The organism is Streptosporangium sp. NPDC049644 (genome assembly GCF_040675205.1).
In the GTDB taxonomy this organism is placed as follows: Bacteria; Actinomycetota; Actinomycetes; order Streptosporangiales; family Streptosporangiaceae; genus Streptosporangium; species Streptosporangium fukuiense.
On record NZ_JBFAOJ010000003.1, the window covers coordinates 115,343 to 207,482 of the forward strand.

At 70.3% G+C, this 92,140-nt stretch carries 79 protein-coding genes; 44 read left to right on the plus strand and 35 right to left on the minus strand.

The features are described from left to right. Positions 1–66 precede the first annotated feature (66 nt). From AB0J58_RS02595 to AB0J58_RS02605, 3 genes are all read left to right on the plus strand, one after another. Positions 67–900, plus strand: a complete 834-nt coding sequence (locus AB0J58_RS02595) for an SDR family NAD(P)-dependent oxidoreductase (protein ID WP_364209208.1) — start codon at positions 67–69, stop codon at positions 898–900. A gap of 57 nt (positions 901–957) precedes the next feature. Then, complete coding sequence (gene guaA / locus AB0J58_RS02600; protein ID WP_343968175.1) at positions 958–2,508, plus strand: glutamine-hydrolyzing GMP synthase; 1,551 nt, start codon at positions 958–960, stop codon at positions 2,506–2,508. Between the two features lie 69 nt (positions 2,509–2,577). Further along, complete coding sequence (locus AB0J58_RS02605) at positions 2,578–3,918, plus strand: acyltransferase (protein ID WP_364209211.1); 1,341 nt, start codon at positions 2,578–2,580, stop codon at positions 3,916–3,918. Here AB0J58_RS02605 and AB0J58_RS02610 read toward each other — a convergent pair. Beyond that, the gene (locus tag AB0J58_RS02610; RefSeq protein WP_364209214.1) at positions 3,822–4,640 is read right to left on the minus strand and encodes a polysaccharide deacetylase family protein; all 819 of its coding nucleotides are present in this window, start codon (positions 4,638–4,640) and stop codon (positions 3,822–3,824) included. The two genes, AB0J58_RS02605 and AB0J58_RS02610, sit on opposite strands and share 97 nt — an antisense overlap. Before the next feature lie 181 nt (positions 4,641–4,821). Here AB0J58_RS02610 and AB0J58_RS02615 point away from each other — a divergent pair, with 181 nt between their 5' ends. Continuing rightward, positions 4,822–6,480 (plus strand): hypothetical protein, encoded by a 1,659-nt coding sequence (locus AB0J58_RS02615; protein WP_364209217.1) that lies wholly within the window; start codon positions 4,822–4,824, stop codon positions 6,478–6,480. Here AB0J58_RS02615 and AB0J58_RS02620 read toward each other — a convergent pair. From AB0J58_RS02620 to AB0J58_RS02630, 3 genes are all read right to left on the minus strand, one after another. Then, the gene (locus tag AB0J58_RS02620) at positions 6,420–7,547 is read right to left on the minus strand and encodes a glycosyltransferase (protein ID WP_364209220.1); all 1,128 of its coding nucleotides are present in this window, start codon (positions 7,545–7,547) and stop codon (positions 6,420–6,422) included. The two genes, AB0J58_RS02615 and AB0J58_RS02620, sit on opposite strands and share 61 nt — an antisense overlap. Next, positions 7,544–10,396, minus strand: coding sequence for a bifunctional glycosyltransferase family 2 protein/CDP-glycerol:glycerophosphate glycerophosphotransferase (locus AB0J58_RS02625; protein ID WP_364209223.1), 2,853 nt, complete (start codon positions 10,394–10,396; stop codon positions 7,544–7,546). The genes AB0J58_RS02620 and AB0J58_RS02625 overlap by 4 nt, the downstream gene beginning before the upstream one ends. 138 nt (positions 10,397–10,534) lie before the next feature. Continuing rightward, positions 10,535–12,013: an NAD(P)/FAD-dependent oxidoreductase gene (locus AB0J58_RS02630; protein WP_364209225.1), complete on the minus strand. Its 1,479-nt coding sequence runs from the start codon at positions 12,011–12,013 to the stop codon at positions 10,535–10,537. A 426-nt stretch (positions 12,014–12,439) separates the two neighbouring features. Here AB0J58_RS02630 and AB0J58_RS02635 point away from each other — a divergent pair, with 426 nt between their 5' ends. Next, the gene (locus AB0J58_RS02635; protein WP_364209228.1) at positions 12,440–15,850 is read left to right on the plus strand and encodes a bifunctional glycosyltransferase family 2 protein/CDP-glycerol:glycerophosphate glycerophosphotransferase; all 3,411 of its coding nucleotides are present in this window, start codon (positions 12,440–12,442) and stop codon (positions 15,848–15,850) included. Positions 15,851–16,089: 239 nt separating this feature from the next. Here AB0J58_RS02635 and AB0J58_RS02640 read toward each other — a convergent pair whose 3' ends face one another. Beyond that, on the minus strand, positions 16,090–16,872 hold the full coding sequence (locus tag AB0J58_RS02640; protein ID WP_364209231.1) for a hypothetical protein: 783 nt from the start codon (positions 16,870–16,872) through the stop codon (positions 16,090–16,092). Between the two features lie 354 nt (positions 16,873–17,226). Between AB0J58_RS02640 and AB0J58_RS02645 the strand changes: the two genes are divergently transcribed. Genes AB0J58_RS02645 through AB0J58_RS02655 form a run of 3 tightly spaced genes read left to right on the plus strand, consistent with a single transcriptional unit; the run spans position 17,227 to position 20,249 of the window. Next, positions 17,227–18,168 (plus strand): CDP-alcohol phosphatidyltransferase family protein, encoded by a 942-nt coding sequence (locus AB0J58_RS02645; protein ID WP_364209234.1) that lies wholly within the window; start codon positions 17,227–17,229, stop codon positions 18,166–18,168. A 25-nt stretch (positions 18,169–18,193) separates the two neighbouring features. Beyond that, positions 18,194–19,204: a sulfotransferase gene (locus AB0J58_RS02650; RefSeq protein ID WP_364209237.1), complete on the plus strand. Its 1,011-nt coding sequence runs from the start codon at positions 18,194–18,196 to the stop codon at positions 19,202–19,204. A 1-nt stretch (position 19,205) separates the two neighbouring features. Continuing rightward, complete coding sequence (locus AB0J58_RS02655; protein WP_364209240.1) at positions 19,206–20,249, plus strand: sulfotransferase; 1,044 nt, start codon at positions 19,206–19,208, stop codon at positions 20,247–20,249. Here the strand turns inward: AB0J58_RS02655 and AB0J58_RS02660 are convergent. The 6 genes from AB0J58_RS02660 to AB0J58_RS02685 all read right to left on the minus strand — a co-directional run bounded on the left by AB0J58_RS02660 (position 20,239) and on the right by AB0J58_RS02685 (position 26,934). After that, the gene (locus AB0J58_RS02660) at positions 20,239–21,396 is read right to left on the minus strand and encodes a glycosyltransferase (protein ID WP_364209243.1); all 1,158 of its coding nucleotides are present in this window, start codon (positions 21,394–21,396) and stop codon (positions 20,239–20,241) included. The two genes, AB0J58_RS02655 and AB0J58_RS02660, sit on opposite strands and share 11 nt — an antisense overlap. Next, entirely contained in the window at positions 21,393–24,200 is a 2,808-nt protein-coding gene (locus AB0J58_RS02665; protein ID WP_364209246.1) for a CDP-glycerol glycerophosphotransferase family protein, read from the minus strand. The genes AB0J58_RS02660 and AB0J58_RS02665 overlap by 4 nt, the downstream gene beginning before the upstream one ends. Positions 24,201–24,439: 239 nt before the next feature. Further along, entirely contained in the window at positions 24,440–24,901 is a 462-nt protein-coding gene (aroQ, locus tag AB0J58_RS02670; protein ID WP_364209249.1) for a type II 3-dehydroquinate dehydratase, read from the minus strand. Positions 24,902–25,086: 185 nt separating this feature from the next. After that, positions 25,087–25,839: a hypothetical protein gene (locus tag AB0J58_RS02675; RefSeq protein ID WP_364209252.1), complete on the minus strand. Its 753-nt coding sequence runs from the start codon at positions 25,837–25,839 to the stop codon at positions 25,087–25,089. After that, a complete protein-coding gene (locus AB0J58_RS02680; RefSeq protein WP_364209255.1) occupies positions 25,836–26,201 on the minus strand; it encodes a PadR family transcriptional regulator in 366 nt (121 codons plus the stop codon). Before AB0J58_RS02680 ends, AB0J58_RS02675 begins: the two co-directional genes overlap by 4 nt. 13 nt (positions 26,202–26,214) lie before the next feature. Next, the gene (locus AB0J58_RS02685) at positions 26,215–26,934 is read right to left on the minus strand and encodes a CPBP family intramembrane glutamic endopeptidase (protein WP_364209258.1); all 720 of its coding nucleotides are present in this window, start codon (positions 26,932–26,934) and stop codon (positions 26,215–26,217) included. A 344-nt stretch (positions 26,935–27,278) separates the two neighbouring features. Between AB0J58_RS02685 and AB0J58_RS02690 the strand changes: the two genes are divergently transcribed. After that, on the plus strand, positions 27,279–29,729 hold the full coding sequence (locus AB0J58_RS02690) for an FdhF/YdeP family oxidoreductase (protein WP_364209261.1): 2,451 nt from the start codon (positions 27,279–27,281) through the stop codon (positions 29,727–29,729). Positions 29,730–29,834: 105 nt separating this feature from the next. Here AB0J58_RS02690 and AB0J58_RS02695 read toward each other — a convergent pair whose 3' ends face one another. Beyond that, complete coding sequence (locus AB0J58_RS02695) at positions 29,835–30,032, minus strand: DUF397 domain-containing protein (protein ID WP_364209400.1); 198 nt, start codon at positions 30,030–30,032, stop codon at positions 29,835–29,837. 26 nt (positions 30,033–30,058) lie between these two features. Continuing rightward, the gene (locus AB0J58_RS02700) at positions 30,059–30,910 is read right to left on the minus strand and encodes a helix-turn-helix transcriptional regulator (RefSeq protein ID WP_364209264.1); all 852 of its coding nucleotides are present in this window, start codon (positions 30,908–30,910) and stop codon (positions 30,059–30,061) included. Positions 30,911–31,149: 239 nt separating this feature from the next. Here AB0J58_RS02700 and AB0J58_RS02705 point away from each other — a divergent pair, with 239 nt between their 5' ends. Both AB0J58_RS02705 and AB0J58_RS02710 read left to right on the plus strand, forming a co-directional pair. Then, complete coding sequence (locus tag AB0J58_RS02705; protein ID WP_364209267.1) at positions 31,150–31,410, plus strand: hypothetical protein; 261 nt, start codon at positions 31,150–31,152, stop codon at positions 31,408–31,410. Continuing rightward, a complete protein-coding gene (locus tag AB0J58_RS02710; RefSeq protein WP_364209270.1) occupies positions 31,407–31,817 on the plus strand; it encodes an ATP-binding protein in 411 nt (136 codons plus the stop codon). The genes AB0J58_RS02705 and AB0J58_RS02710 overlap by 4 nt, the downstream gene beginning before the upstream one ends. A 44-nt stretch (positions 31,818–31,861) precedes the next feature. On the opposite strand, the gene AB0J58_RS02715 is transcribed toward AB0J58_RS02710, so the two are convergent. The 10 genes from AB0J58_RS02715 to AB0J58_RS02760 form a co-directional block, all read right to left on the minus strand. Continuing rightward, positions 31,862–32,719: an SRPBCC family protein gene (locus AB0J58_RS02715; RefSeq protein ID WP_364209273.1), complete on the minus strand. Its 858-nt coding sequence runs from the start codon at positions 32,717–32,719 to the stop codon at positions 31,862–31,864. A 413-nt stretch (positions 32,720–33,132) separates the two neighbouring features. After that, positions 33,133–34,002: a xanthine dehydrogenase family protein subunit M gene (locus tag AB0J58_RS02720; protein ID WP_364209276.1), complete on the minus strand. Its 870-nt coding sequence runs from the start codon at positions 34,000–34,002 to the stop codon at positions 33,133–33,135. Further along, a complete protein-coding gene (locus tag AB0J58_RS02725; protein ID WP_364209279.1) occupies positions 33,999–36,404 on the minus strand; it encodes a xanthine dehydrogenase family protein molybdopterin-binding subunit in 2,406 nt (801 codons plus the stop codon). Before AB0J58_RS02725 ends, AB0J58_RS02720 begins: the two co-directional genes overlap by 4 nt. Beyond that, a complete protein-coding gene (locus AB0J58_RS02730) occupies positions 36,401–36,910 on the minus strand; it encodes a (2Fe-2S)-binding protein (RefSeq protein WP_364209282.1) in 510 nt (169 codons plus the stop codon). Before AB0J58_RS02730 ends, AB0J58_RS02725 begins: the two co-directional genes overlap by 4 nt. A 93-nt stretch (positions 36,911–37,003) precedes the next feature. Next, entirely contained in the window at positions 37,004–37,426 is a 423-nt protein-coding gene (locus tag AB0J58_RS02735; protein ID WP_364209285.1) for a nuclear transport factor 2 family protein, read from the minus strand. A gap of 164 nt (positions 37,427–37,590) precedes the next feature. Then, on the minus strand, positions 37,591–38,493 hold the full coding sequence (locus tag AB0J58_RS02740) for a pyridoxamine 5'-phosphate oxidase family protein (RefSeq protein WP_364209288.1): 903 nt from the start codon (positions 38,491–38,493) through the stop codon (positions 37,591–37,593). A gap of 6 nt (positions 38,494–38,499) precedes the next feature. Further along, a complete protein-coding gene (locus AB0J58_RS02745; protein ID WP_343968104.1) occupies positions 38,500–38,943 on the minus strand; it encodes a VOC family protein in 444 nt (147 codons plus the stop codon). A 251-nt stretch (positions 38,944–39,194) separates the two neighbouring features. After that, positions 39,195–39,770, minus strand: coding sequence for an ABATE domain-containing protein (locus AB0J58_RS02750; protein ID WP_364209291.1), 576 nt, complete (start codon positions 39,768–39,770; stop codon positions 39,195–39,197). Between the two features lie 51 nt (positions 39,771–39,821). Continuing rightward, a complete protein-coding gene (locus AB0J58_RS02755; protein ID WP_364209294.1) occupies positions 39,822–40,040 on the minus strand; it encodes a hypothetical protein in 219 nt (72 codons plus the stop codon). Further along, positions 40,030–41,673: a PspC domain-containing protein gene (locus tag AB0J58_RS02760; RefSeq protein ID WP_364209297.1), complete on the minus strand. Its 1,644-nt coding sequence runs from the start codon at positions 41,671–41,673 to the stop codon at positions 40,030–40,032. Before AB0J58_RS02760 ends, AB0J58_RS02755 begins: the two co-directional genes overlap by 11 nt. Before the next feature lie 142 nt (positions 41,674–41,815). Between AB0J58_RS02760 and AB0J58_RS02765 the strand changes: the two genes are divergently transcribed. The 5 genes from AB0J58_RS02765 (at position 41,816) to AB0J58_RS02785 (ending at position 46,597) form a co-directional block, all read left to right on the plus strand. Then, entirely contained in the window at positions 41,816–43,030 is a 1,215-nt protein-coding gene (locus AB0J58_RS02765; RefSeq protein ID WP_364209300.1) for a PspC domain-containing protein, read from the plus strand. 130 nt (positions 43,031–43,160) lie between these two features. Further along, positions 43,161–43,799 (plus strand): response regulator transcription factor, encoded by a 639-nt coding sequence (locus AB0J58_RS02770; RefSeq protein ID WP_364209303.1) that lies wholly within the window; start codon positions 43,161–43,163, stop codon positions 43,797–43,799. Between the two features lie 47 nt (positions 43,800–43,846). Then, positions 43,847–45,316, plus strand: coding sequence for a glutamate--cysteine ligase (locus AB0J58_RS02775; RefSeq protein ID WP_343968091.1), 1,470 nt, complete (start codon positions 43,847–43,849; stop codon positions 45,314–45,316). Positions 45,317–45,442: 126 nt separating this feature from the next. Next, positions 45,443–45,721 (plus strand): WhiB family transcriptional regulator, encoded by a 279-nt coding sequence (locus AB0J58_RS02780; protein ID WP_364209306.1) that lies wholly within the window; start codon positions 45,443–45,445, stop codon positions 45,719–45,721. Between the two features lie 96 nt (positions 45,722–45,817). Beyond that, a complete protein-coding gene (locus tag AB0J58_RS02785; protein WP_364209309.1) occupies positions 45,818–46,597 on the plus strand; it encodes a CPBP family intramembrane glutamic endopeptidase in 780 nt (259 codons plus the stop codon). Between the two features lie 41 nt (positions 46,598–46,638). On the opposite strand, the gene AB0J58_RS02790 is transcribed toward AB0J58_RS02785, so the two are convergent. Next, positions 46,639–47,400, minus strand: coding sequence for an ABC transporter permease (locus tag AB0J58_RS02790; protein WP_364209312.1), 762 nt, complete (start codon positions 47,398–47,400; stop codon positions 46,639–46,641). A gap of 31 nt (positions 47,401–47,431) precedes the next feature. Then, positions 47,432–48,151: a PIG-L deacetylase family protein gene (locus AB0J58_RS02795; protein ID WP_364209315.1), complete on the minus strand. Its 720-nt coding sequence runs from the start codon at positions 48,149–48,151 to the stop codon at positions 47,432–47,434. 125 nt (positions 48,152–48,276) lie between these two features. On the opposite strand from AB0J58_RS02795, the gene pcrA reads away from it, so the two are divergent. After that, positions 48,277–50,532 (plus strand): DNA helicase PcrA, encoded by a 2,256-nt coding sequence (gene pcrA / locus AB0J58_RS02800; RefSeq protein WP_364209403.1) that lies wholly within the window; start codon positions 48,277–48,279, stop codon positions 50,530–50,532. A 78-nt stretch (positions 50,533–50,610) separates the two neighbouring features. Here the strand turns inward: pcrA and AB0J58_RS02805 are convergent, their stop codons facing one another. From AB0J58_RS02805 to AB0J58_RS02815, 3 genes are all read right to left on the minus strand, one after another. After that, complete coding sequence (locus AB0J58_RS02805; protein WP_364209318.1) at positions 50,611–51,519, minus strand: hypothetical protein; 909 nt, start codon at positions 51,517–51,519, stop codon at positions 50,611–50,613. Between the two features lie 176 nt (positions 51,520–51,695). Further along, positions 51,696–52,568, minus strand: a complete 873-nt coding sequence (locus AB0J58_RS02810) for a hypothetical protein (RefSeq protein ID WP_364209321.1) — start codon at positions 52,566–52,568, stop codon at positions 51,696–51,698. Between the two features lie 391 nt (positions 52,569–52,959). Beyond that, positions 52,960–53,847, minus strand: coding sequence for a hypothetical protein (locus tag AB0J58_RS02815; protein ID WP_364209324.1), 888 nt, complete (start codon positions 53,845–53,847; stop codon positions 52,960–52,962). 221 nt (positions 53,848–54,068) lie between these two features. Here AB0J58_RS02815 and AB0J58_RS02820 point away from each other — a divergent pair, with 221 nt between their 5' ends. From AB0J58_RS02820 to AB0J58_RS02835, 4 genes are all read left to right on the plus strand, one after another. Further along, a complete protein-coding gene (locus tag AB0J58_RS02820) occupies positions 54,069–54,476 on the plus strand; it encodes a cobalamin B12-binding domain-containing protein (protein ID WP_343968069.1) in 408 nt (135 codons plus the stop codon). A gap of 263 nt (positions 54,477–54,739) precedes the next feature. Continuing rightward, a complete protein-coding gene (gene sucC, locus AB0J58_RS02825) occupies positions 54,740–55,921 on the plus strand; it encodes an ADP-forming succinate--CoA ligase subunit beta (protein ID WP_364209327.1) in 1,182 nt (393 codons plus the stop codon). After that, the gene (gene sucD / locus AB0J58_RS02830) at positions 55,921–56,796 is read left to right on the plus strand and encodes a succinate--CoA ligase subunit alpha (protein WP_364209330.1); all 876 of its coding nucleotides are present in this window, start codon (positions 55,921–55,923) and stop codon (positions 56,794–56,796) included. Before sucC ends, sucD begins: the two co-directional genes overlap by 1 nt. Before the next feature lie 335 nt (positions 56,797–57,131). Continuing rightward, a complete protein-coding gene (locus AB0J58_RS02835) occupies positions 57,132–58,793 on the plus strand; it encodes a DUF6350 family protein (RefSeq protein ID WP_364209333.1) in 1,662 nt (553 codons plus the stop codon). A gap of 61 nt (positions 58,794–58,854) precedes the next feature. Here the strand turns inward: AB0J58_RS02835 and AB0J58_RS02840 are convergent, their stop codons facing one another. After that, a complete protein-coding gene (locus tag AB0J58_RS02840; protein ID WP_364209336.1) occupies positions 58,855–59,265 on the minus strand; it encodes a hypothetical protein in 411 nt (136 codons plus the stop codon). 79 nt (positions 59,266–59,344) lie between these two features. Here AB0J58_RS02840 and purN point away from each other — a divergent pair, with 79 nt between their 5' ends. From purN to AB0J58_RS02860, 4 genes are all read left to right on the plus strand, one after another. Further along, the gene (purN, locus tag AB0J58_RS02845) at positions 59,345–59,965 is read left to right on the plus strand and encodes a phosphoribosylglycinamide formyltransferase (RefSeq protein WP_343968059.1); all 621 of its coding nucleotides are present in this window, start codon (positions 59,345–59,347) and stop codon (positions 59,963–59,965) included. Between the two features lie 45 nt (positions 59,966–60,010). After that, the gene (gene purH, locus AB0J58_RS02850; protein WP_364209339.1) at positions 60,011–61,555 is read left to right on the plus strand and encodes a bifunctional phosphoribosylaminoimidazolecarboxamide formyltransferase/IMP cyclohydrolase; all 1,545 of its coding nucleotides are present in this window, start codon (positions 60,011–60,013) and stop codon (positions 61,553–61,555) included. Between the two features lie 152 nt (positions 61,556–61,707). Continuing rightward, positions 61,708–61,890 carry a hypothetical protein gene (locus AB0J58_RS02855; RefSeq protein ID WP_030912572.1) on the plus strand — a complete coding sequence of 61 codons (183 nt, stop codon included), beginning with the start codon at positions 61,708–61,710 and terminating at the stop codon, positions 61,888–61,890. Positions 61,891–61,903: 13 nt separating this feature from the next. Continuing rightward, entirely contained in the window at positions 61,904–62,764 is an 861-nt protein-coding gene (locus AB0J58_RS02860) for a bifunctional methylenetetrahydrofolate dehydrogenase/methenyltetrahydrofolate cyclohydrolase (protein WP_364209342.1), read from the plus strand. Between the two features lie 196 nt (positions 62,765–62,960). Here the strand turns inward: AB0J58_RS02860 and AB0J58_RS02865 are convergent, their stop codons facing one another. Then, the gene (locus AB0J58_RS02865; RefSeq protein WP_343968052.1) at positions 62,961–63,614 is read right to left on the minus strand and encodes an FHA domain-containing protein; all 654 of its coding nucleotides are present in this window, start codon (positions 63,612–63,614) and stop codon (positions 62,961–62,963) included. Positions 63,615–63,795: 181 nt separating this feature from the next. Between AB0J58_RS02865 and AB0J58_RS02870 the strand changes: the two genes are divergently transcribed. The 3 genes from AB0J58_RS02870 (at position 63,796) to AB0J58_RS02880 (ending at position 66,570) form a co-directional block, all read left to right on the plus strand. Further along, complete coding sequence (locus AB0J58_RS02870) at positions 63,796–64,917, plus strand: citrate/2-methylcitrate synthase (RefSeq protein ID WP_364209345.1); 1,122 nt, start codon at positions 63,796–63,798, stop codon at positions 64,915–64,917. 34 nt (positions 64,918–64,951) lie between these two features. Next, entirely contained in the window at positions 64,952–65,242 is a 291-nt protein-coding gene (locus AB0J58_RS02875; RefSeq protein WP_326635795.1) for a DUF3017 domain-containing protein, read from the plus strand. Between the two features lie 113 nt (positions 65,243–65,355). Continuing rightward, on the plus strand, positions 65,356–66,570 hold the full coding sequence (locus AB0J58_RS02880) for an NADP-dependent isocitrate dehydrogenase (protein WP_343968045.1): 1,215 nt from the start codon (positions 65,356–65,358) through the stop codon (positions 66,568–66,570). Positions 66,571–66,808: 238 nt separating this feature from the next. Here the strand turns inward: AB0J58_RS02880 and AB0J58_RS02885 are convergent, their stop codons facing one another. Then, positions 66,809–68,368: a hypothetical protein gene (locus tag AB0J58_RS02885; protein WP_364209349.1), complete on the minus strand. Its 1,560-nt coding sequence runs from the start codon at positions 68,366–68,368 to the stop codon at positions 66,809–66,811. A 244-nt stretch (positions 68,369–68,612) separates the two neighbouring features. Between AB0J58_RS02885 and AB0J58_RS02890 the strand changes: the two genes are divergently transcribed. The 3 genes from AB0J58_RS02890 (at position 68,613) to AB0J58_RS02900 (ending at position 73,044) form a co-directional block, all read left to right on the plus strand. Continuing rightward, a complete protein-coding gene (locus AB0J58_RS02890; protein WP_364209352.1) occupies positions 68,613–70,901 on the plus strand; it encodes a transporter substrate-binding domain-containing protein in 2,289 nt (762 codons plus the stop codon). Positions 70,902–71,073: 172 nt separating this feature from the next. Then, complete coding sequence (locus AB0J58_RS02895; RefSeq protein WP_343968038.1) at positions 71,074–72,051, plus strand: malate dehydrogenase; 978 nt, start codon at positions 71,074–71,076, stop codon at positions 72,049–72,051. A 153-nt stretch (positions 72,052–72,204) separates the two neighbouring features. Further along, entirely contained in the window at positions 72,205–73,044 is an 840-nt protein-coding gene (locus tag AB0J58_RS02900; RefSeq protein ID WP_364209355.1) for a hypothetical protein, read from the plus strand. A gap of 29 nt (positions 73,045–73,073) precedes the next feature. Here AB0J58_RS02900 and galE read toward each other — a convergent pair whose 3' ends face one another. Further along, positions 73,074–74,033, minus strand: a complete 960-nt coding sequence (gene galE / locus AB0J58_RS02905; RefSeq protein WP_343968033.1) for a UDP-glucose 4-epimerase GalE — start codon at positions 74,031–74,033, stop codon at positions 73,074–73,076. 121 nt (positions 74,034–74,154) lie between these two features. Between galE and AB0J58_RS02910 the strand changes: the two genes are divergently transcribed. The 5 genes from AB0J58_RS02910 (at position 74,155) to AB0J58_RS02930 (ending at position 79,118) form a co-directional block, all read left to right on the plus strand. After that, positions 74,155–75,468 carry a hemolysin family protein gene (locus AB0J58_RS02910; protein ID WP_343968030.1) on the plus strand — a complete coding sequence of 438 codons (1,314 nt, stop codon included), beginning with the start codon at positions 74,155–74,157 and terminating at the stop codon, positions 75,466–75,468. 14 nt (positions 75,469–75,482) lie between these two features. Continuing rightward, the gene (trpS, locus tag AB0J58_RS02915) at positions 75,483–76,487 is read left to right on the plus strand and encodes a tryptophan--tRNA ligase (RefSeq protein ID WP_364209358.1); all 1,005 of its coding nucleotides are present in this window, start codon (positions 75,483–75,485) and stop codon (positions 76,485–76,487) included. 86 nt (positions 76,488–76,573) lie between these two features. Next, the gene (locus tag AB0J58_RS02920) at positions 76,574–77,494 is read left to right on the plus strand and encodes a YihY/virulence factor BrkB family protein (RefSeq protein WP_364209361.1); all 921 of its coding nucleotides are present in this window, start codon (positions 76,574–76,576) and stop codon (positions 77,492–77,494) included. Between the two features lie 75 nt (positions 77,495–77,569). Further along, positions 77,570–77,923, plus strand: coding sequence for a PadR family transcriptional regulator (locus AB0J58_RS02925; protein ID WP_364209364.1), 354 nt, complete (start codon positions 77,570–77,572; stop codon positions 77,921–77,923). 64 nt (positions 77,924–77,987) lie between these two features. After that, positions 77,988–79,118, plus strand: coding sequence for a hypothetical protein (locus tag AB0J58_RS02930; protein WP_364209367.1), 1,131 nt, complete (start codon positions 77,988–77,990; stop codon positions 79,116–79,118). A gap of 27 nt (positions 79,119–79,145) precedes the next feature. Here the strand turns inward: AB0J58_RS02930 and AB0J58_RS02935 are convergent, their stop codons facing one another. Then, positions 79,146–80,363 (minus strand): D-alanyl-D-alanine carboxypeptidase, encoded by a 1,218-nt coding sequence (locus AB0J58_RS02935; RefSeq protein ID WP_364209370.1) that lies wholly within the window; start codon positions 80,361–80,363, stop codon positions 79,146–79,148. 87 nt (positions 80,364–80,450) lie between these two features. Between AB0J58_RS02935 and AB0J58_RS02940 the strand changes: the two genes are divergently transcribed. Continuing rightward, the gene (locus AB0J58_RS02940; protein ID WP_030912524.1) at positions 80,451–80,669 is read left to right on the plus strand and encodes an SCO4848 family membrane protein; all 219 of its coding nucleotides are present in this window, start codon (positions 80,451–80,453) and stop codon (positions 80,667–80,669) included. On the opposite strand, the gene AB0J58_RS02945 is transcribed toward AB0J58_RS02940, so the two are convergent. Then, the gene (locus AB0J58_RS02945; RefSeq protein ID WP_364209373.1) at positions 80,628–82,022 is read right to left on the minus strand and encodes a peptide ligase PGM1-related protein; all 1,395 of its coding nucleotides are present in this window, start codon (positions 82,020–82,022) and stop codon (positions 80,628–80,630) included. The two genes, AB0J58_RS02940 and AB0J58_RS02945, sit on opposite strands and share 42 nt — an antisense overlap. Positions 82,023–82,555: 533 nt before the next feature. On the opposite strand from AB0J58_RS02945, the gene AB0J58_RS02950 reads away from it, so the two are divergent. The 7 genes from AB0J58_RS02950 to AB0J58_RS02980 all read left to right on the plus strand — a co-directional run bounded on the left by AB0J58_RS02950 (position 82,556) and on the right by AB0J58_RS02980 (position 90,968). Beyond that, positions 82,556–83,797, plus strand: coding sequence for a M20 family metallopeptidase (locus tag AB0J58_RS02950; RefSeq protein ID WP_364209376.1), 1,242 nt, complete (start codon positions 82,556–82,558; stop codon positions 83,795–83,797). 291 nt (positions 83,798–84,088) lie between these two features. Continuing rightward, positions 84,089–85,168 carry a BMP family ABC transporter substrate-binding protein gene (locus AB0J58_RS02955; protein ID WP_364209379.1) on the plus strand — a complete coding sequence of 360 codons (1,080 nt, stop codon included), beginning with the start codon at positions 84,089–84,091 and terminating at the stop codon, positions 85,166–85,168. Between the two features lie 100 nt (positions 85,169–85,268). Further along, positions 85,269–86,792 (plus strand): ABC transporter ATP-binding protein, encoded by a 1,524-nt coding sequence (locus AB0J58_RS02960; RefSeq protein ID WP_364209406.1) that lies wholly within the window; start codon positions 85,269–85,271, stop codon positions 86,790–86,792. Positions 86,793–86,829: 37 nt separating this feature from the next. Further along, a complete protein-coding gene (locus tag AB0J58_RS02965; RefSeq protein ID WP_364209382.1) occupies positions 86,830–87,978 on the plus strand; it encodes an ABC transporter permease in 1,149 nt (382 codons plus the stop codon). Beyond that, positions 87,975–89,255: an ABC transporter permease gene (locus AB0J58_RS02970; protein ID WP_364209385.1), complete on the plus strand. Its 1,281-nt coding sequence runs from the start codon at positions 87,975–87,977 to the stop codon at positions 89,253–89,255. Before AB0J58_RS02965 ends, AB0J58_RS02970 begins: the two co-directional genes overlap by 4 nt. A 7-nt stretch (positions 89,256–89,262) precedes the next feature. Further along, positions 89,263–89,685, plus strand: a complete 423-nt coding sequence (locus tag AB0J58_RS02975) for a cytidine deaminase (RefSeq protein ID WP_364209388.1) — start codon at positions 89,263–89,265, stop codon at positions 89,683–89,685. A 2-nt stretch (positions 89,686–89,687) separates the two neighbouring features. Further along, positions 89,688–90,968 (plus strand): thymidine phosphorylase, encoded by a 1,281-nt coding sequence (locus tag AB0J58_RS02980; RefSeq protein WP_364209391.1) that lies wholly within the window; start codon positions 89,688–89,690, stop codon positions 90,966–90,968. A 421-nt stretch (positions 90,969–91,389) separates the two neighbouring features. Here AB0J58_RS02980 and AB0J58_RS02985 read toward each other — a convergent pair. Continuing rightward, the coding region (locus AB0J58_RS02985) for an RNA-guided endonuclease TnpB family protein (protein ID WP_364209394.1) at positions 91,390–92,140 on the minus strand (751 nt) is incomplete at its 5' end.

Genomic DNA, 92,140 nt, shown 5'->3' on the forward strand with positions numbered 1-92,140 from the left:
GCGCGATGCGTGAACCGTCAGTTAGAGGTAACACGATGCGGGAACCGTCAGGCTGGAGGAAACGCCATGCGTGAACTGTCAGACAAGATCGCGGTCGTCACGGGGGCGGGCAGCGGGATCGGCCGGGCGCTCGCACTGGGCCTGGCGGCGGAGGGGATGGCCCTCATGCTCGCCGACGTCGACCCGGGCCCTCTCGCGGAGACCGCCTCGCTGGTGGAGGGGGTCAAGGTGCTCACCGAGATCACCGACGTCTCCGATCCGGCGGCCGTGCAGCACCTCGCCGACCGGACCTTCGGCGAGCTGGGCGCGGTCCACGTACTGTGCAACAACGCGGGGGTCTTCCAGGGCGGCCAGATGTGGACCAGGGAGCCCGAGGACTTCGCCTGGCTGCTCGGGGTGAACCTCTGGGGCGTGCTCCACGGGATCCGGGCCTTCGTCCCCCGTATGATCGCCCAGGACACCGAGGGCCACATCCTCAACACCGTCTCGGTCTCGGGGCTGTTCGCCGCGCCGTTCTCCGGCGCCTACTCGGTCTCGAAGTACGCCGCGTTCGCCGCCTCGCAGTCCCTCGCCCAGGACCTCGCGATGGCCGGCTCCAAGCTCCGGGTGACCGCGCTCTGCCCGGGCGGGGTACGGACCGGCATCAACCGCTCGGAACGGGTCAGGCCGGAGAATCTCACGGTCGCCGGGCCCACCGAGGACGAGGTGGCCTCCGCTGAGATCATCGACGGTCTGGTGGAACGGGGCATCGACCCCGAACAGGTGGCGCTCGCCGCGGTGGCGGCCATCCGCCAGGAGCGTTTCCTGGTCTTCACCCATCCCGGCTACGCGGCCGGCCTGCGCGAGCAGACCGAGGCCCTGCTCGCGGGAGCGCTGCCCCCGTTTCCCGTCTACGAGTAGCACGCCGACGGGCGCCGATAGACTGGGACCACCGCTCTGTTCCTTTTGGGGGTCTTGGTGTCTGAGTTCGACACGGTCCTGGTCGTCGATTTCGGCGCGCAGTACGCGCAGCTGATCGCGCGAAGGGTACGTGAATGCCACGTCTACTCCGAGATCGTCCCGTCGACGATGCCGGTGGAGGAGATGATGGCCAAGAAGCCCAAGGCCATCATCCTGTCCGGTGGCCCCTCGTCGGTGTACGCCGAGGGCGCTCCGGCCGCCCCCGAGGGCCTGTTCGGCACCGGCGTGCCGACCTTCGGCATCTGCTACGGCTTCCAGGTCATGGCCCAGGAACTGGGCGGGGAGGTGGCCAGGACCGGCACCGCCGAGTACGGCGGCACCCACCTGGAGGTGGGCGAGCACGGCGTGCTCTTCGCGGGGCTGCCCGCGAAGCAGTCGGTCTGGATGTCCCACGGGGACAGCGTCTCGGCCGCCCCCGAGGGCTTCACGGTCACCGCCGCGACCGCCGAGACGCCCGTCGCCGCCTTTGAGAACCCCGAGCTGGGCCTGTACGGCGTCCAGTTCCACCCCGAGGTCCTGCACTCCGAGCACGGCCAGGCGGTGCTGAAGCACTTCCTGGCCGCCGCGGGCTGCCGCCCCTCCTGGACGATGCTCAACATCGTCGAGGACGCGGTCGAGGCGATCCGCGCCCAGATCGGCCCCGAGGGCCGCGCCATCTGCGGGCTTTCCGGCGGCGTCGACTCCGCGGTGGCCGCCGCCATGGTCCAGCGGGCCATCGGTGACCGTCTGACCTGCGTCTTCGTCGACCACGGGCTGCTGCGCAAGGGCGAGGCCGAGCAGGTCGAGCGCGACTTCGTGGCCGTCACCGGGGTCAAGCTCCGGGTGGCCGACGCCCAGGAGCGCTTCCTGAAGGCACTGGAAGGGGTCACCGACCCCGAGGAGAAGCGCAAGATCATCGGCCGCGAGTTCATCAGGGTCTTCGAGGACGAGCAGCGCGCCATCATCGCCGACGGCCCCGTCGACTTCCTCGTCCAGGGCACACTCTACCCCGACGTGGTCGAGTCGGGCGGCGGCACCGGCACCGCCAACATCAAGTCCCACCACAATGTCGGAGGTCTCCCCGACGATCTCCAGTTCTCGCTGGTGGAGCCGCTCCGCGCACTGTTCAAGGACGAGGTCCGCCGGGCCGGCGAGGAGCTGGGCCTGCCCGCCTCCATGGTCTGGCGCCAGCCGTTCCCCGGTCCGGGGCTGGGCATCCGCATCGTCGGCGCGGTCAGCCGGGAGCGCCTGGAGATCCTCCGCGAGGCGGACGCCATCGCCCGCGAGGAGCTCTCCCGCGCCGGGCTGGACCGGGAGATCTGGCAGTGCCCGGTCGTGCTGCTCGCCGACGTCCGCTCGGTGGGCGTCCAGGGCGACGGCCGCACCTACGGCCACCCGATCGTGCTGCGCCCGGTCTCCAGCGAGGACGCCATGACCGCCGACTGGTCCCGCGTCCCCTACGACGTGCTCGCCCGCATCTCCACCCGCATCACCAACGAGGTCCGCGAGGTCAACAGGGTGGTGCTGGACGTGACCAGCAAGCCCCCGGGCACCATCGAGTGGGAGTAGGCGCCCGGCGGGGGACGGCCGCCGCCGATGGCGGGGTTTCCCGGGGTGCCGAGGGGTAGGTTGGTGCGGGTGTCCTCCCCACTGATCGGCGCGAACTCCGCCAGGACCCCCGTTCCCCGTCTGGCGTGGCTCGACGCGCTGCGTGGGATCGGCGCGGTCGCCGTGTTGCTGGAGCACATGCTGCCCTGGTTCATGCCCGCCCTGCGGCCGTACTGGTTCAACCTCGGGATGTACGGCGTCCTGGTGTTCTTCCTGGTCAGCGGGTACATCATCCCGGTTTCGCTGGAGCGGCGGGGTGATGTGCGGGCCTTCTGGATCAGCCGCGTGTTCCGGCTCTACCCGATCTACCTGCTGGTCGCGGTGGGCGTCCTGGTCATGGCGATCTGGATGCCCGTCCGCGAGCAGGTGCCCAGGGACCTGGCCTCGGTGTCCGCGCACGCCACGATGCTGCTGGACGTGGTGCACCTGGGCGGCCTGGCCGACACCATGTGGACGCTCTCGTACGAGATGGTCTTCTACCTGATCGTCACCGCGCTATTCGTCGGCGGGGTGCACCGTGCGAGCGGTGCCTTCGCCATCGGCTTCGGGGCGGTCGCGGTCGTGGCGGGGCTGGTGCTGACGGCGCCGCCGATGAAGGGCTACTGGCCCGCGTACGTGTCCGGCGTGCTGTTCTTCGTGGGCCTGGCCTGCCTGATCGGCGGGCGGTTCACGAAGATCGCCGCGTATGTCCTCGGGGCGATGGCCGTGGTGCTGCTGATCTTCTCCGGTTTCGTGCCGTGGCTGGGGGCGGCGATTCTCGCGGTGATGTTCGCCGGAACCGCGATCCGCCGCTGGGAGCACGGAGAGGGGGCCCTCTGGCCGGTGGCGGTCGCGACGGTGCTCGTGGCGCTGGCCCCGGTCTGGTCGGAGCAGGCCGGCTGGTGGTGGGTGCAGCCGGGGCCGTGGTTCGTCACCATGGCGTTGGCCGGGGTGTCGTTCGCGGGCGCGATGGCCCTGCGCGGGCGCCGGCTGCCCAGGTTCCTCGTCTGGCTGGGGCTGGTCAGCTACTCGGTCTACCTGCTGCATCACCCGCTGCTGCGGATCGCGCACACCGTTGTCGGGGACGTGCGGGAGGCCGGGCCGGTGCTGCAGCTCTCCCTGTCCGCGGCGTTCGTGCTGGTGGTGCTCGGCCTGAGCCTGCTCACCTACCGCTACGTGGAGCTTCCCATGCAGGAACTGGGCAGGCGGCTGGCTCGGCGGCGGTCCGCGGACGAGATCGCCGAGAGGACGCCCTCAACTGGGATGGCCAGGAGGGCGTCCTCGGGTGGGGCGGCTCAGCTGCCGTCCTCGGGCGACTCGGCGAAGTCGTCCGGGTCGCCGGTGGGCGACTCGGAGGTCAGGTCCTCGTCCTTCTCGGAGCCGACGGGGTAGACCTCTCCGGCCTTCGTGGCCTTGGCGCCGCGCAGTGAGGAGACCGCCACCACGTGGTAGCCCTGCTTCTGCAGCGCGGTCAGCAGCTTCGGCATCACCTTGACCGTCTGCTCGACCCAGTCGTGCATGAGGATGACCCCGTCACGCTTGGCGTTCTTGAGCACCTCGTCATAGATGGCCTTCTCGTTCCTGGTCGCCCAGTCGCGGGAGCCGCCGTTCCACAGCACGATCGGCATGCCCATCTCGGCGGCGATCGCCGCGACCCGCTGGTCGAACTCGCCGTAGGGCGGCCGGATCGTCGTCGGGTACTTCCCGGTGGACTTCTTGACGATGTCCTGGGTCTTGGTCAGCTCCTCGCGGATCTTGTCCTCGGACAGCTCCCGCAGGTGCGGGTGGCTGTAGCTGTGGTTGCCGATGTCGTGGCCCTCGGCGACCATCCGCTTGGCGAACGCGGGGCGGGACTTCACGTACTGACCCTCAAGGAAGAACGTCGCCTTGGAGTTGTACTTCTTGAAGGTGTCGAGCAGCTTGTCGGCGTACTTGCCGGGACCGTCGTCGAAGGTCAGCGCGATGCACTTGACCTTCGCGCAGTCCACCGGCACGGGCTTGGATGCGGGCTTGGCCTTGCTCGCAGCCTTGGCCGTCGGTTTGGGCTGTTCCGCACTCCACGCGGCGGTCGGGGTAGCGATCATGGCCAGCGCACAGGATGTGGCCAGCAACATTCGGACAGGAGACTTCATGAGGGGATCTCCGGGTCAAATCGACGTCGGTCGAATGGGCATCCTATCGAGGTGCCTGATGGCTCCTGGGGCTGAAGCGTCACAATGTCCTGTGAAAGCCCATATGCTCCGGTGATCGCGGCACCCCGCGCACCCTCCAGCAAACTTGCTGTTTCCCCAGGTCATGACTGTGTATAGCGGCGTGGGCGCGTCCCGCCGCCGCCCGATGATGGGCAACGGCCCCCTGCCGGAAAACGCTGGGGAGAGCATGACGATCGCCACGGTGGAGCCGCCCTCGGCCGAGAGGAGGCGGGGCGGTGTCCGCGACACCCGCGACCGGCGGTTCACCCTCGCCTGTTACGCGACCGGCCAGCTCGTGCTGCTCGGCTGGTGGCTCGCCCTCCATCCCGGGCTGATGAGCCCGGACTCCGTCACCTACGTCGCGCACGTCACGACGGGTCCCTGGGTGGCCGGCCAGTCGGTCGCCTACGACGCCCTGCTGGGCCTCTCGCTGAGGGTGACCGGCGACCTGTCCCCGGTCACCCTCGCGCAGACGGCGGCGATGGCCGCCGCGCTGGCCCACCTCGCGGGCGCGCTCAGGTCGCTGGGCGTGCGCGGGCGCGGGCTGCTCGCGGCGCTGGGATGCGCGGTGCTGTCACCGCCGCTCGGCGCCTTCACGGTGACGATGTGGAAGGACGTGCCGTTCACGGTGTGCGCGGTGCTGGCCGCGGGCACCGCCGTGCGGCTCGCGGCCGGGCCGGCCGCTGTGCGGCTCGCGACCGGGTCCGTCGCCGTGCGGCGCACGGCCGGGGCGCGGGACACGCTCAGGAACAGGGTGCTCAAGGGCGGGTGGACCTGGGATCCGCGGCTGGCCGCCCTCGGTGCCGAACTCGCCGGGCTGGGGTTGTTCAGGAACAACGGCTTCCTCGTCGCGCTGATCGCCGCGATCCTGCTGCTCCCGCTGCTGCCCGCGGCCCGCCGCCCGCTGGCGGCGGTGGCCGCGGCGGCGGTGGCGACGCCGCTGCTGTTGCTGGGCGCCGGCTACCCGGCGATGGGCATCGCGCCGCCGTCCCGCTCGTTCGCCTACCAGACGGTGTTCGGCGATCTCGCCGTGGCGTACGGGGAGCGCCCCCGGCTCTTCGACCGCGAGCAGCGGACGCTCCTCGCCACCATCGCCCCGCTGCGCGCCTGGCGGCGGGGGGCGACCTGCCAGACCATGGCGCGCGTCTTCTTCGACCCCGCCTTCAGCCACTCGCGGGCCGAGCAGCGGATCTCCGAGGTGCTGGAACTCTGGCGCGGGCTGCTGGTCCGCGCGCCCGGTGTGCTGCTGAGCGCCCGGGTCTGCCGCGCCGCGCTCGCCTGGCAGGTCGGTTCGACCTCGGGCGAGCCCGGCGGCGAGCTCTATCGCTTCTCGTTGCGCGATCCCCGGCTCCCCGACGGCTGGGAGGGCACCCCGGCGGCCTCGGCGATGCGGCAGCGGCCGTTCTCCGCCGGTCTGCGGGCCGCCGGGCTGTCCGCGCTGGACGCGAGCACGGTCAGGCAGCTTGAGTGGCTGCTCTGGCGGGCGCCCTTCTGGTGCTACCTCGGCTACGCGGCGGCCGCGCTCGCGTGGCGGCGGACCGGGAGCGGGGCGGCGCTCGCGGGGGCGGCCGTGGTCGCGGGACAGCAGCTCGGCGTGATCCTCACCAACACCGCGCCGGACTTCCGGTTCATGGTGGCGCCGATCTTCGTCGGTGTCCTGTTCGTTCCGCTCCTGCTGCGGGAGATGCGGACACCGCCACGTCAGCGGTCGATCTCGTCGAACAGCGCCTCCCAGCGGTCCAGGACGCGGGGCAGCCGGTAGGCCCTCATCCGTTCCCTGCCCCTGGCCCCCATCCGCCCGCGCAACTCGGCGTCGGACATGAGGCGCTCCAGGGCGGCGGCGAAGCTCCCCGCGTTCCCGGGTTCGGCCAGCACGCCGTTGTCGCCGTCCGCGACCAGCGTCCTGACCCCCGCCGAGGCGTCGCAGGCCACGGCGGGCAGCCCGCAGGCCGCGCCCTCGGCGAGGACCAGCCCCCATCCCTCGAAGTCGCTGCTCAGGGTGACGATGGAGGCGTCGAGGTACTCGGCCTCGACGTTCTCGACCTGCCCGCGGAAGACGATCCGGTCGCCGAGGCCGGTCTCGGCGGCCTGCGCCTCCAGCGCCGCCCTGAGCGGCCCGTCGCCGATGATGTGCAGCTCCCACGGTTCGGCGACGGCGGGGGCCGCGGCGGCGAAGGCGTCGATCAGCAGGTCGATCCGCTTCACCCTGACCAGCCGTCCCGCCGAGACGATCCGCGGGTTGCGCAGCGCGGCGGCCTTCTCGGGAAAGACACCGACCGGGTTCAGCATGGTCCCGCAGTTGGCGAGCCGGTGGTTGGTGAAGGACGCGGCGTAGTCGTCGCAGAGGAAGAGCGCCTTGTCGAGGTGCGCGTAGTACTTCTTGATCAACCGAAGGTTCGGGGAGTCCACGGCCTCGGCGTACGACTGGTGGTACTGGCCGACCTTGGCGATGTGCGGCATGGGCAGGTCGGCGATCCAGTGGGCGGCCCAGGGCGAGGCGATGACCAGGTAGCCGCCGTCGATCCGGTCGGTCAGCCGGAGCAGCCGCTGCCTGGCGGTGGCGACCTCCTCCGGGGTCCGCCGCGCCTTCGCCCTGCGCCACGGGAGCGAGCGGGGGGCGGCCTCGGGGACGGGCGTGTCGTACAGCGTGGCGTGCCGGTAGAGGGGGTCGGCGAAGTAGGTGTGCGGCTGCCTGGAGGGGTTGATGCTGACCAACCTCACCCGGTGCCCGCGGGTGGCGAGGCCCTGGGCCAGGGTGTGGATGACCCGCTGGGACCCGCCCATCGAGTCGCCGTCGGTGCTGAGGAAGATGACGTTTCGCGCTCTCATCGCACGACCTCCGGGAAGAAGGCGTCCACGACCTTGCCGCTCGCCTGCCCGTCGTCGAGGCCGCACCAGCGGTCGCGGAACTCCGCGTAGCGCCGCCGGTACCGTTCGGTGATCTCACCGAGCTCCTCCAGCGCGGCGGCGAGTTCGCCCGGGTCGCGCAGCAGCGGCCCGGGGGCGACCTCGGCCAGGTCGAAGCAGACCCCCCGCTGGGCGGCGGCGTAGCGTTCGTGGTCGTCGACGTAGTAGAGGATCGGCCGGCCGAGGCAGGCATAGTCGAACATGATCGAGGAGTAGTCCGTCACCAGCACGTCGGAGGCCAGCATCAGGTCGTTGACCTCGGGATACGCCGAGGCGTCCCGGGCCAGCCAGCCGAGCGGGTCGGGCACCGTGAAGCGGTCGTAGGGGTGGGCGCGGACCAGGATCACCCAGTCCGGGCGGAGCGTGGCGGCGAGGGCCGGCAGGTCGATCCGGAGTGACTCGCCGCTGAAACGCCCGTTGTCGCGGTAGGTGGGCGCGTAGAGGACCACCCGCTTTCCGGCCGGGACCTCGAAGAACTCCCTGACCCGCCGCGCCCGCTCGCGCTGCGCCGGTTCGGCGTGCCGCACCAGCACGTCGGTACGCGGGTAGCCGGCGTGCAACAGCTCGCCCTTGAAGCCGCTGGCCTCGGCGAAGTCCCGGCGGAAGTCGCGGCCCGGGGTGAGCAGCATGTCCCAGCGCGCCACCGCCTCGGCGTACTTCCTGGCCAGGGCGGGCTGCGTCCGGTGGCGGGGCTCGTCCAGCCCCATCTTCTTGAACACCTGGCCGTGCCAGGTCTGCAGGTAGCGGGTGCCCTTGCGCTTGCGGTAGCAGTAGGGGAGGTTGTGGCTGTCCACCCAGTAGCCGGCGCGCGCCAGGGTCCAGGCGTAGCGGAAGGTGTCGCGCCGGACGAGGTCGACGTCCTCGGGAAAGCGCTCGGGGACGCCCGCGTGGGACCAGACCGCGCGCAGGCCGCCCGCGCGCCGCTGCAGCTCCTCGTAGACGTAGCGCGGGTTGCCGGTGTAGCCGCTCCCCTCGGCGGACTCGAAGAGCACCAGACGGCGGTTGACCGGCACCGTCGCGCTGACCAGCCGGTAGAAGCGACCCAGGTTGCGGGGGGTGGCCAGGTCGGACAGCAGGTGTTGCCAGAGCTCCGCCATGCTCGGCAGGCGTCGCGCGGGCACGTGGCCGAGCCTGCGCGCCACGAGCCGGAACGGGATGTCGGCGGATGCCTCCAGGACCAGGCGGCCGGTGCCCACCGTGCCCACGGAGGTGAACGACAGGCTGGGGGGCGCCAGCAGGGGCCTGGTGTTGCGGCGCTCACCCTCGTGGAGCGAGATCGTGACCGCCTGCGGCCTGACGGCGTTGTCCGGCCAGTCCAGCTCGGGCAGGGAGATCGACACCGTCGCCTCCAGGATGCCCGTCCCCTCGGGGATCTGGGTGCCCTCCGCCTCCTCCGGGTCCCACTGTCCCTCCAGCCCCCGACGCTCCCGCGCTCCCCGGGGCGGCTCGGTCGCGGCGGGTGCCGGCTCGAAGGGGATCGCGGCGATCGTCTTCTTCCTGCCGCCGATGTGCAGCCAGGCGGTCAGCGAGCGGCCGTCGAGCACCCGGCCGGGGTCGTAGGTCCGCAGGCGCAACCGGACCTCGTCCCTCGACGCCTTCAGGTCGACGAGCTCGTGCCGGAGCAGCGCGCCGGCCAGCGGTTGCTCCGCCAGGTGCAGCTCGGTGACGTCCAGCTCGCTCCTGCCCTGCTCGCTCAGCGGGGGCGTCGCCCCCCAGAACACCCGCCCGCCTTCCGCGGTGACCGCCCGGGGCGGCACCGAGTGCCTGGCCCCCAGCTCGACGGCGGCGAGCGCCGCCTCGGCACCGCGCCGCTCGCGGACGAGCTGGAGGCAGACCCGCTCGGCCCTGCTCAGCCGCTTGATCGCCGCGGGTTCGAGCGTGTCCACGTACGGGATGACGAGGTCGGCGAACTCGGCGATCCACGCCGGGTCGCGCTGGGGCAGGTCGCCCAGGTAGAGGCGGAGGTCGTGGGAGAGGAAGCGGAAGTCCTTGTCCTCTTTGAGATCGAGGGAGTGGGTGGCGGCCAGCACGCGGTCGCTCAGCAGGGCGGCCGTGACGCGCTGGCGCACGTTCTCCAGCTCGTGCCGCCGCGACGAGATCGACCTGGTCGCGGGCGTGGCGGCGAGCAGCCAGCGGTAGACGGGCCACGGGACGACGGCGAACAGCTTGCTGCGGCAGAACAGCTCCGTCGACCAGACGATGTCCTCGTGGTGGATGTCCTCGTGGAACCGGATGCCGGTGCCGTCCAGGAAGGTCCGCCGGTACAGCTTGTTGGTGGCCAGGCAGTTGAAGAGGAGTTCGGGTTCGGCGCGGATGTCGTCCACGATCCGGCGCTCCGCGAACAGCCGGGGGTACCAGAGGGTGACGGCGCCACTCGCCTCGTCGACGCGTTCCACGGTGCCCATGACGAAGTCGGCGCCGGTCGCCTCCGCCTCCAGCAGCAGGCTCTTGCAGGCGTGCCTGGGCAGTTCGTCGTCACTGTCGAGGAACATCAGGAAGGGTGCGCGGGCGACGTCCATGCCCGCGTTCCGGGGGGCGCCGCAACCGCCGCTGTTGGCGGGCAGCCGCACGTAGCGGACCCGGCCGTCCTCCTCGGCGAGCGCCTTGGCCACCGCGGGGGTGTCGTCGCCCGAGCAGTCGTCCACGACGATCACTTCGAGGTTCTTGAGCGTCTGGCCGAGTACGGAGCGTACCGCCCGGGGTAACCGGGGCGCGTCGTTGTAGGTGATGACGATCACGCTGACGTCCGGGACCGTGTAACGCTGTGTCATGATGCGCAACTCCAGGGCGGCTGGGAGGAGAGCCTTGACCCGCAGCGGCCGGCAGCGGCCGGGTAAGGCGTCATGGGATTGCCGGTTTCGGTGTTCCGCCGGTGTCTGTCGGCGTCCGTCGATGACGGGGGTGTCAGGTCAGTGGGTCGCAGGGCCGAGGAGGACGGGGGCGTCGCGGCCGGTGCCCCTCGTGGTCCGGTGGCCCGCGCGCTCCTCGTGGTACTCCGCGTCGACGTTGACCTCCCAGACGTCGTGCCTGGCGCCGTCGACGAGGTTCTCCACGGTCAGCATCGCGGTGAGCATGGAGTGGTCCTGGTTGTTGTACCGGTGCATGCCGTTGCGGCCGACCGGGTGGATTCGCGGCCACTCCACGTCGAGGTACTTCCTGAGCACCTCCACGTTGTGGACGTAGCCGGCGTCGTAGACCGGGTAGGCCTTCGGCATCCGCACCACGTAGCCCCGCTGGACCTCACCGGGGGTGACCAGGCCCAGGTGTTCCAGCTCCCGGGTGCCGAACGCGACGAGGTCGTCATCGGGCATCCGCCACAGGTCGTCGCCCTCGTTGACGAAGTACTCCAGGCCGAGGCAGGTCCGTCCGGCCCGCACCAGGTACGGCGACCAGGAACCGTAGTTCTGCACCCGGCCGAGCCGTACCTCGGGGGAGTGGATGTAGATCCAGTTGTCGGGGAAGGAGAACCGTTCGGGGACGACCAGCGCGACGGTGAGGAAGTCGCGGTACCTCAGCCCCGCGGCCGCCTCGGCGACGATGTCCGGCACGTCGGGCCCGAGTGCGTGGATCAGGGCGCTGAGCGGCATCGAGGAGATGAGATTGTCGCAGTACACCTCGCGGACGGTGCCCTCGCCCCCGCCCGTGCGGACGGTGAGGGCCAGCCGGCCCCGGTGGCGGCGGACGCGTTCGACCCGGGTGCCGAGGCGCACCGTGGAACCCCGCTCGCGGACCCGGTCGGCGCAGGCCTCCCACATCATGCCCGGCCCCAGCTTGGGGTAGCGGAACTCCTCGATGAGGCTGGTGACCTCCTTGCTGTTCCTGCCGGGCAGCAGCGCGCCGGCGATCGCCCTGCCCAGGGAGAGGTTCCTGATCCGCTGCGCGGCCCAGTCGGCCTGGATGCTCTCCGCGGGAACGCCCCACACCTTCTCGGTGTAGGTCTTGAAGAAGATCCCGTAGAGACGGCTGCCGAATCTGGCCGTGACCCAGCCCTCGAAGGTGGACTGGTCCGCAGGCGGCCTGATCCGGGCCCAGGCGTAGGAGCCGACACATCGCGCGGATTCGAGGACACCGAGATTGCGCAGGGCGTTGGAGGCCCTGAGCGGGTAGTCGTAGAAACGGCCCCCGTAGTGGATGCGGCTCATCCTCGGGCGGAGCAGGAAGTCCTCCTCACCGAGGATCTCGTTCCAGAAGTCCGTCACCCGCGACACCTTCGTGAAGAAGCGGTGTCCGCCGATGTCGAAGCGCCAGCCGTCGCGTTCCTCGGTCCTGCTGATCCCGCCGACCACCCGGTCGGCTTCGAAGACCTCGCACGGGTGTCCTCGCCGGGCCAGCTCGTAGGCCGCGGTGAGCCCGGCGGGCCCCGCTCCCACGACGACTGTTGAGTCCATGCGCTTCCCCCCGCGAATGCCGTTTCCTGCGATCTCGCCCGTCTCGGTCACCCGATGGTGTCGGACGGTCCGGGGGGACCGAAGGGTCATTACGACTTACTAGGACGTGTGCATTCCCAGCCTTGACCAGGGCATGGTGAAGGCGTTGCCGCACCGCGGGCCGGAGGCGGGGGCGGGCCGGGTGCGAGGAATGGTCAAGTCTCGGTCTGCTCAGTCCATCGCGGTCATATTTTGGGCACGCCCCATCGGCCGCGAAGCCATGCTGCTGACGTGACGTCCACCTCGCGCGCATGGCCGCCGGGCCCCGCCACGCGCCCGGGACGTCTTCCACGATGAGTGGATCTTCACCTGCGTGGCGTGTCCGGTGTTCGCGCGGACGGACCGGACTGTGAGCTTTCGACTACCGGAGGACCGATCGTGGCCCCAGTGAGCATCATCGTGCCCATCTACGACGTGGAACCGTACCTTGAGGCGTGCCTGGAGTCGTTGGTCGCGCAGACCTGGGGTGACATCGAGGTCGTCATGGTGGACGACGGCTCTCCCGACTCCAGCGCGGAGATCGCCGAGGCGTTCGCCGCGCGCGACGCGCGGTTCCGGCTGATCCGGCAGGAGAACGCGGGCCTGGGCACCGCGCGCAACACCGGCGTGAGACACGCCACCGGCGAGTTCCTCGCCTTCGTCGACAGCGACGACATGCTCCCGCTGACGGCGATCGAGACGATGGTGTGCAGCCTTCAGGAGAGCGGTTCGGATCTCGCCACCGGCAACGTGCTGCGTTTCAGCGGGCAGGGGGTGCGCCAGTCGGCGATGCACAAGACGATCTTCGCCAACTCCGCCCGGCGAACCCACGTGACCCGTGACGAGATCCTGCTCAAGGACCGGCTGGTCACGAACAAGCTCTGGCGCCGCTCCTTCTGGGACGAGCACGGGCTGAGCTTTCCCCAGGGGGTGCTCTGGGAGGACATCGCGGTCTCCCTGCCCGCGCACTTCCTGGCCCGGGCGGTGGACGTGCTCTCCACCCCGGTCTACCTGTGGCGGGAGCGGGAGGGGGAGAGCGTCTCGATCACCCAGAACCGGGGGCACGTCAAGGGCATCGAGGACCGGTTCGCCGCGGTCAACTCCGTGCGCCGCTTCCTGATCGACACCGGCAGGGCCGAGCACCTGCCCGCGTGGGACCGGATGGTCCTCGACAGCGACCTGCCGAACTTCCTGCAGGTGCTCGACCAGGCGGGCGAGGAGTCCCAGCGGCGCTTCCTCGACCTGGCCTGTGCCTACCTCGACCAGGCGGGGCCGAAGGTCCTCTCGCGCATCCCCGCGCAGCGCCGGGCGAAGTGGGCTCTGGTACGGGAACGCCGGATGGACGACCTGGTCCAGCTGCTGGAGTGGGACCGGACGGTCAAGCCGACGGTCCGGGTCGGCGGCGGGAGCATCCGCGGGTACCACCTCAACAGCCCGGTATCCGTCGAGCGGTCCGCCACCCGGATGCGCGAGGAGCTCGACCTGCGGCAGCGGGTGGACAGCCTGGACTGGAAGGACGACAGGCTGGTCGTCGAGGGCCGGGTCTCGCCGCGCTACCTGCGTCCCCGCCGGCGGATCCAGCAGCACGTCTTCGCCTGGCTGGTTCCAGAGGGGACCGGGCGCAGGATCCGGCTCCCGGTCACGGTCAAACGGGGTCTGTCGCTGGTGGACACGGGCCCGCGCAGGCGCAAGGACTGGTGCGGGTTCCGGCTGGCCGTCGACCCGGCCGGGCTTCCCGCCGGCTCGTCCTGGCGTGTCGACCTGTGCGTGCTCTCCCGGGGCCTGCTGCGGAGAGGCAGGCTGGCCCAGCCGAGCCCGGCCGCGCGGCGGCTGGAGCTCACCGAGGACCCCTCGGGGAGCGTGGCGTGGACGGAGTGGACGCCGGCCGAGGAGTTCAGGCTCAGGGTGGAGCGGCCCGGCGGCCGGGTCACCGGTCACCGGGTGGCCGAGGGCAGGCTGCGGGTCACCGGCCGGTGCGGCGAGGACCTCGGCGCCGCGCCGGTGCTGCGGCTGACCCGGCCGCAGGGCGGCCGTGACCGGCGCTACCCGATGGCCATCGCGGACGGCGCCTTCGAAGCGGTGATCGACCTCGACGAGGTGCTGTCCGATCGCTGGCCCGGTCTGGACCCGGCGAGCCTGGAGATGAGCGCGCTCAATCCCGGGGCCGAATGGCACTTCGAGATCGTCTCGGAACAGGGTGACGCCCGGCCGCTGGTCGTCGAGCGTGACGTGGAGCGCGGCCTGCACCGGCTCCGCGGCCGGGACGTGGTGCTCGACAGGTCGCGGACGGGCGGGCTGGTGCTGCGCGAGCAGCGGCCGACGTTCTACGTGGAGCGGGTGGAGTGGACCGAGCGGGGACACCTGGCGCTGAGCGGGGCCGCGATGCGCCCCATCGACGGCCAGGCGTGGCTGGTCCTCACCTCGCGCAACCGGTTCAACGAGCGGCTCTTCCCGATCGTCGGCGGCAGCGCCACGGTGACGCCCGAGGGAACCGCCACGCTCGGCGGACGGCTGCCGCTGCCGGCGGGCACGCACGGTTTCTCGATCCGTACCGACGCGGGCGACATGCGGGTGGAGTTCCGGCTGTCCGCGCCGCTGGAGCACGTCTCCGCCACCCGTACGTTCACCTTTGACACCGACCTGACCTCCGAGGCCGTCTTCACGGTGAGTGACGACCTGCGCGCCTCGGGCCGGCCGAAGCAGCAGCGGCTGCTGCGCGAGGACTTCTATCCGGCCAAGTGCCAGGAGGCGCTGCGGCCCGCCGTCCTCTTCGACAGCTACGACGGCAGGCAGTTCTCCGACAGCCCGAAGGCGATCTACGAGGAGCTGGTGCGCCGGGGCGCCGACCTGGAGTTCATGTGGGTGGTCAGGGACGGGCAGGTGGAGTTGCCCGAGGGGGTGGCGCCGATCCGGCGGTACGGGCGGGAGTTCTACGACGCGCTGGCCCGCTGCCGGTACGTCGTCACCAACAGCCACCTGCCCTCCTGGTTCGAGCGCAGGCCGGACCAGACGGTGCTGCAGACCTGGCGCGGCACCCCGCTGAAGCGCGTCGGCTTCGACATCGAGAAGGTGCTGTTCGCCAGGCCCGACCATCACGAGCGGCTGGCCAGGACCGTCGCCAGGTGGAGCCATCTGATCTCGCCGAGCCCCTGGTGCACCTCGGTCCTGGACAGCGCCCTGCGCTTCGAGGGGGAGATCCTGGAGATCGGCTCTCCCCGCGCCGACCTGCTCCGCCGCGACGGAGCCGCGGCGATCCGGGAGCGGCTCGGCCTGCCCGAGGGCAGGAAGGTGATCCTGTACGCCCCGACGTGGCGCGACGACAAGTTCTACAGCAGGGGGCGCTACCGGCTGGACCTGCGCCTGGACCTGCAGCGGATGTCGGAGGAGCTCGGTGACGACCATGTGCTCATGATCCGCAAGCACCCGAGCGTCACCGACCGGGTGCCCCGGGTCGGCAGGGACTTCGTCCTCGATGTCTCGATATATCCGGATATCCAGGAGCTTTACCTGGTCGCGGACATGCTGATCACGGACTACTCGTCGGCGATGTTCGACTTCGCGGTGACCGGGAAGCCGATGCTGTTCTACACCTACGACCTGGAGCACTACCGCGACGAGGTGCGCGGCTTCAACTTCGACTTCGAGGCCGAGGCCCCGGGCCCGCTGCTGCGCACGACCGAGGAGGTGGTGGAAGCCGTGCGGGACGTCGACGAGGTGCGTACCAAGTACCTGAGGCTGTACGACGCCTTCACCGCCAGGTTCTGCCCGCTGGAGGACGGCGGCGCGGCGGCGCGGGCGGTGGACCGGGTGTTCGGCTGACAGTCGCAGCCGCTTGTCGCGCACCTGCGGGCGGCGGAACGGCCGGGCGGGCGGTCGCGTCGTGGCGGACCACGGCCGGCGCCCGCCGTGACCGGGACCCGCTTCCCGGGTCTCCTGACTGCCGACCGCCCGCGCGGTGTCGGCGCCCTTGCCCCTTGGCCGGGGGCCGGGGATGACGCCGGTGGGGTTCTACCCGGCGAGTGCCGCGACGCCCGCGCCGGTCAGGAGCGGATCACCGCCTAGCTCTGGCACGTGACGGGGTAGGTCGCCGAGAGCTTGCTCACCTGGTGGTTCAGCACCTCCAACCCGATGGTCCCGCCCTGCTTCGGTTCCCGCCACCAGTAGGGGGCCTGCACTTCGAGGACCCCGTTCGGCGGCACGACGAGCGTGTTGGAGGCCGTCTGCACCCCGTCGATGCTCCAGCGATAGGTGATCACCACGCCGGGCCGTGCCTCGAAGGCGCCGTACGCGGTCAGGTACGGCGCCTCGGCGCAGTCGCCGTAGTAGGCCGTCGGCGAGATCTCGCCGATGCGTACGGGGTTCGTCGTGGGCAGCATGCACTTCCAGCTGTAGGCCTCCTCCTTGGACGGCTGGTTGTGGTTCAGCACCTCGATGCGCACCCGGCCGCTGCCGGGGCCCATCGAGGTGTTGTACCAGAAGTCGCCGAGGTAGTTTCTGACCCCGGCTCTGACCCGCTGCGTCCTGGTCGGGCTCGGCTGGCCGTCGACGACGATCCGGTACTCGACGTCCGTGTCGACGTCCGACGTGATCATCGCCTCGGCCGTCAGCGGGAAGGAGCCGTCGCAGGTGCCGCGGAAGAGCTTCGTCAGCATGTAGCGGATGGTCAGGTTGGCCGGTGCGAGGTCGCCGGCGCTCTGCGCCGGCGTCTCGCTCTCGGCCGGCGCTCCCGATGCTGACAGCGCGGGCGGCCCGGCGGGGGGCGTGTCCGCCTGGGCGGGAGCGGCGCTCAGCAGACCGCCGAGCAGTAGCGCGCTCAACAGCGTCGCCGTTTTTCCGATCATGAGGTTCCTCCGTTTGCCGATAGCGGAAACTCATGATCTTCAGAGCGACTTGCGCCTTGGTTGGGCATTTCTTGGAATCGTCGGCCTCGGCCGCCCTTTCAGGTCCGGCCGGAGCCGGTTTCGACAGCGCACCCGTGCCCGGCCCGGTCCCGTGTGGTCGGTACGGCTGCCGACGCGGGGACGGTGCCGGGAGGCGGTGGGCACGGCGAAGGGCCGGGGAATCCCTCCCCGGCCCTTCGTGCCCCCAAAGCCGCCGATCACTGTGGCGCGGGCCGGTCAAGAAGTGGCATGGAGATCTTCTAGTAGTTACAGAGTGTAGATGGCAGGAGACGTGGCGTGGCCATGCTGGGATGCATGAGGGCCTATTCGTTGGACGACGTCCACGCGACCCGGAAACGAAAAGACTCCTGGTGGACCGTTTTCCTGGTTGATCCGGTGGCGTGCAGGCTCACCCTGCTCGTCGCCAACCATACGTCCATCACCCCCAACGGGCTCACTCGCTTCTCCCTGATTCTCGGGATGTGCTCGGCGATCTGCTTCGCGGCCGGACGGCTGGTGCCCGGGGCACTGCTGTTCTACCTGAGCTTCATGGTCGACTGCATGGACGGGAAGATCGCCCGGCTCAAGGGGACGGGCACCGCGTTCGGACTCTGGCTCGACTACGTGGGCGACCGGATCAGGGTGGTCTGCTGCGCCGCGGGGCTGGCGTCCGGGCAGTACGCGGTGACGGGGGAGGTCGCCTACATCCTGCTCGGCGCGGGGGTGGCGGTGCTCGACCTGTTCCGTTACGTGAACGCGCCGCAGATGAAGCGCGTGCGCGAGGTGGTCAAGGAGAACCGGCTCGGCCGCCTGGCGGCCGTCGAGTCCGTGGCGGCTCCGGGACACGCCAGGCCCGTGGAGGCCGTGCTGGCCGCCGGACACGCCGGGCACGTCAGGCCCGTCGAGGTCGTCATGCCCCGCGAGGCCATCACCCCCCGCGAGCCGATGCGGATCGTCCCCTTCGAGGAACGGAGGCCGAGGCCGCGGGGCGGCAAACGGTCGAGGCTGCCCCGCAGGTTCGGCCGCCTGCTGGCCCGTCGCCGGGTGCGGAGCCATCTGATCAGCGGCATCGAGTTCCACGCCGCGGTGTTCGTGGTCGCCCCGCTGGTGGGGAGGGTCGCCCTGGTGCCCCTCGCGGTCGCCTCCGGGGCGCTGCTTCTGCTGAACGAGGTCTTCCTGATCTATCGAATGTGGCTCTTCTCCCGGGTGGTGCCCGCCGCGCCGCTGGTGGAGAAGGTGCCGCGCGTATCTGTTTGACCAAGCTTTACGGGGGTTCGTTGTCATGCAGTCCGACCGCCCGATCTTCGTGATCGGTTGTCCACGTTCAGGCACCACCATGTTGCAGCTGATGCTGCACTCGCATCCACGTATCGCGGTGCCTCCGGAGACACGGTTCGTGGTGCCCGGCTACTACCGCAGGTTCTCCTTCGGGGACCTGCGCGAGGAACGGAACCGGCGCAGGGTCGGCCGGTGGATCGTGAGCGACAAGGACACCAAGTTCAAGGAGCTCAAGCTCGACGGGGACAAGCTGATCGACGACATCGTCGCGGGGCCGCCGACGCTGGGCTCGGCGATGGGCATCACCTTCCGCTCGTACGCCGAGCAGTACGGCAAGAGCCGCTGGGGTGACAAGCGGCCCAGCTACTACCACCACGTGGACCTGTTGATGCGGCTCTTCCCGGACGCCCAGTTCGTGCACCTGATCAGGGACGGCCGCGACTGCGTGGCGTCGCTGAAGGAGATGCCCTGGTACACCAAGGACGTCTTCCACGCGGTGGTCAACTGGAGCGAGGCGATCGACTACGGCCGCCACCACGCCAGGAAGCTCCCCGCCGACAGCTACTACGAGCTGCGCTACGAGGACCTGACCGCCTACCCGGAGACCGAGCTGAGCAAGCTCTGTGAGTTCCTCGGCGAGGACTACGACCCGGCGATGTCCGAGCCGTACCACGTCGCCAGGGTGGCGATCCCGCAGCACAAGGTCTGGCACAGCAACACGCACGGCGATGTCACCACCGCCAGGGCGGGTTCGTGGAAGGCCAGGCTGGAGCCCTGGGAGATCTCGGTCTGCGAGACGGTCCTGGCCGAGCGGCTGACCGCCAACGGCTACGAGCTGAGCGGCGCGCCCAAGGCGGGCAAGCCCCACATCCAGGCGTGCGAGAAGGCCGCCGCCAAACGACGCTGGGCGCGCAGGCGCAAGGAGTTCCGCGACCGCGTCAACCGGTTCCGCGAGCCGAGCCCGGTGGCCGCGAGGCTCACCAGCCGGCAGCTCGGCGAGCTGGCGAAGGTCTGACGTGAAGCCCGACCGCCCGATCTTCATCCTGGGCTGTCCCCGCTCGGGGACGACGATGCTGCAGCTGATGCTGCACGCCCACCCGCGCGTCGCCATCCCGCCGGAGACCCGGTTCATGGTCTCCGCCTACCAGCGACGGCTCCAGTTCGGCGACCTCAACGACGCGGAGCGCCGGCGCGAGCTGGCCGAGTGGGTGGTCGACCGGCACCAGACACGTTTCCACGAGCTGGACCTGGGCCGCGACGAGGTGCTCGGGCAGATCGTCGACGGGCCGCCGACGCTCGGCTCCGCGCTGGGCATCGTGCTGCGCGCCTACGCGACCAGGCACGGCAAGCCGCGCTGGGGTGACAAGCGGCCCTCGTACTTCCAGTACACCGACGTGCTGCTCCGGCTCTTTCCCGACGCCCAGTTCGTGCACCTGGTCAGGGACGGCCGCGACTGCGTGGCGTCGCTGAAGGAGATGCCCTGGTACAACGGGAGCGTCTACAGCGCGGTCTCCGCCTGGGCCGAGGCGATCGACTTCGCCAGGCACGGCGCGCCGAGGCTTCCCGAAGGCAGCTACCACGAGCTGCGCTACGAGGACCTGACCGCAGAGCCTGAGGCTCACCTGCGCAGGCTGTGCGAGTTCCTCGGCGAGGACTTCCACCCGGCCATGTGCGACCCGGCCGCGGTGGCCGGCATCGCCGTACCCGCCAGGAAGACCTGGCACGCGCGCACCTACGGCGAGGTGACCACCACGCGGACCGGCTCCTGGCGCGAGCGGCTCGACCCCGGCGAGGTCTCGCTCTGCGAGAGCGTGCTCGGCGACCGCCTGGAGACCTACGGGTACGAGCTCAGCGGGGCACCGAGGGTCGAGACCTCCCGGCTGGTCTGCTACGAGCGGACCGCGGCCAAGCGGAAGCTGGCCCGGGTCAAGCGGATCACCTTCGACCGGTTGATGCGGCTCCGCGAGCCGAACCCGCTGGGGGCGCGGCTCACCTCCGCCCAGATCGTGCTGGCGGGAGTGCCGATGCCGCGCAACGAGCCGGTGGCGGTCACCGGGTGACCTGCTCGAACAGGGCCTCCCACCGATCCAGCACGCGATCGGGCCGGAACGCCTCGACGTGAGCGCGGGCGGCGGCCCCCAGCCGCCGCCGCTCCTCGGCCGAGGCCATCAGCTCGGCCAGCGCGGCGGCGAGCGCGGTCACGTCGGCCGGGGGCACCAGCACCCCGGTCTCCCCGTCCAGTACGAGTGACCTGAGCCCGCCCGACACGTCGAACGCCACCGAGGGCACCCCGTAGGACGCCGCCTCACCGACCACCAGCGGCAGCCCCTCGTGCTCGCTGGCCAGCGCCAGCACCGACCCGCCCAGATACTCCTCGCCCATCAGGGGCGCGGGCACCGTGCCACGGAAGACCACCCGGTCGCTCACCTCGCATTCCGCGGCGTGCGAGGTGAGCCGCTGCCGCTCGGTCCCCTCGCCGATCAGGTGCAGCTCCCAGCCCTCGCCCGCCTCGCGGCGGGCCTTCGCTAGGTCCGCCCGCAACTCGGGCTCGCCGAGGACGGAACGGCCACAGGCCTGGGCGAAGGCCGAGATCAGCCGGTCGAACCGCTTCACGCCCTCCAGCCTGCCGATCCCGAGCACCCGGCGGGCGGTCAGCCCGGCGGTCCCCGACGGCCAGGCGGGCAGCGGGTTCGGGATGGACCAGGTGTTGGGCAGCAGCGCGTGCTCGGCGAAGAGCCACGCGTCCCGCTCGCTGAGGAAGACCGCCTTCTCCAGGGTGCCGTAGTGGTCGCGGACCGAGTCGAGGTGCCAGGAGCCCCGCGCGTGTTCGTACGACCCGTGGTACTGCCCGATCGGCAGCAGCCGCTCGGGCAGCAGGGCCCTGATCCGGGCGACCACACTGGGCGAGGAGAGCACGACGAACCCCGGCCCCACCTCGCGCAGCAGCCTGTCGAGCTCCCGGCGCTCGCGGCGCCGGCCCAGCGGTGACAGCGTGCTCACCGGTGTGCGGTGGATCACGTGGCTGGTGTAACGCGGCCGCTCCACGTAGCGGAACGGGCTCCTGGCGCGGTGCAGTCCGATCACGTGCACCTCGTGGCCCCGCTCGGCCAGGCCCTGAGCCACGGTGTGGGTGACCCGCTGGACGCCGCCCAGGGTGTCGGCGTCCACGCAGGCGAACACGACCGCCTCCGTGCGCCCGCCGCTCACCCCGACCACCTGGGCGGCTGGATCGGCCGCCGCAACCCCGGCAGATGTCCCAGCCCGGCCGGAGCGCGCCACTCCCGGGGAGCCTGCGTGGGGATCCGGACCGAGGGAGGGTCGAAGAAGGCGTCCACCACCTTCGCCGAGGCGTGACCCTTCTCCTCCGCGCACCACAGCCTGCGGAACGCGATGTACCTGGCGGCGAAGGAGACGGTCACGCCGTCGAGGTCGCGCAGCGCCTCGATCAGCTCCTCGGTGGTGGTCAGACAGGGGCCGGGGGCGATCGCGGGCAGGTCGTGGTAGACCCCGCGTTCCACCCTGCGGTACTCGTCCCAGTCGTCGATCAGGAACAGCATCGGCCGCCCGGTGATCGCGTAGTCGCACATCAGCGACGAGTAGTCGGTCAGCAGCGCGTCCGAGAGCAGTATCAGGTCGTTGACCTCGGGGTACGACCCGGCCTCGCGGACGAAGTGGCGCAGCTGCTCGGGCACCTCGAACCGCTCGACCGGGTGGGTGCGCAGGACCACCGTCCAGTCGCCGGCCAGGGCCTCGGCCATCGCGGACAGGTCGGCCCTGACCGACTCGCCGGACCCCTTGGCCCGGTCGCGGTAGGTGGGTGCGTACAGCAGCACCCTGGACCAGTGCGGGATCTCCAGCCGCTCCCTCGCCCGCCTGGCCGCCTCCCGGTCACCGTGCACCAGCACGTCGCAGCGGGGCGAGCCGTGGCGCAGCAGTCGTCCCCGGTAGCCGTTGGAGGGCACGAACACCCGCTCGAACTCGGCGCTGGGCGAGACCAGCGCGTCCCAGCGCTCCACCGCGGCCCGCCAGGTCGCCCTCGGCCCGTCGAAGTCGGCGCGCAGGTCGGGCGAGTCGAAGCCGACCGACTTGATGCCCTGGCCGTGCCAGGTCTGCAGGTAGCGGGTGCGCGGCGGCTTGGGATAGGCCAGCGGCATGCCGTGGCTGTCGACCCAGTAGCCCGCCCTGGCCATGGTCCAGATGTGCCGCCAGCTCATCCGCCGTACCAGCCTGGCGTCGGGAGGAAAGCCGTGCGCGGTCCCGGTCGCCGACCAGACCATCCGCAACGGCGTGCCCCGCCGCCTGAGCTCCTCGTAGATGTAGCGCGGGTTCCCGGTGTACCCGGCGCCGACGTCGGACTCGAACAGGGCCAGATCCCGGCGGGGCGGCAGTACGGAGATCAGCCCCTTGTAGACGCGGAGCTTCACCTCGGGGCCGTCCAACCTGCGCAGCAGCCTGCGGCCGGCCCGCCCCACCCGGGCCAGTCGCCTGAGCGCTCCCCGGCGGCGCCAGCGCAACCGCAGGAACGCGGCGACCCCCTCCGCGCCGACGGTGACCTCGTGCCACGGGACGACGACGACGAACGGCGGGCTGGACGAATCGACCAGCAGCTGGTCGGAGGTGACCCTCCCGTCGGGGTTGACGATCTCGACCACCGGCTCGTGGCGTCCGTCGAAGCCCAGGCGGCCGGGGCTGAGCGCGGCGAGGTCGACCGTCGCCTCGCTCAGCAGACCGCCGTCGTCCTGCTCGCGCGGCGCCAGCCGTACCCGGTGCTTCCCGATGCGCAGGAACGCGGTCCAGCCGGGGGTGGCGGCGAGCACCCCGAAAGGGTCGTACGTCCTGATCACCACCCTGATCACGGTGCCCTGGCCGGTGACGACCGCCTCGTGGCGCAACCTGGAGGCGCTGTAGGGCAGCTCGGCCATCCGGAGCGAGGTGATCTCCCGCATCTCGTCGGGGACCGTTCCCCAGTAGGTGCGCCCCTCTTCGCGCAGGGCGACGCGCGGCGGTGCCTTCGGTCCGTTCAGCGAAGCGGCGGCCTGCAGGAGCTCGTCAGGCCGGCCAGCGAGGATGAAACTACAGCAGACCCGGGTGAGCGGGTCGATCGTCTCGAACACCGCCGGGTCGAGTTCGGACAGGTAGGGGCGGACCACCGAGATGAACCCCTCGACCCACGCGAGGTCCCGCATGGGCAGCGGGTTGAGGTAGACCCGCAGGTCCTGGCGGAGGAACCGGCGCTGCCGCTCGTGTACCAGGTCACCGAGGCCGTTGTCGCGCAGGATGTCGTCGCTCAGCCGGGCCGCCCTGATCCTGGAGCGGACGTTGGACATGTCGGTCAGGCTCAGCGAGATCGACAGCCGCGCGTCGCTCTCCGCCGAGGCCCGGTGCCAGAGGTAGACCACCCACGGGACCACGGCGAACCGCCGCGCCGCGCAGTACAGGGCGGTGCTGAAGACGTGGTCCTCGTAGTGCATGTCCTCGGGGAACGGCAACCGCCGCAGCAACTCGGCCCGGTAGAGCTTGTTGGTGCTGAAGGAGTCGAGGAACATCTCCGGCTCCTCGGCGATCCCCTCGACGGTCCGGCGTCTGGCGAACAGGGCCGGGTAGTAGCGCGCGGTCTTCCCGCTCTTCTCGTACAGCCGGGCGATCTGCCCGGTGACGAAGTCGGCGCCGGTCCGCTCGATCTCCAGCAGCATGCTCTTGCAGGCGTGCCGGGTCAGCTCGTCGTCGCTGTCCAGGAACATCACGTACGGCGCCCGCGCGGCCGCCACGCCCCGGTTCCGCGGGGTCCCGCACCCCCCGCTGTTGACCGCCCCGCGCAGGTAGCGGACCCGTGCGTCCTTGCGCTGCAGCTCCCGGGCGACCTGCTCCGTCTCGTCGGTGCTCGCGTCGTCGGCGATGATCACCTCGACGTTGCGCAGCGACTGCCGGAGCACCGACCGCACGGCCCTGGGCAGCCGCGCGGCATCGTTGTAGGTAATCACCACAACACTGCACTCCGGGACGCTAATCACACTTCGTGCTATCCCCGGGAAAAAGTGAGTCGTTGTCCCACTTGTCCACTGATAGCACTCTTTTTGATGCCCTATGGGACAGGCAGTCCTGCACTTCTACCGGCTCGCCACTGCCTGACGCCGACCAGGATCAAGACGCAGGGAGGGCGGGTTGGGGGCCGCTCGTTGGTACAGGTCTGTGCGGGGTGAAAGGTCAAAACGCTTTGTGCAGGTGGCGTACCCGAGGAGCCTGTGGTCCCCTACGTCAGCGACATCCTGTGCAGGGCGTCGATGGCGAGGCGGTAGCCGTCTGTGCCGAGGCCGACGATGGTGCCGCGCGCGACGGGGGAGATGTACGAGTGGTGGCGGAAGGACTCGCGGCGGTGCACGTTGGAGATGTGCACCTCGACGACCGGTAGCTCGGTGCCCTCGATGGCGTCGTGCAGGGCGATCGAGGTGTGGGTGTAGGCCCCGGGGTTGAAGACCGCGCCGATGACCTCACCGGCCTTGACGCGCGCCCCGGCCTCGTGGATCCAGTCGATCAGCCGGCCCTCGTGGTTGGACTGATGGAAGACCAGGTCCAGGCCGAGCCGGGTGGCCTCCTCGCGGCACAGTTCCTCGACGTCCGGCAGCGTCATGGTGCCGTAGACCTCGGGTCTGCGGGTGCCGAGCAGGTTCAGGTTCGGGCCGTTGAGCACGTATACGCCGGTCACGAGGATCATTCTCACCCATCCGCGGGACCGGCGGTGCCAGGAGGGTGAGCGGCGATCTCAAGGCCGCGGCCCGCCTCCGGCCGCACCCTGCGGGACCTGCGGCGTGCGGGTCGGCGACCCATGGAACCGGGAGCGGGTAATGACCGCACTCCTCGGCGCCGCGGGTGCCGTACCTGATCGGCGTTGGCCGGTGCTCAGTGATTCCTGTTGCGCCGTCGGGCGGCCAGCCACAGTACGGCCATCACGGCCAGCACACCCACCGTCATTCCGGTGAGCAGACCCAGGACGGTGTCGAGGCCGCCGTCGAGCTCCGTCTCGGCGACCCGGAACACCGATACCAGGGCCACCGCCGTCAGCGCCAGCAGGCCGGCGATCAGAGCGTAGAACCTCGGACTGAGGAAGATGTTGCGCCCCGGCGTTCGCGGTGGCGTGGTCAGCTCCGCGGCGGGCCCCAGGCTGGCGGCCTTGGGCCGTTTGAAGTACTCGAAGCACACCCACCTGCCGCACGGCTCCCAGCCGTCGGGGGCGAGCAGGTCGAGCACGCTCCGGCGCCGGCCGGGCGAGACCAGCTCTCTCCGGTACTCCCACTGCTGGGGGTGCTCGGGGTCTCGGGTGCTGACGAACAGACCCTTCGTGTCGATCCCGTCGACCTCCCACCCCTGGGCGCCGTACTCGTTGAGCATCCTGACGTCGTGGAACAGGTCGGCGGTCCAGCACCAGGTACGGGCGTCCGCGGCGGGCGGGGCCGAGGTGACGGCCAGTTCGCGGGCCAGCTCGGCCGCCGGGCCGAACTCCTCCTCGGGGTCGCCGCTGCTGCTCTCGGCGAGGTAGCCGGCGAGGTCGTCCAGCATGGCCCCGACCCGGTCGGCGGGCATGCCCGCCTCGGCCAGGATCACGGCGAGCTCGTCGAAGTAGTCACCGGTGGTCTCGTCGACGTGGCTGTTCATCGAAGCCCCCCTTCGGGTGTGCTCGTCTCGGTGCGGCCCTTGGCCAGTACGGCGCGTACCGACTCGTCGAAGTTCAGCCAGAGTCCGCTCTGCTCGGCGAGTGTCCGCCTGCCCTGGTCGGTTAGCCGGTAGTAGCGGCGGCCGGGTCCGCGTTCGGTCACCCGGAACTCGGCGGTGACCAGCCCCGCCTCCTCCAGCCGGTTGAGCACCGGATAGAGGGTGCCGCCCTTGATCTGGCCGAGTCCGGACTCGGCGAGGTCCTTGGCGATCTCGTAGCCGTAGTTCTCGCCGGCCGTCAGGCTGGCGAGGACCAGCAGGTCGAGCACACCCTTGAGCCAGCTCGCGCGTCGGTCGCTCGTCATGTAGCGATCCTATCTAGCCTGGGTTCCCGACTAGCTCACGTCGCGGCTGCGGGGTGAACAGCAGGCCGCGAAGGTCGATCAGCGCGTGCAGCAGGATCGGCATGAGCAGGCTGCCGGTCCTCAGGTAGAGCACGGTCAGGCCGAAGCCGGCCAGGGTGACCATGAACATGCCGCGTCGGCCCTGGTAGAGATGGCCGGCGACGAACACCGCCAACGCGCAGCAGGCCGCGACCTCCTTGCTCAGGCCGAGCGCACCCGTGCCGACCGCGATGAGCAGACCTCGGTAGACGATCTCCTCGGTGACGCCGGCGGTCACCGACAGACCCGCGGCGTACCAGCGCTCGACCGCGGTGCGCGGCAGCAGGTGGGTGACGGCCTGCTGGCCGGGGAGGGACTTGCCCTTGGCGGCCAGCCTTCTGAAGACGAGCACGCCGGCCGCGGCGGCGACCAGGAAGCCGACGATCGTGCCGAGGGCCTCGTCCGGTGATTCCCTGATCACCAGACCGATGTCCGTGGAATCGAGGTTCGGCTCCACGGCGACGATGAGCAGCGCCACGGCGGCCAACGCCCACAACTCGGCGCTCCAGAACGTGACCATCCGGCGGTAGGCCGTGGGGTCCTGGTCGCGGGTGCGGGCCAGCTTGTCGTAGGTGTGCCTGCCGAGCAGTGGGCCGGCGACGGTCAGGTAGCCGACGAGGACGACTGCCAGGACGAGCGCCAAGGGGGATGACACGGGAAGCCTCCGTAGGTGTTCTGCTACCTAGACCGTAGAGCAAGCTAGTTAGGAATGCAATCTAGCTTGCGGTGAAGATGTTCGAAGACGTGGCGCGGAATCGGTACGAGCCTGAAGACCTCCGACGGTCGGCTGCAGTGCGTCCCCGAGGCCATCCGGGCCAGGATTCGGCATCGCCTCGATCGCCAAGCTCCTGGGGTCGGCTGTCCGTACCGGGACCGCGCTGAGGGGTCCTCGGTGGGGGGTCCTCGGTGGGGGGCCTCGATGGCCCAAGCTTGGGCAAGGGTGGGAGGTTGTTTGGGGCTGTGGTGGGGACGGGGGCGGTAGACCGGGAATATCGCGGCATGTGCACGCATGTCGGGCTCGACTGCGCCACCCCGGGGGGAACGCTCATGGCCGACGACATTTTTGCCTCAGGAGAGAACTTCGGACAGGGAATGCCGGGGGTTCCGGCGCGGGGGCGCGGACCCAACACCGGAGAGCCCTTCTCCAGGCGTGACTACCGGCACCCGGCGGCGGGCTGGGGTGCGGCGCTCAGCGTCGGGAAGATGCTGGCCAAGACACGGGAGCCGGTCGAGGGGACCCGGGCGATCTTCCGGATGAACCACGAGGGCTACGGTTTCGACTGCCCGGGATGCGCGTGGCCGGACGACAGGAAGGGCCTGCGTCTGGACATCTGTGAGAACGGCATCAAGCACGTCACCTGGGAGATGACCCCTAAGCGCGTCGGGCGCCGGTTCTTCGACGAGCACACCGTCACCGAGCTGTCCGGCTGGAGCGACTTCGCGCTGGAGGACCAGGGCAGGCTGACCGAGCCGATGGTCTACGACCCGGAATCCGACAGGTACCGGCCGATCTCCTGGCCGGACGCGTTCGAGCTGGTCGGCTCGACGCTCAGGAGACTGAGCAGCCCGGACCAGGCGTCGTTCTACACCTCCGGGCGGCTGAGCAACGAGGCCACGTTCCTCTACCAGCTCTGGGCCCGCGAGTTCGGCACCAACAACCTGCCGGACTGCTCGAACATGTGCCACGAGGCCAGCGGCCGGGCGCTGACCAACGCGCTGGGCACCGGAAAGGGAACCGTCGACCTGGACGACTGGGGCAAGACCGACGCGCTGTTCCTCCTCGGCTCCAACGCGGCCTCCAACGCGCCGCGCATGCTGACCTGGCTGGTCGACGCGTACCAGCGCGGTGCCCAGATCGTGCACATCAACCCGCTCGTCGAGGCCGCGGCCGGGGAGACGATCGTGCCGCACGAGCTCCTCGCGATGGGGACCTTCCACGCCACCAGCACCGGAACGCTCAACGTGCAACCGAGGATCGGCGGTGACCTGGCGCTGCTGCGCGGGGTCGCGAAGGCCGTGTTCGAGGCGTCGGAGACCGACCCGAAGGCGATCGACCAGGGGTTCGTCGACAACTACACGCGCGGTTTCGAGGACTACCGGCGGGTGTGCGCCGAGGCCGGCTGGGCGGAGCTGGAACTCCAGTCAGGCGTGGGTGAGGCGCGGATCCGCGAGCTCGCCGACGTCTACCTGCGTTCCAACCGGACCATCATCAGCTGGTGCCTGGGTGTCACCCAGCAGGAACACGGCGTCGACACCGTGCGGGAGATTGTCAATCTGCTGCTGCTCCGCGGCAACCTCGGCCGCGAGGGCGCCGGTCCGTGCCCCATCCGCGGGCACAGCAACGTCCAGGGCAACCGCACCTGCGGGGTCAACTCCCACCCGACCGAGCGGTTCCTCTCCCGGCTGGCCGAGGTGTGCGACATCGACCCGCCGAGGGAATGGGGCCTGGAGACCGTCGGCACCATCGAGGCGATGCACCGGGGCGACGTCAAGGTGTTCGTGAGCATGGGCGGCAACTTCGCGCTGGCCACGCCCGACACCCCGGGCACCTTCCGGGCGCTGCGCAACTGCGAGCTGACCGTGCAGGTCAGCACCAAGCTCAACCGCAGCCACCTGGTGCACGGCGAGAAGGCGCTGATCCTGCCCTGTCTCGGCCGTACCGAGAAGGACTGGCAGCGCCGCAGGCTGCAGGGGGTCACGGTCGAGGACTCGATGAGCATGGTGCACATGTCGATCGGCATGCGGAACCCGGCCTCCCGGCAACTGCTCTCCGAACCGGCGATCATCGCCGGCATGGCGCGGGCGACCCTGCCGGACAGCGCCACGCCCTGGCAGGAGTACGTCGACGACTACGACCGCATCCGCGACACCATGGCCCAGGTCCTCGACGGATTCGAGGACTTCAACCGCCGGGTCCGGATGCCGCTGGGCTTCCGGATCCACCAGCCCGCCCGTGATCTGGTCTTCCTCACCGAGTCCGGGCGCGCCGAGTTCTCCACGGCTCCGATCCCGAACGTCATCCCGGAGGCGGGCCGCCTGACGCTGGGCACGGTGCGCTCCCACGACCAGTGGAACACCACCGTCTACTCCGACGACGACCGCTACCGGGGCGTCAGGAACCTGCGCACCCTGGTCCTGATGAACCGCGACGACATGCGCGAGCGGGGCCTGGCCGACACCGACCTCGTCGACATCACCAGCATCGCCAGGGACGGCAGCAGGCGCAGCGTCTACGGCTACCGGGCCTTCGCGTACGACGTCCCGCGCGGCAGCGCGATCGGCTACATGCCCGAGCTGAACGTGCTCTGCGCGCTCACCGACTTCAGCCCGCAGAGCGGGCAGCCGCTGGCCAAACACCTCGTCGTCGAGATCACCCCGGCGGCCGGCCACATGGTGAACGAGACCCGGCACGAGGCCGAACGCCCGATCGGCCACGGTGTGGGCGGGTAGGGAAAAGGTTCTGACGTGCGAGCTCTGACAGGGAAGTGCCGGGCCTGTGGACATCCGATCGAGAGACTACGGGCCTGGCTGAGCATCCTCATCGGCAGATGACTTTTAGAGCTTTCCGGTTTTCACGGCCCCAAGGAAGACCGCGAATATGGCGCTCTCGAACACAAGAGCCGGGCCGTTGGGGTTCTTGCTGTCACGTACGCCGACCTGTCCATTGCTCAAGCGGGCGACCTCCACACAGTCACCACTGGCGTTGCTCCGGCTGGACTTGCGCCATTCGGCCACGGACAGTTCGAGCTTCATGTTCAGGTGGATGCCGTTGATTACGCTCACGCTTCCTTGGCTAGTTTTGTCAGCAGGTCACGGGACGTGCGGGTGTCCAACGTCTTTGCTTGTAGATCGTCGTACACCAGGTTATACCGGCGAATCGCAGCGGGTTGTTCCAGATACAGGCCGGACAGTTGGGTTTCCAGGTACACGACATCAGGGTCCGGTGCATCGAATCCGAGAATTACGAAGCTCCCATCCATGGCCGCATGTATCCCGGTGCCGAACGGGAGAATGTGAAGGTTCACGTTGTCTCGCTCAGATGCCTTGGCAAGCTGGGACAGCTGACCCGCCTTGACGTTGCTCGGAAGTCGATGAAGGCTCGCCTCATCCATGATGAAGCACAACTCAAGGGCATCGTTGCCGAGTGTCTGCCGCTGACGTGCCAGCCTGAACTGGATCTTTCGTTCGACCTCTTCGGACGTGCGGTTGACGAGTTCGGCGTGAACCAACGCGCGGTGGTAGTCCGGCGTCTGGAGCAGGCCGGGGATCAGCGACACGTCGTAGGAGCAACGCCGTCGTGCCTCGGTTTCGAGGCCGACGAACGCCTGGAAGGACTCGGGAACCACATCACTGAATGCCTGCCACCAACCCTGCTGACGAGCCTGCCGGGCGAGATTGAGCAGGTCTGTGGCCTTGTCCTCCGGCACCTGGTAGAGGGTGAGCAGGGCGCGTAGATCGTTGATTTTGATGCCCTGGCGGGCGGTCTCGATACGGCTGACGGATGACTGGGAGACCTCCAGTGCCTTGGCCACCTGGTCGGTGGTCAGGTTGGACTCCTTGCGAAGTCGGCGTAGCTCCGCCGCGAGCCGTCTGCGTCTGACGGTCGGGCTCTCTTCTCTCTCACTCGCCACGGGAACCTCGGCCCTCCACGACAACGCGACGCTCCGCAGCCTTCCGTAAGCCGTCCGTACAGGCAAGCTGCATATTCATATCGCTGTATGCGGATCACACTTGCAAAACGGGTTCGCGGGACGCATCATGGGCGCGGCACGTAAACACGCTTCGGAGTCTCCTGCGCACACTCCGTGGTGTATTGCCGGATCTATCCCCTGATCCGGCGTACCGCTGACGAAGGGCAGGATCGATGACGGTGTCGTCTTCGCATGAGCAGTACCTTCACCTGGTGCGGTTGGCGTGGGGGCTCCGCCAACTGGAGCTGGGGGTCAGGATCGAACTTCCGGCCTCCCAGGAGCCGTACGTGGCGGTGCGGCGCGAGTCGGGGCCGCTTCGGGTGCTCGCCCTGCTCCGGGGTAAGAAGTGGATCTTCGCCTGGGGGCGGGGCCGTCATCAGTGGATCGCGGTCTTCGACGAGGACGCGGTGCGGCGCATCCACGAGATGGTGGCGCGGTGACGGCCGGGCTGCTGGGGACGATCACGTTGCCGGGGGCGGAGTGCTCGGTGCCCGTGGCGCGTCACTGCGTCGGCGCGGTGCTGGCGGCGGCGGGGTGCGCCTCGGTGGACGATGCGCTGCTGGTGGTCACCGAACTGGTCGGCAACGCGATCAGGCACACCGCCTCGGGCGGTTGCGGCGGCACCCTGACCCTGCACGTCCTCGACGCCGGACAGCGGCTGATCCACATCGAGGTGGTCGACTCCGGCGCGGAGACGTTCCCCGAGCCGCGGGAACCGGACCCGGAGAGCTTCGGCGGGCGCGGCCTCTGGCTGGTCGATCAGTGCTCGGCCAGGTGGGGAGTACGCGAAGTCGACGGCGGCCGCCGCGCGGTCTGGGCACTGCTGCCCTCCACAGGTGACCGGTAGCACTTCCCCGAGCGTCCGATGATCGACGCCGCCGAGAGGTGCGTCTACTGACGGTTCCGGCGCAGGGCGCGGCTGATCAGCCAGGTGATCAGGGTGGCGGCCGCCAGGGCGGCGACCAGTGGGGCGATGCGTTTGAGCAGCGGCAGGCCCGCCACCTCCAGGAGGTTCATGGCCTCCTCGTCGGGGCTGAGCGAGGTGCGTGAGGTGCCCGCCGGGTGGCTCTGACGGGACCCGGACCTCTCGTCCACGACGAGGCCGGGCGGTGTCGGCACCGCGCTGAGATGCCGTCCGGACCCGCTCGTCTCCTCCGGTCCGGCGGGGGTCGCGGGGCCGGGGCCCGAGGCCGCCGAGACCACCGGAACCTCGTCGTCCGGGACAGGCTGGGAGGGAGCACTCCAGCCGCCCACACCCGGCGTCTCGGAAGGCGTCTCGGCGGCGGTCTCCACGCCCGGGCTCTCGCCCAGCAGCAGGGAGAGGTTGGCCGCGAACCTGTCGATCAGCTTCTCGCCGACCTCGGACATCACGCCCCGGCCGAACTGGGCCGGGCGGCCGGTCACGTTGAAGGAGGTGTCGACGGTGACCCTGGTGTGCCGCCCCTCGGGGTGCAGGCGCGCGACGACCGTGGCACCGGCGGTGCCCGAGCCCCTGGCCTCCTTGCCGGCGGCCTTGACGGTCATGGAGTGGGTGTCCGCGTCCACCTTCTCGAAGGAGGCCCGGCCCTGGTAGGTCACCGTGATCGGCCCGACCTTGACCTTCATCCTGCCGGTGAAGGAGTCGTCCTCGACCTTGTCCACGGTGGCACCGGGCAGGCAGGGCCCGACCCGCTGGACGTCGAGCAGCACCGGCCACGCCTGCTCGACAGGCACGGGGACCGTGAACTCGTGCTCGAACCGCATCGCCATCGATCCGCTCCTTGCCGGTCGGTCGCTGTTGCGACATTACGACTACACGGGGGCGTATTACCAGTATGCCGCCACGGGGCCGGTTGACCGCCACATGTCGGTACGTGTCGGTCGGCGTTCGTTCCCCTCTGCCCCTCCGGGCGGGGATGATGCCTCCGCCCTCACGAGAGGCGCTTCTCGCGCTCCGGGCGGCACGAAAGCCGTTTTCAGCGTGGAGACCCCGGGCTTCGGCTCCGGGGAGGAAACGCGGCACGGGGCCGCGCGGGCGGACGGTTGCCGGTGAAGCAGGAAACCCGCCCCGTGAGGGTTGGAATCCTCCGGCCTTCAGCCCGGGGAGGAGACGCTCGCGAGCCCGTCGGGGCGGCGGCCACAGGGTGAGAACGCCCCGGGTTCTCACCCTGTGGCCGCGGGGTTCAGCCGCTCGCGGCCCTGACCGCCCTGCGGGTCAGCACCCGGGCCAGATGGCGGCGGTAGTCGGGTCTGGCGTGCAGGTCCGCCGGAGGCGAGGTACCGTCGTCGGCCTCGGCGCACGCCTCCCCGACGAGGTCGGTGCCGCCGGAGGCGGCGGGCGCGAGGTCCACCCCGCGCAGCGCCGCCTCCACCGCGCTCGCCCGCACCGGGGTGGGGCCCATGTTGGTCAGCGCGATCCTGGCCTCCTCGACGGTCCCGTTGCTCCGCCGTACGGCCGCCGCGACGCCGACGATCGCCCACGCCTGCGCCGTCCGGTGGAACTTCTCGTAGTGGAAACCCCACCTGGGGCCGAGCACCGGCACCCGGGCGCCGATCAGCACCTCATCGGGTTCGAGCGCGGGCTCCAGGTAGTCGACGAAGAAGTCCGCGGCGGGGATCTCCCGCTCGCCGTCGGCGGACCGGACGACGAAGACGCAGTCGAGCGCCAGGGCCACGGCCGGCAGGTCCCCCGCCGGGTCGGCGTGGGCCATGGAGCCGCCGAACGTGCCACGGTGTCGTACCGCGGGGTCGGCCACCGTGGCCGTGGCCAGCGCGAGCAGCGGGACGCGCTCCTTGATCACACTGGAGCGCAGTACCTCGTCGTGGGTGGTGAGCGCGCCGACGAACACGTGGTCACCACGGTCGGAGACGCCGCGCAGCTCGGGCAGGCGCCCGAGGTCCACCAGCGCCGACGGGTAGGCCAGCCGCAGCCGCAGCAGCGGCAGCAGCGACTGGCCGCCGGCCAGCACCTTGACGTCGTCGCCGGAGGCGAGCACCTGGCACGCCTCCTCCACCGAGGAGGGCCTGACGTAGTCGAAGGACGCGGGAATCATCGGTCTCCTCCCTCGGTGACGGCCCGCCAGATCCGTTCCGGGGTGCAGGGCATCCGCACGTCGTTCACCCCGTACGGGCGCAGCGCGTCGACGATCGCGTTGACCACGGCGGGGGTGGAGGCGATCGTCCCGGCCTCGCCGACGCCCTTGACGCCCAGCGGGTTGGTCGTCGCCGGGGTCTCGGTACGGTCGGTGACGAAGTCGGGCAGGTCGGCCGCCGAAGGGATGAGGTAGTCGGCCATCGTGGTGGTGAGCAGGTTGCCCTCGGTGTCGTAGACCGCCTCCTCGAACAGCGCCTGGGCGATGCCCTGGGCGATGCCGCCGTGTACCTGACCCTCGACGATCAGCGGGTTCACCACCGAGCCCACGTCGTCGACCGCCACGTAGGTCCGGATCTTCGAGGCGCCGGTCTCGGTGTCCACCTCGATCGCGCACAGGTGGGTGCCGTGCGGGAAGGAGAAGTTGTCCGGGTCGAAGGTCGCGTCGGCGTCCAGCGCGGGTTCGAAGCCGTCGGGCAGGTCGTGCGCGGCGAAGGTGGCCAGCGCCAGTTCCTGGATGGTCCTGCCCGCCTCGGTGCCCCGGACCTTGAACGTGCCGTCGGCGAACTCGATGTCGTCGGCGGAGGCCTCAAGCAGGTGCGCGGCGAGCTCCTTGGCGCGGTCCTTCACCTTCTCGCAGGCGGCCAGCACGGCGACGCCGCCCACCACCAGGGAGCGGGAGCCGTAGGTGTCCATGCCCTTGTGCGAGACGGACGTGTCGCCGTGCAGCACCGAGACGTCCTCGAACGGCACGCCCAGCGCGTCGGCGACGATCTGGCTCCAGGCCGTCTCGTGTCCCTGGCCGTGCGGTGAGGATCCGGTGACGACCTCGACCTTGCCGGTGGGCAGCATCCTGACCGAGGCATGTTCCCAGCCGCCCGCGCCGTAGCTGAGGCTGCCGAGCACCCGCGAGGGCGCCAGCCCGCACATCTCGGTGAACGTCGAGACGCCGATGCCGAGCTGGACCGGGTCGCGCCGGTCGCGCCGGTCCGCCTGCTCGGCCCTGAGCTTGTCATAGCCGAGCAGGGCCAGGGCCCGCTCGGTCGCCGCCTCGTAGTTGCCCGAGTCGTAGGTCAGCCCGCAGATCGTGGTGTACGGGAACTCCTCGTGGGTGATCCAGTTGCGGCGCCGCAGTTCGATCGGGTCCATGCCCAGCTCGTGGGCTAGCTCGTCCATGGCCCGCTCGATCGCGAACGTCGCCTCCGGACGGCCCGCGCCCCGGTAGGCGTCGGTCGGCATCTTGGTGGTGAAGACGCCGGTGCAGTTGAAGTGGTAGGCGTCCATCTTGTAGATGCCGTTGTACATGAACGCGCCGAGCAGCGGCACGCCCGGCGTGACCAGCATCAGGTAGGCGCCCATGTCGGCGAGCAGGTCCACCTTGACGCCCCGTACCCGCCCGTCCCGGTCGGCGGCGACGGAGATCCGCTGCAGCTGGTCGCGGCCGTGGTGCACCGTCAGGTTGCCCTCGGAGCGGGACTCGGTCCACTTCACCGGCCTGCCCAGCCTGCGGGTCAGCAGCAGCGCGAGCACCTCTTCGGCGGTGACCTGGAGCTTGGAGCCGAAGCCGCCGCCCACGTCGGGGGCGACCACCCGCAGCTTGTGCTCGGGGATGCCGGTCGTCAGCGCGAGCATGACGCGCAGGACGTGTGGGATCTGGGTGGCGGAGTAGAGCGTGAAGGCGTCGCCGTCGGTGGTGGCCACGACCGCGCGGGGCTCCATGGCGCTCGGGATGAGCCGCTGCTGCACGTAGGTGCGTTCGATCACCACGGGGGCGTCGCGGAACGCCTCCTCGATGTCGCCCCCGGCGAACTTCCAGGTGAACGCCTGGTTCCCGGCCTCGTGGACCTTGGGGCTCCCCTCGGCGAGCGCCTCGGTCATGTCGAGCACCGCGTCCAGCGGCTCGTAGTCGATCTCGATCGCCTCCAGCGCGTCGGCCGCCCGGTAGCGGTCGGTGGCGACCACGCAGGCCACCGCCTCGCCGACGTAGCGGACCTCGTCCACCGCCATGGGCGGGTGGTCGGGGATGACGACGTCCTCGCTGACCGGCCAGGCACAGGGCAGGCTGCCCTGCTCGTCGACGAAGTCGCGCCCGCTGTAGACGGCGACCACGCCCGGCCGGCCGCTCGCGGCCGAGGTGTCGACGCGGGTGATCCTGGCGTGGGCCATCGGGCTGCGCAGGAAGGCCACGTACATCATGCCGGGGAGCTGGATGTTGTCGGTCCAGGTGGTCCTGCCGGTGACCAGCCGGGCGTCCTCCTTGCGCCTGCGCGCCTTCCCGACCTCGTGGGCGGCGGACGGGGGGTTCAGCTGGTCGCTCTCGGCGATCCGCTCGCCGATCAGGCCGGCGTCGAGCTGCTCGGTCATGGCGCCGGCACCTCCCGCGCGGACGACTCCGACGCGCTCCGCCGGGACATCTCCGCCGCGCCGCGCCGCACCGCCCTGACGATGTTGCAGTACCCCGTGCACCGGCACAGGTTGCCTTCCAACCCCTCGCGGACCGCCTCCTCCGACGGGTCGGGATCGTCCCTGAGCAGGTCGATCGCCGCCATGATCATGCCGGGGGTGCAGTACCCGCACTGCAGGGCGTGCTCCTCGTGAAAGGCCCGTTGCATGGGATGCCACTCGCCCCCCTGCGCCAGGCCCTCGATCGTGACGACATCGCTCCCGTCGGCCTGTACGGCGAGCACGGAACAACTCTTCGCGCTCCGGCCGTCGAGCATCACGGTGCAGGCGCCGCAGTTGCCGGTGTCGCAGCCGATGGGCGTGCCGGTCCTGCCGAGCCGATCTCGTAGCAGATGGACGAGGAGGAGGCGCGGCTCCACCTCCTCCTCGTATGCGATTCCATCGACGTTGACGGTTATTCGGGGCATACGTCCTCCAAGAGCAACCACAGGGGTATAGGAGAAGTGAGAACCGATAATTGAGAACTTACGCCCCAGTTCTTCCCGGTCAACCCCCTGGCCTCACGCCAACGGCAGTTCCCTCGGCTCGCGGCCGCCGAGGATACGGCGGTCCGCTTCGTCGATTCTGAGATCGTTGATACTCGCCTCGCGGCGCCGCATCAGCCCGTCGTCGGCGAACTCCCACAGCTCGTTTCCGTAGCTGCGCCACCACTGGCCGTCCGCGTCGTGCCATTCGTACTGGAACCGTACGGCGATGCGGTCGCCGCCGAACGTCCACAGCTCCTTGCGGAGCCGGTAGTCCTGCTCCCTGGCCCACTTGCGGCTCAGGAACTCCCTGATCTCCGCGCGCCCGGTGAGGAACTCGTCCCGGTTGCGCCAGACCGAGTCGGGCGTGTAGGCGAGCGAGACCCGCTCGGGGTCGCGCGTGTTCCACGCGTCCTCGGCGGCCTGGACCTTGGCCCTGGCCGTCTCCTCGGTGAACATCACACTTCCTCCATGGATTTCGCGGCCTCCTCGACCGCGTCGATCAGCGGGTTCGACGAGGTACGTCAACCGATCATCGTCCAGGTCGGACGGCTCGGGCGTGACGGACACGCCGCCCGGTCCACGATGACCCCGACCGACCCCGGCCGACCTCGATGTCTTCGTCAAGGGTTTCCCCGTGCCCCGTCCGCGACGCGCGCCGGCGGGTTGTGGCGTGAGTAGTCCCCGAGTCGCCAGCGGAGCGGGCTGGCTCCCCGGACCCGGACGATCCGGTCCACTTCGAATCCGACCAGCCGCTGTGCCCCCGGGACGTCGCCCGGATCCCAGTCGACGCGGGCCCGCCCGGTCAGGTGCAGCGCGTCGCCGTTCTGCCAGTCGAGGAAGAGCAGGCCGCAGTGTTCGTCCAGTTCCAGGTTGCCGAGCGTCATGTACATCGAGTTGCCGACGTAGTCCGGCCAGACCAGCCGTCGCTCGTCCACCACCCGGACGAACCCCGGATTGCCGCCCCGGTGCGACAGGTCGGCGCCGAGGCCGGGGGCCGAGGTGGCGACGAAGAACGTGTCGGCGCCCTCGATCCACGCCCGGTCGCCGTCGCCGAACACCGTCGCCGAGGAGGAGCCGGTGGCCGGCCCGGTGACCTCCGCGACCACCTCCCGCGTCTGGATGTACTTGGGACAGTTGGCGTACGCCTGCTCGGTGTGCACGACCAGCCGCCCGCCGTCCCGCCGGACCGTGCCGTTGACCCGCATCCTGCGCCTGGTCAGGGGCTCGATCGCGAGCATCCCGATCTCGCCCTCGTCCAGTCCGGCCAGCGGATCGTGCTCGCCCGGCAGCGCGTCGATCACCACGGTCCGCTCGTCCGTGACCCTGGCGAACCCCTCGGGCCCGGTCAGCACCGTCGCCCACGGGAGCCCGTCCCGCCCCGCGGCTCCGATCAGCAGCATCCGCTGCCGCCTGAGGAACTCGGCCGCCACCGCCGGGATCTCCGGCCGGGTCCTGGCCGAGCCCAGTGCCACCGTGCGGACCCCGGTCCTGCGCTGTACCGCGATCTCTCCCCCGTGCTCCATGGTCGTTTAGAAGAAGCCGCAGGTGGGGGCGCCGGTGGTCGGTGCGGGGCGCTCGTCGGCGCCGCTGGGTGCGAAGATCTCCAGCCGGATGCCGTCCGGGTCCTCGAAGAACACGCCCCCCGAGGACGCCCCCTCGCCGTGCGGGACCACGCCGTCGTGGTGGAGCGTGGCCCCGAGTTCCCTGATCACGTTCTCGGCCCGGCGGACCGCCTCGATGTCCGGTACCTGGAAGGACAGGTGGTGCAGGCCCGGCAGCCCGGTGGCGAAGCTGCCCTCGCTCTGCTGCCAGAGGGTGAGCACCAGCTTCCCGTCGAGACCGAGGAAGGCGTAGCGCCGGTCCGGCTGGTCCGACTCGCCGAAGATCTCGAAGCCGAAGACCTTCAGGTAGAAGTCCTTGGACCTGTCGAGGTCGGAGACGTTGAGGCCGACGTGGTCGGTCTGGAAGGTCATCTGATCTCTCCTCCGCGTTTCCTAACGGCTTGATCCGTTAGATCCACTGCCTGCAATCTAACGCAAAATCGACATTTGTCACGTTAGAAAGCTATGGCGTAAATCACTCTTGAAGGGCGGGGGCCGGATGAGGAGAACGGCCGAGGGGAGAGCCCGCCGAACAGGCGCGGGCCAGGCGGGGGCGCGGCACCACCGGGGACGACGTCACCGGATACGGCGACATGAGAGGTGAGGCCGCCTGGCGCCGGGGGTCAGCCGTCCCGGTGCTGGCGGTAGTGGCGGGCGGCTCGGGCCCGGTTGCCGCAGCCGACCGAACACCACTCCTGCCGGGGGTGCTCCTTGAGGAAATAGAGCACGCAGCGGGGGGCGGGGCAGACCCGGATCTGCTCGCGCCAGGGGCCGGCCAGCAGCTCGATCGCCGACGTCGCGAGGGTGGCCCGGATCCGTTCGGACTCGGTGGCCGCGACGCCCGGGACCGTCCGCGCCCGGGGCGCCTGTCCTGCGGGCCACTCCAGCCGCGGGGCCGAAGGCACGGCCAGTGCCGCGGCGTTGACCAGGTCGAGCGACTCGGCGAAGTCCGGGAGCCGGTGCGCGTCCGCGTCACTCGCGGCACCCGGCGCCACGGCCCTGGCGAAGAGCGCCCGTACGGCCTGCCGCAGCTCGACCACTTCGCTCCGCAGCTCCTCGGAGGCGGTGAAGTCCGGGTCGATCCCCAGCTCGGCAGCGTGTTCCCGGCCCCACGCGGTCATGCCCCGCACGTCGGAGAGCAGGTCCGTCAGACCGGTCCGCGTCGCGCGAACGGTGCTGACGAACTCCAGGGCCGACATGCTCCGAGCCTAATGCCCGATATGACCTGTTGCTCTGTCGTCCGGACGGCCCTAGCGTCGGACGACCTTGGCCAGGATGGCGACCAGGCCCGCGAAGCCCAGGCCGCTGACCAGGACCGTGAGCATGACCAGCGGTTGGACGGCCGGTCTGCTGATGAAGACGACCCCGACCGCGATGAACAGCATGCCGCTGAGCAGCGCCATCCAGTCGGTGCGGTGTACGCGCCGGGAGGCCGGCCGCTGTTCGGGCCGGTCGTGCTCAGGCAGCACGGCGCACCTCCACATCCCCGATGTCGGCCCTGACGTTCAGCACGATGGTCGCCACGTCGCCCTTGGGGGGCACCTCGGGCTCCAGGGTCCTGCTGTGCCGGATGTCGGCACCCCCCTCCACCGTGTGGTCGATCTTGACGTCGCCGAACTTGGTATGGCCCCGTACCTCGATCCTGGCGGTCGGCGGCAGGATCACGCTGATCTCGCCGACCGAGACCGAGACGTCCACGACGGTCCGCGAACCCGGCGGCAGGGCCACCTCGCTCAGGTCCAGCACTCCCTCGCCCACCCCCACCGAGTAGCTGCGGGCCATCTCGGACAGGGTGGTGGGCTGCCAGTGATAGTTGCCGAACTTCTTCGGCATGCCGCCCAGCATGGGTCCCGCGACCAGGGCGATCGACAGGATGGTACCGGTCGCGACCAGTCCGGCTCCCCGGCCGAACCAGGCGGCGACCAGCAGGCCGGCGCCGATGACGACGAGCGCCGCGCCGCCCGCGACCGTCATGTTGGCCGGTCCTGAAGCGGACTGGATCGCCACGATGATCCCTCCAACGATCATGGCCAGGAAGATGGTGACGCCCCCGACGAACGATCTGGGCCGCCGTGGCCTGGGCGGCGCCGTCACCGCCGCGCCGTACCCGGACGGCTGGTAAGGGGCGTAGGGCGAGTACGGGGAGTACGGTTGCTGCCGCTTCCGGGGGTCCAGCGGCTGGTAGGGGCCGTACGGCGAGAAAGGCGCGCCGGAGGAGTCGAACGACGGCCTGGCGGGGCGGTAGGGCTCCGCTGGGATGTCTCCGCGCTGCGGGGCGGGCCGCGCAGGTGACGCCGGGGCAGGCCCGGCGAAGGTCTCGGAGACGGGGCCGGGGGCGGGGGGCGTGTCCGGGGCGGGCTCGGTGCGGGTCTCCGAGGCGGGGGCCGGGGGCGGCCGCTCAGCCGTGGACCACAAACCGGCTCCTGTCTCAGCCCCGGGGACGGGCGCGTACCGCTCCGTGACCGTCTCAGCGTCCGGGCGGGCGGCGTACGCCGCGAGACCCGAGACCGGGGGCGCGGCGGCGCGTGCGGCCGGATCCTGCTCCCCGACGGGACGCCGGCCGTCGGCGGTGCCCGGCCCGTGGGCGAACGGGTTCGGCCACTGATCGGCGGGGTACGACGCCCGGCGCCTGCGCAGCCGGTCGGGCAGCGATCTGGCGGCGGCCAGCAGGTCCACCCCGCGGGAGTGGGCGGTGAGCAGGACGATGGCGAACACCGTGCCGACCACGACCGTGGCGGTGCCGACGCCGTCCGAGGAGATGTTGACGATGAGCCCGAGGGCGAACAGGCCGGCCAGCAGGGTCAGGACCGTCTCGCTGTCGAAGTCGCGCCGGCTCCACTGCTCCACGTAGCCGGGGCCGCCGTTGGTCTCACGCATCAGCAGGAACGCCGCGACGTAGAGCATGATGCCGATCCCCGAGCCGAGCACCAGCACCGCGAAACCCACTCGCAACAGCACCGGGTCGACCCCGGCGTACCGCCCCAGGCCCGCGCAGACGCCGGTCAGCATGCGGCCCTCGTCGCTGCGCCGCAGAGCGCGATCCTCCAAGGGGGAGCCGGGCGGCGAGCCGGACGTGGTGCTCGCCGGATCGGTATCGTTCATGTACTTATCGTGGCCTTTCCTCGGCCCGTGCCGCATCCGGGACACCCCTGAGTCGTCCCGGAGGGGAAACGCCGCTCTCAGGGTCGCTTCAGGGGAACGCCTGATGCGCCGACATGGTGGTTCATGTGACGATGCTGACGATATGGCTGACCGAACGGCAATTCATGACACGGCACCCGTGACCTCCGAAGACGCGCCTCTACCTCGGCTGATGAGGCCGGCGGAGGGGCGGCTGGTGGCCGGGGTGGCCCAGGGGGCCGCCGCCCAGCTCCGGCTCGACCCGGTCGTGCTGCGGCTGGCCTTCGTGCTGCTCACCGTCCTGGACGGGTTCGGAGCCGTGGCGTACGCAGCCCTGTGGATGTTCACCCCGAGCGAGCCGTACGAGGGCAGGGAACCCGCCAGGGACTGGAGCCAGCTCGCCGCGTACACCGCGATCGGGCTGGCGCTGCTGGCCTTGGGCCTGCTCACCGGAACCTCGGGGGCCGGGATCGGGGCCTGGCCGATCGCGGTGGGCGGCATCGGCTCGCTGATCCTGTGGCAGCAGGCGGATCCGGACCGGCGGCAGCGCTGGATGACCACCACCGTCGGACAGGTCCGCCAGAACCGGGTCCGCACCGTCGCCGGGCTGGTGCTCGTCATGGTCGGCGCGATCGGCTTCCTGGTGGCCAACGACGAGCTGGTCGAGGCCCGGTCCGGCATCATGTTCACGCTGGTGGTCGTGGGCGGTGTCGCGCTGATCGCGGCCCCCTGGCTGGCGGCCCTGTGGAAGGAACTGCAGCGCGAGCGCCGCGAGCGCATCCGGCAGGAGGAGCGCGCCGAGGTGGCCGCCCACGTCCACGACTCGGTGCTGCACACGCTGACCCTCATCCAGCGCAACGCCTCCGACTCGCGCGAGGTGATGAGGCTCGCCCGCTCCCAGGAGCGGGAGCTGCGCAACTGGCTCTACCAGCCCCAGCAGGACGCCGACGCGTCGGTGGCCGCGGCCGTGCGGCGGGTGGCGGCCGAGGAGGAGGACGCGCACGGGGTGCCGATCGAGGTCGTCTGCGTGGGCGACTGCCCGCTGACCCCCGAGCTGTCCGCGATGGTGCAGGCCGCGAGGCAGGCCATGGTCAACGCCGCGAAGTACTCCGGGTCCGAGGTCATCTCCGTCTACGCCGAGGCGGAGCCGGAGGAGGTCACCATCTTCGTCAGGGATCGAGGGGTCGGGTTCGACATGGAGGACGTGCCCGAGGATCGTATGGGTATCCGCCAGTCGATTATCGGCAGGATGGAGCGCCACGGGGGCAGCGCCCGGGTGCGGACCGAGCCCGGCGAGGGTACGGAAGTGATGTTGACCATGAAGCTGGAGAAGGCGTGAGCAGCGAGCGAGCCACGACAGAGCGGGCCACGACAGAGCGGGCCACGACAGAGCGGGCCACGACAGAGCGGGCCGTCGGCCGGGCCGCGCGGCGCGACGGCGGACGGACGCGACCGGTGGGAGAGGCCCGATGAGTACGGTGAAGGTCCTGATCGTCGACGACCACCGGCTGTTCCGCTCCGGCGTTCGGGCCGAGCTGGGCGACTCCATCGAGGTGATCGGGGAGGCCGAGGACGTGGAGTCCGCGGTCAGGGCGATCGCCGAACTGGGGCCCGACGTGGTCCTCCTCGACGTGCACATGCCCGGTGGCGGTGGCCAGGAGGTGCTGCGCCGGGTCCTCGGCGCCGGCTCCACGGTCCGCTTCCTCGCCCTGTCGGTCTCCGACGCCGCCGAGGACGTCATCGGCGTGATCCGGGGCGGTGCCCGGGGCTATGTGACCAAGAACATCAGCGGGCGCGAGCTCACCGACGCCGTCCGCAGGGTGGCCGACGGGGACGCGGTCTTCTCCCCGAGACTGGCCGGGTTCGTGCTGGACGCGTTCGCCTCCAGCGAAGCTCCGCCGATCGACCCCGAGCTCGACTCGCTGACCCAGCGCGAGCGCGAGGTGCTGCGGTTGATCGCCAGGGGGTACGCCTACAAGGAGATCGCCAAGGAGCTGTTCATCTCGGTGAAGACCGTGGAGACCCATGTCTCGTCGGTGCTGCGCAAGCTCCAGCTCTCCAACCGCCACGAACTCTCCCGCTGGGCCACGGCGCGGCGCCTGGTCTGACCGGTCGATCCTGTACGAGCAGTGACTTATGTGCGACTCTGCGAAGTATGGGACGCGACGTACCTGCGATGGTGTTCAGTCGCGAGGACCGGCGGCGCTACCGGGACAAGGTCCGCCGGTGCCTTGACGTCCTCGCGCAGATGCTCCACGAGTCCAGGTTCGAGTTCGACCGGCCCAGGGCCGGGCTGGAGATCGAGCTGAACCTCGTGGACGACCGTGGCGAGGCCGCCATGAAGAACGCCGAGGTGCTGGAGGCCATCGCCCAACCCGACTGGGCCACCGAGCTCGGTCAGTTCAACGTGGAGATCAACGTCCTGCCCGAGTCCCTGGAGCAGGAGGGCGCGGTCCGGCTGGAGAAGGTGATCAGGGACCGCCTCAACCACGCCGAGGCACGGGCCCGCACCGTCGGCGGGCACATGATGATGGTCGGCATCCTGCCCACGCTGCGGGAGAGCGACGTCCACGAGGGCACCCTGTCGGCCAACCCCCGCTACAAACTGCTCAACGAGCAGATCTTCGCGGCCAGGGGCGAGGACATGCACCTGTCGATCGAGGGGGAGGAGCGCCTGGAGACCTACGCCGACAGCATCACCCCCGAGGCCGCCTGCACGAGCCTTCAGCTCCATCTCCAGGTCAGCCCGGAGACGTTCGCCGCCAACTGGAACGCCGCCCAGGCCGTCGCGGGCCCGCAGGTGGCCGTGGCGGCCAACTCGCCGTTCCTATTCGGCCGCAGGCTCTGGCAGGAGACCAGGATCCCGCTGTTCGAGCAGGCCACCGACACCCGCCCGGTGGAGCTGCAGGTCCAGGGGGTGCGGCCCAGGGTGTGGTTCGGCGAGCGGTGGATCACCTCGGTCTTCGATCTCTTCGAGGAGAACGCCCGCTACTTCCCCGCGCTGCTGCCCCTGTGCGACGAGGCCGACCCGCGCGAGGAGCTGACGCGCGGGATCACTCCCCAGCTCGGCGAGCTGACCCTGCACAACGGCACCGTCTATCGGTGGAACCGGCCGGTCTACGCGGTGGTGGACGGCATCCCGCACCTGCGGGTGGAGAACCGGGTGCTGCCCGCGGGCCCCTCGGTGGCCGACATCGTCGCCAACGCGGTGTTCTACTACGGGCTGATGGGCGTCCTCCCCTACGCCGAACGCCCGGTGTGGACGCGCATGTCGTTCGCCACGGCCAGGGACAACCTGCACGCCGCCGCCCGGCACGGCCTGGACGCCAGGCTCTTCTGGCCGGGACTCGGCGAGGTGACCGCCTCGGAGCTGATCCTGCGCCGCCTGCTGCCGCTCGCCCACGAGGGGCTCGACCTGTGGGGCGTGGCCCCCGCCGTCAGGGACCGGCTGCTGGGGATCGTCGAGCGGCGCTGTCTGACGGGCAGGACCGGGGCGAGCTGGCAGATCGACGCGGTGAACGCGCTCGGCGACCTCGAAAGACACGAGGCGCTGCGCCGGATGACCCTGCGCTACATGGCGAACATGCACACCAACGAGCCGGTCCACGGCTGGCCGACCCTCTGACCGCACCGGCCCCAGGGCGTGGCGAACCCGGTCCGTCGAGATGAGTAGGCGTGAATCCGCCGAGAGGTTGATGTCCCGACGCCGCGATCCACCTAGTCTGAGGGCGAGCCACCAGGGGGTGATGACATGCGGGCAATGGTCGAGGAGATCGGCTGGGCCGCGCGAGGTGCCTGCCGCACCAGCGATCCCGAGTTGTTCTTTCCGCTGACCCAGTCGGCCGAGCAGGAGGCGCGGGCGAAGGCGGTCTGCAGGCGGTGCCCGGTCCTCAAGGAGTGCCGGGCGTACGCGGTCCGGGCGGCCGAGCCCGAGGGGATCTGGGGCGGCCTGACCGTGAAGGAACGCCGCGGCCTGCGCTTCCCGGTCGGCTGGCGCCAGGCCGCCACGGATCCGGCCTCGGTCGCGTAGCCTCGAACCGGATTCGAACGGGATCTCCGCGGGCTCGGGCGGAAGGCCGCCCCCGGCACGCGGGGGTGTGGAACCGAGATCCGAGGGGGCGCAGGGGTGGAGCGGGAGCCGACGCGGGACACCGGTGCCGGGCTTCCCCCGGGGGTGTCGGCGGGGGCGGTGGCGGTGCTGGTGGGGGCCAACGTGCTCAACAACCGCCTGGCGCCGAGGCTGGCACCGCTGACCTCGGCCGCGGCCACCGGCGCGCTGCTCGTGCTGGCCCGCCGCGCCGGGATCTCCTGGTCCGAGCTGGGGTTCCACCGGCGCTCGCGGGGCCTGCGGATCGGTGGCGCGCTCGCCGCCGCCGTGGCGGGGGCCTACGCCGCGGGCGTGGCGGTCCCGGCCACCCGTCGCTTCTTCCGCGACGAGCGCGCCCTGTCGCTCTCCCGCGCCCGCGCGCTGGAGGAGGCGCTGATCCAGGTGCCGGTCGGCACCGTACTGCTGGAGGAGGTCGGCTTCCGCGGGGTGGTGCACGCCATCGTGGCCCGTTCCCACGGCCACGGTGCGGCGACCGCCGTCTCCTCAATCCTTTTCGGCCTCTGGCACGTCCTCCCCGCCGTGGACATGGCGGCCGCCAACCCCGCCCTGAGCCGGCTGGCCTCCGGAGAGGCTCCCGGCCGTGGCTCCGGCGCGCGCGGCCGGCGGCCGGCGCGCGTCGTGGCCGGTTCCGTGGTCGCGACGGGCCTCGCCGGGGCGCTCTTCACCGAGCTGCGCAGGCGGGGCGGCCTGGCCGCGCCCGCGATGTTCCACGTCGCGACCAACTCCCTGGGCTACCTGTTCGCCCGCCTGGCCCCGCCGGACCCAGCGTCCCGGGAGGTTCCCGCCCCGAACCGCTGACCCGCCCCCACCTCCTCCGCTCGCCCGGTCGCCAGGACGGCTCACGGATGCGCGCCGGGCGGCGGCCGGTGGGTGCCGAAGCGGCCGCGGGCGGCGAGTTCGATCGTGACGACCACGGCCACCGCCTCCGCGGCCAGCAGCGCGACCAGCACGACGAGCTGTACCACTCCGGCCTGGAGCGGTTCGGCCCCGCCCAGCAGCATCCCGACGAAGGCGCCGGGCAGCGTGACCAGGCCCACGGTCCTCGTCTGGTCCAGCGCGGGCACCAGGGCCTGCGCCGCGGGCGGCCGGCAGATCTCCAGTGCCGCGTCCCGGTCCGAGAAGCCCAGGGCGAGCGCCGCCTCCACCTCGCCCCGCCGGTGGGCGAGCTCGTCCAGGGCCCGCCGTCCCGCGAGCGCCGTGGCCGTCAGGCACCCGCCGAGCAGGATGCCCGCGATCGGGATCAGCGTGATGCACTGCGGCGGGACGACGCCGCCGCCGAACAGCAGCGCCAGCACCGGCAGGGCCCCGGCCGCGATGGGCACCGCGGCCCACCAGGCGGCGCGGCCCGAGGTGATCCTGCGTCCCGCGGTCAGGCTCGCCACCCCGTACATGACCAGCACGAAGAGCGCCACCGCGGACGCCCGCTGGACCGCCCACACGATGACCAGCGAGACCGCGACGAGCTGGACGGCGGCGCGCAGGCAGGCCGTGAGCACCCCGGACGCGTGCCCGAGACGGCCGGACCAGGCGACGGCGGCGGCCCCGACGGCCAGCAGGACGATGACGGCGGCGGTGGCGAACGACAGGTCGACGGTGTTCAAGGGGCGCGGGGTCCCGGTGGTCTCGGGGAGGTCAGGCGGTGGGGACCCGCTGGAAGGACTCGACGTAGCGGCCCTCGCCGAAGCCCGCCTCGACGGCCCGCTGGGAGAAGCGGTCCCGCAGGAAGCCCTCGAAGTCCTCCAGGTGGCCGACCTGGCTGACGTGGGCGCGCAGCGCGGCCAGCTTGCGGTCGAAGGTGTCGGTGATGTCCACGTGGTGGTCGGTCGCCGGGCCGCCGTTCAACCAGACCTCACGGACGGTCCACGCCTCAAGGCCCTCGTCGAGCAGCAGCGAGGGGAAGGCGTAGGGATTGCGCGCGTCGGGGTAGACGGCGTCGAGGGCGCAGCCGCCGACCGCGCGGTGGTCGGGGTGGCTGGGGGCGATGAACCGGTGGTTGCGCTCGGGGCTGTGGGTGATCACCAGGTCGGGCTTGACCTGGCGGATGACCCGGGTGATGTCACGCCGCAACTCCAGGCTCTGCACCACCGTCCCGTCGTGGTAGCCGAGGTAGCGCACATCGGTCACGCCGACGGCCTTGGCGGCGCCTGACTGCTCGGCGCGGCGGAGCTCGGCCATGCCGCCGTTGTCCAGCTCGCGGTCGAAGCCGCCCGCGTCGCCGTCGGTGACCACGCAGTACGTCACCTCGACGCCCCGGTCGGTGAACAGCGCGATCGAGCCCGCGGCGGCGAAGTCGACGTCGTCGGGGTGCGCGGTGACCGCGAGTACGCGGCTGATCTCGTCTTCGGACAGCATGGGGACGCCCTTCCGTCTTTTCCGCGTACGGTCGATCGTGACAACCGCGGCGGGGTCCGCCCACATTCCTTTACGACCGTTGGACCCGGTTGTCGGCCGGTCGTTCTAACCTAGGGGACGTGTCGATCCCAGCCTCCTCTCCGACCCACCCGTTGCTCGACGGGCTCAACCCTCAGCAGCGCGAGGCCGTCGTGCACCACGGCAGCCCCCTGCTCATCGTCGCGGGCGCGGGTTCCGGCAAGACCCGGGTGCTGACCCACCGCATCGCCTATCTGCTGGGCGAGCGGGGTGTGCAGCCGCAGGAGATCCTGGCGATCACCTTCACCAACAAGGCCGCGCGGGAGATGAAGGACCGGGTCGACAGGCTCATCGGCCCGCGTTCGGCGGCGATGTGGGTGATGACCTTCCACAGCGCCTGCGTGCGGATCCTGCGCCGCGAGGCCAAGCGACTGGGCTTCCCCTCGGGCTTCTCCATCTACGACCAGGCCGACTCGCAACGCCTGATGGCGATGGTCTGCCGCGAGATGGACCTCGATCCCAAGCGTTACCCGCCGAGGTCCTTCTCCGCCCAGGTCAGCAACTTCAAGAACGAGCTGATCGACTACGAGACGGCGGCCGCCCAGGCATCCACCCACCTGGAGCGCAAGCTCGCCGAGGCGTACCGCAACTACCAGCAGAAGCTCACCGAGGCCGGAGCGATGGACTTCGACGACCTCATCATGCTGACGGTGACGCTGTTCCAGATCTTCCCCGAGGTGGCCGAGCACTACCGGCTCCGCTGGCGCCACATCATGGTCGACGAGTACCAGGACACCAACCACGCGCAGTACACCCTGATCCGCGAGCTCGCGGGCCGTCCCGAGCTGCGCACCGCCGACGGGGACCTGGTCAGGGAGGGTGGTGTCGCCCCGGCCGAGCTGTGCGTGGTGGGTGACGCCGACCAGTCGATCTACGCCTTCCGCGGCGCGACGATCCGCAACATCCTGGAGTTCGAACGCGACTACCCGGAGGCCAGGACGATCCTGCTGGAGCAGAACTACCGCTCCACCCAGACGATCCTGTCCGCCGCCAACGCGGTGATCTCGCGCAACGAGAGCCGCAAACCCAAGAACCTCTGGTCCGACCAGGGGGCCGGGGCGAAGATCATCGGCTATGTCGCCGACAACGAGCACGACGAGGCGATGTTCGTCGCCCAGGAGGTCGACAGGCTCACCGACCACGAGGACGTGGTGCCCGGCCAGGTCGCCGTGTTCTACCGGACCAACGCCGCCTCCCGGGTGTTCGAGGAGATCTTCATCAGGACCGGCCTGCCGTACAAGGTGGTGGGCGGGGTGCGCTTCTACGAGCGCAAGGAGGTCCGCGACCTGCTGGCCTACCTGCGCTTCCTGTCCAACCCGAACGACGTGGTGTCGCTGCGCCGCATCCTCAACGTGCCCAAGCGCGGCATCGGCGAGCGGGCCGAGGCGATGGTCGAGGCGTTCGCGGGCAGGGAGCGGATCCCCTACTGGGAGGCGCTCCGCCGGGCGGACGACGCGCCGGGCATGGCCACCCGCTCGCTCAAGGCCATCGCCGAGTTCGTCGCCCTGATGGACGAGCTGATGGTGAAGGCCGACGACCTGTCGCCCTCACAGCTGGCCCAGGAGGTGCTGGCGAGCACCGGATACCGTCTGGAGCTCACCGCCTCCAACGACCCGCAGGACGAGAGCCGCCTGGAGAACCTGGACGAGATGATCTCGGTCGCCTCCGAGTTCGAGGAGGCCAACCCCGAGGGCACGCTGGTGGAGTTCCTGGAGCAGATCTCCCTGGTCGCCGATGCCGACCAGATCCCGGCGGCCGACGGGGGCCAGGGGGTGGTGACGCTGATGACGCTGCACACCGCCAAGGGGCTTGAGTTCCCGGTGGTGTTCCTCACCGGAATGGAGGACGGGGTCTTCCCGCACATGCGCTCGCTCGGCGAGCCGAAGGAGCTGGAGGAGGAGCGCCGCCTGGCCTACGTCGGCATCACCCGTGCCGAGCAGCGCCTCTACGTCTCCCGGGCCGCCGTCCGCAGCTCCTGGGGTTCGCCCGCGTTCAATCCGGCCTCCCGGTTCGTCGCGGAGATCCCGGCCGATCTGGTCGAGTGGCGCGGCAACCCGGAGAAGAGCGCCTGGAGCGCCGCCGCCCGCCGCGACTCCCGCCCCGCCCCGGTCAGGAAGTCCGAGGGCAGGCAGATCCCCAACCTGGCCCCCGGCGACCGGGTCACCCACGACAAGTTCGGCCTGGGCACCGTGGTGTCCGTGGACGGCGTCGCGGAGAAGACCAAGGCCAAGATCGACTTCGGCGGCGGAGTGGGGGAGAAGGTCCTGCTGCTGGCGTACGCGAAACAACTGGAGAAACTCTGAGGTCTCCGGGGCCGGTTCCACCGGTTCCGGGCTCGTGGTAAGGGCCCGCCGTGCCCTTACCACGATCCGATCTTCGGATCAGTTCGTGAGGAGCTCCCTGATGGGGTCCTCGGGCTGGTCGGCGCCGACGGTGAGCTCGTCGAAGTCGGCCACCTGGTCGGCGGGCGGCGCCTTGACGGTGACCTTGGTGCCCCAGCCGGTGTAGCGGGTGTCGTTGACGTAGGTCAGCTCGGTGCTGTTAAGGCCCCGGGTGGACTCGGTGTACGACGACACGACCCGGCGGACCAGCTGGTCGGAGCCGATGTAGATCTTCCAGGTCACCGGGAGGGTGGCGGACCTGCCGGTGGGCTTCGCGCCCAGCATCGCGCGTACCGAGGGGGAGACCTTGAAGAGCTCGCCCAGTGTGATCGTGCCCGAGTGGACGGTGGTCCGGGTGCCGTCCCAGGTCCCGCCGGGGCGCCTGGCGCCGGTGTGGGCCAGGGTCGCCTTCAGCGTTCCCGGCTCGACGGTGCTGATGATCTGCTGGACGGCGCTGACCAGTGAAAGGGAGTCGCCGCGGACCCGCAGCCACTTCTTACCCTCGGGCATGGAGTCGGCGAACATGCCGCCCGAGGTGTAGGAGACGCCCTTCAGCGAGATCGTCCGCGACGGGGTGAACAGGCCCTTGAACTCGCCGTCCTGGGTGGGCAGGTTGAACTTGGTGGTCAGATCCGAGGCGACCAGACCAGGCCTGCCGAACTCCAGCACGCCGTTGCGCCTGGTGAAGATCGCCCGCTGTTCCTTGCCCGCACCGACGATCTTCGTGTTCTCGGTGAGCTTCACGCCCCGGTGGGTTCTGAACTGGCGCTTCAGCGCCGAGACCGGGTCGGTCTTCGCGGCCTGAGCGGTCTTCGCGGTCTGGGCGCTCGCCGGGGCGGCGGTCACCAGCGCGGGAACCATCAGGGCCGCCACGGTGGCGCCGGTCAGGGCGGCGATCGTTCGCCTCATAGGGGTCCTCCCGTAGGTGTCCTCGCGTCGTCGCGGAGGGGGAAGAAGATTCTTCCCTATATGCCGAAATATCGGATCAAGAATCACCGAAGGTGCTGGGCGCCGGCAGAGGCCCGCAGCACGCCGCGCCCGGCGAGCCAAGCTCGCCGGGCGCGGGGACGATCAACGGGGGATGATCAGCTGGCACCCAGCAGGGGGATGGGAGCGTCGGTGTCCACACCCTTGTCCAGTTCGTTCGGCTTGGCGATCTGGTCGGCGGGCGGCGCCTTGACCGTGACCTTGGAACCCCAGCCGGTGTAGCGGGTCTCGACGGTCACGTTCATGCCGTTCGCACCCAGGGCGCTCCCGGGATAGGTGGTGCTCAGGCTTCTCGCGAGCTGGTCGGAACCGAGGGTCAGCTTCCACTGCACCACGGTCTTGGCCTGCTTGGCGTTCGGGGGAATGAAGAGGCCGGCCCGGAACCACGGCGAGACCTTGTAGAGCTCACCGAAAGTGATCTTTCCCGCGTAGGCGGTCGGGCGCTTGACCGTGGCGTGTGAGAGCAGGGCCTTGAGCGTCGCGGGCTCCGCCGGGTTGACGAGCTGGGTCACCCGGCCGTTGTTGCCCAGGACGCCCGGCATCTTCAGCCACTTCTTGTCCTCGGGCAGGAATTGGCCGAAGATGCCGCCGGAGACATAGGAGGTGTTCTTGATGCGAATCACCCGCTCCGGCTTGGCCAAGCCGGCCAGCACCTTGGCGTCCTCCTCGCTCAGATCCTCCGAGACCGCCGCGATGTCACTCGCCTTGATGCGCAGCTTGGTGGTCTGGTCGGACGCGCTGATTCCGGAGGCGCCGAACTGTAGTACCCCCTCGCGCTGGGCCATGACCATTCTGGTGTACGAATTGCTCAGCTTCGTGGTGTCCACATAGCTGACGCCACGGCCGTTTTTGAACTGGCCCTTCAGCGCGCTGATCGGATCGGCGGCCTGCGCGTGTGCGGTCGATGCGAGCGCCGGAACGCTCAGCACGGCCGTCGCGGCGCACGCCAGGCCGGCGATGTATCGCTTCAAAGGAAAATCCTCCTGACTGCTCCCTCGGCCCCGTTGGGGAGGGATCGACCCACTCTCGCGGAGCAAGATCACGAAAGGGTAGCGCACCTGGAGGATTACCTTGAATTAAACGTGCACATTTCGTGCAGGGATGCTTTCACGGACTGCCGGGAGGAGGCTGTCGTCCGCCATGTCGCGGCAGATCTTGTGTCTCCGGCTAATCACGGACCGTTAGATTTGTTTTTCATGGGATGCCGCAGGAGCCCGCCGCATTCGCGAATTCCAAATGTGTTCGCCCGGATGTCGCCTCCGGAGCCCGTACCGGAAAGGCGGTGAAAACCCCGCGGCACATCGAGGCTTTCACCCCCTGCGAGAGTCCGCCCGATGGGTACTCGGGCGGGAGGACGGCAGGTTAGCCGATCGGCAGGACCGTCGGTTCGGGGAAGTCGGCGCCGACCCGGCCGGCGTCGGCGGTGTCCTCGGGAGGCGGCGGAACGAGGGTGACGGACGAGCCCCAGCCGGTGTAGCGGGTGTCCACGACCGTGGTCGTGTACTTGCCGGGACCGCCGCTGAGCGGCTGCCGCCAGGTGGTGCTCAGCCTGCGGACCAGGTTCGAGCGGTCCAGCCAGAGCCTGAAGCCGACCGGGATCCTGGCGCTCCTGCCCTTGGGCGGCCCGGCCAGCCTGTCGCGGAGCGAGGGGGAGACCTTGTAGAGCGTGCGCAGCGTCACGGCGCCTTGCAGGAACGTGCCCGAACGCAGCTTCTTGCGCACGGCGGTGTGGGACAGCAGCGTGCCCAGGGTGGCGGGTTCGAAGATGTTGACGATCTGCGGCAGGGCGGCGGTCTGCTTGATGTTCGCCGGGCCGATCAGCCCGAGCCAGGTCTTCCCCTCGGGCAGCCACGTCTCGTAGCCGGGCCCGGAGAGGTACGCCTCGTTCGGGAAACAGATCACCCGGGTCGAGCCGAGCCGCTGGCCGAGCTGCCACTCCAGCTCCTTCACGACCCCTCTGCCCAGCTCGGTCCGTCCCACGGTGTCCGTGCCGTACACCCCGGCCTCGTCGAACTCCACCCGGCCCTTGCGCCAGATGGTGACCACCGCCTTGCCGCCCCGATAGACGCGCCCGACGTCGGAGATCCGCAGCCCCGTGTGCTCGCCGAACTGCTGCCTCAGCCTCGTCACCGGAGACGGCGGCGGTGCCGCTTCCGCGACCCCGGCACTCGCCGTTCCCGCCTCCGCTGCCGACATGGGCAGCACCGAACCGGCCAGTACGACCGCGAGCAGAGTGACCCACCGTCTCATCGGATTCCTCCCCAGGAGTCAAGATCCGCCAAGCTAGCCAACCCCCGGCCCGCGGGCTATGGCGCGCACCAACAACTCGCGCCCACGGATTGTGCGAGTTTGAGCCGTACGACAGGCGGGACCGCTCGCCGAGGGAGCGAAATGCGGAATGACGGGAAGGCTCCGGCTTACCCTGTGGACAGCTCCCACGTCGCGAGGAGAGCGCGGAGGAGGAGATCTGGATGGACGCCGTGCCGAGGATCCGCGTCGTCATCGCCAAGCCGGGGCTGGACGGCCACGACAGAGGGGTGAAGATCGTGGCGAGGGCGCTTCGGGACGCCGGGATGGAGGTCGTCTACACGGGCCTGCACCAGACTCCGGAGCAGGTGGTGCGCACCGCGATCCAGGAGGACGCCGCGGCGATCGGGCTGTCCATCCTGTCCGGCGCGCACATGACGCTCTTCGCCAGGGTGCTGGAGCTGCTGAGGGAGAACGACGCGAGCGACATCGTGGTGTTCGGCGGCGGGATCATCCCCGAGGCCGACATACCCGCGCTCCAGGAGATGGGCGTCGCGCGGATCTTCACCCCGGGCGCCACCACCCAGGAGATCGTCGGCTGGGTGCGGAGCGCGATCCCCTCGCCCGTCTGACGAGATCCGACGAGTTCCGACGAGGTTCGGGGCGCCCCGCGCCCCCTCTCGCCGGTGGCTCTTTCCGCGGACGGCCAGGTCACACCGGTCCGGTGACGGCGACGCGAACAACATTCGGGACGCGCGATCTGGGACCCGGTTACCTGGCCATGCCATAAGGCGGGCTACGCTTCATTGGCGCAAAACCGCCGCGCTCCCCCTTCGATCGTGGAGCCGGCCCACTCAGATCTATACACCAGCCGGACAAGCAAGGACGGACCCTCGTGGACCTGTTCGAACATCAGGCGAAGGAGCTCTTCGCGGAGTACGGCATCCCGGTGCCGCGCGGTATCGTCGCGCACACCGTGGAGGAGGCACGGGCGGCAGCCGAGCAGCTGACCGGCCGTGTCGTCGTCAAGGCCCAGGTCAAGACCGGTGGCCGCGGCAAGGCCGGCGGCGTGAAGGTGGCGGACGACGCCGCCGACGCCGCAAGCAAGGCCACCGACATCCTCGGCATGGACATCAAGGGCCACACGGTCCACAAGGTCCTGGTCGAGGAGGCCAGCGCGATCGCGGAGGAGTACTACTTCTCCTTCCTGCTCGACCGCGCGAACCGCACGTTCCTCGCCATCTGCTCCGCCGCGGGCGGCATGGAGATCGAAGAGGTCGCGCACACCAACCCCGAGAAGGTGGCGCAGGTTCCGATCTCCCCCCTGGACGGCGTCGACCGGGCCAAGGCCCGCGAGATCGCCCAGGCCGGCGGCCTGCCGGAGGCGTCGCTCGACGGCGCCGCCGACCTCATCGAGAAGCTCTGGTGCGCCTTCGTCGACGAGGACGCCTCGCTCGTCGAGGTCAACCCGATGATCCTGTCCGCGGACGGTCAGGTGAAGGCCCTCGACGGCAAGGTCACCCTCGACGACAACGCGTCCTTCCGTCAGCAGGACCACGCGGCCCTTGAGGACAAGGCCGCCGAGGACCCGCTGGAGGCCGCGGCCAAGGCCAAGGACCTCAACTACGTCAAGCTCGACGGCTCCGTCGGCATCATCGGCAACGGTGCGGGTCTGGTCATGTCGACCCTGGACGTCGTCGCCTACGCCGGCGAGGCCTTCCCCGGCAGGCCCAAGCCCGCCAACTTCCTCGACATCGGCGGCGGTGCCTCGGCCGAGGTGATGGCGGCCGGCCTGGAGATCATCATCTCCGACCCCGCGGTGAAGTCGATCTTCGTCAACGTCTTCGGCGGCATCACCGCCTGTGACGCGGTCGCCAACGGCATCGTCGCGGCCTTCCAGCTGCTGGAGTCCCGCGGCGAGGCCGTGAGCCGCCCGCTGGTCGTCCGGCTGGACGGCAACAACGCCGAACTCGGGCGTCAGATTCTCTCCGACGCCAAGTTGTCCGGCGTCGAACTGGTGGACACCATGGACGATGCGGCCAAGCGCGCCGCCGAACTCGCCGCGGTAGGTGCGTAATGGCCATCTGGCTGACCGAGAACAGCAAGATCATCGTTCAGGGCATGACCGGTGGTGAGGGCACCAAGCACACCCGCCGCATGCTCGCCTCCGGTGCCGCCGTCGTCGGCGGTGTCAACGCCCGCAAGGCCGGCACCGTCCACGAGGGCCTGCCCGTCTTCGGCACCGTCGCCGAGGCCATGAAGGAGACCGGCGCCGACGTGTCGGTCGTCTTCGTGCCCCCGGCGTTCACCAAGGACGCCGTCAAGGAGGCCATCGACGCCGAGATCCCGCTCTGCGTGGTCATCACCGAGGGTGTCCCGATCCACGACACCACCGAGTTCTGGGCCTACGCGGTCGCCAGGGGCGGCAAGACCCGCATCATCGGGCCGAACTGCCCCGGCATCGCCTCGCCCGGCGCCTCCAACGCGGGCATCATCCCGGCCGACATCACCAGCGCCGGTCGCATCGGCCTGGTCTCGAAGTCGGGCACGCTGACCTACCAGCTCATGTACGAGCTGCGTGACATCGGCTTCTCCAGCGCGGTGGGCATCGGCGGCGACCCGGTCATCGGCACCACGCACATCGACGCGCTGCAGGCGTTCCAGGACGACCCGGGCACCGACGCGATCGTGATGATCGGCGAGATCGGCGGCGACGCCGAGGAGCGCGCGGCCGCCTACATCGAGCAGCACGTCACCAAGCCGGTCGTCGCCTACGTGGCGGGCTTCACCGCTCCCGAGGGCAAGACCATGGGTCACGCGGGCGCGATCGTGTCCGGCTCGGCCGGTACCGCCCAGGCCAAGAAGGACGCTCTGGAGAAGGTCGGCGTCCGCGTCGGCAAGACCCCGAGCGAGACCGCCCGCCTGATGCGCGAGGTCATCCAGTCCCTCTAGCGGGGCTCCGGGACGCGGGTCCCGGATGAGCGAACGCGGCACGGTGCCGCGCGATCCGGCGGCGCCCCCGTCGCCTCGCGCGGGTTCCGCCGCACCGAGTGCGACCGAGGGCGCCCGGCATCCCGCCGGGCGCCCTTCGCCGTCCCGGACGTCACCGATGTCCGGTCTCCCGTACCGGTGACCGCCGGGATGGCACGGGGAGGACCGTGCGCGACGCGCGGGGTGTCCCGGACCGGTCTCGCCGGGATACCACAGGCCGCTTCTGTCACGCCGTCCGCGACACGCGGGGCGCGGAAGTCTCTTCCGCACCGAAGATCCTGAGACCATCGACTACTGTGACGGCCCTCTTCGATCAGCTCCGGACGGCTCCCCGAAACGTCCTCAGCCGTATCCCCCTGCCCGGCCTCACGGGTGACGACGACGACGTCCGCCGGCCGCTTCCCGTCTCCGGGATGCTCGCGGCCGCCTGGACGCTCGGCGTGGGGCTGGCGGTGCTCACCACGCTCACCCTGGTCGGCTGGATCGCCGCACCGCGCGGCGCGCTCGGTTCCGGTCTGCCCGCGGTGTTCCGTACCGCCTCGCAGCTCTGGCTGGCCGCGCACCACGCGGGCTTCGCGATCCCCGGCGGCTCGGTGGGCCTGCTCCCGCTCGGACTGACGGTCCTGCCCGCCTTCCTGCTGTACCGCGCCGGGATGTGGATGGCCAGGGACGCGGACCTGCGGCTCCGGCTGCCCGCCCGGCTGCCCAAGAACACCCCCAAGGAGGTGTCCAACGCCCGCCGCAGGGCACAGCTGATCCTGATCGCCCAGGCGGGCATCTCGCTGGCGGCGCCGTACGCGCTGCTGGCCGGGATCATCGCGCTGGTCGCCAGGAACGAGATCACCCAGCCCTTCCTCGGCGAGGTGCTGGTCAGCCACCTGGTGCTGGCCTTCATCGCGGGCTCCGTGGCCGTCGCCAGGACGATCGGGCCCTGGCGATCGATGCTGCGCCTGCTGCCCGAGCGGCTGCGCTCGGTGGTGGTCGGCACGTCCGCCGCGCTGATGATCATGCTTGTGGCGGGCGCCATCATGGTGCTCGGGGCCGTCGCGGTCAACTTCGGGCAGGTCGGGGAGCTGTCCGGGATCCTTTCCCCGGGGTTCGTCGGCGGACTGCTGCTCCTGCTGATCCAGGGGCTCTACCTGCTCAACGCCGTCATCTGGGGCATGGCCTACATCGCGGGCCCCGGTTTCGCGGTCGGCACCGGCACGCTGGTCGCGCCGACGGGCGTGCAACTGGGCACGGTGCCGAGCCTGCCGATCCTGGGCGCGCTGCCGGAGGCGGGCCCGACCCCCGCCTGGGTGATGGTCGTGATCGCGGTGCCCTTCCTGGCCGGCGCGGTGGCGGGCGTCCTGGTCGTCCGGATCTCGCCCTCCCCTTCGTACGAGGGAGCACCGCTGTGGGGGTTCGCCTGCGGGCTGGCGACCGGGGCGGTGGCGGGCCTGCTGGCGGCGCTCTCCGGTGGCCCGCTCGGTGGCGCGAGGCTGTCCGCGGTGGGACCGGAGGGGTGGGAGGTGATGCTCTCGGTGACGCTGGAGGTGGGGGTCGCGGCGGGGATCGCCGCCGGGCTGGCCAACTGGTGGCTGATCTTCCGGGGGCACAACGCGGCGGTCACCAAGGCGGCGGCCAGGGTCGGCACGGCCACCGCGCCGGTCCGCAAGGCCGGAGTCAGGATCGCCAAGGCCGCCGGCTCGGTGGCCAGCAAGGTCGGTTTCGCGGAGTCGGAGGAGCTCCGCAAGCTCCCCGGTCACTGGCTGGACGCCACGGAGTGCGACACCCAGCCGATCCCGGTCATCAGGGACGACTGGGAGGACGAGCACGCCTCGGCCGCCGCGGAGAGCCCGCCGAAGGCCCACCGCCCCGAGCCGCCGCGCCCGCCCCGGCGTGACATCGTCGACGAGACCGACGACAAGGGCGGCCATGTGATCTACGTCGACCCCTACGCCTGGGACCGCGACTGAGCGCCGTCGCGGATCACGCGCCCGGCCGCCTCGTCCCGGACGTCTCGCTCAGGCGGCCCGCTCAGGGAGGGAAGGGAAACTGCAGCTGGCCGGGCTGGACGAAGGGCATCTTCTTCTCCATGGCCCGCTCAAGCCGCTCCACGCACTCGTTCTGCGCCGAGACGGTGCCCGCTCCCTTGCCGCACTCGGTGTAGGCGGCCAGTTCGTCGCCGAAGTAGAACTGCATCGCGGTCACCCCGGTCGACACCAGCAGCGCCCCGGCGGAGAGCACGATGCCCGCCACGGCGGTGCCGACGGGTTTGGGAACGGAACGCAGCGCGGGGATCGCACGGATTGAGGTGACAAGAGCGAAAATCGCCATGACGACTCCCGCGAGGGGGAGCACCAACGTCATCACCACCGCGGTGACCGCGAGCCACAGGGCCCTTCGACCGGCGCTCTCGGTGGGCCGTACCTGGACCGGCAGTGTCACCTGACCTCCTTGCATCGTTCGTGCGGACAGGCCGATACCCTTGCAGCGGCGTGAGTCCCCGTCCGAATGGAGTGCGTCGGTGTCATCCCAGGCCGTTCGGCTTGTGGTCCTCGTGTCCGGTTCTGGAACCAACCTACAGGCCCTTCTGGACGCTGTGGCAGACGAGACCTACGGCGCCAGCGTGGTGGCCGTGGGTGCCGATCGCGACGGTGTCGAGGGGCTGGCCCGCGCGCGGCGCGCGGGGGTGCCGACCTTCGTGGAGCGGGTGGCCGACCACCCCACCCGCGAGGACTGGGATCGGGCACTCGCCGCCCACATCGCGGCGTACCGACCGGACCTCGTGGTCTGCGCGGGGTTCATGAGGATTCTCGGCAAGCCGACACTGGAGGCCTTCCCGGTCCTCAACACCCATCCCGCGCTGCTGCCCTCCTTCCCGGGCGCGCACGGTGTGCGCGACGCGCTCTCGTACGGCGTGCGCGTCACCGGCTGCACCGTGATGCTCGCCGACGCGGGCGTCGACACCGGGCCGATCATCGCCCAGGAGGCCGTGCCCGTGCTGGACGACGACGACGAGGCGGCACTGCACGAGCGCATCAAGTCCGTCGAGCGTCATCTGCTCGTCGACACCGTCGGCCGGATGGCCCGCGAGGGCTGGACCGTCACCGGCAGGACTGTTCGATTCGGACGACCCGGTGGATGAGCCGGGCGCCCCGGAGAAACCGGAACCAACCAGGAGGAGCACGAAGTGACCCGCATCGCCATCCGGCGCGCGTTGATCGCGGTGTATGACAAGAGCGGGCTGGAGGAGTTGGCCCGTGGCCTCGACGCCGCGGGTGTGGAGATCGTCTCCACCGGGGGCACCGCCGCGAGGATCACCTCTTTCGGCGTCCCCGTCACTCCCGTCGAGTCGCTGACCGGTTTCCCCGAGTGCCTCGACGGCCGGGTCAAGACGCTGCACCCGCGCGTGCACGCCGGCCTGCTGGCCGACGGCGGCAACCCCTCCCACGTCAAGCAGCTCGAAGAGCTGGAGATCGAGCCGTTCGAGCTGGTGGTGGTCAACCTCTACCCGTTCCAGGAGACCGTGGCCTCCGGCGCCTCCGACGCCGAGTGCGTGGAGCAGATCGACATCGGCGGTCCCGCGATGATCCGGGCCGGGGCCAAGAACCACGGCACCGCCGCGGTCGTGGTCGACCCGGCCTCCTACGGTGACGTGCTCGCCGCGGTCGCCGCGGGCGGCTTCACCCTCACCGAGCGCCGCCGTCTGGCCGCTGCCGCGTACGCGCACACCGCCTCCTACGACACCGCGGTGGCCACCTGGTTCGCGGACGTCTACGCGGCCGAGGACGGCGTGTGGCCGGGTTACCTGGGCGCGGCCTGGGAGCTCAAGTCGCCGCTGCGCTACGGCGAGAACCCGCACCAGGGCGCGGCCCTGTACTCCAGCCGGAAAGCCGGCCTGGCGGACGCCGAGCAGCTGCACGGCAAGGAGATGTCCTACAACAACTACCTGGACGCCGACGCCGCCTGGCGGGCGGCGTGGGACTTCGACGGGCCCGCCGTGGCGATCATCAAGCACCAGAACCCGTGCGGCGTCGCGGTCGGCGCCGACGTCGCCGAGGCGCACCGCAAGGCACACGCCTGCGACCCCGTCTCGGCGTACGGCGGCGTGATCGCGGTCAACGCGGAGGTGACCGAGGAGCTGGCCCGCCAGATCGCCGAGGTGTTCACCGAGGTCGTGGTGGCCCCCTCCTACACGGCCGAGGCGCTGGCGCGGCTCACCGGGAAGAAGAACATCCGGCTGCTGGCCTGCCCGCGGGGGCCGTCCAACCCGCTGGAGTTCCGCCGGATCGACGGCGGCCTGCTGGTGCAGAACGCCGACCGGGTCGACGCCCCGGGCGACGACCCGTCCACCTGGGAACTGAAGGCGGGGCCCGCCGCCTCCGACGAGGTCCTCGCGGACCTGGCCTTCGCCTGGAGGGCGTGCCGCTCGGTGAAGTCCAACGCGATCCTGCTGGCCGCGGACGGTGCGAGCGTGGGCGTCGGCATGGGCCAGGTCAACCGGGTCGACTCGGCGCGGCTCGCGGTCTCCCGGGCGGGCGAGCGCGTCCAGGGGGCCGTGGCGGCCTCCGACGCGTTCTTCCCCTTCGCCGACGGCCTGCAGATCCTCATCGACGCGGGAGTGAAGGCGGTCGTGGAGCCGGGCGGCTCGATCAGGGACGAGGAGGTCGTCGCCGCGGCCGAGGCGGCGGGAGTGACCCTCTACTTCACCGGCACCCGTCACTTCTTCCACTGATCTCCGCTCCCGGGCACGGCTGCCGCACCTGTGCGGCAGCCGTGCCCGGGAGATAAGAGAGTGGCCAATTAGACAGAATTACTTGGGCGAAAAAGGTTTGGCCTGCGGTTAGTCTGAAGCATCCCTTTTCGTTCCTGCCGCGGAGACCCCTCATGCCACTGCTCGACCACGCCCTGCACGCCTTCGTGATCATGCAGGGTTTCTGGGGCAGCCCACTGATGATGATCATAATCGCGCTCGGCGCGGCCTATCTCGGCGGGCGAGTCGTGGAGTGGATCCCCTTCACCCGCAGGATCATCGAGCGGAGGGAAGCGGAGCGCGGTTCGTCCTCGTGAGAGGCTTAGCGGTATGAGTGCGCGGATTCTCGACGGCAAGGCCACAGCGGCAAAGATCAAGGCAGACCTCGCGGCGCGGGTGGCCGCGCTGAAGGAGCAGGGCATCGTCCCCGGGCTCGGCACGGTTCTGGTGGGAGATGACCCGGGCAGCCAGATCTACGTGGCGGGCAAGCACCGCGACTGCGCGGAGGTCGGCATCTCCTCCCTCCGCAGGGACCTGCCGGAGAACGCCGGCCAGGCCGAGGTCGAGGCGGTCGTCGACGAGCTCAACGCCTCCGAGGAGTGCACCGGCTACATCGTCCAGCTCCCGCTGCCCCGTCACCTCGACACGCAGGCGCTGATCGAGCGGATGGACCCGGCGAAGGACGCCGACGGCCTCCACCCGGCCAACCTGGGCCGTCTGGTCCACATGGTCGACGCACCGCTGCCCTGCACGCCGTACGGCATCGTCGTGCTCCTGCAGGAGTACGGGGTGCCGCTCAAGGGGGCGGAGGTCGTCGTGGTCGGCCGCGGTATCACCGTGGGCCGCTCGCTCGGCCTGTTGCTGACCCGCCGCTCGGAGAACGCCACGGTCACCCTCTGCCACACCGGCACCCAGGACCTCGCGGCCCACACCAGGCGCGCCGACATCGTCGTCGCCGCGGCCGGGGTGCCGCATCTGATCACCGCGGACATGGTGAAGCCGGGCGCCGCCGTGCTGGACGTCGGCGTCTCCCGGGTCGACGGGAAGATCGCCGGTGACGTCGCCCCCGGCGTCGAGGAGGTCGCGGGCTTCCTCACCCCCAACCCCGGCGGTGTGGGCCCGATGACCCGGGCCATGCTGCTCACCAACGTGGTCGAGGCCGCGGAGAGGCGCGCCCGCGAGCGGGGCTGACCCCGCAGGCGATCTCACGAGGCCGATCTCACGAGGCCGATCTCACGAGGTCGGCCTCGCGGGACAGGCCCCACCGAGCAGGCCTGCCTGAGCAGGCCCCACCGAGAGCACCTCACCGGGCAGGCCGATCTCCCCGGGCGGCCGGTCCCGGGGTGGGACCGGTTACCGGGTGGTGCCGGTCTGCCGGGCGGCCCGGCTACGACGCCCTGCGGTTCGCGGCGGTGGCCGCCGTCTGGGACTCCGGGGCGCCGGTCGCGCGCTGCGAGGGCACCACGGGAGTGGGCCTCACCAGCCCCAGGGCGACGACCTCGTTCGCCAGCCTGGTGCGCCGGTTGGTCCCCTCGGGGATCCGGAACTTCTGGTAGAGACGCAGGAGGTGCTGCTTGACGGCCGCCTCCGTCACCACCAGGTCGTCGGCGATCTCCCTGGCCGTGGCCGGTGCGACGAACGCCTCGTCCGACAGCGCCGGACGGCAGAGCGACGTTAGGACGTCCACCTCCCGCCTGGTCAGCTCCGGTGCCGCGGCGCGGCGGAGCTCGACCTCCGGGGCGAAGTCCTCGCGAGGCACTCCGCCGATCCTGCCTCGTGCCGCGCCGAAGGACACCACGTCGCCGTCGTCAAGCACCCTCCGGGCGATCGGCCGGCCGTTGACCCGAGTGCCGTTGCGGGACAGGCCCAGATCAACGACATACAGGTAGGGTCCGCGCCGGACGAATTCCGCGTGCAGCCGGGACACACTCGGATCGGTCAGCCGGATGTCCACTCCACGGCCACGTCCGATCGTCGTGATCTCGGGGCGCAACGGGACCACCTCGCCGGTGTCCTCGATGCGTATGAACGGCCCCTCCACGGCAGTTCCTCCCCAGGTAGCCCGCCGTAACTATTCCTACAGCTCCGGCTTACCCAAACGAGGTGATGGGGAATCGCCTTTGCCAGAAGGAGAATCATTCCTGAAATTGGCCTGGACCTCTCGGGAGGGTTTCCGCTGCTCACAGGTAGACTTCGGGCACAGATAAGCGGAGGAAACACTCATGGCGGACAAGCCCACCAAAGGTCTCGCCGATGTCGTAGCCGCGTCCACAGCGCTCAGCGACATCGACGGTCAGGCCGGTCGCCTCTTCTATCGTGGCTACGACATCCACGATCTGGCCGGCCGCACCACCTTCGAAGAGACCGCGCACCTGCTGCAGTACGGCACGCTTCCCACCCGGGAACAGCTCTCGGCGTACGGGGAGGAGCTGGTTCGAGGGCGTAAGCTCGGCACGCTCGTCGAGGCCAACATCTCGGAGATCGCGGAGAGACAGGCCCCGATGGAGGCGCTGCGCACGCTGGTCTCGCTGGCCGGAGGCGATGATCCGGACAAGGACTCCAACGCCCCCGAGGCCAACCTGCGCAAGGCCGCCAGGCTGACCGCGCAGCAGCCGCTCCTCGTCGCCCGCTACCACGCGGCCAGGACCGGTGCGGTCATCCCCGCCCCGGACCCCTCCCTGAGCGTGGCGGCGAACTTCCTCCTCCAGATCACCGGCCGTACCCCCGGTGAGCGCGAGGTCGAGATCTTCGACACCTGCCTGGTCCTGCACGCCGACCACACGATGAACGCCTCCACGTTCGCCGCCCGGGTCTGCGCCGCGACCCTGTCCGACATGCACTCGGCCATCGTGGCGGCCATCGGCACCCTCAAGGGCCCCCTGCACGGCGGCGCCAACGAGCAGGTCATGCGCACCCTGGAGTCGCTCGACGCGGGCGCCGTCGCCCGGTCGGTACGCGACAGGCTCGCCGCGGGCGAGAAGATCATGGGCTTCGGGCACCGGGTCTACAAGACCGAGGACCCGCGCGCCACGCACCTGCGCCAGATGTCGCGGGAGCTCGGCGAGGCGTCCGGCGACGACACGTACTACCGGATGTCGAAGGAGATGGAGGAGGTCGTCTTCGAGACCAAGGGCCTCTATCCGAACGTCGACTTCTACGCGGCGACGGTCTACCACTACCTCGGCATCCCGACGGACCTGTTCACCCCGGTCTTCTCGGTCAGCCGCATGTCAGGATGGACCGCACACGTCATCGAGCAGCACGCCGACAACCGGCTGATCCGCCCGGACAGCGAGTACATCGGCGAGCGGGACCAGAAGTGGAAGCCGATCGCCGAGCGATGAGTCGGAATCAGAGGCGAGAGCGGAGGGTGGGTCGATGAACGCGCGAGCGGTGAACGCGAGCGAGGAACGTTGGGGACCGTATCCGCTGGTGGTGGCCGGTGCGGCCGCCGCGATGGTCTTCGCGGTGCTGCTGGACATGCCCGAGTGGGGCGGTTTCGCCCTCGGTGCCGTCATGACGCTGGGGGCACTGGCCCGGCTGGCCGGGGGTGGGCGGCTCGCCGTACGCCGCAAGGCCACGGACGCCCTCACCCTCGCCGTTCTCGGAATCGCCCTGATGGCGGGCGGGCTGATCCTCGAATTCCCGGCTCTCATGCCGATGCGATAGGTCGGACGAGCGGGTACGCCGCAGGGCGGTTGACCCGGTCCGATAGCCTCAACGGCCAGTGAGCCTCAAAAAGGACTGTCTGGCCAATTTAGTTCAGAAGGGGAACCACACGCATGCCCAAGATCAAGGTAGAGGGCCCCGTCGTCGAGCTTGACGGCGACGAGATGACCCGGATCATCTGGCAGTTCATCAAGGACCAGCTGATCCTTCCCTACCTCGACGTCGACCTGAAGTACTACGACCTCGGGATCGAGCACCGCGACGCCACCGACGACCAGGTGACGATCGACGCCGCCAACGCGATCAAGCAGTACGGAGTCGGCGTCAAGTGCGCCACGATCACTCCTGACGAGGCTCGGGTCGAGGAGTTCGGCCTCAAGAAGATGTGGAAGTCCCCGAACGGGACCATCCGTAACATCCTCGGCGGAGTCATCTTCCGCGAGCCGATCATCATGTCCAACGTGCCGAGGCTCGTCCCCGGCTGGACCAAGCCGATCATCATCGGCCGTCACGCGTTCGGCGACCAGTACCGCGCCACCGACCTGAAGATCCCCGGCGAGGGCACCCTGACCCTCACCTACACGCCCAAGGACGGCTCGGAGCCGATCGAGCTCGACGTCTACGACTTCCCCGGCCCCGGCATCGCGATGGCGATGTACAACCTGGACGACTCGATCCGCGACTTCGCCCGCGCCTCCATGCGCTACGGCCTGTCGCGCGGCTACCCGGTCTACCTCTCCACGAAGAACACGATCCTGAAGGCCTACGACGGCCGGTTCAAGGACATCTTCGCCGAGGTCTTCGAGACCGAGTTCAAGGCCGACTTCGAAGCCGCGGGCATCACCTACGAGCACCGCCTGATCGACGACATGGTCGCGGCGGCGCTCAAGTGGGAGGGCGGCTACGTCTGGGCGGCCAAGAACTACGACGGCGACGTCCAGTCCGACACCGTCGCCCAGGGCTTCGGCTCCCTCGGCCTGATGACCTCGGTCCTGCTCACCCCCGACGGCCGGACCGTCGAGGCCGAGGCCGCCCACGGCACGGTGACCCGTCACTACCGTGAGCACCAGAAGGGCAACCCCACCTCCACGAACCCGATCGCCTCGATCTTCGCGTGGACCCGGGGCCTCCAGCACCGCGGCAAGCTCGACAACACCCCCGCGGTGATCGACTTCGCGGACAAGCTGGAGCAGGTCTGCGTCGAGACCGTCGAAGGCGGCCAGATGACCAAGGACCTCGCCCTGCTGGTCGGTGGCGACGCCAAGTGGCTGACCACCCAGGACTTCCTGGCGGCGCTGGACGAGAACCTGAAGAAGAAGATGGTCTGACCGGCGTCAGGCCGACCCCCGACCGCGAGGAAAGGGCCGCCCCCACGGCGGCCCTTTCCTGGTCGCAGGGGGTCACCAGGCCGCCCTGTCCCCAGGACGGGGCGGCCTTTTCCGTATTTTCCCACTTGTCGCGGAGCCGCCGTGTCCCGGGGCCTTTCCCGTTGCCGCGGGGGTCACGAGGCTGCCGCGCCCCCGGGGCGGGGTGACCTTTCCCGTGCCTGCCGCTCGTCGTACGGGATCAGGAGGTCACCGCGGCCCCCAGCACGATCGGGGCGTCGGCGGGGAGGCCGGGCAGGGGGCGCGCCCGTCCGGTGACGGCGTCCACCCGGAAGAGGCCGAGGGGTTCGCCGCCGTCCCCGGCGCTCATCCTGACGACCACCTCGCGGGTGTCCAGCCAGCTCACCACCTCGGCGGTGGCGGGCCGCTCCGTCTCGGGGAGCGAGAGCCGCCTGAAGACCCGCCGCGACTCGGCGTCGATGACATGGAGGCGGTGGGGGTCCTCGCCCTTCCCCGCGACGATCGCGGCGGAGTACCTGCCGCTGGGAGAGTCTGCCCAGGTGCCGTACCTCTTGCCGAGCCAGGCGGCGGCCTTCTCGGTCGGAGGCAGCTGCTCCGCGGGCACGGACGTCAGGTCGCCGGTCGTGAAGTCGGTTCGCAGCCGCCGCTCGCCGAGCGTGACCGTGAAGTGGCGGCCGTTGGCGGAGACGCTCACCAGCGTGCCGTTCTCGGTGTCGGCGGAGGCGAGAACCGGCGACAGGTAGCGCTTCACCCCGCTGCCGAGGTCGTGGGCGACATAGCGGCGCTCCGCCGCGCTGAGGTAGGCGATGCGGCGCCCGTCGTGGCTGATGGCGGGAACCAGTCGGCGGTGCTCCCCGCCGCCGCCGCGCGCGAGGCGCTGAGCGGCGTCGGGGACGTTCAGCGTCGACTCGCAGGGATCTGCGCCCTCGCACGCGGGGAGGCCGGGAGTGGAGCTCTCAGAGCCGCCGGAGACCAGTTTCAGGGTCCAGCCCGCGCAGGTCACGTCGCCGGCCCGCGCCGGGGACGTGCCGTCCGCCTGGACGCCCTGGCCGGGACAGCGTCCCGGGATCGCGTAGCGGATCACCGAGGAGGTCCGCGGCGCCTGCCACGGTGCCGGGGTGGCGCTCGGCGCGGGGCTGGAGACCGCCCGTACCGGCTCCTGGGCCTGTGCGGCGTGCGGCCGGTTCCGCTCGCCCAGCGCCGAGTTCCACACCTCCGCGCGCTGGAGCATGACGAAGGCGGCGATCAGGCCGACCGGTACCAGCGCCGCCGCCACGGTGAGGAGGACCCCCCGGTTGCGGCGCCGCCTGAGCGTGCGCATGGACCGGGCGCTGAGGTCGGGGACGGACGCCTCGCCCGCCGCGGTGGACATCCTCTTGACGAGGCGGGCCCTGTCGCCCTTGGTGAGGGTGTCGACCGCCTCGGTGATCTCCGCCTGCACGGTCTCCTCAGGCATCCCGAGGGCGGCGGCCATCTCGGTGTGGCTCCTGCCGTCGTGCAGGCAGGCGACGGCGAGGAGGCGTTGCCGGGGAGGCAGCCGCACCAGAGCCGTCGGCCCGGCGGCGCTCGGCCGTGCCAGGAAGCGGCGGTAGAGCGCGATCTGGGCATGCGTGGTGGGGTTCTCCCACACCGGGGGCGGCCAGGAGAGGGCGACCGTCTGGAAGGAGCGCAGGGCGAGGCGGATGGCCTGCTCGTGGCTGCCGGTGAGAAGAAGGGCGGTGCCGACGAGGGAACGCTGATCGCGCTGGACGAACTCGCGATAACCGATATATCGGCGCATGGAAGTTTTTTGCTCCGGCTTGCCTGAGGGACGTACAACGGTAGCGATCTAAGCGGCTGGAGCGCCAGATTGGGGTGAATGTCGGAGATTGGGGGGTGAATGTGTCTGGCATCTCACCATGACGGGGGCTACGGGCATGGCCACGTTGTGGGAAAACTGAGGTCACGTCGGGATAACAAAGGGAGGGTATGGGTCATGGCGCCGTAAAGTTTGCCACGTCGGAGATTACGAGACCGTGGGGACGATGATGTCGGAGATCGCGCCACTGGAAGCGGGAGAGCCGCGCCAGCTCGGGCCGTTCCGCGTCGTCGGGAAGATCGGTGAGGGCGGGCAGGGCATCGTCTACCTCGGAATCAACGCCGCGGGGGAGCGGGCGGCGATCAAGCTGCTGCACGTGAAGTTCTCCGGCGACGCCACCGCCAGGTCCAGGTTCGCCAGGGAGGCGCGGGCGGCCCAGCGGGTCGCGTCCTTCTGCACGGCGGGAGTCCTGGACGCCGACCTCGAAGGCGACACCCCCTACATCGCGAGCGAGTACATCGAGGGCAGGTCGCTGCGCGAGGTGGTGGAGACCGACGGCCCCCTGCGGGGCGCCGCGCTGCAGCGGCTGGCGATCGGCACCGCCACCGCGCTCACCGCGATCCACCACGCCGCGATCGTGCACCGCGACTTCAAGCCGGACAACGTGCTCATCGCCGCCGACGGCCCGAGGGTCGTCGACTTCGGCATCGCCCGCATCCTCGACTCCACCGGCACGATCACCAGCCGGGCCATCGGCACCCCCGCCTACATGGCGCCCGAGCAGATCTCCGGCTCCGACGTCGGGCCGCACACCGACGTCTTCGCCTGGGGGGCGACCGTCGCGTTCGCCGCGACCGGCGAGACGATCTTCGAAGGGAGGTCGATCGCCGTGGTGCTCAACCGCATCCTCAACCACGAGGTCGACCTCGGCTCGCTGCCGCAGCCGCTGCGCGGTGTGGTCACCTCGGCGCTGGCCAAGTCACCCGCCGACCGGCCCTCGGCGGACCAGATCCTGCTTCGGATGCTCGGCCACCCCGAGACGGTGAACGCCTCGCCCGCGATCCTCACCCAGGGCGCCAAGGTCGCCGCCCCCGACGAGCTCCGCTCCCGGGTCCGGAACCGCGGCGAGTCCCAGGCCGGTGATCAGGGCCGCGACGGGTCCCGGCCCCGCGCCCCGGGCCAGGGTCCCGACGACGACGCGACCAGTCTCATGCGCACCCCGACCCACCGGACGAACGCCCCGGGTGAGCCGGTCCTTCCGTCCACCGGGTTCCGGATGGGAGACCCCGCCCAGGCCCCGCCCTTCCACCCCGGTCAGGAGGGCGCCGGTACGGAGGGGCAGGGAGGCCGGGCCGGACGGCCGGATCAGGGCGAACGCCGTGAGACCCCCGGCCGGGGCGACCTCCCGTCCTCGCGCGGTCCCGCGGAGAACCCGTCCCATCCCGACCGCCACCCTCCGGAGCGCCGTTCGCCGGGCTACCGGGAGTACCCGTCCTCTTCCGGCTACCGGGAGTACCCCTCGTCTCCCGGATACGGCGACAGCGTGGCCTCCCCGGAACAGACGGGGCAGGTGCCGCCGCCCAGCTGGCAGGTGTCCACGACCCTGGTCGGCGGGCCGGCGGCGCCGCGGCGCCCGCGTGGGAGGCGCTGGATCGCCGTCGGGGTGGCCGTGCTGCTGCTCGCGGGGGCGGCGCTCGCCGCGGTCCGCTGGTGGCCGGGCACCGTCTCCCAGGGCGGGCCGGAGCCGGCCGAGACCGGCCGCCCCTCGTACACCTCGGTGGTCGACAAGGCCGCCAAGACGGGCAGGCTCACCATCGGCGTGCGCGACTTCCTGCCCGGCATCGCGCTGAACAACGGCGGGAAGTGGGGCGGCTTCGAGATCGACCTGGCCCTTGAGATCGCCAAGGCGCTGGGGGTGCCGGAGAGCGGCGTCACCTTCAGGTCCACCGCCCGCGCGGAGCGGCCGAAGCTGCTGGCGGACGGTGACATCGACCTGGTCCTGGCGACCTACTCGATCAACGACACCGACGACGTCACCTTCGCGGGGCCCTACTACCTCGCCCATGTCGACGCCCTCGTCAAGGACGGCTCGCCGATCGTGACCGTGAAGGGCCTGGAGGGCAGCCGGATGTGCCAGCCGGCCGCCAGCGTCTCCGTGGCGGTGATCCAGGACGTGGTCGAGCGGCTCACCCTGGTCCCCGCCCAGACCTACTCCGAGTGCGTCGACAAGCTGCGGGCCGGTGAGATCGACGCGATTCCCGGCGACGACCTGCTGCTGGCCGGTTTCGGCAACCGGGAGACCATCCGCTACAAGCTGCTCGGCCTCAAGCTCACCGACGAGCGTTACGCGGTGGCCCTCAAGAAGGGCGACAGGCGCACCTGCGAGGCCGTCAGGGGGGCGATCGCCGCCCTCTACAAGGACGGCACGGTCCGCAGGCTGCTCGACAAGCACTTCTCCAGGGTCGAGTTCCCCGGACGGGAGAACGCCCGCCCCGCCATGGCCACCTGCGCCTAGGGGGTCGGCGGGGAGACTCGAAGGCCATCCGCCGGCGCCGCCGTGCCCGCCGGGGCGCCCGCCGCGCCGATCCCGCCGCGCGGAAGCCGGATGGGGCACTCGCCGGATGGTCGTCCAGCGCGGACGGGTAACATCCGAGCGTCACAATTCATCCTTCGAGTGGGGGAAGGTCATGGCCCAGACTCCCGTAAAGGTCACCGTCACCGGCGCCGCCGGTCAGATCGGCTACGCGCTGCTTTTCCGCATCGCCTCGGGCCAGCTGCTGGGCGCCGACGTCCCGGTCAAGCTGAGCCTCCTGGAGATCCCGCAGGCGGTCAAGGCCGCCGAGGGCACCGCGATGGAGCTCGACGACTGCGCGTTCCCGCTGCTGAGCGGCATCGAGGTCACCGATGACGCGAACGCGGCGTTCGACGGCACCAGCGTCGCCCTCCTGGTCGGCGCCCGCCCCCGGACCAAGGGCATGGAGCGCGGAGACCTCCTCCAGGCCAACGGCGGCATCTTCGGCCCGCAGGGCAAGGCGATCAACGACAACGCGGCGGACGACATCCGCGTGCTGGTGGTCGGCAACCCGGCCAACACCAACGCGCTCATCGCCCAGCAGCACGCCCCGGACGTCCCGGCCGAGCGCTTCACCGCGATGACCCGCCTCGACCACAACCGCGCGCTCTCCCAGCTCGCCGCCAAGCTCCAGGTCCCGGTCGGCGAGATCAAGAAGATGACCATCTGGGGCAACCACTCCGCCACCCAGTACCCCGACCTCTTCCACGCCGAGGTCGGTGGCAAGATCGCCGCCGAGCTGGTCGACGAGGCCTGGCTGCGCGACACCTTCATCCCCACCGTGGCCAAGCGCGGTGCCGCGATCATCGAGGCCCGTGGCGCGTCCTCGGCCGCCTCCGCCGCCAACGCGGCGATCGACCACGTCTTCGACTGGGTCAACGGCGCCGAGTGGACCTCGGCCGCGATCCCCTCCGACGGCTCGTACGGCGTGCCCGAGGGGCTCATCTCCTCCTTCCCGGTCGTCTCGCGCGACGGCAAGTGGGAGATCGTCCAGGGCCTGGAGATCGACGCCTTCTCCCGCGAGCGGATCGACGCCACGGTGCGCGAGCTTGAGGAGGAGCGCTCCGCGGTGCGTGAGCTCGGTCTCATCTGAGCCGACGTTCGAACGGGGCCCCGGCGTGCCGGGGCCCTTTCGCGTCCCAGGTCACCGGAGCGCGCCAGGCTTCCCGGCCGCGCGGACGGCGAACGGAAAAGGCGGCGTGTCGATCGTCGCGGAGCGGTGTGTCCCGGCGTTCAATGATCACCTATGGTCGGGGGATCGCTGTTCAGGGAGCACGTCGCGGTACGGGTCGTCGCAGGGGTGATCTGTCTCGTGCTCGCGACGGTACCCCGGGCGGCGTCGGCCTCGCCCGACGACGAGGGATGGGGCGGCGCCGACCTGTCGGTGCGGCTGACCGTCTCCCCGAAGCGCGCGCAACCGGGACAGCCGCTGACCTACCGCGCCGAGGTGCGCAACGCCGGTCCCGGAGACGCGGTGCTGCCGCTGCTCACAGTCCGGCTGCCCGACGGGGTGGAGGTGATCGGGGTCAACGTCGCCGAGTGCCTCCCCGGTGCCACCACCGGTGAGGTGGTCTGCGCCGCGACGAAGGACGTCCCCGCCGGACAGACCGGTGGGGTGACGATCAACGGGGTGGTCAGGCCCGGCGCGCGGGGCCCGCTGACGGCGAGCGCGTCGCTCTCCTCCGAGGTCGTGGACGACGACGAGACGAACAACCACTCCCGGACGCTGACCGAGGTGGACGACGGTACGGACCTCGCGGTCAGGCTCTCGCGCGGGGCGCGCGCGGGCCGTCTGGTCACTGTGTCCGCGGTGGTGCGCAACCGCGGGCCTCGGCGGGTCCACGACGCCGGGGTCTTCTTCGACACCGGCGGCGCGCGCCTCATGTCGGCGAGGGGCGCGCGGTGCGACCCCCATCCCGCCTACGTCGGCTGCAGGCTGCGTACGGTCGGCGCGGGCAGGAGGGTGAGTCTCGTGCTCGCCTTCGTGGCCCGCGGGCACGCGCCGCGGGCCGAGGCGACCGTCTACTCCCTGCGGCTGGGTGACCGTCGTCCGGCCAACAACACGGCCCGCTTCAGTCTGAGGTAGGCGTGGCCCTCCGACGTGGCGGGAGGCGGTCAGCCGTTCAGGGCGGCCCAGGCGTCGGCGACGACGTCACGGAGCGACGGGTGCTCCGGCTTCCAGCCGAGTTCGCGCCGGACCTTCTCGGAGGAGGCCACCAGCACGGCCGGGTCACCGGCACGGCGCTCGCGCACGACCGCGGGGATCTCGTGGCCGGTCACCTCGCGGCAGACCGACAGCACCTCGGAGACCGAGAAGCCGGTCCCGCTACCCAGGTTGTAGATCTTGTGCTCGCCCGGCGAGCAGGCGTCCAGCGCCAGCAGGTGGGCCCTGGCGAGGTCGGCCAGGTGGATGTAGTCGCGCACGCATGTGCCGTCGGGAGTCGGGTAGTCCGTGCCGAACAGGCTGACGGACTCGCGTCCGCCGAGCGGGACGGCGAGGATGTTAGGGATCAGGTGGGTTTCCGTGGTGTGACGCTCGCGGTAGACGTTGCCGTCCCCGGCGGTGTAGGCGCCGCCCACGTTGAAGTAGCGCAGGCTCACCGCGGCCAGGCCGTACAGTCCGGCGAACGCGCTCAGGGCGGTGTCGACCGCGAGTTTGGACGCGCCGTAGGGGTTGGTGGGCCGGGTCGGGTCGGTCTCCAGGATCGGGGAGCGCTCCGGCTCGCCGTACGTCGCGGCGGTGGAGGAGAAGACGATCCTGCCCACCCCGGCGCCCCGCATGGCGTCGAGCAGGGCCAGGGTGCCGCCGAGGTTGTGCGCCCAGTACAGGCCGGGCCGCTCCACGGACTCGCCGACCAGGGACTTCGCCGCGAAGTGCAGCACGCCGTCGATGCCGTCGAGCACCCCGGCGGCCTCGGTGATCGACCCCTCGACGAAGCGGGCGCCCGGTGGCACCGCGTCGGCGTGCCCGGTGGAGAGGTCGTCCAGCACGGTGACCTCGTGGCCCGCCTCGACGAGTTGTGCCGCCACGGCGCTGCCTATGTATCCGGCGCCTCCGGTGACGAGCAGCTTCACGGAGCCTCCTGTTTGATGTTGTTTGTACTTGTTTATTTTTGTAACTCTACGCCAGCATATGCTGGCACATCAAATATCGGCTACCGCCGGAACGGGCGACCGCCATGACGGAGACGATCTCGTGAACAGCGTCCTGGCGAACATCGCCCTGGTCATGCTCTTCGTACTGATCGGAGGCTTCTTCGCCGCGGCCGAGATGGCCATGGTCTCCCTCAGGGAGAGCCAGGTCAGGCGGCTCGGCACCCGGGGGCGCAGGGGGGCCAGGGCCGCCAGGCTCGCCCGGGACCCCAACCGCTTCCTGTCCGCGGTGCAGATCGGCGTCACCGTGGCGACCATGCTCTCGGCCGCCCTGGGGGCCGACACCCTGGCCAGGGACCTCATCCCGGTGGTGACGGGCTGGGGGGTGCCGGAGGCCGTGGCGAACCCGCTCGCCCTGGTACTGGTGACGCTGGTGATCTCGTACACCTCGCTGGTCCTCGGCGAGCTCGCGCCGAAAAGGATCGCCAGGCAGCGCGCCGAGGGGATCTCGCTGCTGGTCGCGCCGTTCCTCGACAGGATGGCCGCGCTCTCGCGGCCGATCATCTGGGCGCTGTCCAAGTCCACCGACGGCGTGGTGAGGCTGCTCGGCGGCGACCCGGGCACCGACCGCGAGGAGATCTCCACGGAGGAACTGCGCGAGATGGTGGTGGGCCACCAGGAGCTCACCGACGACGAGCGCCACCTGATCGGCGAGGTCTTCGCGGCGGGCAAGCGGCAGCTCCGCGAGGTGATGCTGCCACGCACCGAGGTGGAGTTCATGGCCGCCGACACGCGGCTGGCCGAGGCGGCGATCCTGGCCGCGGCCATGCCGCACTCCCGCTTCCCCGTCTACCGCGACTCCTACGATGACATCGTGGGCTTCGTCCACATCCGTGACCTGCTCGACCCGGTGCTGACCGGCTCCATCGAGCCGATCAGCGAGCTGGTGCCGATCCGCCCGGTCAAGCTGGTCCCCACCAGCAAGCGGGTGATGGCCACGCTGTCGGAGATGCGCAGGGAGGGACACCACCTGGCGATCGTGGTCGACGAGTACGGCGGCACCGCGGGCATCGTCACCCTGGAGGACCTGGTCGAGGAGCTGATCGGCGACATCCGCGACGAGCACGACGTGGCGGACGAGCACGTCGCGCTGCCCGCGGGGGAGGTCGAGCTCGACGGGCTGGCCAATCTCGACGAGGTGGCGGCCGAGAGCGGGATCCGCCTGGCCGACGGCCCGTACGAGACCCTCGGCGGGTTCGTCATGTCGAGACTAGGCCACCTGCCCGCGCTCGGGGAGCGGGTGGAGATCCCCGGATTCGAGTTGAAGGTCACCGACATGGACGGCCGCAGGGTCGCCAGGGTCAGGATCAAGCGGAGCACTTCGCGGACCGAGGCACCGACCACTCCCGACAGCTGACAGAATTGGTGGCTATGGCCAGCCCTCGCGTCCTGTCGGGAATCCAGCCCACCGCCGACTCCTTCCACCTGGGAAACTACCTCGGCGCGGTGCGGCAGTACGTCGCGATGCAGGAGGGCTACGACGCCTTCTACTGCGTCGTCGACCTGCACGCGATCACGGTGGACTACCGGCCGGAAGAGCTGCGCAGGCGCTCCAGGATCGCCGCCGCCCAGCTCTTCGCCGCCGGTCTCGACCCTGAGCGGTCCACGGTCTTCGTGCAGAGCCACGTGCGCGAGCACACCGAGCTGGCCTGGGTGCTGATCTGCCTCACCGGCATGGGCGAGGCGGGGCGGATGACCCAGTTCAAGGACAAGTCGGCCAAGCACGGCGAGAGCTCGGCCAGCGTGGGCCTGTTCACCTACCCGGTCCTGCAGGCCGCCGACATCCTGCTCTACCAGGCCAACAAGGTTCCGGTCGGCGCCGACCAGAAGCAGCACCTGGAGCTCACCCGCGACCTCGCGCAGCGCTTCAACCACCGCTTCGGCGAGACCTTCACGGTGCCCGAGCCGCACATCGTCAAGGGGGTCGAGAAGATCACCGACCTCCAGGAGCCGACGGCGAAGATGTCGAAGTCCTCCTCCTCGCCCGCCGGCATCCTCGACCTGCTGGAGCAGCCGGGGCCGCTCCGCAAGAAGGTCATGCGCGCGGTCACCGACACCGGTTCCGAGGTCCTCGCCGACGACGACAACAAGCCGGGCATCACCAACCTGCTGCGTATCCAGTCCGCGCTGAGCGGGACTCCCATCGGTGAGCTGGAGGCCCGCTACGTCGGGCAGGGGTACGGCACCTTCAAGAAGGATGTCGCCGAGCTCGTGGTCGACACCTTCACCCCGATCCGCGAGCGGACCGAGAAGCTGCTCGCCGACGAGACCGAGCTCGACAGGATGCTCGCCGTCGGGGCCGCGCGGGCCCGCGCGGTGGCCGCCGAGACCATGGCCAAGGTCCGCGACCGGGTGGGCTTCCTGCCCACCCCGTGACCCTCCGGGTACGCACGGCTGCTTTTTCACCGCCGTCCACGATCGGGGCGGCGGTGACTGGGTAGAGGGCGCACGTGGCGAGTGTGATGGAACGTGTGCAAGCGGGTCGTGAACGGTTCAGAGCGGTGCTGGGCGCGGCCCGGATCAGGTGGCCCTGGTTCGACCATCTGGTCAGGACCTTCCAGCGATACCAGATCCAGTCCGGAGACCGGCTCGCCGGAGCGGTCAGCTACTTCGCCTTCCTGTCGTTCTTCCCCATCATCGCGCTGGCCTTCGCGGTGTTCGGCTACTTCCTGTCCATCAGGCCCGACGCCACCGCGACCCTGCGGGAGGCGATCAACCAGTACCTGCCGGGTCTCGCCGACAAGCTGCCGATCCAGGAGATCGCCGGCTCGCGGGCGAGCGCGGGTGTCATCGGCCTGATCGGGTTGCTCTACGCCGGGCTCGGCGCGATCGACGCCCTGCGTGGCGCGCTGCGCGAGATCTCCATGACGACCGAGCCGCCGCTCAACTTCTTCCTGGCCAAGCTCAGGGACACGGCGGCGCTCGTCCTCGTCGGCACCACCATGGTCCTCTCGGTGCTGATCGGCGGCTTCGCCACCCAGGCCAGCGGGACCGTGGCCGAATGGGTGGGCCTGTCGGAGTCGGTGATCGGCACGGTCACGATCCGGCTGGTGGGCGTGGCGGTCAGCGTGCTCGCCGACGTGGTCGTCTTCCTGATCATCCTGCGCTGGCTGGGGCGTTCCAGGCAGCCGTTCCGGGTGCTGCTGCGCGGCGCGCTGTTCGGCGCGGTCGGCTTCGCCCTGCTCAAGCAGCTCGCGGCGCTGCTCCTGGGGCACACCCTGAACAATCCCGTCTACGGGGCGTTCGCCGTGGTGGTCGGCCTGCTGGTGTGGATCAACCTCTCGGCCCGGGTCATCATGTACGCCGCCGCCTGGACCGCGACGGCCTCCCTCGGCCCCCCGCCCTATCCCACTCCGGTTCCCGCCAACGCCATCCCCACCTGACGGCCGGCCACCGTCCGGGTGCCGCCCTTGATTCGCTCTACCTAATATCATGCTTTCCGATATATGCTGCGAGGCATGACTCCAAGGGCGATGACGGAGCCGGCCTTCCTCATCCTCACCGCGCTGGTCGATGCGCCGTGTCACGGCTACGGCATCGTGCGGGAGGTCGAGCAACTGTCCGGCGGGCGGGTCCGGCTCAAGGTCGGCACGCTGTACGGGGTGCTCGACCGGCTGGCGGGCGACGGGCTGGTGGCTCTCGACCGCGAGGAGGTCCAGCAGGGGCGGCTACGCCGTTACTACCGGCTCACCGACGCGGGGTCGCGGACGCTGGAGGCCGAGGCCGTCCGGCTCGCGGACAACGCCAGGACCGCGGTCGACCGCCTCCGTGCCAGGCGTGGACGTCCGTCCACGGCGGGCGGGCCGGCGTAAGACCGAGTGTGTTCCGGGTGCGCCTGATGAACTCGTGAGGACCGGCGAGAGGACGATTCCACCTATGAACGAGCAGAGCGATGCCCAGGCCGCCTCCGGGGCGGATCGACGGCCTGGCGATGACCCGCGCCGGGGCGATGCGCCGATGAGCCTGCTGGAGGAGCGCTACCGCTACTGGCTGCGCCTGCTGCCCGCCTCCTACCGCGCCGAGCGCGAGGAGGAGATGGTCGCCGTCTTCCTGGAGGGGTCGCCGGACGCCTCCGACGCGGACGGGCCCCGGCCCCGCTGGTCGGAGATCGCCAGCGTGGCCGCGCTGGCGGTCCGGGTCCGTCTCGGCGGTGCGGGCGCGGCGCCGAGATCCCTCTCGTGGGGCGAGACGGTCCGCCTGGTGGCTCTGCTGGGGCTGCTCTTCCAGGCCTTCCTCGCGGTCCTGGACGTCGTGGCCGCCTTGAACACGTACGGGGTGATCGGTACCGTCCACCCCTCGCTCGCCCAGGCGGCAGGACCCCTCGGGTCGTTCGAGCGGCTCGCGAACATTCTGAGAAGCCTGGCCGGAGCCGTCTGGATCGCGCCCTTCGCCGCACTCGTCCTCGGCCATGTGCGCACGGCCAAGGCGCTGGCACTCCTCGCCTTCGTGCCGGAACTCCACGTCTTGACGAGTTCGGTGGGGGGCACGTTCGAGGCACTGGCCGGGCTGCTGAGCCCGGTGGTCGTGCTGTCGGCTCTGTGGACCGGCTTTCACCGTGACGCCCGGCCGGCCCGCCGCCCCCTGTGGCTGCTCGTCCCTCCCCTCGCCGCCGGTATCGCGGTCAGTGCGCTGTTCCGGCTGGTGGCGTCCCCGGACCTGCCCGCCTGGTGGTGGCCGTGGCTCGACCTCCTCGGTCTGGCGAGCACGCTGATCCTGGGTGCGGGCGTCGGCTACGTGTGCGTGCACATCCGTTCTCCCGCCCGGCGCACGCCCTCGTGGCCACTGGCCCTGGCGATCCTGGCGGTGCCGGTGCTCTGCGCCCGCCTCGCCAGGCTTGAGCACGGCTTCGACGCCGCCGACGAGGTGAGCCGGACCATCATGCTCGGTACGCTCGGCCAGACGGCGGCGCTCCTGCTCGTCGCCCTGGTGCTCGCCGCCCTGGGATTCAGGGCACTGCCCGCCGCCGGAGGCCCGTCGCCAGAGCCTCCCCGGACGGCGTACCCGTGATCCTGGTCGTGTGCCGCGGAACGCGCCTCAGCGGAAGCGCCTGCGCAAGCCGTACACCAGCCAGACCAGGCCGCCGAGCAGGCCCGCGCCGAGGACGTAGTAGCCGATCGGGACGCCCTCGTCGGCGGGTCTGGCGGCCGCGGCGGGGTTCCGTCCGGAGCCCGGTGTGGGGACTGCGGGAGGCGCCGAGGCGGTCGGTGGAGCGGGCAGCGGGGTGGGCTCGGGGATCGGGTCGACCAGCTGTCCGACCGGGGTGGCCCTGCCGCGGTTGGCGAAGCCCCAGTCGAGCAGGTCGGCGACCTCCTCCCAGAAGTAGCCGTCGTGGCGCATGATCGACACGATGATCGTGTGACCGTTGCGCTTGGCCGCGCCGACGAAGCTGCCCAGGGCCTTGGAGGTCCAGCCGTTCTTGACGCCGATCATGCCCTTGTAGCGCCAGAGCAGCTTGTTGTGGTTGCCGATCTCGTAGTAGCCCTTGGGTGCTGGGAACTTGTCAGTCTTTGTGCTGATATATCGCCGAAAATCGGCGTTGGCCAGGCCGGCGCGGGCGATCAGTGCCAGGTCGTACGCCGAACTGCTCTGGCCGGGCTTGTCCAGCCCGCTGGGGGTCTTGGCCACCGTGTCGAAAGCCTGCAGACGCTTGGCCTCGGCGTTCATGTCCGCCAGGGTCGCGGCCAGGCCGCCGTTGGCCTCGGCCAGCGCCATCGCGCAGTCGTTGCCCGAGACCAGCATCAGCGCCTTGAACAGGTCGTCGACGGTGTAGAGGGGCTTGGTGACCAGGCCGACCGCGCTGCCCTCCTCGTTCACGGCGCGGGCACTCGGCCTGATCTTCCGCTTCTTGTCCAGCTTCGGGATCAGGGTGAGCGCGGTCAGCGCCTTCAGCGTGCTCGCCGGCAGGTAGCGCCCGTGGGCGTCCTTGGCCGCCAGCACCGCGCCGGTCTCGGCGTCGGCGATCACGTACGCCTTCGCGGCGGTCTTCGGCGGGGCCTTCACGCCCGGAGGGACGATGAGGCCCCGCTCGCCGAGCCGGGAGCCGCCGACCGGCTCCCTCTCGCCCCGCGCGTGCGGGCCCAGCGAACCGGTGCCCGACGGCCACCCCCCGAGGTCGTTAAGGAGATCCGCGCCACGCGGACCGGCCGGTGAACCGGTCGCGGACACGCCCGCGGTCCTGGCCTGAGCGGGTGCGCCGAGAAAGGTGGTCGCCGCGAGCAGCACCCCGACGGGCGCGAGATGTTTGATCCCCATGATGATCTCAGGGTAGCTTCGTGCCGGTTCGCATAGAGTTAGAGGTGCCCTGACCAGGTACGGGCCACTCGGCGGGATACTGACATCATGCAAATATCACGAAAGATCGCCGCTTTTCTGATCGGCCTTGCCGCTTTCATGATCTTCGAATGGATCAACCTTGGCTTCAACCTCGCGGACGGCCACCCGACGGCCTTCTACGTGGTCCACGGAATCCTGATCGCCGTCAACATCGTGCTCGCGATCGTGCTCGGCGTGATCGGCCTACGCGGTTGGTCGCAGCGTGAGCAGGGTTCTTCGGTGTAGCTCCGCGGCCTCCTCGGCGGAGTCGCCGATGCTGGTGAAGCCCAGCTTGCCGAACTCCGTGACCGCGCCCAGCAGGTGCAGCACGTTCCCGGTGCGGCTCTCGCGGTCGAAGCCGAGACCCGCGTCGTGGACCAGCTTGACGACCTCTCCGGGGGTGCGGCCCTTCAGCGCGGGGGAGGCGCAGTTGTCGGTCGCCACGTAGTACTTCGGCCGCCCGTCGCGCATCAGCGTGCCGGTGCCGGGGTCGTACGACGCGCCGGTGGTCAGGATCGCGGCGCCGAGCGGGTGGGTGGTGCCGCCGATGCGCAGGTTGATCTCACACAGCAGCGTCCGGTAGCCGCCGTCGGTCTTGACGGCGAAGAAGTCGACGCCGAACAGTCCCACCACGCCGCGCTCCGCCAGGACCCCGGCGATCCGCTCGGTGTACGCGCCCAGCTCGGCGCGGTACTCCCGCCGGGCGGGGAAGCTGCAGCCCTGGTAGACATCCCCGTTGGGGCCGCCGAGGACCTGCTCGTGGGTGGCGACCACGTCGTAGCCGCCGCCGGGGGTGATCCTGGCCAGCGCGCTGGGGGAGCACAGCGGCCGGTCCTCGATGAACTCCTCGATCACCGCCCCCCGCTCGGCGATCTTCTCGGCGAACGTCGTCCAGTTCTCGTCGGAGGCGGAGAAGCTCGTGGGGCAGGAGACGAGCGGCCGGTCGTCCTTGGTCACGATGGCGTTGCCGAGTCCCGAGTAGCTGTTGTTGAGCTTGACCATCAGCTTGGTCGTGGGGCTCATCGCACGGGCGGCGTGCTCCACCTCGGTCAGCGAGCGCAGGTCGCCGAAGCCCCTGACCGTCGGCACCCCGGCCTCGTCGCCGATCGCGCGTCCACCGCTCTTGGACCCCAGGTGGGCCAGGGAGGTGGCCGGGCCGTACACCGGCAGGGAGAACAGCTCGGCGAGGCGCTCCTCGTACTCGCTCACCACGAACGGCACCATCCAGGCGCCGCCGTCCTCGCGGGTCTTCCGGCGGTTCCCGAGCGCGGCGCGGACCCGCTCGATCACGTCCGGGCGGCGCAGCAGCGCCTCGCTGAGCGGGTGCGTGTCGGGATCATCCAAACTGATCATTTGCAGGCGGGTGCGGGCCTCGTCCGGATCGTCGAGGAAGCTCAGGTAGTAGTCCACGACCGCGTCGTTCACCGGCATCGAGGTGAGGTAGACGACCTCGACCTTCAGCTCTCTCAGGGTGAGGAGCAGGAAGAGCAGTCGTTCCTCGTAGCAGAGGGCTCCGGTGATCCTGCGCAGTTCATCCTGGGGAAGCGACAACGAGGGGAGGACCACCAGCATGCCCTCGTCCGGTTCAAATATGCTCAAACGCGACTGCCTCTCCCCGAATGGGATGTTAGCGATCATGTGAGGAGTGAAACATGCATTCATCCCATTTGCATCACTCCGCCGGGTTCGATGACCGGCACCGGAGGTCAGGTAAATTGCCAGGTCGGCGATGTTTGGAAGTGGCTCCGGGCTGTCATCCCCCGGCCGGGCCGTCACCCCACATGACTACCGTCCCGTAGTCAATACGAGTCATCCCGTCTGGTTCTCTCGGGGGAGAAGGTGTACGAGTGAGGTATGGGGTGGCAAAACATTTGGCGTGGATGTCGGCGAGTTGCTCGCGGGGCGAGATAAAGTCGTTGTCATCGCCAATGCGACGGCTGCCCCGGACCACAGGCTCGCAGCTCCCGCGTCGGCGTCGACCAGCCTGTGCTGACACGGCCCGTGAGACCCACTCCGGCCCGTCGGTGTGGCGATCACTTTTTTCGAGACTGCCTCATGGTTTTCGAGATCCTGGGCAGTGGCACGGTGCGTCGAGGATGAAGGACCGCCGGCGCGGAATAGGACGGTGAACAATGCGGGGGCGTAATTTGCGGGGAGAACTCGACACGTTCCTCGCCGGTCGCGAGCAGGAATTGATCAACTTCCGTCGAGACCTGCACATGCATCCCGAGCTCGCGTTCGCCGAATACCGCACGACGCAGCGCGTCGCCGAGCGCCTGACCGCCGCGGGGCTGGTCCCCTCGGTGCTGCCGCGCGGCACCGGCCTGCTCTGTGACGTCGGCAGCGGTGACGGCCCCACCGTGGCGTTGCGGGCCGACATCGACGCGCTGCCGGTGCCGGACGAGAAGGACGTCCCCTACAGCTCGACGGTCCCCGGCGTGTGCCACGCCTGCGGCCACGACGTGCACACCGCGGTCCTGCTCGGCACCTCGCTCTTCCTCGCCCAGCAGGCCGAGGCCGGCCTGCTGCCCGGCAGGGTCAGGTTGATCTTCCAGCCCGCCGAGGAGCTTCCCGGCGGTGCGCTCGAGGTCATGGCCTCCGGCGGCATCAGCGGTGTCGACCGCATCTTCGGCCTGCACTGTGACCCCCGGCTGGACGTCGGCAGGGTCGGTCTCAAAGCCGGTCCCATCACCTCGGCCTGTGACAAGGTGACGATCCGGGTGAGCGGTCCCGGCGGGCACACCGCCAGGCCGCACCTCACCGCCGACCTCGTCTTCGCGCTCGCCAAGATCCTCACCGAGCTGCCCGCCGCGCTCTCCCGCCGGATCGACCCCCGCTCCTCGCTCAGCCTGGTCTGGGGCCGGGTGGAGGCGGGCTCGGTGGCCAACGCCATCCCGGACGACGGTGTCGCCGAGGGCACGGTGCGCTGCCTGGACGAGGCGGCCTGGCACGCGGCCCCCGACATGATCAAGTCGCTGCTGGAGTCGGTCGCGGGCGCGTACGGCGTCGAGGCCGAGATGGAGTACACGCGCGGCGTGCCGCCGGTGGTCAACGACAAGATCAGCGTGCAGATGCTGGCCGAGGCCGCGGAGGGCGTGCTCGGTGAGGGCTCCTCCGGGCCGACGGAGCAGAGCCTGGGGGGTGAGGACTTCGGCTGGTACTTGGAGTCCATCCCCGGCGCGTTCGCCAGGCTCGGCACCCGCGAGCCGGGAACGGCGCACCTGGCGGACATCCACCAGGGCACCTTCGACGTGGACGAGAGTGCCATCGGCATCGGGGTGCGGTTCCTCGCGGCGACCGCGCTGACCGCACTCTGGGAGGGGCAGCGCCCCGTCGCGGGCGAGGCCCTGATGGCGCTGAGGGCCGACAACTGACGCGTCCCCGGGGTGCAGTTGCCCGAAAAATCCTGACATACCCCGAGGAAACGGCCGACGATCTGGAGAGAAAGAGCGTCGGTCCAAGGGGCGACACGTGGCGGGCGGCCTTCAAGGCTACCCGTAAGTAGCTCCACCGGGTCCGGTGTGTCACAAGGTGGCCTGAGCTGCATAACGGACCTGTTTCGGACTCGTGTACCGGTTTGGTCAACCCTGGCGGACCAACTATCTTCCGTGCAGGGTTGCCGTGCGTCTCTTCGCGCGTGCACTGAAACGCGAAGGGAGTCCATCTTGCTTCAGAACCGATTCGGCAAGCTGGCCGCGACCGCACTGGCGGGCAGCATGCTCATGGGAGCTGCCGCATGTGGTGGAAGCGAGGAAGCGACCACGTCGGCTCAGCCGAGCGAGGCCGCCAGCAGCGCGGCGCCGGCCGCGACGGGACCCAAGGTCGGTCTCGCGTACGACATCGGCGGGCGTGGCGACCAGTCGTTCAACGACTCCGCGGCGGCCGGCCTCGACAAGGCCAAGGCCGAACTGGGGCTGACCGATACCAACGAGCTGGAGGCCGGTGCCGGCGAGACCGAGGCGGCCAAGGAGGAGCGGCTCCGCCTGCTCGCGGACGGCGGCTTCAACCCGATCATCGCCGTGGGCTTCGCCTACTCCGGCCCGGTGAAGAAGGTCGCGTCCGAATTCCCCGACGTCAAGTTCGCGATCGTCGACGACGGCGCGGCGCTCGCCCCCAACATCTCCAACCTGCTCTTCGCCGAGAACGAGGGCTCCTTCCTGGTCGGCGCCGCCGCGGCGCTGAAGAGCAAGAAGAACCACGTGGGCTTCGTCGGCGGCGTCCAGGTGCCGCTGATCAACAAGTTCGAGGCCGGGTTCGCCGCGGGCGCCAAGGCGGTCAAGTCGGACGTGAAGGTCGAGGTCAAGTACCTCACCCAGCCGCCGGACTTCAGCGGCTTCAACGACCCGGCCAAGGGCAAGACCGCGGCCGAGGGCATGTTCGACGCGGGCGCCGACGTGGTCTACCACGCCGCGGGTGGCTCCGGTGGCGGCGTGTTCGAGGCGGCCAAGGCCGCCAAGGGCCTGGCCATCGGCGTCGACTCCGACCAGGCGAAGACCGCCGCCCCCGAGCTGCAGAGCGTCATCATGACGTCCATGCTCAAGAAGGTCGACGTCGCCGTCTTCGACTTCCTGAAGAGCTTCACCACCAACTCCGTGAAGTCGGGCGTCACGACGTACGACCTCAAGGCCAATGGCGTCGACTACTCCACCACCGGTGGCCAGGTCGACGACATCAAGGCCAAGCTCGACGAGTACAAGCAGAAGATCATCTCCGGCGAGATCACCGTGCCGGACAAGGCCTCCTGACCTGGTATCAATGAGGGGCCCGGCGGACATTTCCCCCGGGCTCCTCGTCCTACGCTCATCATCACGTTCCGTATCGGGCATCCGTACGGAGGAGGCCGTCATCAGCACCCCGGCACCGGCCGTCGAACTCGAGGGGATCACGAAACGATTCCCCGGCGTCGTCGCCAACCGCGACATCTCTCTCTCCGTGCGGCAGGGACACGTGCACGCCGTCGTCGGAGAGAACGGCGCGGGCAAGTCCACCCTCATGAAGATCCTTTACGGCATGCAGCGCCCGGACGAGGGCCAGATCCGCGTCAACGGCAAGGACGTGAGCTTCCGCTCGCCCGGCGAGGCGATCGCGGTGGGGATCGGCATGGTCCACCAGCACTTCATGCTGGCCGACAACCTGACCGTGCTGGAGAACGTGGTCCTCGGCAGCGAGCCCCGCAGGGGCGGGGTCGCCATCGACTTCGGCGCCGCGAGAAAGCGGATCAAGGAGATCTCCGACTCGTACGGCCTCGGCATCGAACCCGACGTCACCGTCGAGGACCTGGGCGTAGGCGCGCGCCAGCGGGTGGAGATCCTGAAGGTCCTCTACCGCGGCGCGCGGATCCTCATCCTGGACGAGCCGACCGCCGTACTGGTGCCGCAGGAGGTCGAGGAGCTCTTCGCCAACCTGCGCGAGCTGGTCCGCGAGGGCCTCACCATCATCTTCATCTCCCACAAGCTGGACGAGGTGCTCTCGGTCGCCGACGCCATCACGGTCATCCGGCGTGGCACGACCGTGGCCAGCGTGGATCCCAAGGACGTGACCGCCAGGCAACTGGCCGAGCTCATGGTCGGCAGCGAGCTGCCCAGCCCGGAGACCCGCGAGTCCACCGTCACCGACGTGGTGGCGCTGTCGGTGCGCGGCCTGACCGTCCGCTCGGGGGACGACCGCCGTGTTGTGGACGACGTCGGCTTCGAGATCCGCAAGGGCGAGGTGCTCGGCATCGCCGGGGTCGAGGGCAACGGCCAGGCCGAGCTGGTCGAGGCCATCATGGGCATGCGCGCGGCCGGGGGCGAGATCCGCCTCGGTGAGCACGACATCTCCACCTGGACGACGCTGCGCCGCCGCGAGGCGGGCATCGGCTACATCCCTGAGGACCGCCACCGGCACGGCCTACTGCTGGAGGCCCCGCTCTGGGAGAATCGCATCCTCGGCCACCAGACCCGGCGGCCCAACGTGAAGGGCCCCTGGATCGACCGCGCGGGAGCGCGCGAGGACACCCGGCGCATCGTCGAGGAGTACGACGTCCGGACCCCGGGCATCGACGTGGACGCCTCGGCCCTGTCCGGCGGCAACCAGCAGAAACTGATCGTCGGCCGGGAGATGAGCGGGGAGCCCGTCTTCCTGATCGCGTCCCACCCGACGCGCGGCGTCGACGTGGGCGCGCAGGCCGCGATCTGGGACCACCTGCGCGCGGCGCGTGCCGCGGGCCTGGCGGTCCTGCTGATCTCGGCCGACCTCGACGAGCTCATCGGCCTATCGGACACCCTCAAGGTGATCCTGCGCGGCCGGATCGTCGCCGAGGTCGACCCCAAGGACGTGACACCCGAGCAGCTCGGTTCGGCCATGACGGGTGCTGGAGAGGCGGCATGAACATCCACATAGCGCACACGTCCCCTGGGACGCGCGGATGAGCCAGGAAAAATCCACCTTCGCCGACCGGCTGCTCGGACGGGTCTCGCCGACGGGGCTGCTCTCGCTCGCCGCCCCGCTCGTGGCCATCGTGTTCGCCGCGCTGATCACCATGGTCATCCTGGCGATCACCGGTGCCCCGCCGCTCGACACGCTGGTCGTCATGGGCGAGTACGGCATCCGGCCGCGCTCGATCGTGCTGACCCTGAACGCCGCGACGTACTACTACCTGTCCGCGCTCGCGGTGGCGATCGGGTTCAGGATGAACCTCTTCAACATCGGCGTCGACGGCCAGTACCGCCTGGCAGCACTCACCGCCGCAGCTGTCGGCGGTGCGGTCACCCTGCCCGCTCCGCTGCACGTCGCGCTGATCATCTTCGTCGCCGTGCTGGTCGGCGCCGGATGGGCCGCGATCGCCGGGCTGCTCAAGGTGCGGCGCGGGGTCAGCGAGGTCATCTCCACGATCATGCTGAACGCCATCGCGACCTCGCTCGGCGCCTGGCTGCTCAACAAGGAGCGCCTCGCGGTCGAGGTCGCGGGCAGCAACAACATCGGGACCAGCCCGATCGGCCCCTCCGGCCAGGTGCCCGGTCTGGAGATCATCTCCGGCACCCAGACGAAGGTGTTCGGCCTGATCGTCCTGTCGGTCGTGATGGGCGTCCTCTACCACGTGGTGATCAACAGGACCCGCTTCGGTTTCGACCTGCGCGCCACCGGCCGCTCGGAGTCGGCCGCGGTGGCCAGCGGCGTCAACGTCAAGCGGATGATCCTCATCTCGATGATCCTGTCCGGAGGGGTGGCGGGCCTGGTCGGCATGCCGCAGCTGCTCGGTGCCTCCTACAGCTACAGCCTGGACTTCCCCACCGGACTCGGCTTCACCGGCATCGCGATCGCGCTGCTCGGCCGCAACCACCCGGTCGGCATCGTGTTCGGCGCCCTGCTGTGGGCCTTCCTCGACACCTCTGCGGGCATCCTGCAGATCAAGAAGATCTCCCCGGACATCGTCACCATCATGCAGGGCACGATCGTGCTCTCGGTGATCATCGCCTACGAACTGGTCCACCGCTACCAGATCTCCGCCGAGCAGCGCCGGGTGAGTCGCCAACTGGCGAGCACCACCCCAGCCAGGGAAGGAACACCGGCATGAGCCAGGGCGCCCTCATCACGCCGGAGGCTCCCTTCCTGGAGCCGAAGACCCCCGCCCGCAGGTTCAGGGTCACCTGGCAGGTCCTGCTACTCGCCCTCGGCGCGCTGGTCCTGCTGCTGTCGTTCGCCCGGGCCGTCACCGGCGCCGTCGACCTCACCTCGGCGGGCGCGATCAACGCGTCCGTCGCGCTGGCCATCCCCATCGGCCTGGCCGGTCTGGGCGGACTGTGGGCCGAGCGGGCCGGAGTGGTCAACATCGGCCTCGAAGGCATGATGATCCTGGGCACCTGGTGCGGCGCCTGGGGCGCGCTTCAGTTCGGCAACCCGTGGGCGGGCGTCGTCGCGGGCGCGATCGGCGGGGCCCTGGGCGGCCTGCTGCACGCGATCGCCACCGTGACGTTCGGCGTCGACCACATCATCTCGGGTGTCGCGATCAACATCCTGGGCTTGGGCGTCACCCAGTTCCTGTCCAAGGTCACCTTCGCCGAGATGCCGGGCGGCGGTGACTCCCAGTCGCCTCCTGTGCCCAAGCCCGGCGTGGTGAGCGTGCCGTGGATCGGAGATCCGCTCAGGACGCTGGAGGCCAAGCAGTGGTTCCTGTTGTCGGACGTGGCAGGCATCCTGCGCGGCCTGACCACGAACGTCTCGCTGCTGACGATCCTGGCGATCCTGCTCGTCCCGCTCTCGTACTACCTGCTCTGGCGTACGGCGTTCGGCCTACGCCTGCGCTCCTGCGGGGAGAGTCCGGTGGCCGCGGAGTCGCTGGGTGTCAACGTCTACACCTACAAGTACATCGCGGTGCTCGTCTCCGGTGCCCTGGCGGGCCTGGGCGGCGCGTTCCTGGCCCAGGTGGCGGCCAGCGCCTATCGCGAGGGGCAGACCGGCGGGCGCGGCTTCATCGGCCTCGCCGCCATGATCTTCGGTAACTGGCGGCCCGGCGGGCTGGCCGGTGGCGCCGTGCTGTTCGGCTACACCGACGCGCTCCAGCTCCGCAGGGGTGGCGAGTCGGTGCACGCGTTGCTGCTCGTGGTGGCGATCCTGATCGCCGCCGTGGCCGTCTACCAGTTGGTACGGCAGAACCGGACCCGGGCGGCGCTGATCACCGGGGTCGCGGCGGTCGCCGTGTTCGTCGTGTTCGCGCTGACCGACACCGTCCCCTCGGAGTTCACCTCGGTCACCCCGCACATCACCACGTTGCTGGTGCTGTCGCTGGCCGCGCAACGGCTCCGCCCGCCTGCCGCCAACGGTGCGCCGTACCGTAGGGGACAGGGTAAGTGACCATCACGTGCATCTCACGAGTGGACCTGATCTGATGAGCATCGACTGGGCGGCTCTCAAGGCCGAGGCCGTGCGGGCCATGGGGCATGCCTACGCCCCCTACTCGAAGTTCCCGGTCGGCGCCGCCGCCCTGGTGGACGACGGGCGGATCGTGTCCGGCTGCAACGTCGAGAACGCCTCCTACGGCATCGGGCTGTGCGCCGAGTGCGGGCTGGTCTCCGCGCTCCAGGCCACCGGCGGTGGCCGCCTGGTCGCGTTCACCTGCGTCGACGGGCACGAGGAACTGCTCATGCCGTGCGGCAGGTGCCGCCAGCTGCTGTACGAGTTCGGCGGTCCCGAGCTGCTGCTGGAGACCGTCGACGGCCCGAAGCCGATGTCGGAGATCCTGCCGTACGCCTTCGGGCCCGAGAACCTGAGCCGGGGGGCCTGAGCATGGACGCGGTCAACGTCATCGTCACCAAGCGGGACGGCGGCGAGCTGTCGGCCGAGCAGATCGACTGGGTGATCGACGCCTACACCAAGGGCGTCGTCGCCGACGAGCAGATGTCCGCGCTCGCGATGGCGATCCTGCTCAACGGCATGAACCGGCGGGAGATCGCCGAGTGGACCCAGGCCATGATCCGTTCCGGGGCGCGGATGGACTGGTCGGCGCTGCCGGGCGCCACCACGGACAAGCACTCCACCGGCGGCGTCGGTGACAAGATCACGCTGCCGCTGGCGCCGCTGGTCGCCGCGTGCGGCGGTTACGTTCCCCAGCTGTCCGGCCGGGGGCTCGGCCACACCGGCGGCACCCTGGACAAGCTGGAGTCCATCCCCGGCTGGCAGGCGTCCCTGTCCAACGAGGGGATGCTCGACGTGCTAGGCAAGGCCGGCGCGGTCATCTGCGCGGCGGGCGACGGACTCGCCCCGGCCGACAAGAAGCTGTACGCGCTCCGCGACGTCACCGGCACGGTCGAGTCGATCCCGCTGATCGCCTCCTCGATCATGTCGAAGAAGATCGCCGAGGGCACCGGCGCGCTGGTGCTGGACGTCAAGGTCGGCTCCGGGGCCTTCATGAAGACCCCCGAGCGGGCCCGCGAGCTGGCCGAGACCATGGTCGCGCTGGGCACCGACGCCGGAGTCGACACGGTCGCGCTGCTGACCGCCATGGACCGGCCGCTGGGCCTGGCCGTGGGCAACGCGCTGGAGGTCACCGAGTCGGTCGAGGTGCTCGCCGGCGGCGGCCCCGCCGACGTGGTCGAGCTGACCGTACGGCTGGCGCGGGAGATGCTGGCGGCGGCGGGCCTGTCCGGTGGCAAGGACCCGGAGCGGGCCCTCGCGGACGGCTCGGCGATGGACGCCTGGCGCCGGATGATCTCCGCCCAGGGCGGCGACCCGGACGCCCCGCTGCCCGTGGCCGCCGAGACCATGGAGATCACCGCGCCCGCGTCCGGCGTGCTGTCCAGGCTCGACGCGTACGGCGTGGGCCTGGCGGCCTGGCGGCTCGGCGCGGGCCGGGAGCGCAAGGAGGACCCGGTGTCGTTCGGCGCGGGCATCGTGCTGCACGCCAAGCCGGGCGACCCGGTCCGCGAGGGGCAGCCGCTGATGACGCTGCACGCGGACGAGACCTCCCGCTTCGAGCGGGCGCTCGCCGCGCTGGAGGGCGCCTACACCGTAGGGGAGAGCGTCGGGGCGGACCTGCTCCCGCTGGTGATCGACCGCATCACGGCCTGACCCGGCGGGAGCGGGCCGCCGCACGGCCCAGGGCGGATCGGTACGGCTGGCGCTGAGGCGTAAGGACCGGTGCCGAGGGGGCGTCCGCACGGCGCAGGTGTGCCGTGCGGGGTCCGCGGCGCCGGTCTCGACGACCCTCCGGACCGGGCCGGGCGGCGAATCGCCGCCGGTCCGGTCGTGATCGCGGTGCTTGACTCGTCCTTCGACAGGCTGTCACGATCGGGCCGGGGCCCAGGCGCACGGCGGAGGGCGAACCTCTCCGGAGAGCCGGGCATCTAACGGGGCAGGAGGCTCATCTTGACATCCTCCCCCTCGTAAACGAGGGGGATTCCCGCGGTCACCCGTGAGGGTTCCTGCTTCACCGCCGGTTGCCCGCCCGAGAGGACTCTCGTTGAGGTCTTACACCAGCTCCACAGGCGTTTTACCTCTCCGCCAGCCCGGCGGCGAGGATGTTCTTCGCGGCGTTGACATCCCGGTCATGGGCGGCACCACAGGCACACACCCACGTCCGCACGCCCAACGGCATGGACCGCTGGATCGTGCCGCACGCCGAGCACAGCTTCGAACTGGGAAACCAGCGGTCCACCGCTACCAGCGTGCGCCCGTACCACCGCGCCTTGTACTCCAGCATGGAGCGCAACTCCCGCCAGGACGCATCGGAGATGGAGCGGGCCACAGAGCGGTTCTTGACCATGTTGCGGACGGTCAGGTCTTCCACGGCGATCACTTGGTTCTCGCGAACAAGCCGTGTCGTGACCTTGTGCAGGTGATCCCTTCTGCGGTCGGCGATCCGGGCGTACACCCTGGCGGCCTTCAGCCTCGCCTTGGCCCGGTTGTTCGAGCCCTTCTCCGTGCGGGCCAGCGCCCGCTGGGCCTTGGCCAGCCTGCGCCGGTCGGCCCGCTCGTGACGCGGGTTGACGATCTTCTCCCCGGTCGACAGCGTCGCCAGGGCGGTGATGCCCGCGTCCACCCCCACGTTCCGCTCGACCGGCGGCAGAGGGCTGATCTTCTCCTCGACCAGCAGGGAGGCGAACCAGCGGCCCGCCGCGTCCCTGCTCACGGTGACCGTGGAGGGCCGCGCGCCCTCGGGCAGCGGACGCGACCACACGATGGCCAGCGGCGCGTCCATCTTCGCCAGCGTCAGTGCACCATCACGCCAGCGAAACGCCGAG

Excerpts from the sequence above, each read along its gene's own strand:
- AB0J58_RS02805 (WP_364209318.1), bottom strand. The coding sequence starts at position 51,519 with ATGAGGCGAACGATCGCCGCCCTGACCGGCGCCACCGTGGCGGCCCTG.
- AB0J58_RS02625 (WP_364209223.1), bottom strand. The coding sequence starts at position 10,396 with ATGACACAGCGTTACACGGTCCCGGACGTCAGCGTGATCGTCATCACC.
- AB0J58_RS02750 (WP_364209291.1), bottom strand. The coding sequence starts at position 39,770 with ATGTCGGCCCTGGAGTTCGTCAGCACCGTTCGCGCGACGCGGACCGGT.
- AB0J58_RS02770 (WP_364209303.1), top strand. The coding sequence starts at position 43,161 with ATGAGTACGGTGAAGGTCCTGATCGTCGACGACCACCGGCTGTTCCGC.
- AB0J58_RS02775 (WP_343968091.1), top strand. The coding sequence starts at position 43,847 with ATGGGACGCGACGTACCTGCGATGGTGTTCAGTCGCGAGGACCGGCGG.
- AB0J58_RS02930 (WP_364209367.1), top strand. The coding sequence starts at position 77,988 with ATGAACGAGCAGAGCGATGCCCAGGCCGCCTCCGGGGCGGATCGACGG.
- AB0J58_RS02695 (WP_364209400.1), bottom strand. The coding sequence starts at position 30,032 with ATGAAGCTCGAACTGTCCGTGGCCGAATGGCGCAAGTCCAGCCGGAGC.
- AB0J58_RS02680 (WP_364209255.1), bottom strand. The coding sequence starts at position 26,201 with ATGACGAGCGACCGACGCGCGAGCTGGCTCAAGGGTGTGCTCGACCTG.
- AB0J58_RS02595 (WP_364209208.1), top strand. The coding sequence starts at position 67 with ATGCGTGAACTGTCAGACAAGATCGCGGTCGTCACGGGGGCGGGCAGC.
- AB0J58_RS02725 (WP_364209279.1), bottom strand. The coding sequence starts at position 36,404 with ATGACCGAGCAGCTCGACGCCGGCCTGATCGGCGAGCGGATCGCCGAG.
- AB0J58_RS02980 (WP_364209391.1), top strand. The coding sequence starts at position 89,688 with ATGGACGCGGTCAACGTCATCGTCACCAAGCGGGACGGCGGCGAGCTG.
- AB0J58_RS02795 (WP_364209315.1), bottom strand. The coding sequence starts at position 48,151 with ATGCTGTCCGAAGACGAGATCAGCCGCGTACTCGCGGTCACCGCGCAC.
- AB0J58_RS02935 (WP_364209370.1), bottom strand. The coding sequence starts at position 80,363 with ATGGGGATCAAACATCTCGCGCCCGTCGGGGTGCTGCTCGCGGCGACC.
- AB0J58_RS02855 (WP_030912572.1), top strand. The coding sequence starts at position 61,708 with ATGCCACTGCTCGACCACGCCCTGCACGCCTTCGTGATCATGCAGGGT.
- AB0J58_RS02950 (WP_364209376.1), top strand. The coding sequence starts at position 82,556 with ATGCGGGGGCGTAATTTGCGGGGAGAACTCGACACGTTCCTCGCCGGT.
- AB0J58_RS02870 (WP_364209345.1), top strand. The coding sequence starts at position 63,796 with ATGGCGGACAAGCCCACCAAAGGTCTCGCCGATGTCGTAGCCGCGTCC.
- AB0J58_RS02940 (WP_030912524.1), top strand. The coding sequence starts at position 80,451 with ATGCAAATATCACGAAAGATCGCCGCTTTTCTGATCGGCCTTGCCGCT.
- AB0J58_RS02675 (WP_364209252.1), bottom strand. The coding sequence starts at position 25,839 with ATGAACAGCCACGTCGACGAGACCACCGGTGACTACTTCGACGAGCTC.
- AB0J58_RS02900 (WP_364209355.1), top strand. The coding sequence starts at position 72,205 with ATGGTCGGGGGATCGCTGTTCAGGGAGCACGTCGCGGTACGGGTCGTC.
- AB0J58_RS02690 (WP_364209261.1), top strand. The coding sequence starts at position 27,279 with ATGTGCACGCATGTCGGGCTCGACTGCGCCACCCCGGGGGGAACGCTC.
- AB0J58_RS02650 (WP_364209237.1), top strand. The coding sequence starts at position 18,194 with ATGCAGTCCGACCGCCCGATCTTCGTGATCGGTTGTCCACGTTCAGGC.
- AB0J58_RS02715 (WP_364209273.1), bottom strand. The coding sequence starts at position 32,719 with ATGGCGATGCGGTTCGAGCACGAGTTCACGGTCCCCGTGCCTGTCGAG.
- AB0J58_RS02760 (WP_364209297.1), bottom strand. The coding sequence starts at position 41,673 with ATGAACGATACCGATCCGGCGAGCACCACGTCCGGCTCGCCGCCCGGC.
- sucD (WP_364209330.1), top strand. The coding sequence starts at position 55,921 with ATGGCCATCTGGCTGACCGAGAACAGCAAGATCATCGTTCAGGGCATG.
- AB0J58_RS02875 (WP_326635795.1), top strand. The coding sequence starts at position 64,952 with ATGAACGCGCGAGCGGTGAACGCGAGCGAGGAACGTTGGGGACCGTAT.
- AB0J58_RS02815 (WP_364209324.1), bottom strand. The coding sequence starts at position 53,847 with ATGAGACGGTGGGTCACTCTGCTCGCGGTCGTACTGGCCGGTTCGGTG.
- AB0J58_RS02740 (WP_364209288.1), bottom strand. The coding sequence starts at position 38,493 with ATGGAGCACGGGGGAGAGATCGCGGTACAGCGCAGGACCGGGGTCCGC.
- AB0J58_RS02630 (WP_364209225.1), bottom strand. The coding sequence starts at position 12,013 with ATGGACTCAACAGTCGTCGTGGGAGCGGGGCCCGCCGGGCTCACCGCG.
- AB0J58_RS02730 (WP_364209282.1), bottom strand. The coding sequence starts at position 36,910 with ATGCCCCGAATAACCGTCAACGTCGATGGAATCGCATACGAGGAGGAG.
- AB0J58_RS02820 (WP_343968069.1), top strand. The coding sequence starts at position 54,069 with ATGGACGCCGTGCCGAGGATCCGCGTCGTCATCGCCAAGCCGGGGCTG.
- AB0J58_RS02745 (WP_343968104.1), bottom strand. The coding sequence starts at position 38,943 with ATGACCTTCCAGACCGACCACGTCGGCCTCAACGTCTCCGACCTCGAC.
- AB0J58_RS02620 (WP_364209220.1), bottom strand. The coding sequence starts at position 7,547 with ATGAGAGCGCGAAACGTCATCTTCCTCAGCACCGACGGCGACTCGATG.
- AB0J58_RS02645 (WP_364209234.1), top strand. The coding sequence starts at position 17,227 with ATGAGGGCCTATTCGTTGGACGACGTCCACGCGACCCGGAAACGAAAA.
- AB0J58_RS02925 (WP_364209364.1), top strand. The coding sequence starts at position 77,570 with ATGACTCCAAGGGCGATGACGGAGCCGGCCTTCCTCATCCTCACCGCG.
- AB0J58_RS02610 (WP_364209214.1), bottom strand. The coding sequence starts at position 4,640 with ATGTTGCTGGCCACATCCTGTGCGCTGGCCATGATCGCTACCCCGACC.
- AB0J58_RS02970 (WP_364209385.1), top strand. The coding sequence starts at position 87,975 with ATGAGCCAGGGCGCCCTCATCACGCCGGAGGCTCCCTTCCTGGAGCCG.
- AB0J58_RS02880 (WP_343968045.1), top strand. The coding sequence starts at position 65,356 with ATGCCCAAGATCAAGGTAGAGGGCCCCGTCGTCGAGCTTGACGGCGAC.
- AB0J58_RS02765 (WP_364209300.1), top strand. The coding sequence starts at position 41,816 with ATGGCTGACCGAACGGCAATTCATGACACGGCACCCGTGACCTCCGAA.
- AB0J58_RS02965 (WP_364209382.1), top strand. The coding sequence starts at position 86,830 with ATGAGCCAGGAAAAATCCACCTTCGCCGACCGGCTGCTCGGACGGGTC.
- AB0J58_RS02890 (WP_364209352.1), top strand. The coding sequence starts at position 68,613 with ATGATGTCGGAGATCGCGCCACTGGAAGCGGGAGAGCCGCGCCAGCTC.
- AB0J58_RS02895 (WP_343968038.1), top strand. The coding sequence starts at position 71,074 with ATGGCCCAGACTCCCGTAAAGGTCACCGTCACCGGCGCCGCCGGTCAG.
- AB0J58_RS02640 (WP_364209231.1), bottom strand. The coding sequence starts at position 16,872 with ATGATCGGAAAAACGGCGACGCTGTTGAGCGCGCTACTGCTCGGCGGT.
- AB0J58_RS02885 (WP_364209349.1), bottom strand. The coding sequence starts at position 68,368 with ATGCGCCGATATATCGGTTATCGCGAGTTCGTCCAGCGCGATCAGCGT.
- trpS (WP_364209358.1), top strand. The coding sequence starts at position 75,483 with ATGGCCAGCCCTCGCGTCCTGTCGGGAATCCAGCCCACCGCCGACTCC.
- AB0J58_RS02920 (WP_364209361.1), top strand. The coding sequence starts at position 76,574 with ATGGAACGTGTGCAAGCGGGTCGTGAACGGTTCAGAGCGGTGCTGGGC.
- AB0J58_RS02615 (WP_364209217.1), top strand. The coding sequence starts at position 4,822 with ATGACTGTGTATAGCGGCGTGGGCGCGTCCCGCCGCCGCCCGATGATG.
- AB0J58_RS02860 (WP_364209342.1), top strand. The coding sequence starts at position 61,904 with ATGAGTGCGCGGATTCTCGACGGCAAGGCCACAGCGGCAAAGATCAAG.
- AB0J58_RS02735 (WP_364209285.1), bottom strand. The coding sequence starts at position 37,426 with ATGTTCACCGAGGAGACGGCCAGGGCCAAGGTCCAGGCCGCCGAGGAC.
- aroQ (WP_364209249.1), bottom strand. The coding sequence starts at position 24,901 with ATGATCCTCGTGACCGGCGTATACGTGCTCAACGGCCCGAACCTGAAC.
- AB0J58_RS02780 (WP_364209306.1), top strand. The coding sequence starts at position 45,443 with ATGCGGGCAATGGTCGAGGAGATCGGCTGGGCCGCGCGAGGTGCCTGC.
- AB0J58_RS02720 (WP_364209276.1), bottom strand. The coding sequence starts at position 34,002 with ATGATTCCCGCGTCCTTCGACTACGTCAGGCCCTCCTCGGTGGAGGAG.